This window comes from Streptomyces paludis, assembly GCF_003344965.1.
GTDB classification, from domain to species: Bacteria; Actinomycetota; Actinomycetes; order Streptomycetales; family Streptomycetaceae; genus Streptomyces; species Streptomyces paludis.
Genome location: NZ_CP031194.1, coordinates 971,221 through 1,086,563 on the forward strand (window position 1 = coordinate 971,221; position 115,343 = coordinate 1,086,563).

Genomic DNA, 115,343 nt, shown 5'->3' on the forward strand with positions numbered 1-115,343 from the left:
GCTGCATCTGGCCGGAGCCGAACAGCTCGCCGACGACCTTCATGCCCGCGAGCAGGGTGTCGTTGACGATCTCCAGCGCGGGCCTGCTGGTCAGCGCTTCGTCGAGGTCGGCCTCCAGGCCGTTCTTCTCGCCGTCGATGATGCGGCGCTGGAGGCGCTCGTCCAGCGGCAGCGCGAGCAGCTCCTCGGCGCGGCCGGCCTTCATCGACTTGGTGTTGACGCCCTCGAACAGCTCCATGAGCTTCTGGAGCGGGTCGTATCCCTCGGCGCGCCGGTCGTAGATCAGGTCGTGGGCGGCCTTGACCTGCTCCTCCTCCAGCCGGGCGATGGGCAGGATCTTGGAGGCGTGCACGATGGCGGAGTCCAGGCCGGCCTTGACGCACTCGTCCAGGAAGACCGAGTTGAGGACGATCCGGGCCGCCGGGTTCAGTCCGAAGGAAATGTTGGAGAGGCCGAGGGTGGTCTGCACATCGGGGTGGCGGCGCTTGAGTTCGCGGATCGCGCCGATGGTGGCGATGCCGTCGCCCCGGGACTCCTCCTGGCCGGTGCAGATGGTGAAGGTGAGGCAGTCGATGAGGATGTCCGACTCATGCACGCCCCACTTGGTGGTGAGGTCGGTGATCAGCCGCTCCGCGATGGCCACCTTGTGTTCGACGGTACGGGCCTGGCCCTCCTCGTCGATGGTGAGCGCGATGAGCGCGGCGCCGTGCTCGACGGCCAGTTCGGTGACCTTGGTGAAGCGGGACTCGGGGCCGTCGCCGTCCTCGTAGTTGACGGAGTTGATGACGGCCCGGCCGCCGAGCTTCTCCAGTCCGGCGCGGAGGACGGGCAGTTCGGTGGAGTCGAGGACGATCGGCAGGGTGGAGGCGGTGGCGAAGCGGCCGGCCAGCTCGGCCATGTCGGCGACGCCGTCGCGGCCGACGTAGTCGACGCAGAGGTCCAGCAGATGGGCGCCCTCGCGGATCTGGTCGCGGGCCATCTCCACGCAGTCGTCCCAGCGGCCGGCCAGCATGGCCTCGCGGAACTTCTTCGAGCCGTTGGCGTTGGTGCGCTCACCGATGGCGAGGTACGAGGTGTCCTGGCGGAACGGCACGGTCTGGTAGAGCGAGGCGGCGCCCGGCTCGGGGTGCGGGGTCCGCTCGGCGAGGTCGGCGCCCCGGACCCGCTCGACGACCTGGCGCAGGTGTTCCGGTGTCGTACCGCAGCAGCCGCCGACCAGGGAGAGGCCGTACTCGCGGACGAAGGTCTCCTGGGCGTCGGCGAGTTCGGCGGCGGAGAGCGGGTAGTGGGCGCCGTTCTTGCCGAGGACGGGCAGGCCGGCGTTGGGCATGCAGGAGAGCGGGATACGGGAGTGACGGGCGAGATAGCGCAGGTGCTCGCTCATCTCGGCGGGGCCGGTGGCGCAGTTGAGCCCGATCATGTCGATGCCGAGCGGCTCCAGGGCGGTGAGGGCCGCGCCGATCTCGGAGCCGAGGAGCATCGTGCCGGTGGTCTCCACCGTGACGGAGCAGATCACCGGGAGGTTCGTACCGGCGATCCGCTGGGCCCGGCGGGCGCCGAGGACGGCGGCCTTGGTCTGGAGCAGGTCCTGGGTGGTCTCGATCAGCAGCGCGTCGGCGCCGCCGGCGATCATGCCCTCGGCGTTCTGCTGGTAGGCGTCGCGCAGGGTGCCGTACGGGGCGTGGCCCAGGGTGGGCAGCTTGGTGCCGGGGCCCATGGAGCCGAGCACCCAGCGCTGCTGTCCGGTGGCGGCGGTGAACTCGTCGGCCACCTCGCGGGCGATCCGGGCGCCGGCCTCGGACAGCTCGTGGACCCGGTCCTCGATGTCGTACTCGGCGAGGGCGGCGTAGTTGGTACCGAAGGTGTTGGTCTCGACGCAGTCGACGCCGACCGCGAAATACTCTTCGTGCACGGAGCGGACGATGTCCGGGCGTGTCACGTTCAGGATCTCGTTGCAGCCCTCCAGATCCTGGAAGTCCTCCATCGTCGGATCCTGGGCCTGGAGCATGGTGCCCATGGCCCCGTCGGCGACCACCACGCGGGTGGCGAGCGCCTCGCGCAGGGCGTCGATACGGGTCCGGCTGTCGGTGGAGGGGGTCGGCGACGAGGCCATGTGAGTACTCCCGGGTTGCGACGGCTGTCGGCTTTGCGCCTGGCTGGTGGCAGACGCACCCGGCCAGCGTAGCCGGGAAGGGCCCGGTCCGGGGCGGCGTCCCAGCGACTGGACGGCATCCTGTGTCCGGGATTCTCCCGGGCACGCGGTCTTGAGAGACCCCTCTCCATGAGGAGAATTGGTCGGCATCGACCGATAGTGTTCAGCATTGTCGAACGTAGTGGAGGTCCGGGTCCGATGGCGAAGAACATCCAGTCGCTGGAACGGGCGGCGGCCATGCTCCGGCTGCTCGCGGGCGGCGAGCGCAGGCTCGGCCTGTCCGACATCGCCGCCTCCGTCGGGCTGGCCAAGGGAACGGCGCACGGCATCCTGCGCACCCTCCAGGCGGAGGGATTCGTCGAGCAGGACGCCGCGTCCGGGCGCTATCAGCTGGGGGCCGAGCTGCTGCGGCTCGGCAACAGCTATCTGGACGTGCACGAGCTGCGGGCCAGGGCGCTGGTCTGGACGGACGACCTGGCCCGCTCCAGCGGCGAGAGCGTGCATCTGGGCGTGGTCCACCAGCAGGGCGTACTGATCGTCCACCATGTCTTCCGGCCGGACGACAGCCGGCAGGTGCTGGAGGTGGGCGCCATGCAGCCCATGCACTCCACCGCGCTGGGGAAGGTGCTCTCCGCGTACGACCCGGTGGCGCACAGCGAGGCGGTGGAGAGCGAGCGCCCGGCCCTGACCCCGCGCACCGTCACCGGTCTGGCCGACTTCGAGGCGGTGCTCGACCTGACCAGGGCGCGCGGCTGGGCCGCGGACGTCGAGGAGACCTGGGAGGGCGTGGCCGCGGTGGCCGCGCCCATCCACGACCGGCGGCGGATGCCGGTGGGCGCGATCGCCATCACCGGCGCGGTGGAGCGCATCTGTCCCGCGGGCGAGCTGCGGTCCGAGCTGGTGGCGGCGGTACGCGAGTGCGCGCGCGCCGTTTCCCGGGACATCGGCGCCGGGCGCTTTTGAGCGGTATGCCCGATCATCGGTATGGAGTGAGGTTTCGACCGCCGCACTCTTGACGGAACATCCCCCAGCGGAGAAAACTGCCGGACAACGGTCGGCATTGTCGAACACTTATCGGCTATACGAGTTAGTGTGTGACAACGCCACTGGCCGGTAACGCCCTCACCCCCTGAGGGCGCGGACCATCCGGTGCGAGCCGGAGGTCTGCCCTCCCCCTGGACGAAGGAGTCTCGGGTGTCCAACTTCGACATCTTCATAGGCGAGGTCACAGGTACCGCCCTGCTGATCCTGCTCGGTGGCGGCGTAGTCGCCGGGGTTGTTCTCAAGCGTTCCAAGTCACGGGACGCGGGCTGGGTGGCCATCAGCTTCGGCTGGGGCTTCGCGGTCATGGTCGGCGCGTATCTCTCGGCGCCCATATCCGGCGCGCTGCTGAACCCGGCCGTCACACTCGGTCTCGCGATCGAGGGCGGCATCAAGTGGGGGGACGTCCCCCTGTACATCGCCTCCCAGATGCTGGGCGCGATGATCGGCGCCTTCCTCGTGTGGGTGGCGTATCTGGGCCAGTTCAAGGCCCATCTCACCGACCCGGAGATCATCGCGGCGCAGCCGTCGGTGGAGGGGATGGTCGACCAGAAGACCGCCCCGAAGGCGGGTCCCGTGCTGGGCGTCTTCTCCACCGGACCCGAGGTCCGGAACGTGGTCCAGAACATGCTCACGGAGATCATCGCCACCTTCGTGCTGGTCATCGCCATCCTCACGCAGGGCCTCAACGACAAGGGCAACGGCCTCGGGGTGCTGGGTGTGCTGATCACCTCGTTCGTCGTGGTGGGCATCGGCCTGTCGCTGGGCGGTCCGACCGGGTACGCCATCAACCCGGCCCGTGACCTGGGCCCGCGCATCGTGCACGCGCTGCTGCCGCTGCCCAACAAGGGCGGCTCCGACTGGAGCTACGCGTGGATACCGGTGGTCGCTCCGCTGATAGGCGCCGCGCTGGCCGGCGGCTACTACAACTGGGCGCTGAAGTGACACCCCCGACCGCATCTCCCCTCCCCCTTCGCACCGAGCAGGAGCAGACACCGTGAGCGACACCACCACCGGCACCTCCTCCCACGGCACGGGCCCCTTCATCGCGGCCATCGACCAGGGCACCACCTCCAGCCGCTGCATCGTCTTCGACCGGGACGGCCGTATCGTCGCCGTCGACCAGAAGGAGCACGAGCAGATCTTTCCCAAGCCGGGCTGGGTGGAACACAACGCCGTCGAGATCTGGACGAACGTCCAGGAAGTCGTGGCCCGCGCCATCGAGAAGGCGGGCATCACCTCCGCCGACGTGAAGGCCATCGGCATCACCAACCAGCGCGAGACCACCCTGCTCTGGGACAAGAACACCGGTGAGCCCGTCCACAACGCCATCGTCTGGCAGGACACCCGTACCGACGCGCTCTGCCGCGAGCTGGGCCGCAACGTCGGCCAGGACCGCTTCCGCCGCGAGACCGGACTCCCGCTGGCCAGCTACTTCGCCGGCCCGAAGGCCCGCTGGCTGCTGGACAACGTCGAGGGGCTGCGCGAGCGCGCCGAGCGCGGCGACATCCTCTTCGGGACGATGGACTCCTGGGTCATCTGGAACCTGACCGGCGGCACCGACGGCGGCGTCCACGTCACCGATGTCACCAACGCGTCGCGCACCATGCTGATGAACCTGCACACCCTCGCGTGGGACCCGAAGATCCTGGAGTCCATGCAGGTCCCGGCCGCGATCCTGCCCGAGATCCGGTCCTCCGCCGAGGTGTACGGACACGCCAAGGGCGGCGCGCTCGACGGCATCCCGGTCGCCTCGGCGCTCGGCGACCAGCAGGCGGCCCTGTTCGGCCAGACCTGTTTCGCCGAGGGCGAGGCCAAGTCCACGTACGGCACCGGCACCTTCATGCTGATGAACACCGGTGGCAAGCCCGTCAACTCGTACAACGGCCTGCTGACCACGGTCGGCTACCGCATCGGCGACCAGCCCGCCGTGTACGCGCTGGAGGGCTCCATCGCGGTCACCGGCTCGCTGGTGCAGTGGATGCGCGACCAGATGGGCCTGATCAAGTCGGCGGCCGAGATCGAGACCCTGGCGTCCTCGGTCGAGGACAACGGCGGCGCGTACTTCGTCCCCGCCTTCTCCGGCCTCTTCGCCCCGCACTGGCGCCCCGACGCCCGCGGTGTCATCGCCGGTCTGACCGGCTATGTCACCAAGGCGCACATCGCCCGCGCGGTGCTGGAGGCCACGGCGTGGCAGACCCGCGAGATCAGCGACGCCATGACCAAGGACTCCGGTGTCGAGCTGACCTCGCTCAAGGTCGACGGCGGAATGACCTCCAACAACCTGCTGATGCAGACCCTCTCCGACGTCCTGGACGCCCCCGTGGTGCGTCCGATGGTCGCCGAGACGACCTGCCTCGGCGCCGCCTACGCCGCCGGACTGGCCGTGGGCTTCTGGCCGGACACCGACGCCCTGCGCGCCAACTGGCGCCGGGCCGCCGAGTGGACGCCCCGGATGGAAGCGGCCACCCGTGACCGCGAGTACAAGAACTGGCTCAAGGCCGTCGAGCGGACCATGGGCTGGCTCGACAACGAGGACAGCTGACCACCGGACCACCGGACAGCTGACGCGCCGCAGCGCCGGCGAGAGCTGAAGAGGAGTTACGCATGAGCACCCTGCAGAGCGTTCCCGCACTGGGGACGCACCCGGCCGGCGGTTCCCTGCCGAGCCGCGCCGAGACCCGGGACCAGCTGGCCAGAGCCACCTACGACCTGCTGGTGATCGGCGGCGGCATCCTGGGCATCTCCACCGCCTGGCATGCCTCCCAGTCGGGACTGCGGGTGGCCCTGGTGGACGGCGGCGACTTCGCCGGCGCCACGTCCTCCGCCTCCTCCAAGCTGCTCCACGGCGGGCTGCGCTACTTGCAGACCGGCGCGGTGAAGCTGGTGGCGGAGAACCACTTCGAGCGGCGCGCGGTGTCCCGGCAGGTGGCACCGCACCTGGCCAATCCGCTCACCTTCTATCTGCCCGTCTACAAGGGCGGCCCGCACGGCGCGGCCAAGCTCGGCGCGGGCGTCTTCGCCTACTCGGCGCTCTCCGCGTTCGGGGACGGCGTCGGCCATGTGATCAGCCCGGACAAGGCCCGGCAGGCCGTGCCCGAGCTGCGTACGGAGAACCTCAAGGCCGTGGCCGTGTACGGCGACGACCAGATGAACGACGCGCGGATGGCACTGATGACCGTCCGCGCGGCCGTCGACTCCGGCGCCACCGTCCTCAACCACGCGTCGGTCACCGGGCTCCGCTTCACCCAGGGCCGGGTCACCGGCGCCGAGCTGCGGGACGCGCTCGACGGTACGGAGTTCGGGGTCGACGCCCGGCTGGTGCTGAACGCCACCGGCCCCTGGGTCGACCACCTGCGCAAGCTGGAGAACCCGGACGCGGCGCCGTCCATCCGGCTCTCCAAGGGCGCGCACCTCGTTCTCAAGCGCACCGCGCCGTGGAAGGCCGCGCTCGCCACGCCCATCGACAAGTACCGCATCACCTTCGCCCTCCCGTGGGAGGACATGCTGCTGCTCGGCACGACCGACGAGGAGTACGAGGGCGAGCCCGCCGATGTCGCGGTCAACGAGAAGGACATCGCGCAGATCCTGGACGAGGCCGCGTTCTCGGTACGGGACCAGCAGCTGACCCGCGATCTGATCACCTACTCCTTCGCCGGGCTGCGCGTCCTGCCCGGCGGCCCCGGGAGCACCTCCAAGGCCAAGCGCGAGACGGTCGTGACCGAGGGCCGGGGCGGCATGCTCTCGGTCGCGGGCGGCAAGTGGACCACCTTCCGCCATATCGGCCGTACGGTCCTGAAGAAGCTGGAGTCGCTGCCGGGGCACCCGCTCGGCCAGGGCATGGAGCCGGTGTCCCAGCTGCCCAAGAAGCTTCCGCTGCCCGGTATCGCCAGCCCGAACGCGGTCGCCCACCGACTGCTGATCGACGGCGGCGGCACCGGCCCCTCGATGGCCCCCGACACCGCCCGCCATCTCGCCACCCATTACGGCTCGCTGGCGTTCGACATCGTGCGGCTGGCCAACGAGTACCCGGAGCTGGGCGAGCGGATCCACCCGGACGCCCCGGAGATCTGGGCGCAGGTCGTGTACGCCCGGGACCACGAGTGGGCCGAGACGGTCGACGACGTGCTGCGCCGCCGTACCACGCTCACCATCCGGGGACTGGACACGGAGCCGGTCCGGGCCCGGGTCGCGGAGCTGCTGGCCGAGCGGAGCTGACGGCCGGGCCGACGGACGAGCCGGGCCGACCGCCGGACGTCCGGATGGCGGCCTCGGACGTCCGGATCGCGGGCGGGGTACGCCTCCCACCGGGGAGGGGCCTCGCCCGCCGGGCCGGTCCGCCCGCATAATGGGGCGATACATCGGATGTCTGGAGGTCGCCCGTGGCTGTCACCGACGAGGCCATCGAGAAGATCAAGGAAATGATCGTCTCCGGCGCGCTGCGCCCCGGCGACCGTCTTCCCAAGGAGAGCGAACTCGCCGCCGAGCTGGGGCTGTCCCGCAACTCGCTGCGCGAGGCGGTGCGCGCGCTGTCGCTGATCCGCATCCTCGATGTGCGCCAGGGCGACGGTACGTACGTCACGAGCCTCGACCCGCAGCTGCTGCTGGAGGCGCTGAGCTTCGTCGTGGACTTCCACCGGGACGACACCGTGCTGGAGTTCCTCGCCGTACGCCGCATCCTGGAGCCCGCCGCGACCGCGCTGGCGACCCCCCGGATCACCGAGGCGGAGCTGGACGCTCTGGACGCGGCGCTGACCGCGCTGGGGCCGGCGCCGTCGGTCGGCGAACTGGTCGCGGCCGACCTGGAGTTCCACCGGTCGATCGTGCGCCACTCGGGCAACGCGGTGCTCTGCTCGCTGCTGGACGGGCTGTCGGGGCCGACCACCCGGGCCCGGGTCTGGCGCGGGCTGACCCAGGAGGACGCCGTCGCCCGGACCCTCCACGAGCACCGCGCGATCCTCGCGGCGCTCCGCGACCGGGACGCGGAGGCGGCCAGATCCTGGGCGACGGTCCATGTGGCGAGCGTCGAGATGTGGCTCAGATCGACGCTGTGAGCCCGGGCGGGCGGCGCGTACGCCCCGCTCAGGCGAGGGGGCGCAGCCGCAGTCCCTGCATCCCGCCGTCGACCGCGAGCGCCGTACCCGTGACGGCCGCCGCCGCCGGACTCGCGAGATACGCGACGGCCGCCGCGACCTCGTCCGCGCCGACCAGCCGGCCGGTGGGCTGGCGCGCGGCGAGGGCGGCGCGTTCGGCGGCGGGGTCGTCGGCCGCGTCGAGGAGCCGGCCCACCCAGGGGGTGTCGGCGGTGCCGGGGTTGACGCAGTTGACGCGGATGCCCTCGCGGACGTGGTCGGCGGCCATCGCCAGGGTCAGCGAGAGCACCGCGCCCTTGCTGGCGCTGTAGAGCGCGCGCTGCGGGAGCCCGGCGGTGGCGGCGATCGAGCAGGTGTGGGTGACGGAGACCGCCCCGGGCCGCCCGGCTGCGGCGCGGCGCAGATGCGGCAGGGCGTGCCGGGCGGTGCGGACCATGCCGAGGACATTGACGTCGAGTACGCGCAGCCACTCGTCGTCGGGGTTGTCCGCGACGGTGCCGAGGGCGCCGATGCCCGCGTTGGAGACGACGGTGTGCAGCCCGCCGAACTCCCGGGCCGCCGTGTCCACCGCCGTACGGACCGCCGCGTCGTCGGTGACGTCGGCGGTGAGCGGCAGGGTCCCGGCGGGCGCGCCGCCGGTCTCCCGGTCCAGTACGGCGACGCGTGCGCCGCGCGCCACCAGCAGGGCGGCGACGGCCGCGCCGATACCGGAGGCACCGCCGGTGACCAGGGCACCGAGTCCCTCGAAGTCCCGTACCGCCATCATGATCCGTTCTCCTTCCGCGGGCCGGACGCGCCGGTACGGGCCGCCCAGACGGATCCGTCGGGGTAGCGGTGGGCGGCGAGGGACGCGGGGAGCATCCTGGCCGAGAAGCCGGGCGCGGTGGGCGCGCGGTAGCGGCCGCCGGTGACGACGACGGGGTCGGCGAAGTGTTCGTGGAGGTGGTCGACGTACTCGATGACGCGGTCCTCCTGACTGCCGGAGACGGCGACGTAGTCGAACATCGCGAGGTGCTGGACGAGTTCGCAGAGGCCGACCCCGCCGGCGTGCGGGCAGACGGGGACGCCGAACTTGGCGGCGAGGAGCAGGATCGCCAGGTTCTCACCGACCCCGGCGACCCTGGCCGCGTCGATCTGGACGTAGTCGACGGCCTCCGCCTGGAGGAGCTGCTTGAAGACGACGCGGTTGGCGGCGTGTTCACCGGTGGCGACCCTGACGGACTGTCCGGCGCGGACGGCGGCGTGGCCGAGGATGTCGTCCGGGCTGGTCGGCTCCTCGATCCAGTGCGGTGCGTACGGGGCGAAGTCGGCCAGCCGGCGCAGCGCCTCGGGGACGTCCCAGCGCTGGTTGGCGTCGAGCGCGATGCGTATGTCGTCGCCGACGGCTGCGCGGGCGAGGCGCAGCCGCCGTACGTCGTCGTCGGGATCGGCGCCGACCTTGAGCTTGATCTGCCGGAAGCCGTCGGCGACGGCCTGCCGGGCGAGGGTGACGAGCTTGGTGTCGGAGTAGCCGAGCCAGCCGGGCGAGGTGGTGTACGCGGGGTAGCCGCCGGCCCGCAGCCGGGCGGCGCGCTCGGCGCGGCCGGGCTCGGCGGCGCGCAGCAGGGCCAGCGCCTCGTCGGGGGTGAGCGCGTCGGTGAGATGGCGGAAGTCGACGAGCGAGACCAGCTCCTCGGGGGTCATCCCGGCGAGGAACTCCCAGACCGGCAGGCCCGCGCCGGTGGCCGCGAGGTCCCAGGCGGCGTTGATGACCGCGCCGGCGGCCATGTGCATGACCCCCTTCTCCGGGCCGAGCCAGCGCAGTTGGGAGTCATGGGTGAGCGCGGTGGAGAGTTCGGCGAGATCGGCGGCGGTGCGGGGGGCGGGGCGTCCGACGACATGGGGCCGCAGCGCCTCGATGGCGGCGGCCATGACCTCGTTGCCGCGTCCGATGGTGAAGCAGAAGCCGTGCCCCTCACCGCCGGCGGAGGTACGGAGCACCACATAGGCGGCCGAGTAGTCGGGGTCGGGGTTCATGGCGTCGGAGCCGTCGAGCTGCTCGGAGGTCGGGAAGCGGATGTCGTGCACCGTGAACCCGGTGACGGTCTCGGTCATGCGCGCCTCTCGTACAGAACATCGGATCTCTTGCGGTCATCCGATGTATAGCGCCGCCTGCGCGCGACCGTCCAGAGCCGCGGCGAAATCGAGCCTCAGCGCTCGGATGAATCACCGGGGAATTGGACAGGGAGAGAACGGGGCCGCACCGGTCCGCGACCGGGTCCGGAGAAGTTCACCCGGCCGTGCACGGGGCTGCGGCCGGGGACGGCGAAAGCCGTAAGGTTGGTGCGTAGAAAAAGGAAACTTCGGAAGGAGGCACTGGGTGATCGAGCTCGACGGGGTTCCCGAGCTGATCGACCCGGTCATGGTGGCCGCGTTCGAGGGCTGGAACGACGCGGGCGACGCGGCCTCCGCGGCGGTGGCTCATCTGCACCGGGAGTGGAAGGGCGAGGTGTTCGCGGCGCTGGACGCCGAGGACTACTACGATTTCCAGGTCAATCGGCCCACGGTCTATCTGGAGGGCGGCCAGCGGAAGATCACCTGGCCGACCACCCGGCTCTCCGTGGTGCGGGTGGGCGGGGAGACCCCTCGTGACCTGGTGCTGGTGCGCGGTATCGAGCCGTCCATGCGCTGGCGCTCGTTCTGCAACGAGCTGCTGGGTTTCGCCCATGAGCTGGGTGTGGAGATGGTGGTCATCCTGGGCGCGCTGCTCGGCGACACCCCGCACACCCGGCCGGTGCCGGTCAGCGGGGTCACCTCGGACACGGATCTGGCCAGGACGATGGACCTGGAGGAGACCCGGTACGAGGGGCCGACCGGCATCGTCGGCATCCTCCAGGAGGCGTGCACCCACGCGGGTGTGCCGGCGGTGAGCCTGTGGGCCGCCGTGCCGCACTACGTGTCGCAGCCGCCCAATCCCAAGGCGACGCTGGCGCTGCTCAACCGGCTGGAGGATCTGATCGGGCTGCGGATCCCGCTCGGCGAGCTGGCCGAGGACGCGCGGGCCTGGCAGCTGGGGGTGGATCAACTGGCCGCCGAGGACAGCGAGGTGGCGGAGTACGTCCAGTCGCTGGAGGAGGCGCGGGACACGGCCGAGCTGCCCGAGGCGTCCGGCGAGGCCATCGCCCGGGAGTTCGAGCGGTATCTGCGCCGGCGCGACGGCGGTCCGGGGCCCGGGCCGGGACCGGGACCCGCGCCGGGCGGCCATGCCACGGAGGGCGGGGACGGCCCGCCGTATCTGCGCGACGCCTCGGGCGGCGGCCGCGCCCGCCCGCCGCGCTCCCCGCGCGACCTCTCCGGTCCGGGCGGGGGTACGGGCAGAGGCCCGGGGCCGGCGGACGGACCCGCGGACGGTTCCCCGGAGGACGGGCCCGCCGACAACGAGGACGGGTCCTCCGGGGACTGAGGACAACAGCGGGACAGACGGCCGGTGCGGCGGGGGAACGACGGCCCCCGCCGCACCGGCCGCTTCGCCATGTGTGCGCACAATTCAGCCAGTAGCGCGGACCAATGATTGAAAGTGATCACAACCGGTCTACCCTGCTCCGCAGATGACAGCGGAGAGGTGCGGTTGATGAAGGTGCTGGTGACCGGCGCGTCGGGATTTCTCGGCGGCCATCTGGTGGACGGCGCCGTGCGCGCGGGCCACCACGTCCGGGTGCTGGTGCGGCCGGGCAACGACATCGGCCGACTGACGGCGCTGCCCGGGGTGGAACCGGTGTACGGCGATCTCGGCGACGCCGACGCGCTGCGCCGGGCCGCCGAGGGCGTCGACGTGGTGCACCACAGCGCCGCCCTGGTCGGACAGCGCGGCACCCGCGCGCAGTTCTGGGAGACCAATGTCGCGGGCACCGAGCGGCTGCTGACGGCGGCCCGGAGCGCCGGGGCCCGCCGCTTCGTCTTCATCAGCACGCCCAGCGCGCTGATGAACCCCCGGGACGGCGACCGGTTCGGCATCGACGAGAGCATCACGTACCCGGACCGGTTCTTCAATCTCTACTCCGAGACCAAGGCCGCCGCCGAGCAGCGCGTACTGGCCGCCCACGGGCCGGAGTTCACCACGGTCTCGCTGCGTCCCCGGGGGATCTGGGGGCCGCGCGACCGCTCCGGCTTCCTGCCGAACCTGATCGCCAAGCTGGTGGCGGGCAAGCTCCCCGATCTCGCCGGCGACAAGCGGGTGCTGACCTCGCTCTGCCACTGCGACAACGCGGTATCCGCCGCGCTGCTCGCCACCGGGGCCCCGGCCGAACGGGTCGGCGGCCGGGCCTACTTCATCGTCGACCGGGAGCCCGTGGACGCGCGGGAGATGATCCTGCGGCTCACCGAACTCTTCGGCGGTACGCCGCCCACCCGCAGGGTGCCGCCGCCGGTACGGGACGCGCTGGTCGCGGGGGTGGAGCTGCTCTGGCGGATCCCGGCGCTCGCGGCCCGGCGCGAACCTCCGCTCAGCCGCTACTCGGTGGCGCTGATGACCCGGTCCCGTACGTACGACACCTCGGCGGCCGAGCGGGACTTCGGCTACTCCCCCGTGATGGACACGGAGACGGGGCTGCGGCAGCTGGCGGAGTGGGTCGAGTCGCAGGGCGGCACCGAGGCGTTCGTACGCACCATGTCCTGACGGGATACGGGGGTACGGCACGACGGCCCGGCCGGGGTACGGCGCGACGGCCGTACCCCGATCGGGCCCCGAGCCGATCGGACCGGGGCGGCTACAGCGCGACGCCGAGCAGCGCGTCGACGGTGCGCGAGACCACGCCGGGCGCGCCCTCCTCCGTACCGCCCGTGGACTCCTGGAGCGCGGCCCAGCGGTCGACGGCCGCGAGCGCCGCGGGCGCGTCCAGGTCGTCGGCCAGCGCCTCGCGGACCTCTTCGACCAGCGCCTCTGCGGACGGTCCGTCGGGCCGCGACACCGCGGCCCGCCAGCGCGCCAGCCGCGCCACGGCGTCCTGGAGGACCTGGTCGGACCACTCCCAGTCGGCGCGGTAGTGGTGCGCGAGGAGCGCGAGCCGGATCGCCGCCGGGTCCACACCCGCGCGGCGCAGGCTGGACACGAAGACGAGATTGCCCCGGGACTTGGACATCTTCTCGCCGTCCAGGCCGACCATCCCGGCGTGCACATACGCCTGGGCGAAGGGGTGTTCCCCGGTCAGCGCCTGGGCGTGCGAGGCGCCCATCTCGTGGTGCGGGAAGGCCAGATCGCTGCCGCCGCCCTGGACGTCGAAGCCCATCCCGAGATGGTCGAGGGCGATGGCCACACACTCGATGTGCCAGCCGGGCCGGCCGCGGCCCAGGGAGCCGCCGTCCCAGCTCGGCTCGCCGGGCCGGGCGGCCAGCCAGAGGATCGGGTCGAGCGGGTTCTTCTTGCCCGGCCGGTCGGGGTCGCCGCCGCGCTCGGCCGAGAGCAGCCGCATCGCCTCGGCGTCGAGCCGCGAGACCTGTCCGAAGTGCGGATCGGCCGCCACGGAGAAGTAGACGTCGCCTTCGAGTTCGTACGCGGCACCGGCCTCCACCAGCCGTTCCACCAGCGGCACGATGCCCGGTATCGCCTCGACGGCGCCGATGTAGTGCTGGGGCGGGAGCATGCGCAGGGCGGTCATGTCCTCGCGGAAGAGGGCCGTCTCGCGCTCCGCGAGCCCGACCCAGTCCTCCCCGTCGCGCGCCGCCCGTTCCAGCAGGGGATCGTCGACATCGGTCACGTTCTGGACGTAGTGAACCTGCCGCTTCGTGTCGAGCCACACGCGCTGCACGAGGTCGAACGCGTTGTAGGTCGCCGCGTGACCCATGTGGGTCGCGTCGTACGGCGTGATGCCGCAGACGTAGATACGGGCGACGGGACCGGGCGCGAGGGTGACGCGGCCGTCGGTCGCGGTGTCGTGAATCGTGAGGTCGCGGCCCTTGCCAGGCAGGGCGGGGACCTCGGAAGCGGGCCAGGCATGCATGTCATGAGCGTAACCGGATGGAAGTTCCGGATACGAACCGGATGGCCGATCTTGGCCGATGAGGCGCTCTTGCGCGTTCCGTCGCGAACTGCTTACGGGCGCCGGGTATCAGGCCGGGATCAGGCTCACACCGGCGGCCAGGGAATCGGCGGCCACTGCCCGGAGGGTTCCGGGTGCCGGCCGGTGTGGCGCAGCTCACGGACCCGGGCGCGTACGGCATCGGTCTCGGCCACGGTGATGAGTTCGGCCAGTCGGGTGGCGAGGGGCGCGGCGGGCACCAGCGCTTCCTCCAGCCGGGCCAGCACCGCCAGCGCCTCGTCGGTCAGCGGCTCGCCCGCCCAGCCCCAGAGCAGGGTGCGCAGCTTGTCCTCCACATGGAAGGTGACGCCGTGGTCGATGGCGTAGAGGTGGCCGCCGGGCGCGGGCAGCAGATGGCCGCCCTTGCGGTCGCCGTTGTTGATGACGGCGTCGAGGACGGCGAGACGCCGCAGCTGCTCGTCATCGGCGTGCACCAGCAGGGCGGTCCGGCCCTCGCCGACCTCGGCGCGGCCGACGGCCTTCCAGCCGTCGCCGGGGCGCTCCTCGTCGACGAGGGCGAGCAGCGGGCCGAAGTCCGCGTCGGGGGTGTCGTCCGCGCGGGCCGCTTCCTCGTCGGCGGCCGTATCCTCAGCGTCGTTCACCGCGTCCGCGTCGTCGTCCGGCTCCAGGTCGATCCAGAGCTGGCACATGCCCTCGCCGTACGGTCCGTCCCGGAGCACGGTCGGCGGGACGAGGTGCCAGCCGGTCGCCTCGGAGACCTCGTACGCCGCGACCTCGCGCTGGGCGAGCGTGCCGTCGGGGAAGTCCCACAGGGGCCGCTCCCCCGCGACGGGCTTGTAGACGCAGGACGCCTCCCGGCCCTCGTACGCGACCGAGCAGTAGAGCACCCCGTTGGACGCCTCACGGATCCGGCCACGCACCGTCAGCTCGCCCTTGGTGAGCAGCTCGACAGCGGTCACGCTCCGCGGCGGTATCCGTTCTGGCGCGGGCATACGTGTCCTTCCGGGTCGAGCGGCAGGCTGCACAGCGGGCACGGCGGCCGGCCCGCGTTGACCACGTCCAGGGCGCGCTTGGCGAAGGCCCTGGCCTGGGTGCCGGAGAGCCGGACCCGGAGCATCGGCGGCCCGTTCTCCTCGTCCTGGAGCAGCCGCTCCTCGGCCTCGGCGAGATCCTCGTCGGTGTCGGCCTCCAGCTCGACGAGCGCCTGTGCCTCGATGATCATGCGCTGCTCGTCGCCGTCCCAGGCCAGCGCCATGGTGCCGACCCGGAACTCCTCCTCGACGGGCGCGTCGAGCGGGGCGGAGTCGGTCACCTCGGCGGGCGCCACGGCCGGCACGGGCGCGTTCCCGCCGGTCCGGCGCACGACCTCGTCGAGCAGCTCGTCGATACGCTCGGCGAGCGCCGCCACCTGGGTCTTCTCCAGGGCGACGCTGGTCACGCGCCCGGCGGCGGACGCCTGGAGGAAGAACGTACGGCGTCCAGGCAGCCCGACCGTACCGGCCACGAAGCGGTCCGGTGGGTCGTAGAGGAACACCTGACGGGACACGTCCTGTCTCCCTTGGAGATCGTCGGAATCGGAATCGGAACAGAGCGGGGAAAGCGCCGCCCTCGGCATCGCTCGGACGGCGCGTCCACCCTACTGCGCCGACCGATCACGTCGCTCCCGCGCCGCCCCCGACCGTGCCCGGTCCGGCGGCCGGTCCCGCGTCCTGGCCGGCGCGCGGTGCCAGCGCGCCGAGATCGCCCGTGTCGCCGAGGCGCAGCACAAAGGGGCGCAGCCGGGTGTAGCGGACCGCCGTCACCGAGCACGGGTCCACATGGATCCGCTGGAAGAGATCGAGATGCATCCCCAGCGCGTCCGCCACCAGGGCCTTGATGATGTCGCCGTGCGAGCACATCAGGAAGACGGCGTCCTCGCCGTGCTCCTCCTCCACCCGCGCGTTCCACTCCCGGACGGCCTCGACGGCGCGCGCCTGCATCGCGCGCATCGACTCGCCGCCGGGGAACGCGGCGGCGGAGGGGTGCTGCTGCACGACCGTCATCAGCGGCTCGTCGGCCAGCTCGGCGAGCTTGCGGCCCGACCAGTCGCCGTAGTGGCACTCCCCGATCCGGTCGTCGGTCCGCACCTCGGTGCCCGGCCGGGCGTCCAGCAGCGGCTGGAGCGTCTCCAGACAGCGCTGGAGCGGGCTGGAGACAACGGCGGCCAGCGGCACCCCCGCCAGCCGTCCCGGCAGCGCCGCGGCCTGCGCGGCCCCCCGCTCGTCGAGGGCGACACCGGGCGTCCAGCCGGCGAGCAGCCCCGCGGTGTTGGCGGTGGACCGCCCATGACGTACGAGGATCAACGTGGCCATGCGGCCAGCGTAGAGCCTCGGTAGGACAACGGTCGCCGGGCGGCGGTGGCCGGGGGATGCGCTCCTGGCCGGAAAAGGGAAGAATGCCCGCCGTGATCGTGGACTGCGCCATCTACCGCGGCGGACGCCGTACCGACGGGCCCGCCGACTTCTCCGACGCCCTCGCCGAGGCCCGGGCCGAGGGCGACGCGTTCCTCTGGCTCGGGCTGCACGAGGCCACGGTGAAGGAGTTCGAGCTGGTGAGCCGCGAGTTCGGGCTGCATCCGCTGGCCGTGGAGGACGCGCTCACCGCGCATCAGCGGCCCAAGCTGGAGGTCTACGACGACTCGCTGTTCATGGTCCTCAAGCCCGTGGTCTACGACCACGGCAGCGACAGCGTGTCCACGGGCGAGCTGATGGTCTTCATAGGCGACTCGTTCGTCGTGACCGTCCGGCACGGCGAGGGCGCCCCGCTGGCGGCCGTACGGAGCCGGCTGGAGGCGGAGCCCGAGGTGCTCAAGCACGGGCCCACCGCCGTCATGTACGCGGTCAGTGACGCGATCGTCGACCACTACATCGAGGTGGCCGGGGAGTTGCAGGCCGATCTGGAGGAGCTGGAGGCCGATGTCTTCGCGCCGGACGGCGGCGACGGCGCCGGCGGGCCCCGCGCCCGGGACGCGGCGACCGGGACGCCGACCGCGGCGCGGATCTACGGATTCAAGCGGCAGGTACTGGAGTTCCGCCGGGCCAGCGGCCCGCTCGCGGCGCCGATGGCCCGGCTCTCCGGGACCGGGGTGCCCTTCGTCCATGAGCACGCGCAGCCGTTCTTCCGGGACGTCAACGACCATCTGCTGCACGCCAACGAGCAGGTGGAGGGGCTCGACCGGCTGCTCTCCGACATCCTGTCCGCGCATCTCGCGCAGATGGGCGTCCGGCAGAACGACGACATGCGGAAGATCTCGGCGTGGGCCGCCATGGCCGCCGTGCCCACCATGGTCGCCGGGATCTACGGGATGAACTTCCGGCACATGCCGGAGCTGAGGTACGTATGGGCTTATCCGGCCGTGCTCACCTTCATGGCGCTCGTGGTCTTCGGGCTGCACCGCCAGTTCAAACGGCGCGGCTGGCTCTGACGGCCGGCGCGGCCCCGGCGGCCGGGGAAGGCCGGGAGGGGCCGCGCCCGCGCGGGCCGCGCCGCCGGGGTTACGAGGCGAGCCCGGCGCGCTCCAGGGCCTCGGTGCCGGTCCGCAGCGCGGCGAGCCGCTCGTCCAGGGTGAATCCGGCGGGCGCGAGGGTCAGCGTGGTGACGCCCGCCTCCGCGTACTCCGTCATCCGGTCGGCGATCCGCTCGACCGTACCGAGCAGCGTCGTCGAGTCGATCAGCTCGTGCGGTACGGCGGCGCCCGCGCCGGTCTTGTCGCCGGAGAGGTACTTGTCCTGGATCTCGGCGGCCTCCTTCTCGTACCCCATGCGCTGCGCGAGCTGGTTGTAGAAGTTCTGCTTCCGGCTGCCCATACCGCCGACGTACAGGGCGGTGTACGGGCGGAACGTGTCCGCGAGCGCGGCGATGTCCGTGCCGACGGCGAGCGGCACGGTGGGACAGACGTCGAAGCCGTCCATGGTCAGACCGGCCTTCTCGCGGCCCGCCCGCAGATACCGGATCGCGGTCTCCTCCAGATGACCGGCGGAGGGGAAGATCAGCAGCGCGCCGTCCGCGATCTCGCCGGTCTGCTCCAGGTTCTTCGGGCCGATCGCCGCGATGTAGAGCGGGATGTGCTCGCGCTCCGGGTGCACCGTGAGCTTCAGCGGCTTGCCGGGGCCGCCGGGCAGCGGCAGCGTCCAGTGCTCGCCCTCGTACGAGAGCCGCTCCCGGGACATGGCGCGGCGGACGATCTCGACGTACTCGCGGGTGCGGGCCAGCGGCTTGTCGAACTTCACGCCGTACCAGCCCTCGGAGACCTGCGGTCCCGAGACGCCGAGGCCGAGCCGGAACCGGCCGCCGGAGAGGGAGTCGAGGGTGGCCGCGGTCATCGCGGTCATCGCGGGCTGGCGCGCGGGGATCTGGAGGATCGCGGAGCCGACGTCGATGGACTCGGTGTGCGCGGCCACCCAGCTCAGTACGGTCGGGGCGTCGGAGCCGTACGCCTCGGCCGCCCAGCAGACGTCATAGCCGAGCCGGTCCGCCTCCTGCGCGACGGCGAGGTTGTCCCCGTCCATTCCCGCGCCCCAGTAACCGAGATTGATGCCGAGCCGCATAGCCACTCCCCTTGCCGATCGGCGCTGTGCCTGCCGATATGCCGATATGCCAATGGATTACCGATGAGTAACGTGCCTGTTCACGGGACTCTAGCGCGCCGCCGGGTGATCCGTCAGGGGCCCCGGGGAGCCGCGGGGGCGCCCGGTTGTCCACAGGCTCGCTCCGCGTGCCGCCACGGCCAGTAATCTCAACCGCCATGGAGCAGAGGCATCTCGGCCGTACCGGCCTGCGTGTGTCCAGGATCGGGCTCGGCACCCTGACCTGGGGACGGGACACCGACGAACATGACGCCGCCGACCAGTTGAAGACGTTCTGGGAGGTCGGCGGCACCCTGGTCGACACGGCCGACGTGTACGGGGGCGGGGAGGCCGAGTATCTGCTCGGCCGCATCCTTGAGCGGCTCATACCGCGCCGGGACCTGATCATCGCGACGAAGGCCGGCAGTGTGCCCGATCCGTACCGGCGCTTCGACGGGTCCCGGGGGCATCTGCTCGCGGCCCTGGACGACTCGCTGGAGCGGCTCGGGACGGACTATGTCGATCTGTGGCAGGTCCACGCCTTCGACACCGAGACCCCGCTGGACGAGACGCTCAGCGCGCTGGACATCGCGGTCACCAGCGGCCGGGCGCGATACGCGGGGGTGTCGAACTTCTGCGGCTGGCAGCTGGCCAAGGCCGCCACCTGGCAGCTCGCCGCGCCCGGGACACGCACCCGGCTGGCCAGCACCCAGATGGAGTACTCCCTGCTCCAGCGCGGGGTGGAGCGCGAGGTGCTGCCGGCCGCGAACGATCTCGGGGTGGGGCTGCTGCCCTCGTCCCCGCTCGGCCGCGGGGTCCTCACCGGCAAGTACCGGCACAGCACCCCGCCGGACTCGCGGGGCGCGTCCGAGCAGATGGCGCCGTTCGTCGAGCCCTATCTCGACGGCGCGGCGCGGCGGATCGTGGACGCGGTCGCGACGGCCGCCGACGGGCTGGCGACGACCCCGCTGGAAGTGGCGCTGGCCTGGGTCAGGGACCGTCCGGGGGTGGTCGCGCCGATCGTCGGCGCGCGCAACGCGCAGCAGCTCTCGGCCGCGCTGTCAGTGGAGAGCCTTAGTCTTCCTGACGAGATCTGCCGGGCGCTCGACGATGTGTCGGCGCCTGTGCACCGCTATCCCGATCAGGACTGGAGCACGCTGTGAGTACGGATCGCGACCCCGCCGCCGTGGAGGAGGCCGAGCCCGTGCCGGTGCCCGAGACCGAGCCCGCCGACACCGACGCTGACACCGACATCGGTGCTGACACTGACACCGACGCTGACACCGACGCGCCGTCCGGCACGGCCGAGCCCAAGGCGGCCGAGCCCGAAGTGTCCGAAGCCGCCGCCGAGTTGGCGGCGCAGCGGGAGCTGCGGGAGCGGATCGAGCGGCGCAAGGCGGAGAAGGAGGGGCCGATCGCCGCGGGGACGAAGCTGAGCGGGCAGGCCGCCGATCTGCTCGCCGCCGTGCGGGCCATGGAGAGCGGCGCCCCGGTGGACCCGTCCCTGCTGGCGCGGGCCGCGCCCGTACGGACGCCCGCGCCCGCCCCCGTACCGGATCGGGCGCCCGTCCCGGCGCGGCCGGCCGCGCCCGCCGCCCCCGGCCGGGCCGCCGAGGCGCCGCCGGAGGCGATGGCGGCCGTACGGGGCGTGCTCGGGGAGGGCGGGGCCCCGGAGGCGCTCGCCGGACAGCTCTGCGCCGCGCTCGGGGAGCGGGCCGCCGACGCGCTGCGCGCGAATCCGTGGCTGCTGCTCGCCGTACCGGGCGTACGGCCCGAGCAGGCCGACGGGTTCGCGCGGGCGCTGCTGGGAGCGGCGTGCGGCCCGGGTGACGAGCGGCGGGCCGCCGCGCTGGTCGGCCGGCTGCTGGAGCGCGCCGCGCTCCGGGGCCATACGGCGCTGGACGCGTCGTCGGTGCGCACCGCGCTCGCCGGGCACGCGGTGCCCGACCCGGACGAGGCCGTACGGCACGCCGTCGCCGAGGGGGCCGTGCTGGTGTTCCGGGAGGGCGCCGACGACCTCGGCGCCGATGACTTCGAGGCCGACGGCTTCGAGTCCGGGGACAGCGAGGAGACGGCCGAGGAGCCCCACGGCACGGACGGGACCGGGGCCGCCGACGGAGGCGGGGCCGGGGACGCCCCGCCCGCGCCGGTGCTGCTGGGCCTCGACCGGTACGCGCTCGCCGAGGAGAGCCTCGCCGACGGGCTCGCGCGGCTGGTGAAGACCGCCCGGGAGACCTCCGGGGCGGCCCGGGGCGGCGCGGCATGGGCGGAGGCCGCCGCGGGGGCCCCCTCGCCCTCGGCCGCCGAGCTGATCCGCGCCGTCGCGGACCACGGGCTGGTCCTGCACACCGGCGGCGAGGCGGCGCGCGCCGAGCCGGTCGCCCTGGCCGCCGCGGCACGCGCGCTCGGCCTGCGCGCGGTGGTCGCGGCCCACAGCGAGAACGGCCGCGCGCGGCTGGACCCGGCCGGCGGCGCCGGGACCGGCGTGGTCACCGTGGCCGGGCTGCTGGCCGGCGCGGAGGGCCCCGGTCGGGACGCGGACGGCGCCTTCGCGCTCGATCTCCTCGTGGTGCTGGACGCGCCGCAGCTGGACGTGGAGACGGCCGCGATGCTCGTGGAGTCCCTGCCGGACGGCGGCCGGCTGGTGCTCAGCGGCGACCCCGGGGTGCTGTGGTCGGCGGGCGCCGGGCGGGTCTTCGCGGATCTGCTGGCGGCCGGGGTGTGCCCGCGCGTCGCTTCCCGTACACCCGATCCCGGCCCGCTGGGCGAGCTGGTCTCGGGGATCGGCGCCGGTGAGCTGGCTCCGGTGGAGGCGCCCGGCAAGGAGGTCGTGATCGTCCCGGTGCGGGACGCCGGCGAGGCGGTGCACCGGGCCGTACAGCTGGTGGCGGAGTCGGTGCCGCGCGCCTTCGGCGTGGCCGCCGGCGAGACCCAGGTGATCACCGTGGGCCACGGCGGCCCCTGCGGGACCCGCGCGCTCAACGCGGCGCTCAAGCAGCGGCTCAACCCGGGCCCGGGCGCGTTCGGCGGCTTCGACCCCGGGGACAGGGTCGCGTACGTACCGGCGCCGGGCCGGGCGCTCCAGGGCGCGGTGGTCTCGGCGGACGCCGAAGGGCTGCGGCTGGACTGCGCGGGGACACCGGTCGTCGTGGCGCGGGACCGGGTCGAGCGGGCCGTACGCCACGGCTGGGCGCTCACCGCGCACCAGGCGGCGGGGATGCGCTGGCCGGCGGCGGTCGTGGTGCTCCCCGGCGACGCGGCACAGGGGCTGAACCGGCCCTGGGTCTATACGGCGTTCAGCCGGGGGGACCGGCATCTGTCGGTCGTCCACGGCGTCGACCAGGCGCTGGCGCGCGCGGTGACGGACATCCCGTCCGAGGAGCGTACGACCAGGCTGCGCCCGCTGCTGACGGCCCTGCTGGCGCCGGTGGCGGTGCCGCAGGGGTGAGACGGCCGGAGTGACACGACCGGCGTGACACGAGCAGCGTGACACGAGCGGTCCGGAAACCTCGGGGACGCGGGAGTCTCCCCGCCCCCGGAGGTTTCCGGACCGGCCTCAGGCGTCCTGTTCCTCCAGGTCGTCGAGGTCGGCGTCGAGGTCGTCCTCGTCGAAGACGGCGCTGACGTCGAACCGGCAGACCACCTGCTGGGGGTCGGCGTGGTCGAAGGGCGCCGACAGCCACTCCCCCGGCTCCGGGAGGTCGTCCGCCGCCGCCACCCAGAGTGTGGAGTCGCCCTCCTCCAGGCCGAACTCCTTGTGCCGGGAGGCGATCTCGTCGGGTTCGTACTCACCGAAGAGCACACCGAGCGCGGCATGCACACTGCCGCCCGCGATCGCTCCGCGGTCGCCCTCCCCCTCCACATCGGCGATGCGCTGTGCCTGTGCGAGCAGCCGCGGCGGCTCCACCACCGCGTAATCGCGCCTGATCAGCACACTCAGGGCGTTGGGCTCCTCGGGACCGGTATAGGGCGGCAGGGAGTCGTCGGGGTCCGGGATCTCGAAGGGGGTGACTTCGTCATAACGGTGGTAGAGCCGCTCGTCGTAGACCTCGGCCGCGACGGCGAGAGCGTTGAACGCGTCGGAGACCGCCGGATCGTCCTCACCCGTACGGTGTTCGACCGCTGCCAGATGGCGGTCCAGAGCGACCTTGACCGCCTCGGCGGCAGCGCGTACCTCGGCAGCGGTGGGCTGCGCAGCATCAGACATAGTGCAGACGCTATCCGTACCGGGCCGCTGCACGCACAATAGATGCGATGCCGGAATACGAATTTGTCGACGTGTACGTGCCGCGCGGAGTCTCCCGCAAGGATGCGGCCCGTCTGCTCACCGACCATGCCGAGTACGGACACTGGGAACTGGACCGTCTGAGCCTGCACCGGGACGGCAGCCGCAGGGTGCGGCTGCGCCGGCGCATCATCCGTCAGGTGCGCGCCACCTGGTGACCACGGTGGAACGGGCCCCGCTGCTGCGGGGCCCGCCCTTGTGGTCCCTCCGGACGCGGCCGGTACGCGGCCTCCGCGCTGTCCGTGCCCGGCCGGTTACGCCGCGGCGCGGGCGCGGCGGTAGAGGATGCTGCCCGCGAGCAGCAGTCCGGCGCCGGCCGGGATCGCGATCCCGAGTCCGCCCGCTCCGGTCGAGGCGAGGACCTCCTTCTCCTCCCCGGGCTTCGCGACGGAGTGGGTCTCCGGTGTGTTCGGTGTGCTCGGTGTGGACACCTGCTCCGGGGCCGGGGGCACCGCGCGGACCTCGGTCGGCTGACCGGGCCGGCCCGGTGTGACGGGGTGCTCCGGCCCCACCGGCGGGGTGACGACGGGCGTCTCGACGTTCGCGCAGCCGTTGCCGAAGACCGGGTTGAGCAGCCCGATGATGTCGATGCTGTTCCCGCACACGTTCACGGGGATGTCGATCGGCACCTCGACGCTGTTGCCGGAGCCGACACCGGGCGAGTTGGCCGTGGTGTTGCCCGCGTGGGCGCCGCCGCCGGCGTGTGAGCCGCCCGCCGGGACGGTGTGGGTGGCACCGGGGTGCGAGCCGCCCTCGTGGGGGCCGCCCGGCCGCGTACCGCCGTGCGGGCCGCCGTGCGACGGGGTGGTGGTGTGCGCGCCGCCGCCGTACGCGTCACCGTGTCCGCCGCCGGACTGCTGCTTGGCCGGGTGGCCCGACACATTGGCGCAGTTGTTGCCGAAGGCCGGGTTGAGCACTCCGACGACGTCGATGGTGTTGCCGCACACGTTGACCGGGACGTGTACGGGCACCTGGACGTTGTTCCCGGACAGCACGCCCGGGGAGTTCGCCGTGGTGCTGCCGGCTCCGGCGTCCGCCTGCGCGTAACCGCCGCCGAGCGCGAGCACGCCGCCCGCTGCCGCCACGGTGACCAGGCTCTTGCGCGTGACCTGCCTCATTGCTTCGATTCCTGCCTTCTGCCTTGGGGGCTGCCCCTGGGCGTCGGTGCCGGGGCAGGATGCCCAGCGGCCCCGGAGCGCATGGCGCGCGCTCCGGGGCCGGGGGCGGGCTCAGACCCTCACGGGTGAGCTACGACAACGTCACTTGTTGATGCAGGTGTTGCCGAAAGCCGGGTTCAGCAGACCGATCACGTTGATCGAGTTGCCGCACACGTTGACCGGCAGGTGGATCGGGACCTGGATGACGTTGCCCGAAAGCACACCGGGGGAGCCCACGGCAGCGGCGTGCGCGCCGGAGTCCGCGACGGCCATGCCCGCGCCCGCGAGCACGAGACCACCGGTGACAGCCGCAGCAGTGACGACCTTCTTGAGCATTTGTTCCTCCTCGTAGGCATGTGCGGTCCCAGCCGCGGACCGCACATGTGTAACGAAGAGGGACGCGTGAGGCTACGACCGCCTGATCGCATTCACTCTTCTCAGTCACCAACGCACATATTGGCGAATTACGAGGTCGCCTCGGTCAGCTGTGATCGATGAAACGGTCAAGGACGCGCACCCCGAACTTCAGCCCGTCCACCGGCACCCGCTCGTCGATCCCGTGGAACATGCCGGCGAAGTCCAGCTCCGGCGGCAGCTTCAGCGGGGCGAACCCGAAGCCGCGGATACCGAGGTCGTCGAAGGACTTGGCGTCCGTACCCCCCGACAGCATGTACGGGACGGCCCGCGCGATCGGGTCCTCGGCGACCAGCGCGGTCTGCATGGCGTCCACCAGCTTCCCGTCGAAGCTGGTCTCCAGCGCCTTGTCGCCGTGCACGTCCTCGCGCCGGACGCGCGGGCCGAGGATCCGGTCGAGGTCGGCGAGGAACTCCTCCTCGTACCCCGGCAGGAACCGTCCGTCGACATGGGCGGTCGCCTGGCCCGGGATCACGTTCACCTTGTAGCCGGCGCCGAGCATGGTGGGGGCGGCGGAGTTGCGCAGGGTGGCGCCGATCATCTTGGCGATACCGCCGAGCTTGGCGAGGGTGGCGTCCATGTCCTCGGGGTCGAGCGGGGTGCCGAGCGCGTCGGACAGCTCGTCCAGGAACGACCGTACGGTCTTGGTCACCCGCACCGGCCACTGGTGCCGGCCGAGCCGCCCGACGGCCTCGCACAGCTCCGTGATCGCGTTGTCGTTGTTGGTCATCGAGCCGTGCCCGGCGGTGCCGTCGACGGTCAGCCGCATCCAGTGCATGCCCTTCTGGGCGGTCTCCACGAGATAGAGCCGCAGATTCTCGTTGACGGTGAAGGAGAACCCGCCGACCTCGCTGATCGCCTCCGTCACCCCGTCGAAGAGCCCGGGGTGCTTGTCGACGAGATACCGCGCGCCGTACGTGCCGCCCGCCTCCTCGTCGGCGAGGAAGGCCAGCACGATGTCGCGCGGGGGCTTGCGGCCGCTGCGCATCCGGTCGCGGACAACCGCGAGGGTCATCGCGTCCATGTCCTTCATGTCGACGGCGCCCCGGCCCCACACGCAGCCGTCCGCGATCTCGCCGGAGAACGGGTGGTGGCGCCAGTCCTCGGCGTTGGCCGGGACGACATCGGTGTGCCCGTGGATGAGCAGCGCCGGCCGGGACGGATCCTCGCCCTCGATCCGGGCGACGGTGGAGGCGCGGCCCTTGTGCGACTCGAAGATCTTCGGTTCGAGCCCCACCTCCGCGAGCTTCTCCGCGACGTACTCGGCGGCGAGCCGCTCCCCCGGCCCCGAGTGGTCACCGTAGTTGCTGGTGTCGATCCGGATCAGGTCCCGGCAGAGGTCGACGACCTCGTCCTCGCCCGATACGGCCCTGCCCGCGTTCGGCTCGCCCACGCTGCTCACTCCCACGGTCGTCACTGTTGGTCTCCCCCTCATCCTCCCGCGATCCGCCCCCACACCCAAGACCGGACCCCACCTGTCATACGCCCGTCACACAGGACCGCCCCCGATCGGCCGCGTGATCGGGCACCCCCGAATGTTTGCTATGGTTTTCCACGTCGGAACGCCGCGAGGCACTCCGGCGGACACCCGGTCCGGGTGGCGGAATGGCAGACGCGCTAGCTTGAGGTGCTAGTGCCCTTTATCGGGCGTGGGGGTTCAAGTCCCCCCTCGGACACCAAGGTCATACGACCAAGCAGAGCCGGTCAGAACGACGTTACGTCGTTCTGACCGGCTTTTTTGCTGTGGCGGACGCGATCCGACCCGCCACGGGTCCGGGGACTCCCCCACGGTTTCACCCCCGGGGGCCACGACCACTCCCCCAGCAGCGGACGCCCCGCCGACTCTTCCATTTGAGTGAATGTTGCCCCGAATGTGCCTTCAGAGCAATCCACACCGCCCTCCGCGCCGAATTCCATCACGAGCGGGGACGAGGAAGGCGCCCCCGAATCGAATGGCCCGGATACCGGGACAGGGAGCCTTGTCGGTTCCCATGGAAACGCATGCCCTTTTTCGAGCAATTGGGTCATTTAATTGGGTCCGGAAAGTTCCTTTGCCGGATCCCGTCCCCGGTAATTCGGGTGATACAGCCGGCCGGCTGCCGACTGCCCTCCAGGTAGAGGCAGTTCGTCCAGTGGTTGACGGGGGTTGTACCCCCTCCCCGGATGCGGACCCGTCGGCCGGGGAGCCTTCGGGAGCCGTAACAGCGGTGGGGATTATCCCGTGAATTTCGAGGAATCGATTCGGCAACGGATGGCCGTCGACCACCTCTCCCCTTGATGCAAATCATGCGCAATAAGGCCGAGTGGTATCGGTTGGCCTAGTCCACGCCTTCGTGTCGGATCGTTTCTCGACCGATCTCGCCCGGGCTTTCCGCGTACTTCACCTGCGGTTCTTCTTGGGCGTACCGAAAGGGAGGGAATCAAAACGGAAGCGCACCGGCCTTTACGGCCCGTTCTTCGTGCTTCTCTGTTTTCCGCGCATCACATCTCCGGTGCGCGGTGATGTCCGACCGGTCAGGTGCCTTCGCAGAAGCCGCCAGGACGCGTTCCGCTGTTCGCCGGGCGAACCTCATGTCTCCCCGTCCGACCCCCTTGTGTCCCCGTACGGCCCCGCCGTATCCGGACACGGGGAACTTCGCAGTGAGAGGACTTCATGAAGCCCCCTTCGGTACGGCCTCGTGCCCGCCGTGTCCTGGACCGTTCCCTGCTCGTGCTGGGTACGGGTGCGCTGGCCACCGGGCTCGGCGCGCTGACCCTGGCGCCGGGCGTCAGCTCGGCCTCCAGCCACCGGGAGGCGCCGCTGATCGCCGGTGATCCCCGGGCGGACAACACGGACGTGTACGCGTTCACCAGCCCGGACAGGTCGGACACGGTGACCCTCGTCGCGAACTGGATTCCGTTCGAGGAGCCCAACGGCGGCCCGAACTTCTACGCGTTCGCCGATGACGCGCGGTACCACATCAAGATCGACAACACGGGTGACGGACGCCCCGACGTCACGTACACCTGGTGCTTCCGCAACATCGTCCGGGACGCCGCGAACCAGTTCCTGTACAACACCGGTCCCGTGCGCACGATCGACGACCCGAATCTCAACTTCCGTCAGGTGTACGACCTGACCGTGACCGAGAACGGCCGCGCCCGCACCCTGCTGAAGGACGCACCGGTCGCGCCGTCGCGGGTGGGCCCCGCCTCGATGCCCGACTACAAGCGCCTGCGCGACCAGGCCGTACGGGACGTGCCCGGCGGCGCGAAGGCGTTCGCCGGACAAGCCGACGACCCGTTCTTCGCCGACCTGCGGGTCTTCGACCTCCTCTACGGCGGCAACCTCAGCGAGACCGGTCAGGACACCCTGGCCGGCTACAACGTGAACTCCGTCGCCCTCCAGATCCCCAAGAAGGCCCTGGCCCTGCGCGGCAATCCGGCCCGCAACCCGGTCGTCGGCATCTGGTCCACGACCGAACGCCAGGGTGCGGCCGTCACCGACAGCCGCGCGAAGGACAAGAGCGCCGCCCCCGGCTGGCGTCAGGTCTCCCGGCTGGGCAACCCGCTGGTCAACGAGGTCGTCGTACCGCTCCAGTACAAGGACGCCTTCAACGCGCTCTCCCCGGACCAGGACCGCACCGTGCAGCCGGTCGTCGACAAGGTCTACGACCCGATCCTGCCCAAGGTGATCCAGCAGGTGTACGGGATCCCCGCGCCGAAGACGCCGCGCGACGACCTCGCCGAGATCTATCTGACCGGTATCTGCAAGGCGTGCGGCCCGATCAAGGCCGACCTCAACGCCCACAGCCTCAACCGGGACGCGAACCCGCGGCAGATCGTCCCGGCCGAGGAACTCCGGCTCAACATCACGGTGCCGCCGACGGCCAAGCCCCAGCGGCTCGGCGTCCTCGCCGGCGACCTGGCCGGATTCCCCAACGGCCGACGGCTGACCGATGACGTCATCGACATCTCCCTCCAGGCTGTCGAAGGCGCCGCACAGACCGGTGTGCTCGTCCCCGCCCTGAAGGACGGCGACAAGGTCAACGCCAACGATGTCGGCTTCGGAAGCGTCTTCCCGTATCTGGCGCTGCCTCACACCAAGGCCGTGAACTCGCCCCGGACGGGGACCCAGCGGTCCTCGGTCCTCCATCCCGACAGCGCCGCGGCGCTCGGCGGAGTGGGCGCGCTGCTGCTCGGCGCGGGCGGGTTCCGCGTCTGGCGCCGCCGGGCCACCACGGCCTGACGCTCACGGACCCGGGGGCAGGTCGGGGCTCTCCCACCGAGGACCCCGGCCTGCCTCCGGGCGGACGCCCCCCGTAACCGTCATCCCTCGAAGGAGGACTGTGTCCCAGCCGGCCAGCCACCCCGGTCCCCAGCCGCATTTCCTGCCGCCCGACGCGCGGCCCGACGCGCAGGCCGGTGGCAGCGGCCGAAGACGGCTGCGCGGCGGGGTCGTCGCGCTGGCCCTGGGCGCGACGTTCTTCGCCGTGGGCGCGGTCGGGCTGACGGGACGGGACACCGCTCCCGCCGGGGGAAGCGCGACAGCGGCCGTACGGCCCGGATCTCCCGAAGCGATGCGGGAGCGGCTGCGCCGACTGCCCGAGGACGCTCCGGGCTGGGCCGCCCTGGGCATGGCCTATGTACAGCAGGCCCGTACCACCGCCGACCCGGCCACCTACGACAAGGCCGAGACCGCGCTGCGGACCTCACTGAAAGTCCAGCCGCGGGACAACTACGCCGCCCAGACCGGGATGGGCGCACTCGCCGCCGCGCGGCACGACTTCGCGGCGGCTCTGGACTGGGGCCGCCGGGCCGTCGCCACCAATCCCGCGGGGTCCGGGGCGTACGGGGTGCTCGCCGACGCCCACACCCAGCTCGGCCAGTACGAAGCCTCCTACCAGGACGTCCAGCGCATGACCGACCTGCGGCCCGACACCTCCTCGCTCGCCCGCGCCTCGTACACCTGGGAACTGCGCGGCGACATCCCCCGCGCCCGCGCTCTTATGGAACGCGCGCTCAACGACGCCCCGACACCCGGAGACCAGGCGTTCACCCGCGCCCATCTCGCCACCCTGGCAACGGAATCGGGGGACGCGCGCACCGGCCTGCGAGAGGCGGAGTACGGCCTGCGCGCCGCCCCCGGCGACCCCCAGCTGCTGGAGGCACGGGCCCGCGCCCACCGCGCGCTCGGCGACAGCGGGCGCGCCGTCGCGGACTACACGGCGGCGGTGGCGATCACCCCGCTGCCCCAGTACGTCCTGGGCCTCGGCGAACTCCAGCAGTCCCTCGGCCGTACAGCCGCCGCCGAGGAGCAGTACGCGCTCCTTCGCGCACAGGAACGGCTGCGGGTGGCCGCGAAGACCCCGGCCGATGTCGATGCCATCCTCTTCGAGGCCGATCACGGCGACGCCCGGCGCGCCGTCGGCATGGGCCGTACCGCTGTGGAGAGCCGGCCCTTCATCGCCGTACAGGATGCCTACGCCTGGGCTCTGCACCGAGCCGGACAGGACGCGCGGGCGCTGCCGTACGCGGACCTGGCCCTGGCGCTCGGCACCCGCAGCGCGCTCTCCCACTACCACCGGGCCATGATCGAACGGTCACTCGGCGACCTCGCGGCGGCCCGCCGGGACCTGGAGACCGCCCTCGCGATCGACCCGCACTTCCATCCCCTGCACGCACCCGCCGCACGGACCGCTCTGCGTGCGCTCAAGTGAATCGGCTCCGCCTCATGAACAACCGCAGGTTCCCCGGGATCCGCCGCGCCGCCGCACTCTGCGCCCTGACGGGGGCCCTGGCCGCCACGTCCGCCGCTGTGGCCGCCGCGCACCCTCTGGGCAACTTCACCGTCAACCACCACACAGGTCTCAGGCTCTACCCGGAGCGTGTCGACGTGACTCTCGTCGTCGACCGGGCCGAGATCGCCGCCGCGCAGGAGCGCGTACATGTCGACCGCGACTCCGACGGCACGGTCGACACGGCGGAAGCCCGCGCCCACGCCCGGCAGGAGTGCGCCGCCGCGGCCGGGCGGCTGCGGGTGGAGACCGGCGGCCACCGACTGAAATGGACACCTTCGAGCAGCTCCTTCACCTACCACCCGGGCGAGGCCGGACTCACCACGAGCCGTCTCACCTGCGCGCTCACCTCGGCGGCCGACCTGCGCCACCCGTCGGACGTCACCGTGCGCACCGGATACGACACCAGCCGGATCGGCTGGCAGGAGATCACCGCCCGCGGTATCGGTGTCACCCTCACCCACGCCGACGTACCGGCCCGTTCGGCCACCGACGAGCTGCGCCACTATCCCACCGACCCACTGGCCGACCCGCTCGATCAGCGGTCCGCCGCACTGCGCACCACGCCGGGCGACGGGGGCGAGGCGCCGGGCGTATCGGCGGTCCTGCCCGGTGCCGGGCCCCTCACCACAGCCCTGGACCGGGTCTCCGGGGTATTCGACTCCCTCGTCGGCAGCCGCGAACTCACCGTGCCCGTGGGGCTCCTGGCGCTGCTCCTCGCCGTGGTCCTCGGCGCCTCGCACGCGGCACTGCCGGGCCACGGGAAGACCATCATGGCGGCATACCTCGCAGGCCGGCGAGGCACCCCGAGGGACGCGGTCACGGTGGGAGCCACCGTCACCCTCACCCATACGGCCGGAGTCCTGGTCCTGGGTCTCGCCCTGCCCGTCGCCACCACACTCGCCGGCGAAACCGTACTGACCTGGCTGGGAGTGGCCAGCGGCCTCCTCGTCACCGGCATCGGCCTGTGGCTGCTGCGCGCCGCACTGCTGAACCGCCCCACCCACGGACACCACCACCATGGACACGGACACAGCCACGACCACCCTCACGGGCACGGGCACGGGCACAGCCACGGGCACCATCACCATGGCGATGCCGGACTCCGCCCGCGCGCTGAACGGACGGAGCGGTTGCCCGGCCAGGGCCCGGCACTCGCCGTACTCACAAAGCCGCACCCTCACGAGCCGCACAGCCACCCGCCGCACCCTCACGAGCCGCACAGCCACCCGCCGCACAGCCACCCGGCTCCCGCCGCGGTGACACGCGGCGGACTGATCGGCATGGGCATCGCGGGCGGGCTCGTCCCCAGCCCCTCCGCCCTGGTCGTCCTGCTGGGCGCCGTCGCCCTGGGCCGCACGGCCTTCGGCATCCTCCTGGTCCTGGGCTACGGACTCGGTATGGCCACCACCCTCACCCTCGCCGGCCTCATCCTCGTACGCCTGCGCGACCGTATCGACCGCACCGCGCATACGAGCGCCGCCCCCCGCCGCGCCCTCCTTCGGCGGCTGGCCCGGATCGGTCCTGTGGCCACCTCCGCCCTCGTGCTGCTCGTCGGCATCGGACTGACCCTGCGGGCCGCGGCAGGCCCCTGGTGAGTGGGCGAACGCGTGGGCCCGGTCGTTGTGATCGCTTCACCGGGCCTGGGCCGCCGGCTTCAGGGACGCCGTCTCCGACCGTATTCACTCGCCCGCGAGCAGTGCGCGGACCGACTCGTCGGGTACGGCGGCGGGTGAGGGGTGGGTCCATCGGGCGTCGCGGGTCTTGTCGACCAGGACGGCCCGGACGCCCTCGGCGAAGTCGGGTTCGTGTACGAGCCGGGACGCCACCGCGAGGTCCCGGCGCAGACAGCCGATGAGGTCGTCGCGGGCGCCGAGGCGGAGCAGTTCGTCGGTGAGGCGCAGGCTCAGCGGGGAGGCGGCGGCCAGCAGCGCGAGCGTACGGCGGGCCCACTCGGCGCCGCCGTCGGTCCCGTCACCGCCGTCGCCGGGGGCGGCCTCCCGTACCCGGGTGCGGAGACGCTCCTCGATCTCGCCCAGGGAGCCGGGTGCGAACACCGCGTCCACGGCCGCGCGCAGGCCGTCCGGCGCGGCCGGTACGGGCCTGGCGGTCTTGGCCAGCAGGTCGTCGAGCCCGACCGTGCCCAGCGCGGCGATGAAGTCGGGGAGTTCGGCCGAGGCGACGAAGTGGGTGGCGAGCCCGGCCGTCACCGCCCGGGGGCCGTCCAGCCGGGCGCCGGTGAGTCCGAGGTAGCGGCCGTACGCACCAGGAAGACGCGGCAGGAAGTAGCAGGCCCCCACGTCGGGGACGAACCCGATCGCGGTCTCCGGCATCGCGAACACCGCCCGCTCCGTGGCCACCCGGACCGCTCCGTGGACGGAGATGCCGAGCCCGCCGCCCATGGCGACGCCGTCGATCAGGGAGACATAGGGCTTCGGATACCCGGCGATCGCCCGGTTGAGCGCGTACTCCGCGCGCAGGAAGCTGTGCGCGGTCCAGCGTTCACCCCGCAGCGCCGCGGCGCGGAGCGCGCGGACGTCGCCTCCCGCGCAGAACGCCTTGGGCAGCGCGCTGCGTACGACGACCGCGTCGATGTCCGGGTCGTCGCGCCAGCGGAACAGCGCGGCCCGCATGAGCGCCACCATCTCCTCGTCGAGCGCGTTCAGGGCGGCGGCCCGGTCGAGCACCAGATGCGCGACGCCCGCGCGCACCGACGTGGTGACACCAGTCATCGGGAATTCCTCTCGGCTGGAGGGCCTGCCCGGCTCGGGGCCGGCCCGTTCGTCCTCTCGTCCTCGCATGCTCTCCCGGGCATCGGGCGCCGGTCACACCGGCCTGTCACATCGCCCGGGGGCGGGCCGGGGACGCGCGAGCGCCCCCTCCGTACGCCCCTCTGTACCACCGGCGCTCCGCGGGAGCCGACGGAATGGCCAACTCCGCTCCGCCGCGGCGGCCGGAGCGCTACGGTACGTGACAGGAATGTCACTCGTTCCGAAACTCTTTCCGACTTCTCCGCTTGAGGTGATCCCCCATCAGCGCGACTCCCGGCTCCTCGCTGGCCGTCTGGCTGCACACCCTCGACACCGAGCGCCTCCGCCGGGTGCTGGCCGCGCGGAGCGACGCCGTGCGCGAGCCCGCCCCGCGGTCGCTCGGGGAGGCCGCCGAGCGGATGGGGCGGCTCGAATCGGTGGTGCTCGTCCTGCCGTTGCTGCCCCGGCCCGTACTCCAGACCACCGAGGCGCTGGCGGCGCTGGGCACGCCCGCGCCGGCCGGGGCGCTGGAGCGGCTGCTGGGGGTGCCCAGCGACCGGGGGCCGCTGGCCTCGGTGCTGCGCACCCTGGCCGACCACGCGCTGGTGTGGCCGTCGGGCGACGGGCGGCTGCGTATGGTGTCCGCGCTCCACCAGTGGTGGACGTCGCCGCTCGGGCTGGAGGCCCGGCTCGGCGCCCTGCTCTCCGACAAGAGTTCCGAGGAGCTGCGCCGGATCACCGAGAATCTGGGCCTGGGGGCCGGCAAGACCAGACAGGAGCGGCTGGACCGGATCCTGGAGCACCACCGGGACCCCGCGCGCGTGCGCGAGGTGGCGGACGCGGCGCCCGAGGGCGTACGGACGCTGCTGTACGGGCAGGCCGGTGTCCCGGCCGCCGGAGTCGCCGGCGTTACGGGTGTTACGGGTGTTACGGGGGTCACCGTCGGAGGGGGCGCGCGGTACGCGGACGAGCGCTGGGCCACGGATCGCGCGCTGCTGGTGCGCCGTCACTACGGTTCGCACGCCGCCATGCCCGGCGAGGTGACGCTGGCCCTGCGCGGCCCCGACTGGCGCGCGCCCTTCGACCCGCTGCCGCCGAGACCGGATCTGCGTCCGCTGACCGCCGTCGACGTGGAGCGGGAGGCTGCGGCCGTCGCCGCCGAGCTGACCGGGCACGCCGCCGCGCTTCTCGCCGAGTGTGCCCGGCGGCCCCCGGCGCGGCTGCGGACCGGCGGGATCGGCCCGCGCGAGCTGGTCCGGCTCACCAAGGCGGCGCAGTGCCCGGAGGATGTGGCGCGGCTCGTCCTCGCGTGCGCGTACGCGGCCGGGCTGTTGGCGCGGGACGGCGAGACGCTGCCGGTCACCGGGGCGTACGACGAGTGGGCGGAGCGGGAGCCGGCCGAGCAGCTCGTCCGGCTGCTGCGCGCCTGGTGGACGCTGGGCCGTACGCCCACCCACGCGCACGACGCGGAGGGCCGGCCCCGGCCGGCGCTGGACACGGCGCCGCCGTCGCCGGAGTGCGTCCGGGACCGGCACGCGCTGCTGGCGGCGGCCGCGCGGCTGCCGGTCACCCATGGCGTGCGCGATCCGGCGGGCCTGGGGCGGCTGGTGAGCTGGCACCGGCCGCTGGCCGCCGCGCATCCGCAGGACCGGACGCCGTTCGCGGCGCTGGTACGGGAGGCGTGCCTGTTCGGGGTGCTGGCGCGCGGCGCTCTCTCACCGCTGGGCGCGGCGCTGCGCGCGGCCGGGCCGGGCGGGGTGGGACCGGGCGGGGGCGGTGACCGCGAGAGCGACCGGAGCGGCGGAAACGATACGGCCGCGGGCGCGGCCGGGGGCGCGGGCGACGGCTCCGGTTCGGGCGACGGCTCCGGCCCGGCCGGGCTGGCGGAGTGCGCGCGGCGCCTGTTGCCGTCGGCGCTGGACCGGGCCCGTATCGGCGCGGATCTGACCGCGGTGGTCCCGGGCGTGCCCTCCGCGCGGCTGGCGGGTGTGCTGGACTCCGTCGCCGTCCGGGAGGCGCGCGGTACGGCGTCGGTCTGGCGGTTCGGCCCGGACTCGGTGCGCGGGGCGCTGGACGCGGGCCGTACCGCCGAGGAGATCACCGCCGAGCTGGCGGCCGTCGCGGAGTCGGACGCGCTGCCCCAGCCGCTCGTCTATCTGATCGCGGACACCGCCCGCCGGCACGGTCAGGTGCGGGTCGCCGGGGCGGGCTGTGTGATCCACGGCGTACAGCCCGCGCTGCTCACCGAGATCGCCTCCCACCGGCGGCTCTCCCGGCTCGGCATCCGGCCGCTCGCGCCGTCCGTCCTGCTCTCCGGGATGCCGCTGGAGGAGACCCTGACGGCGCTGCGCGCGGAGGGGTACGCGCCGGTCGCGGAGGAGAGCGACGGTACGGCGCGGGCCGAGCGGCAGGCGAGACCGCGCGCCCGGGCGGGCGCGGGCGCCGGGGCCGGTGAAGGGGCGGCCGGCAGGGCGGCGCGGGCGCGGGCCTCGGCCGTACCGCGTCCTCGGGGCGCGCGGGCGCGGGCCGGCGGGTCCCCGGCCGTCCCCGATCTGGCCGAGCTGGCGACGCTGCTGCTCGCCGCCGCGCGCGATCCGCTGGACGGCGCGCCGTATCTGAGCCGGACCGAGGAGACGCTCGCGCACCGCTGCCCGCCCCGGCTGAGCCGGACCGAGCTGCGCAGGCTCGCCGTCGCGCTCGAAGCGGAGTCCCCGGTCACCATCGAGTACGCGGACGACGAGGCCGGGGGCGAGGGCGGTGACGGCGACGGCGAGGGGCGGACCGTTTATCTGCTGCGCGAGCCGTTCCTCGACCCGCCGGAGCTGATCGGACACTGCCCGGGCGAGCGCGGTGAGCGCTCCTTCGCGCTGTCGCGCATCCGGTCCGTCCCGCCCACGTGACGCGCCGCCTACGTGACGCGCCGGGGCCCGGGCGGCGCGCCGGCCGCGAGGGGCGAGCGGGCCAGCTCCAGACAGCCGGCGGCGATCAGCGCTACGGCGGCGAGTTCGGGCAGGAGCCACCAGCCGGTGCGTACGGTCTCGCCGAAGAGCGTGACCCCGTACGCGATGCTGATCAGCGCGTCCCCGAGGGTGAGCATCGGCTGCGACGCGGCCAGGGAGCCAGCCTGGAGAGCGTTCTGGAGCAGGAAGAGGGCGCCCACCCCGGCGACGGCCATCCCGTAGAGCTGCCAGGACGTGAGGACCGCGCCGATGCCGCCGGGGTCGAAGCGGGCGACGGCGTCCTTCATCAGGGCGGCGGTCAGCGCGTATCCGCCGGCCGCGGCGAGGCCGAGGAGCGCGGCCCGCGCGTTGCCGCGCAGCCGGAGCGACCAGAGGATCAGGCCGGCCTCGGCGGCGCCGGTGATCAGCAGCGCGGGGATCCAGGCGGCCGGCCGTACGGTGTCGGTGCCGCCGCCGGGGGCGGCCGTGGCCATGCCCAGCGTCAGACCGAGCGTCACCGCGGCCACCCCGTACCAGGTGGAGCGGGCGAGCCGGGTGCGGAAGAGGTAACTGGCGATCAGCAGGGTGGAGGGCAGCTCCAGTACGAAGATCGGCTGCACGACGGCGATCGGTCCGGTCGCGAGGGCGACGGCCTGACACGCGGCGGCCACCAGCACGAGCCCGATCCCGGCCAGCCACACCTTCTGCCGCAGCAGCCGCCCGATCAGGGAGAGGCGCATGGCCTCGGTGTCGGGGACGGTGGCGGCGGCGCGGCGCTGGAGCACCGCGCCGGAGCCGTTGCTGATCGCGGTCAGGATGGCGAACAGGACACTGATCACCGGGCCATCATGCGGGCGGTACGGGCGCGAACCGGTCTCATCGGGGCGGGCGGGGCCGTCGGTCCGGACCGAATGGGGTACGCGAGCGGGTGCGCGGGGGCGCGAGTACGCGGGCGCGCGGAGTGACGCGGGGCGCCGAGTGACGCGGGGGCCCGGGGTGACGCCCCGTCAGCGCGTCCGCACGCCCGCGGCGCGGTGCAGCGCCTCGGTGGCCAGCCGGATCGCGCCGGCGCGGGTGTCGGGGGCGAGCAGGGAGGTCAGCACCGGTCCCCCGGCGGCGAGATGACGGTCGTACGGTACGACCACGACCGGTACCCCGGTCTCCTCCAGATGGCGGGTGGCCGCCTTCACCCCGAAGGCGGCGTCCGGCGAGGAGACGGTGAGCGCGATGACGGTGCTGGCCAGGACGGGCCGGGGCAGCCCGGCCATCCAGTCGAGCACCGCGCGGGTGCTGCTGACGCCCTCCAGGGTGGCCGGCGCGACGAGCACGCGCGCGTGCGCGGTGTCCACGGCGGTACGGGCCACTTCGCCGGGGAGCGACTCACAGTCGACGACGGTCACACCGAAGTGGCAGCGCAGCGCGACCATCACCGTGCGGTACGCGGGGACGGTCAGGGGCGCGCCGATCCGCCCCTGACTGCCGGGCAGCAGCCAGCCGCCCTCCAGCGGGACGAGATAGCCGGTGATGTCGGTCAGCTGCATGGCCGCCGGGTCGAGGATCGCCGCGAGATCCGCGCAGCTCCAGCGCACGGTCTCGGCGCCGAGCCGGACCGGGAGCGTGCCGAGCGCGGCGTCGGCCTCGACGGTGACGACCGGGTCGTGGCGGTAGTGGTTGAAGGTACGGCTGAGCAGCGCGGTGACCGTGGTCTTCCCGGCGCCGCCCCGGATGCTGGTCACGACGATCTGCCGCCCGGAGGCGACGGGCAGCCGCAACTCCTCCGCGACCCGGTCGTCACCCCCACCGTCCCGCCCACCGGCCCCAAGCAGCCCCCGCGCGGCCCGCGTCGAGCGCCGCACCAGCGACTCACCCCGCCGCGGCCTCGCCGCGGCGGCGGCGAGGGCGGGATCGGTGACGGCAACGGACTCGGGCGCGGGCATACGCACCACGGAAACCCCCGACCCCGCCACAGCCCCGGACACCACCCCGGGCCGCCCCGCCGGCACAGCAGGCGCCGACGCCGTGGGCGGCATCCCAGGCGCGGGCGCAGGCGCGGACCGCCCGAACGGAGCGACCGGGGGACGCGGCGGCCCCTCGACTCCGGGCACAGGCGCGGCCGGTGGCTGGGCAACCGGCATGACCGGGGCGGGCCCGGCCGGGGCCGGCGGGGTCGACCACACACCAGCCCGAGGTACGGGGGCAGGCGCCGGGCCCGGCGCGGCCGGTGGCTGGGCAACCGGCGCGGCCGGGGCCGGAGATGCCTGCGGCGGCACGGCAACGGGCGCGGGGGCAGCCAGCGCCTGGGCGGCGGAACTCGGCGCGGCCACCGGCCGTTCGGCCTGTGGAACGGTTGGTGCCGCAGGGAACGGCGGCACCACAGCAACGGGCTGGCCCGTCGCGAGGTACTCCGGCGCCCCAGGCATGGGAACCGGCACGGCCAGGGCCGGTGGGAGTAGCGGCGCGCCGGGCGGAGCCGCAGGCCGGTCGGTCGCCGCGGTTGCCGCCGGGACCGGCGGCGACCCGGGCGCGGGCACGGGACCCGCCGCGGCCGGTCGCTGGGCAACCGGTGTGACCGGGGCCGGAGATGGCTGCGGCGGCACGGCAACGGGCGGGCCTGACGGAACAGCCGAGGGGACCCGCGCCGCCACGGGCCCAGCCCCTGCCGCAGGCTGGGCGGGCGGAGCCGAAGGGGTCGGCAGCGCCGCGGGCGCGGGGGCGGCCAGAGGCTGGGCGGGCGAAGGCGCCGAGTAAGCCGGCGGCGCCGCTGGCGCGGGAACCGGCACGGCCGGCGCGCCGGGCGGAGCCGCAGGCCGGTCGGTCGCCGCGGTTGGCGCCGGGACCGGCGGTGACCCGGGCGCGGGCACGGGGCCCGCCGCGGCCGGTGGCTGGGCAGGCGGCGTCACCGGCGCGGCCATCGGCTGTTCGGACTGCGAAGCAGTCGTCGGCAGACCCGGCGCGGCACCCGGCGCAGCCGCTGGACTGGGCGGGGCGCTTGCCGCCGGGGGCATTACGGGTGGTGGGACGCTTGCGGCCAGTGGGATGACCAGGGGTGTCGTCGGTGGTGGGGTGTGGTGGTGGGGCGGGCCGGGACGGCCGTTGTTTTGTTGCCGGTCCTGACCGGACATCTCGGATCCCCCTCCGGGCCGACACCGCGTCGGGGCGGCTCCGCGCCTCCCCCACCCTCGCCAACTGATCCGAACCTATCATCGGACCCTCAGGACCCTCAGCCTTCGGCCAGCCCCAACAGACGTCGCATCCGGAGGTACTTCGCCGTCAGGCGTTCCCTCGTAGCGGGAGCCAGCACGGCCAGCCTCGCGGGATCCGCGTTGTGCGCGAGGTCGGCCTCCTTGATCAGGCGCGCGCCGGGGACGGCGAGGATCCGGGCGGCGTACTCCTCCGGCGGTTCGGCCGGGTGTTTGGTCAGCGCCAGCACCATGTCCTTGACGGCCGCCGGCAGCGGCGCCGAGTCCAGCCAGGCGCGGGAGAGCGCGTCGTCCTCGATCGCGTCGTGCAGCCAGGCCGCGGCGATCTGTTCGTCGCTGCCGCCCCGCCGGGCGACCCCCTCCGCCACCGCCGCCAGGTGCTCCGCGTACGGCCGTCCCGCCTTGTCCGTCTGCCCCGCGTGCGCCCGGCGCGCCAGGGCCGCCACCTCGGGCAGGGGGAGGGACAGGGGGAGGGGGGAAGGGGTGTTCTGATTCGGTTGGGCTTTGGGGGCTTCGGCTTCCATGTGGGGATGATCCCTCTCGTCCGTCCGGTCGGTACACTCCCGGCCCGTGGCCCGTCGACACCGTCCCCCGCCGCCCGCCCCGCTCCCCCAGCGCGCCGGGATCGATCCCGTACGGCTGCGGCTGCCCGCGGATCCCGGCGGGGCGTGGGCGACCGTCCGGGACCATCTCGTGGCGCGGTTCGGCGCGGCCGTCGGGGTGGCGCGGGTCGAGGCGATGCTGCGGGACGGGCGGTTCGTGGGGGTGGACGGGGCCGCGGTCGGGGGCGGGGAGCCGTACACCGCCGGGCGGTACGTGTGGTTCCACCGGGACTTCGCCGCCGAGGAGCGGGTGCCGTTCGAGGTCGGGGTGGTCCACCGCGACGAGCGGATCGTCGTCGCCGACAAGCCGCACTTCCTGGCCACCACCCCGCGCGGCGGCCATGTCACCGAGACCGCCCTCGCGCGGCTCCGCGACACCCTCGGGCTGCCGGAACTCCAGCCCGCGCACCGGCTGGACCGGCTGACCGCCGGGCTGGTGCTCTTTGTCGTACGGGCCGGGGACCGGGGCGCGTACCAGACGCTGTTCCGGGACCGGGCGGTGCGCAAGGAGTACGAGGCGATCGCGCCGTACGACCCTGCCGTGGCGCTGCCCGTCACCGTGCGGGACCGGATCGAGAAGGAGCGCGGGGTGCTCACCGCGCGGGTGGTGCCGGGTGAGCCGAACGCCGAGAGCCGGGTCGAACTCGTCGAGCGCCGGGGCGCGTTGGGCCGCTACCGGCTGCTGCCCGCCACCGGCCGCACCCATCAGCTGCGGGTGCATATGAACGGTCTGGGGCTGCCGCTCCTGGACGACCCGCTCTATCCGGTCGTCCAGGACCGCGCCCCCGATGACTACACGCGCCCGCTCCAACTCCTCGCCAAGGTACTGGAGTTCACCGATCCGGTGACGGGCGCGCCGTGCCGTTTCGAGAGCCGGCTGCGGCTGGCTCAGTGGCCGCGCTGAATCCACTCCGCCAGCTGCGGCGCCTCGGCGCCCACCGTCGTGCTGTCGCCGTGTCCCGTCCGGACGACCGTCTCCGGCGGCAGCGCGAGCAGCCGGTCGCGGATCGAGTCGATGATCGTCGGGAAGTGCGAGAACGACCGGCCGGTGGCGCCGGGGCCGCCCTGGAAGAGCGTGTCGCCGGTGAAGACCGTCCCCAGCTGGGCCGCGTACAGGCAGACCGCGCCCGGCGCGTGCCCGGGGGTGTGCAGCACGGTCAGCGTGGTCCCGGCGACGGAGAGCGTGCCGCCGTCGGTCAGCTCGCCGTCCGGCAGCCGCTCGGGGTGGGTCTGCTTCCACAGCGGCAGGTCGTCCGGGTGCAGGAGGACGGGCGCGCCGGTGGCGGCGGCGAGCGCGGGGGCCGCGTCGATGTGGTCGTTGTGCGCGTGGGTGCAGACGATGGCGCGCAGTGTGCGGCCCGCGAGCGCGGCCTCGATGGCGGCGGCGTCGTGGGCGGCGTCGATGACGATCGCCTCGGTGTCGTCGCCGACGATCCAGACGTTGTTGTCGACGTCCCAGGTGCCGCCGTCGAGCGAGAAGGTGCCCGAGGTGACGAGATGGTCGATGCGTACGGTCATCAGAGCGCCACCACCGAGCGCAGGACATCGCCCTCGTGCATCCGCGCGAACGCCTTCTCGACGTCGCCGAGTCCGATGGTCTCGGTGACGAAGGCGCCGAGGTCGATCCGGCCCTGCTGGTGCAGGTCGATCAGCATCGGGAAGTCGCGGGACGGCAGGCAGTCGCCGTACCAGGACGACTTGAGCGCGCCCCCGCGGCCGAACACGTCGAGCAGCGGCAGTTCGAGCTTCATCTCCGGGGTGGGGACACCGACCAGGACGACCGTCCCGGCCAGGTCGCGGGCGTAGAACGCCTGCTTGTACGTCTCGGGGCGGCCGACCGCCTCGATGACGACATCCGCGCCGAAGCCGCCGGTCAGCTCGCGGATCGCCTCGACGGCGTCGGTGGAGCGGGAGTTGACGGTGTGGGTGGCGCCCATCGCCTTCGCCGTCTCCAGCTTGCGGTCGTCGACGTCGACGGCGATGATCCGGGCCGCGCCCGCGAGCCGCGCGCCGACGATCGCCGCGTCCCCGACACCGCCGCAGCCGATGACGGCGACGGAGTCGCCGCGGCCGACCTGTCCGGTGTTGATGGCGGCGCCGATGCCGGCCATCACCCCGCAGCCGAGCAGTCCGGCGACAGCCGGGGAGACGCTCGGGTCGACCTTGGTGCACTGGCCGGCCGCGACCAGGGTCTTCTCGGCGAAGGCGCCGATACCGAGGGCCGGGGACAGCTCCGTACCGTCGGTCAGGGTCATCTTCTGCTTGGCGTTGTGCGTGTTGAAGCAGTACTGGGGCCGCCCGCGCAGACAGGCCCGGCAGTTGCCGCACACCGCACGCCAGTTGAGGATGACGAAGTCGCCGGGGGCGACCTCGGTGACACCCTCGCCGACGGACTCCACCACACCCGCGGCCTCATGGCCGAGGAGGAAGGGGAAGTCGTCGTTGATGCCGCCCTGCTTGTAGTGCAGATCGGTGTGACAGACGCCGCACGCCTGGACCTTCACCACGGCCTCACCGGGCCCCGGGTCGGGGATGACGATCGTCTCGACCCGCACCGGCTCGTTCTTGCCGGGAGCGATGACCCCTTGCACCTGCTGCGCCATGCCAGGACCTGCCTTTCCTCGTACCTCGGGAACCTCACGAATGTACGTCAGGAGGCGGCGGCTCAGGGCGCCAGTACGTCGAGTTCGTGCAGGGCGCCCACCGCGATCTCCCTGGTCAGCTCCTCCGCGCGGGCCGCGTCGCCCGCGCGGATGGCCTCGGCGACCCCCACATGGAGGGTGACGGCGGCGGGGTCCGGGTCCGGGAACATCACCTGGTGCTGGGTCCGGCCGGTGAGGACCTCCGCGACGACATCGCCGAGCCGGGCGAACATCTCGTTGCCCGACGCGTTGAGCACCACGCGGTGGAAGGCGATGTCGTGGACGAGGTACTCCTCCAGCCGGCCGCCCCGGGAGGTGGCGACCATGCCGAGCGTCTGCTCGGTGAGCGCCGCGCACTGCTCGGGCGTGGCGTGGCGGGCGGCGAGCCCGGCGGCGACCGGTTCGACCGCGGAGCGCAGGGTGGTCAGCGAGCGGAGCTGGCGGGGGCGGTCGGTGCCGGCGAGGCGCCAGCGGATGACGCGCGGGTCGTAGACGTTCCACTCCTCGGTGGGGCGTACGGTCACGCCCACCCGGCGCCGGGACTCCACCAGATGCATGGACTCCAGGACGCGGACGACCTCGCGGACAACGGTGCGCGAGACGTCGAAGCGCTGCGCGACCTCGTCGGTGCGCACCACGCTGCCCTGCGGGTATTCGCCGGCGGTGATGGCGAGACCGAGGGTGTCCAGCACATGGGTATGCAGGCCCCGGCCTTCAGTGGTCATGGGGACAGCCTACGGGGCACGGTCCGGCAACAATAAGTACGACATTTATGTCACAGCCTCTTGAATAAGTCGTACCTAATGGGTTTCAGTAGCGCGACGGACTCGTGTCCGTCGGTGAACCGATGTCGAGGAAGACAGCGAGGCAAGCGATGAGCACCCCCCACGTCGTCGTGGTGATGGGCGTAGCAGGGACCGGGAAGACCACGGTCGGGCCCCTGCTCGCCGAGGCACTGGGCGTCCCGTACGCCGAGGGCGACGACTTCCACCCGCCGGCGAACATCGCCAAGATGTCCGCCGGTACGCCGCTGGAGGACGCCGACCGGTGGCCCTGGCTGGACGCGATCGGCGCGTGGGCCCATGGCCGGGAGGCGCTGGGCGGGGTGGCGAGCAGTTCCGCGCTCAAGCGGGTCTACCGGGACCGGCTGCGGGCCGGGGCGCCCGGGATCGTCTTCCTCCACCTCACCGGTGACCGGTCGCTCGTCGAGCGGCGGATGTCGGAGCGCAAGGGACACTTCATGCCCACCGCGCTGCTGGATTCGCAGTTCGCCACCCTGGAGAACCTGGGGGCCGACGAGGCGGGCGTGGCCGTCGATGTGTCGGGCACGCCGCAAGAAATAACCGAACGGGCCGTCGCCGCGCTGCGCCGGCTGGAAAACTGAAGGAACCCCCGTGACACCCCTGAGCAGTCTCAGCGTCGAGACGCTGGCAGCGGGCGCGACCGAGCCGATCACTTCGGCGGGCAACGCGCATCTGGGTCTGGCGGTCGTCGGCGGTATCGCCGTGATCGTCCTTCTCATCACCGTCTTCAAGCTGCACGCGTTTCTTGCCCTGACCCTGGGCTCGCTGGCCCTGGGCGCCTTCGCGGGCGCCCCGCTGGACAAGACCATCGCCAGCTTCACCGCCGGTCTCGGCTCGACGGTGGCGGGTGTCGGTGTGCTGATCGCGCTCGGCGCGGTCCTCGGCAAGCTGCTGGCGGACTCCGGCGGCGCGGACCAGATCGTCGACACGATCCTGGCGCGGGCCAGCGGCCGGGCGATGCCCTGGGCGATGGTGCTGATCGCGTCGGTGATCGGGCTGCCGCTCTTCTTCGAGGTCGGCATCGTGCTGCTGATCCCGGTGGTGCTGCTGGTCGCCAAGCGCGGCAACTACTCCCTGATGCGGATCGGTATCCCCGCGCTGGCCGGGCTCTCCGTGATGCACGGGCTGATCCCGCCGCACCCCGGTCCGCTGGTCGCGATCGACGCCGTCGGCGCCAACCTCGGCGTCACACTGGCGCTGGGCATCCTGATCGCCATCCCGACGGTGATCATCGCCGGTCCGCTCTTCTCCCGGTACGCCGCGCGCTGGGTGGACCTTCCGGTCCCCGAGAACATGGTCCCGGAGCGCACCTCCGACGATCTGAAGACCCGGCCGAGCTTCGGCGCGACCGTCGCCACCGTGCTGCTGCCCGTCGTGATGATGCTGGGCAAGGCGCTGGTCGACATCATCGTGGACGATCCGACGCACACGGTCCAGCGGGTCGCCGATGTCGTGGGCTCGCCGCTGATCGCGCTGCTCTCCGCCGTCTTCGTCGGTATGTTCACGCTCGGCCGGGCGGCCGGGTTCAGCAAGGGCAAGCTCTCCACGACCGTCGAGAAGTCGCTCGGCCCGATCGCGGGCGTGCTGCTGATCGTCGGCGCGGGCGGTGGCTTCAAGGGGACGCTGATCGACTCGGGCGTCGGCCAGATGGTGCTGGACATCTCCAAGAACTGGTCGATCCCGGCGCTGCTGCTGGCCTGGCTGATCGCCGTGGTGATCCGGCTGGCCACGGGCTCCTCGACGGTGGCGACGATCTCGGCGGCGGGTCTGGTGGCGCCGCTCGCGGCGGACATGTCCACGACGCACGCGGCGCTGCTGGTGCTGGCGATCGGTACGGGCTCGATCTTCTTCAGCCATGTGAACGACGCCGGGTTCTGGCTGGTGAAGGAGTACTTCGGAATGACCGTCGGACAGACGATCAGGACCTGGTCGGTGATGGAGACACTGATCTCGGTGACCGGGATCATCTTCGTCCTGCTGGTGTCGCTGGTGTTGTAGCGATCCGTCCGTACGCGTGACGCGGCCGCCCGCTCCCGATGTCCGGGGGCGGGCGGCCGCGTACCGTACGTGCGTAATCCGGCGGGGCCGGCCAGGGGTATGTCCGGTCAGACGGGGGTGCGTTCCGACTCGGCCTCGGCCACGGCCTTGTCCAGCTGGAACGCCTCGTTGCCCAGCCCGATCCGGGCGTGCACCTCCGGCTTGACGGAGCGCAGCACCAGTCCGTAGACGAGTCCGACGGCGAGCGCGAGACCCATCAGACCGGGCAGGATCCAGCGGAGCGCGGAGCCGGGGCCCGCGTCGATGAGCACACCGAAGTCCTTGACGGTGTAGAAGGCGATGGTCACGAGCGCGACGATCGCGAGCCCGGAGGAGATCAGCCGGGGGGCGTGGGTACGGCCCGCGCCGCGCCGCAGGAAGAAGACGATGACGGCGAGGGACGCCAGCGCCATCAGGGTGATGACACCGAGCGCGCCGACACTGCCCATCCAGGTGAACTGCCGCAGCACCGGCGCCGTCGGGTCGCCGTGCGGCTTGTCGTCGGTGACCGCGAAGGCGGCGATGGCGCCCACCGAGATCAGGGTCTGGAGCACGGAACCGTACGCGGGCGCGCCGCTGTTCCTGGTGGTACGGCCGAAGCCGTCGGGCAGCAGGCCCTCGCGGCCCATCGCGAAGGCGTAGCGCGCGACCACGTTGTGGAAGCTGAGCAGCGCGGCGAACATGCCCGTCACGAAGAGGATGTGCAGCAGGTCGGCGAAGGTGCTGCCGAGCCGCTCCTGGGTGAGCCCGAAGAGCAGTCCCGGGCCCTGCTCCACCGACAGGTTGACGATGGAGCCGGGCCCGGCGGCGACGGTCAGCGCCCAGGCGCTCACGGCGAGGAAGACCGAGGCGTAGCCGACGGCGAGGAACATGACGCGGGAGACGACGATGTGCGGCCGGCTCGTCTCCTCCGCGTACACCGGGGCCTGCTCGCAGCCGACGAAGGCGGCGACGCAGAAGCAGAGCGCGGTGCCGAGCCCCGCGCCCGTCAGGCTGGCCGGGTCGAAGGCGGCCATGGACAGGCCCTCCGGGCCCGGCTCGGCGACGACCGCGATGTCGAAGATCACCACGAGGACGCACTCGATGGCCAGCAGGACGCCGAGGACCTTGGCGTTGAGGTCGATCTTCAGCCAGCCGAGGACGGCGATGCCCGCGCAGGCGGCGAGCGCGGGCACCCACCACGGTATGGCGAGGCCGAGATACTGGTCGAAGATCGCGGAGACCTCGAAGCCCAGCAGGCCGTAGACGGCGAACTGCATGCAGCTGTAGGCGACGAGGGCGAGGATCGAGGCGCCGGCGCCGAAGGTCGGGCCCAGGCCGCGGGCGATGTAGGCGTAGAAGGCGCCCGCGTTGTGGATGTGCCGGCTCATCTCGGCGTATCCGAAGCTGAACAGGATCAGGATGACGCCGAGGATGAGATAGAGCAGCGGCTGCCCGACGATGCCCATCACGCCGAAGACGCTGGGCATGAGTCCGGCGACCACCAGCATCGGCGCGCTCGCCGCCATCACGGAGAGCAGCAGGCCCACGGTGCCGAGCCGGTTGGCGCGCAGCGCCCGTTCATGCCCCTTGTACGTGTTGATCTCGCCGGTACGCGAACTGCCGCTCGTACTCGAACTGCCCGTCGACATGACAGGGATGTCCTTTCAGGAGGATGCGGAGAGGAGAGAAGAAGTGGGGCGGCCCTTCAGACGGAGCCGAGCGCTTCGTTGCGCGCGGCGATGAACGCCTGGTGCGGGTCCCGGTCCGGGTAGGACCAGGGGGCCGGGGTGATATGTCCCCCGATGCGCTGGAAGAGGGCGGCGGCCTCGGCGACCCGCCCGTCGTGGAACTGCGCGTGGGCGAGGAAGTTGAGGTCCACGCGGTTGCGCGGATGCTCGGCGGTCTCCCACTCCAGCCACCAGTTGAACGCCACCTTCAGCACCTGCCGGGCGCGCCGCCCGGTCCAGTGCCCCGAGGAGGCGGGGTCGGCGGGCTCGTGCCCGGCGGCGGCGAGCACGCGGTAGCGCTCGGCGTGGGCGACGACGGGCAGGATCGCCAGCGGGGAGTCCGCGGGGGCCTGCTCGGCGGCCCAGGACGCGAAGTCGTAGACCTCGTGGAGGGGGTCCTGCCCGGCGTCGGCGCGGCGTTCGGCGAGCCGCGCGGCCATCAGGTGATGGGCGTGGTGGTGGTCCGGGTGGCGGGTCCTGACCTCGTCGAAGAACCGGGAGGTCTCCTCCTCGGTGCCGATGGAGCGGGCCAGCAGCAGCAGTCCGAGCCAGGGGGTGGGGTCGGCGGGTGCCAGGAGTACGGCGTCCCGGCACGCGGCCCGGGCCGGGCCCTCCTTCGCCTTGCCGTTCAGTACGCCGTACACCTTGGCGCAGGCGAGCAGGGTGGTGGCGTCGGCGCTGCCGGGTTCGGCGAGCAGCCAGTCCCCGCTCCAGACGGCGGCGCCGGACGCCTGCGCGAGGACGAGGACGCGGTGGCCGCGACGGTCCCAGTCCGGTCCGGTAGCGGCGAGCAGGGTACGCGCCTCGGACCAGCGGCCCTGGGCCAGCTGATCTCTTGCGGCGGCGAGTTCGACGTCATCCAGGGCCGGGTCGAAGAAGTGCTCGGGGCGTGAGCCCCGTCTTCGCAAGCGGCCCAGGGGTGGCGGCGGAGGCGGGGACATCCGCGGGATTCCTCCAGGCACGTGAACGAGCGATGATCGCGGATAGCCAATCGGTAGCCAACACCTCACGTCAAGTGCTGACTTGACACGGAACGGCGTCAACTCGCCTTAACAGCACGGAGATTACTCTGCGGTACAAATGAAGGCGCGTCCGCCGCGCCCCGGACACGGAGCGTGGCGAACGCGCGGAACCGTCGCGGTGCTACCCGCGTCACACCGTGCCCTCAGCGCACCGCCTGCGCCGCCGCGCGGCCCGCCGTACGGCCCGAGAAGACACAGCCGCCGAGGAAGGTCCCCTCCAGCGAGCGGTAGCCGTGCACCCCGCCGCCGCCGAAGCCGGCCGCCTCGCCCGCCGCGTAGACGCCGGGCAGCGGGTCGCCGCCGTCGGTCAGGACCCGGGAGGACAGATCGGTCTCCAGGCCGCCGAGCGACTTGCGCGTCAGGATGTTCAGCCGTACGGCGATCAGCGGGCCCGCCTTCGGGTCGAGGATCCGGTGCGGGGTGGCCGTACGGATCAGCTTGTCGCCCAGGTATCTGCGGGCGCCGCGGATCGCCGTCACCTGAAGGTCCTTGGTGAACGGGTTGGCGATCTCCCGGTCCCGCGCGGTGATCTCGCGGCGCAGCTCGCCCTCGTCGATCAGCTGCTCGCCGGTGAGCTTGTTCATGGCGCGCACGAGCGCGCCCAGATCCTTCTCGACGACGAAGTCGACGCCCTTGTCCATGAACGCCTTCACCGGCCCCGGCACGTCCGCGCGCGCCCGCCCGAGCACATCGCGGACCGACTTGCCGGTCAGGTCGGGGTTCTGCTCGGAGCCCGAGAGCGCGAACTCCTTGCCGATGATGCGCTGGTCGAGCACGAACCAGGTGTACTCGTGGCCGGAGCGCATGATGTGCTCCAGCGTGCCGAGTGTGTCGAAGCCGGGGAAGAGCGGCACGGGCAGCCGGCGCCCGCGCGCGTCCAGCCAGAGCGAGGACGGGCCGGGCAGGATCCGGATGCCGTGCCGCGCCCAGATCGGGTTCCAGTTCTCGATGCCCTCGGTGTAGTGCCACATCCGGTCGCGGTTGATGTGACGGGCGCCGGCCGCCTCCGCGACGCCGAGCATCAGCCCGTCGACATGCGCGGGCACCCCGGAGAGCAGCTTGCGCGGCGGGGTGCCGAGCCGCTCGGGCCACTGCGCGCGGACGAGGTCGTGGTTGCCGCCGATACCGCCCGAGGTGACGATCACGGCCTGCGCGCGGAGCGAGAAGTCCCCGCTGACCGTACGGCTGCTGGCGGTGCCGCGCGCGGCGTCGCTGGGCTCCAGGACCTCGCCGGTGACGGTGTCGACCGTACCGGCGGTGCTGGCCAGCCCGGTGACGCGGTGCCGGAAGCGCAGCGTCACCCGGCCCCTGGCGACGCCCTCGCGCACCCGCCGCTCGAAGGGCTCGACCACACCGGGGCCGGTGCCCCAGGTGATGTGGAAGCGCGGTACGGAGTTGCCGTGGCCGGTGGCGTCGTAACCGCCGCGCTCGGCCCAGCCGACCACCGGGAAGAAGCGCACGCCCTGCCCGTGCAGCCAGGCGCGCTTCTCACCGGCCGCGAAGTCCACGTACGCCTCGGCCCACTTGCGCGGCCAGTGGTCCTCGTCCCGGTCGAAGCCGGCCGTACCGAGCCAGTCCTGAAGGGCGAGGTCCCGGCTGTCCTTGATGCGCAGCCGGCGCTGCTCGGGCGAGTCCACGAGGAAGAGCCCGCCGAACGACCAGTGCGCCTGCCCGCCGATCGAGCGCTCGGGCTCCTGGTCGAGGACGATGACGGAGCGGCCCGCGTCGGCCACTTCGGCGGCGGCGACCAGTCCCGCGAGCCCCGCCCCGATCACAATCACGTCAGCGTCGTACGCCATGGCATCCATCCTTCGCGGGCTTCACGGGCGGGCCGGGTTGAGTTGAGTGGTCCGATCTTCCGTACGGGCGAGTAACGAGTCAACTGGTTGGATGGACCGGATGGAGATCGCACGGACGATCGGATGGACGAAGGGATGGACGACATGTTGAGCGATACGCCGGACCCCGCCGACGAGATCCTGGACTTCGTCGACGAGGACGACCGGGTCCTGGGGCAGGCGCCGCGCGGCGAGCTGTACGCGAAGGGGCTGCGCCACCGGTGCGCCTTCGTGCTCGTCCGGGACCCGGCGGACCGGATCTTCGTCCACCGCAGGACCGCGCGGAAGCTCGCCTTCCCCTCCCTGTACGGCATGTTCGTGGGCGGGGTCCTCGGCGCGGGCGAGAGCTACGACGAGGCGGCGCTGCGGGAGGCGGAGGAGGAGCTGGGGGTGTCGGGCCTGGAGCGGCCCGTACCGCTGTTCCCGTTCCGCTACGACTCCCCCGACGGAAGGTTCCGGGAGCACGCGTACGTGTACGAGGTGCGCTGCGCGCTGCCGGTGCGCCCGCAGCCGGAGGAGATCGCCTGGCACGCCTTCCTGCCGGAGGAGGAGCTGGTGCGGCGGCTGGTCGAGTGGGAGTGGGTCCCGGACGGGCTGGTCGCGTACGAGCGGCTGCGGGCGCTCCGCGCCGGGGGCGGCGGCCCCGCGTAGGGTGCGACATGTGATCGATTTCGTACGGAACCTGCGGCTGTGGTTCGCGCCCCAGCGTGTCGCCGAGGAGGGCGACACCCCGGACTACCGCTTCTCCCTCGCCAACGAGCGCACGTTCCTGGCCTGGATCCGTACGGCGCTCGCCCTGGTCGGCGGCGGTTTCGCGGTCGACCAGTTCCTGCCGGACCTGCGCTGGGGGGTCCGGGTCGGGCTCGCGGTGACGCTGCTCGCGGCGGGCGCGCTGTGCGCGCTGCGCGCGGTCAGCCACTGGATCCGCTGCGAGCGCGCGATGCGCCGCAAGGAGGACCTGCCGGTCTCCGCCTTCCCCACGCTGCTGAGCCTGGCGGTGGCAGTGGTGGCGCTGGCGATGCTGGCGTTCGTGGCGCTGGGGCGGGCGGGCTGATGCCGGCGGGCACGGCCCCTGGCACCGCCGGCGACGCCGACCGTGACCCCGGCCTCCAGCCGGAGCGGACCCGGCTCGCGTGGCGGCGTACGACACTGACGTGCACGGTGGTGCTCGTCCTCGCGGTACGGCAGGCGGTACGGAGCGGGACGACGACGGCGGCGGGGCTGACGGTGGTGGCCGTGGGCCTGCTGGTGTGGCTCGCGTTCCTGTGGGTGGCGCAGCGCCGCATAACGGCACTGAGCACGGCCGCGTCCGCACCGCGCGTCCTCGGAACGGGCACCGCGATCGCGCTGACGGCCTGCACGCTGCTGCTGGCGCTGTGCGCGGTGGCGGTCACGGGGTGAGCGGGACGGCGGGCTGGGCCTGGGCCTGGTCCGCGCCGGTGGTCCGCTCCGTGGTCCACGCCCACGGCGGCAGCGCGTCGGGCGCGGCGGCGCGCGTAGTGCCGTGCGGCAATGCTTCCCCGGAAGGCGCGCCCGCCGCGGTGCGTGCGTAACGGAGCCACCTGGGCTTTTGGCCAACGCGGCGAGCGTGCGCGCTGGGCGTCGCGACGGCGCAAAGCCGCCCGGTCAGCCCGGGCCTGCCGTGACGACCACCTTGCCGCCGGTCCCGCCCGCCTCGGCGTGGCGGAAGGCGTCCGCCGTCCGTTCCAGGGGGTATGTCCGCGCGATCTCGACCTCCAGCACGCCCTGTTCGGCGAGGGCGGCGAGCGTCGCGAGGTCGGTGGCGTCGGCGCGGGCGAAGGCGTAACGGCCGCCCAGCTCCGTCACTCCGCCGTCCGCGACGGAGGCGAGCCGGCCGCCGGGCGCGAGCAGCGGCGGGGTGGCCCGCAGCAGGTCGCCGCCGATGATGTCGAACGCCGCGTCCACCCCGTCCGGCGCCAGCGCGCGCACCTGCGCGCCCAGTTCGTCCGGGCCCGCCCCGTACCGTACGGGCTCCCCGCCGAGCGCGCGGACGCGCTCCTGCCCGGACTCGCGGGCCGCGCCGATGACCCGGGCGCCGAGATACCGGCCGAGCTGCACGGCCATCGAGCCGACGGCGCCCGCCGCCGCGTGCACGAGGAGGGTCTCCCCGGCGCGCACCCGCAGCACCCGGTGGAGCACCTGGTACGCGGTGAGTCCCGCCAGCGGCAGCCCGGCCGCCTCGGCGAAGCTCAGCGCGCTCGGCTTGCGGGCGAGCGTACGGACGGGGGCCGCCACGTACTGCGCGAATGTCCCGCGCGAGAGGAAGTCCTCCCGTACGTATCCGATGACCTCGTCCCCGGCGGCGAACTCGGTGACGGCCGCCCCGGGGCGTACCACCACTCCGGCGACGTCCCAGCCGGGGATCACCGGGAAAACGGTGTCGAGAATCCCGTCGAGGTACCCCTCGCGGCACTTCCAGTCGACGGGATTCACCGCCGCCGCCCGTACCTCCACGAGGACGGTGTCGGGCCCGACCTTGGGCTCGGGGCGGTCGCCGTACTCCAGGACGTCGGCTCCGCCGTAGCGGCGGTACGTCACGGCCTTCATCGTCATGCTCCGACACTCCGACGCCCCGGGCCCGGCCGCAAGCCGAGCGGGGAAGAACGCGAGCCCGCGGCGGCAATGGGGCGGGACCGGCCAGGACGTACGGCCGGGGACCCGCTTCCGGCGGTGCCTCGTCAGCTGAAAGGCTCGGGGCGACCATTCGTACCGACCCCCGGGAGCCCCCATGCCCGCGACCGACCCGTACACCGTCCGTCTCGCGCCCGATGTGTACGCCTACGTCCAGCCGGACGGCGGCTGGTGTCTGAGCAACGCCGGTTTCGTCAGCGACGGGGAGTCCACCCTGCTGATCGACACGGCGGCCACCGAGCGGCGGGCGCTGGCGCTCCGGGAGACGCTGCGGGCGGCCGGGGCGCCGCTGCCGCGTACCGTCGTCAATACGCACCACCACGGCGATCACACGTACGGCAACGGGGTGTTCGTGCCGGAGGCGACCGTGGTCGGCCACGCGGCGTGCCGCAGCGAGCAGGACGCGGCCGGGCACCAGCTCCATCTGGTCTGGCCCGAGACCGACTTCGGCGACATCACGATCACCCCGCCGACCATGACGTACGACGACCGGCTCACCCTCCACGCGGGCGGGACCGAGGTCCGGCTGATCCACCCGGGGCCGGCGCACACCATCGGGGACTCGATCGTGCATCTGCCGGAGCGCGGGATCGTCTTCACCGGGGACCTGATCTTCCGGGGCGGGACGCCGTTCGTCCTCATGGGGTCGCTGCGGGGCTCGCTGCGGGCGCTGGACCTGCTGCGCTCGCTCGACGCGACCCATGTCGTACCTGGCCACGGTCCGGTCGGGGACACCTCGGTGTACGACGCGACGGAGCGCTATCTGCGGTACGTCACCGAGCTGGCCGCCGAGACCCATGCCAAGGGTCTGACGCCGCTGGAGGCCGCGCAGGGCGCGGACCTCGGGGAGTTCGCGGAGTGGCGGGAGAGCGAGCGGCTGGTGGCCAATCTGCACCGGGCGTACGCGGAACTGGACGGGCTGCCGGACGGTTCGCCGCTCGACGTGGTCGAGGCGTTCGCCGACATGACGACGGTGAACGGCGGTGTGCCGGTGGCCTGTCACGCCTGAGGCCCGACGGCGGCCAGGTGGCGGACGGGTGGCGGATGGGGTGCGGGAGCGGAACAGGTACTGGACGACATACCGACTGGTCGGCATCATGGGGACACGGCCGGCCACCACGCCCGCGCCCGCCCGCACCCACCCGCATCCGCCCCCGGAGGTACGCCCGATGAGCGCTCCCGCCGCCGCACCGCCACCGGGCCCGCCGGACCCGCCGGACTCCCCTGACCGGTCCGACCCGCCCGGGCTCGACACCCAGCGGCTGCGCGCCCACCTCGACGGCGCGCTGCCCGGCCCGGTGGGCGGCCCGCTCGACGCGCGGCTGATCGAGGGGGGCCGGTCGAATCTGACGTACACGGTCACGGACGGCACCGCCCGCTGGGTGGTGCGCCGGCCGCCGCTCGGCCATGTCCTCGCCACCGCCCACGACATGACGCGCGAGTACCGGGTGATCGAGGCGCTCCACCCGACCGCCGTCCCGGTGCCGGAGCCGCTGCTGCTCTGCGCGGACGCGTCGGTGCTCGGCGCGCCGTTCTACGTGATGGAGCACGTTCCGGGCACCCCGTACCGTACGGCCGAACAGCTGGCCCCGCTCGGTCCCGAGCGCACCCGGGCCGCCGTCCTCGCGCTGGTGGACACACTGGTCGAGCTGCACTCCGTGGACCCCGCGGCGGTCGGCCTGGCGGACTTCGGGCGGCCGGACGGCTTCCTCGACCGGCAGTTGCGGCGCTGGGGCAAGCAGCTGGACGGGTCGCGCAGCCGCCCGCTGCCCGGCATCGACGCACTGCACACCGCCCTCGGCCGGTCGCTGCCCGGCTCGCCCGCGCCCGCCGTGATCCACGGCGACTACCGGCTCGACAACGTACTCCTCGGCGACGACGACCGGATCAACGCCGTGCTCGACTGGGAGATGTCCACGCTCGGCGATCCGCTGACCGATCTCGGGCTGCTCGTGATGTACAGCGTGCCGCTCGGTCTGCCGGGCTCCCCGGTCGGTACGACGGCGGGCGCGCCCGGGCATCCGGCGCCCGCCGAACTGATCGAGCGGTACGCGGCGGGCTCGGGCCGGGACACCTCGGCCATCGCCTGGTACACGGCCTTCGCCTGGTTCAAGCTCGCCGTGATCCTGGAGGGCATCCACTACCGCTACACGCTCGGGCAGACGGTGGGGGCGGGCTTCGACCGGATCGGCGATCTCGTCCCGGTCTTCATCGAGCACGGTCTGACCACCCTCAAGGAAGGCTGAGTACGCCCATGGACTTCGCATTCGACGCCCGTACCGAAGAGCTGCGAGACCGGCTGCTCGCCTTCATGGACGAGCACGTGTACCCGGCCGAGCCGGTCGCCCACGAGCAGCGCCAGGCGCTGGCCGACCCCTGGGGCACGCCCGCGATCGTGCCGGAGCTGAAGGCCGAGGCGCGCCGCCGGGGCCTGTGGAACCTCTTCCTGCCCGACGCGGAGTACGGCGCCGGGCTGACCAACCTCCAGTACGCGCCCCTCGCCGAGATCACCGGCCGCTCCCCGCACCTGGCGCCGACCGCGCTGAACTGCGCGGCGCCGGACACCGGGAACATGGAGGTGCTCGCCCAGTTCGGCTCTGAGGAGCAGCGCAAGCAGTGGCTGGAGCCGCTGCTGGCGGGCGAGATCCGGTCGGCGTTCGCCATGACCGAGCCCGAGGTGGCGTCGTCGGACGCGACGAACATCCGGACGCTGATCCGGCGCGACGGCGACGACTACGTCATCAGCGGCCGCAAGTGGTACATCTCCGGGGCCATGAACCCGGACTGCGCGGTCTTCATCGTGATGGGCAAGACCGACCCGGACGGTACGGACCCGCGCCGCCAGCAGTCGATGGTCCTGGTCCCGCGCGACACCCCCGGGGTGACGGTCCGCCGCGCGATGCGGGTGTACGGCTACGAGGACCACGCCCACGGCGGCCACGCCGAGGTGATCTTCGACGACGTACGGGTCCCCGCCGGCCATCTCGTCGGCGAGGAGGGCGGCGGCTTCGCCATCGCCCAGGCGCGGCTGGGGCCCGGCCGGATCCACCACTGCATGCGGCTGATCGGCATGGCGGAGCGGGCCATCGAGCTGATGTGCCGGCGCGCCGTGTCCCGTACGGCGTTCGGCAGGCCGATCGCCCAGCAGGGCGTCGTACAGAACTGGATCGCGGATGCCCGGGTGACGGTCGAACAGCTGCGGCTGCTGGTCCTCAAGACGGCCTGGCTGATGGACACCGTCGGCAATCGCGGCGCGCACACCGAGATCCAGGCCATCAAGATCGCGACACCGCGCGCGGTGGCCGGGATCATCGACTCGGCGGTCCAGCTGCACGGCGCGGGCGGGGTCAGCCAGGACTTCCCGCTGGCCGAACTCTGGGCCGCCGCCCGTACGTTGCGCCTCGCGGACGGGCCGGACGAGGTGCACCAGCGCTCGCTGGCGCGCCGGGAGCTGAAGAAGTACGTCTGAGGAGTACGTCTGATCCTAGAGGTACCCCGGCGCTACGGGCGCAGCGCCCGCAGCAGCAGGTCCGCGAGGTGGTCGGCGACCTGCTGCGGGGTGAGCGGGCCGTCGGGGCGGTACCAGGTGGAGAGGTGGTGGACGGAGCCGAAGTGGTAGTCCACCACCAGATCGGCGGGGGTCGCCGTGGAGAAGACGCCGGTGCGCTGGCCCTCCTCCACCAGGGCGCGGAAGCGCTCGTGGTAGCGGCGGCGCTCGGTCCGTACGCTCTGGTTCTTCTCCGGGCTCAGATGGTGCATGGAGCGGAAGAAGATCGCGGCGTCGTCCAGGTTGTCGATGGTCGTCACGACGACATCGGCCGCCGCCGCGCGCAGCCGGTCGGCCACGGGCTCGTCCGCGTCCGCGAAGGCGTCCAGACGCTCCTGCTGGAGCCTCAGGACGCGGGCGTAGACCTCCTGGAGGAGATCCTCCTTGGAGCCGAAGTAGTGGTAGAGCGCGCCTTTGGTGACCCCCGCCGCCTCCACGATCTCCTGGACCGAGGTGCGGTCGTAGCCACGTTCGGCGAAGAGCCGGGTGGCGGCGGCCAGCAGCCGCCGGGGTACGGGGGTACCGTCCCCGTCCGTAGTCCTGGCCATGTCGGCCACCCGCCTTTCCGGTCCGTGCGCCGCCGTGTCCGGCGCTCCCCCTTGGGGCACCCACGGCTGGGGAACACCGTTCCCGTCCCAGGATCTTCCCACTCGTGGTCCCGGGCGGCTCGGGCAGTGTCCCGGCCTCGCGCGGCCGTGGCGCGGTGCCGGCCGCCCCGGCGGGAGCGACCGGCACCGCCGGCGGTCACAGTACGGCGAACACGGTTCCCCTGCGCCGGAGTTGGCCGAGGGCCGTGTCGAGCGCGGCCACCGTCCCCGACCGGTCGCCGCCGCCGTCGTGGCAGAGCACGATGTCACCGGGGCGCGCGCGCAGCACGGTCCGCGCGATACGGGCCGCCGGCGGGGCGCGCCAGTCCTTGGGGTCCACGCTCCAGTCGACGGGCGTGAGTCCCTGTTCGCGCGCCGCGCCGAGCACGGTACGGGACCAGCCGCCGGCCGGGGCGCGGAAGAGGGCCGGGGTGACCCCGGTCGCGTCGGTGACCACGCGCTGGGTACGGCGGATCTCCTCGTGGATCCGTGCGGGCGGCAGGGCGGCGAAGGGCTGCGGGTGGCTGTACGTGTGGTTCCCGAGCGTGTGTCCCGCCGCGAGGATCCTCCGCAGCAGCTCCGGATGCCGGGCCGCGCGTTCGCCCACCACGAAGAACGTCGCCCGTACGCGGTGGGCGTCGAGCACGTCGAGCAGGAGCGGGGTCCAGCGGGGGTCCGGGCCGTCGTCCACGGTCAGGGCCACCGGACGGGAAGGCGCGTCCGGGCGGGGAGACGCGTCCCGGCGGGGAGACGCGTCCGGGCCCCGCCCGCCGGCCGCCGGGACCCCGTACAGCGGTCCGTGGGCCAGCAGCGGGCGCCGGCCCGTACGCCCGGGGCCCCCGGCCCGCCCGGCGCCGCGCCAGACCTCAGCCCGGCGTACAAGGCTCCAGGCCGCCTGGGCGAGGTGGGCGCGTACGGGATCAGACACCGCGGGCTCCGGTGCCGCGCGGACCGGCCGACGGGGAGGAGCCGGTGGCGGTCGAGGAGCCCGCGGCGGTCGTGGGGCGGGGCGCCCGGCCGGCCGGCGTACCGAAGTCGCGGTCGAAACGGCTGCGCACCCAGCCGGTCGCCGCGCCCAGCGCGATCTGTACGTTGACCAGCAGATGGAGGCCGACGAAGAGCGGTACGAAACCGATCCCCCGCTTACGGCGGACGAACCCGAGGAGCGCCGGGTCCGCGGCGGCGAACGCGGCCACCCCGAGCACCGGGATCGGCGCCAGCGCGGGAACGAAGAGGGCCACGGGCGCGGTGACGGCGGTGAGGAGCGCCGCGGCCACGCCGAGTTCGCTGTTGGCCCGCAGCGCACCGGGGCGCCGGCGGTGCGCGGCGGCGAACGGAAGCAGGTACTGGGCGCGGCGGAACTGTTCGCGGAGCATCCGGCCGAGCCGGTGCTCCTCGTCGTGGGCCGCGACGATCCGGTCGGTGAGGAGGATGCCGTGGCGCGCGGCCAGGCGTTCGCTGTACTCCACGTCCTCGCTGTCCCGCAGCGCGGGCTCGAACGGGCCCACCTCCTCGAAGACGGCGCGGGGCATGGCCGCCGCGGCGAAGTACGCCGTGGGGGTCGGGCCGACACCCTTGAGCCGCCAGTGGTGTGCGTGCAGGGTGCGGTACCACTCCACCGGGCCGTCGTCCACGAGGGGTTCGGCGGCGATGATGCCGTGCACACAGCCGAGCCGCGGGTCCGCCGACAGCAGGTCGACCGCGTTCTCCAGCGCGTCGGGGGCGAGCGCCTGGTCCGAGTCGAGGAAGAACAGGATGTCGCCGCGGGCGGCGGCCGCTCCGGCGTTGCGCGCCATGGAGACGCCGCCGTTGCGTTCGGCCCGTAACACCCGGCAGTCGAAGCGGCCGGCCACCTCCACGGAGTTGTCGGTGCTGGCGTCGTCCGAGACGATCACTTCGAACGCCGGAAGGGTCTGCGCGGCCAGGGAGGCGAGGCACAGCTCCAGCGTCGCGGCGTAGTTGTAGTTGGGGATGACGACGGAGACCCGCGCCGGGGAGCGGGGACGGTCGGCGGCGGGCACGGAGGACGCGGTCACGGTGACACCTTCGGGACGGGGACCGGGGTCGCGGTCGGACGGACGGGCGAACGGGCGGGGGGAAAAGAGACAGACGGGGCGGTGTGTCCGCCCGGCCGGATCGCCGGGCGGACATGCGTCACCGGGGCGGCCCCGGTCACGCGTCGGGGCGGGACGGGATCAGACGGCCTCGTCGAGGATCCGGCGCAGCTCCGCCGGCAGCTCCAGCTCCGCGCCCACGAGGCACTCGTCGAGCTGGGCCACCGAGCTGACCCCGACGATCGGCACCACGGCGGGCTCGCCGCCGGTCAGCCAGGCCAGGACCACCTGGACCGGGGTGACGCCCAGCTCGGCGGCGACCTTGGCGAGCGCGCGCAGCCGGCGCTCGGTGCCGGGGTGCGCGTAGTACTCGGGAAGGGACTCCTCCGGGCGGTTGTAGGCGCCCCAGAGCAGCGAGGTGTACGCGAAGAAGGTGAGCCGGTGGGTGCCCACGTAGTCCAGCAGATCGTCGGTCGCGTGGACATGGCCGCCCTCGGGCAGGGTGGTCCCCGGCCGGGGCCGCAGATACGAGTAGCGCTGCTGCACGGCCGCGTACGGGGTCCAGCCGCGCCGCTCGGCGAGCGAGCGGGTCTCGGCGAGCCGCCAGGCGGGGTGGTTGCTGGCGCCCAGCGACCGGGCCTTTCCGTCGGTCACGGTCCGGTGGAAGGCGGCGAGGGTCTCCTCGTCGGGGGTGGTCCGGTCCTCGCGGTGCGCGTAGTAGAGGTCCACATGGTCGGTGCCCAGTCGGCGCAGGGTCCCCTCCAGCTGCTCCTGGATCACGGCCGGCGCGAGCCCTTCGGCCTGCCCGTCCGGCCCGGGGCCCGAGCCGACCTTGGAGGCGAGGGTCAGTCCGTCCCGGCCGCCCCGGTCCTTCAGCCAGCGGCCCAGCACGGCCTCGCTCTCGCCGCCGCTGCCGCCGGGCACCCAGAACGAGTAGCAGTTGGCGGTGTCGATGGTGGTTCCGCCCGCCTCCACGAACCGGTCCAGGATCGCGAACGATGTCTCCTCGTCGACCGTGGTGCCGAAGGGCATGGCCCCCAGACACACCGTGCTGACGGGGATACCGGTGTCCTGGCCCATGGATCGCTGTCGCATCTTTCCTCCGGGATTCCGGTGGGGTGCGCGGGAGTGTGTTTCCGCTCAACCCACTTGTTTTAAAGGGGTGTTGACCACACCGTAGAGGGGGCCGTGGACAGGCCGGAACGCGTACCCGGCGATGTGGGAGTTTCGGCGAGCGGGGCGTACGACCTTTGTGCCACGCCCCGGTCAGCCGCCGGGGACCGACAGGACGAGCGCCTGGGCCCGGTGGTCGGACATGCCCCGGCTGTCCACCGTCCGGTACTCGTGGACCGTGACCGATTCGCTGGTGAACGCCCAGTCGAGCCGCCACAGCGCCGGTCCGCTCGCCGGCCAGGTCCCCGGGTACAGCAGGCCGCTCGCGGGCAGCGCGTCCTTCAGCCGGCCGCCGAGCCGGCGCACCTCACCCATGGCCGAGGTGCCGTTCATGTCGCCCGCCACCACCACGGGCAGCCGGTTCTCCGCCAGATCCCGCTCCAGCGCCCGGTAGTGGGCCTGGCGCCGGACCTCCTGGGCCCGCATGAACTCAGGGAACCGCGCCGAGAAGGGATCCATCGAGACATCGAGCTGTACCGGGACATGGATGTTGTAGAACGTCATCACCCGCCCGTCGACCCGCAGATCGGTGCGGAGCACCTTGTACCGGTAGTACTCCGGGAACCCTCCGTCGGGCGGCTTCCCGATACCGGGATCGGACAGGTACGGCCAGCTGTCCAGCGCGCGCCACTCCTCGATCGGATACCGGGACATCGTCAGCACCTCGCCGACCGCCACAACATGGAACCCCGGGAAACGGGCGCGGAGTTCGGCCACATGGTCCACCCGGACCGGCCGGTGTCGCGCCAGGTCCCAGGAGACATGCTCCTGAAGCAGATAGACATCGGCCCGCTGCGCCTTCAGATACGCGTAGAACTCCTCGGGGTCGTCGCTGTCGTCCCAGTACTCGGTGTTCCACGAGAACACCCGAGGCGCCCCCGGCGGTGCGGCCGTCGTACCGCCGAGGCCCGGCAGCGCGTGCGCGTTCAGTCCCGCCAGGGGCAGACCGAGCAGCAGAGCGCAGAGCGCGGCGACGGACAGCCGGCCCCTGGCCCCGCGCGCCGCCGGGGTGAGCGCCAGCAGGAGCAGCGGCACCACCAGGAACGTCAGGGGAGGCAGCAGCTCCACCGGCCGCCACCACCAGTGCTCGCCGGTGAGGAGCAGGAACGCCACCAGGAACACCGTCCACAGCGCGACGGCCACGGCGAGCGTCCGGGTCATCCGGCCCGCCGCCCGGCCGGCCGTCCGTCCGGCCGCCTCCCCGGCCGCCGGTGGCCGGGGAGGCACCGGCGCGCGGGGCTCGCCGGCTCCCCCGGCCGCCCGCACCTCGTCCACGGGCACGGGCACAGGCACGCTCATGCCGTCATCCCGGGATTCCGTACGGTCGGCTCCCCCGGCGCGCCGGAGATCTCCTCCCGGGCGGTCTCCTCCCCAGCGGTCAGCCACTGGGTCTCGTACAGCCGGCGGAACCGGCCGGACAACAGCCAGTAGACGGCGCCCACCGCGATGCCCGACGAGATGGCGACGTTGGTGGCGAAGGCCACCGAGGTGAAGACCGCGAGAAAGCGCGCGCCCCGGCGCTTGAGGACATAGCGGTACATCGGCAGATCCCCGGCGACCGAGAGCCCGGCCAGGGCCACCGGCGCCAGGAGCCACCACGGGCCGAGCAGGGCGAGCGGCAGGGCGGCCACCGCGCCGAGGGCCGCCACCGCGGCCATGGACCGGGACGCGGTCTCGAACCCCTTGGCGAAGCGCCGGCGCCGGGCGAACAGCGGGACCCTCAGCCGGGCCCGCCGGAACAGCTTGCGCAGCAGGGCCGACAGCTTGTCGTCGTCGTCATGGCGGCCCAGGACATGAGGGGTGACCATGATCTCGTAGCGCGCGGACATCCGTTCGCCGTACTCGACCTCCTCGGTCTGCCGCAGCCGCGGGTTGAACGGGCCGATCTCCTGGAAGACCTTGCGCGGGATCGCGGTGAGCGAGGAGAAGAGGAAGCTGACCGTACCGAGCGAGTCCATCCGCCAGCAGTACGCCTGCAGCACCCGGCACTCCTCGACGACGCTGTCCCGGATCAGCGGCTGGTCCTCGTAGATGCCGCAGACCGCGCCGTACCCCGGATTGGCGAGCAGCTCCTCGACCGCCTTCTCCACCGCGTCCGGGCGCAGCGCCACATCGGAGTCGACGAAGAACAGGATCTCGCCGCGCGCCGCCGCCGCGCCGGTGTTGCGGGCGACGGCGACGCCGCTGTTGCCGGGGGTCTGGAGGACGGTCACATCCCGGCTGCGGGCGATCTTCAGGGAGTCGTCGGTGCTGTGGTCGTCGACCACGATCACTTCGAGCGGGGCGTACGTCTGGCGCAGCGCCGCGTCGACACAGAGCCCTATGGAGTTCCGGTAGTTGTAGTTGGGGATGACGACCGACACGAGAGGTCGGGGCACAGTGATCCTCCTGAGAGGGTGACCGGTCGTGGGCGGACCGGTGGCGGGCGGACTGGTGGCGGAGGGGCTCGTAGCGGGTGGGCCAGGAGCGGGCGGGCTGGTCAGTAGCGGGCGGCGAGCAGGGTGCCGCCGAGCAGCAGCGCCCAGAGCAGGAAGTTGACGACCATGGCGCGGTCGCGCAGCAGGATGCGGGTCGGCTCGCCGCCGTCGCCGTCGACATGCAGCAGTTGCAGATAGCGGGCCATGGCGAAGAGCGCGAACGGCGCCGAACCGAGAATCGCCAGGTCGGTGTGCGGAGCGCCGACCGACTCCTCCAGGTTGAGCAGGAAGGTGATGACGGTGACCCCGGCGCACAGCGCGATCAGATGGTCGAGGAACGGGACGGAGTAGCCGCGCAGGGAAGGACGGTGGGAGACACCCCCGGCCGTCATCTCGTGCCGGCGTTTGCCCAGGACGAACACCAGGCAGAGCGAGAACACCGAGACCAGCATCCAGCCGCGGACCGCCGTACCGCCGGCCAGATGGCCCTGGACCACGCGGAGGGCGAATCCGATGGCCACGATGAAGACGTCCAGCAGGGGAACGTGCTTCAGCCCGCGGCTGTAGGCGAGGTTGAGGGCGAGATAGACGGCGATCGGCCACCAGTCGGTGACGGGGCCGTACAGCGCCGCCGCCGTCAGCAACAGCGCGAGCCCGGTGCCGAGGGCGAGGGCGGCGGACACACTCACCTGCCCCGAGGCGATCGGACGGTGGCGCTTGTCGGGGTGCAGCCGGTCGCGGTGCCGGTCGGAGAGATCGTTCAGTACGTACACCAGGGACGAAGCGAGGGTGAACAGCAGGACGGCCCAGGCGGTGCGGGCCGCCAGCCCCTGCGGCGCCGTCTGCGCGTCGAGCAGCGCGAGCGGCACCACCAGCAGGTTCTTCGGCAGCTGCCCCGGGCGTACGAGGGACAGCAGCGCCCGCGGCAGGCTCCGGGAGGGGCGGGGGCGGGGCGGGGGCTCCGTGGGCGGAGCGGTGTTACGGGGCCGGGTGTCGCCGGTCCGGGTGTCGTCCTCGGTCCGGTCGTGGACCGTCACGTCATGGACCGTCAGGTCGTCGCGAGGCCGGTCACGTAACCGCCGGGGCGGCGGCGCGTCGGGCAGAGCGGCGTTGAGGGCGGTGGTGTCGAGGGAGCTGGTATCGAGGGTGGTGGTGTCGAGGGGGCTGGTGTCGAGGCTGGTCTTGAGGGGGCTGGTGTCGAGGGGCTGGTCGGCACTCGTCGTCACGTCGGTCTCCCGGTCAGAAGAAGGCTTTGGCCAGGCCCAGCGCGCCCTGTTTCCACGGCTCTTGGCTGGTCCGGCCCGTGGACGCGGTCGCTTCGGAGGTGGTTCTGGTGGTGCGCCACCACGCGTAGGTCTGGAGAATGGCGTCCCTGTTGGAGTGGCGGGGCGACCAGCCGAGCACCTTCTGCGCCTTGTCGATGCTGACGTAGGAGTCCGCGCGCAGCTTGTGCACCAGCCGGCCGTACACCGGGGAGAGCCTGAGCCGGCTCAGCAGATCGAGGGTCAGGACCGCGGGCGCGGCGGGTACGGAGATCACCCGCTTGCCGTGTCCGGCGGCGTCCAGTACGGCCTGGAAGTCCTCGCGCAGGGTGCCGAACTCGGCCGCCGCCAGATTGAACGTGTCGTCGGCGGCCTCCGCCGGCGCGGCGAGCGTGGTGGCGACGGCGTCGACCAGATCGTCGACCGAGAACATCTGGATACGGACGTCCCCCCGCCCGAGGACCGGGAAGTTGCGGCCCTCCTCCGCCCATTCGAAGAGCATGGCGAACAGCCCCATCCGGCCGGGTCCCACGAAGGTCTTGGGCCGCAGGACGGGAACGCACAGTCCGCGGGCGCGGAACTCCTCGGCGACCTCCTCCGCCCCGGCCTTGGCCCTGCTGTAGGCGTCGACCGGACTGCGCGGATAGTCCTCCGTGGTCGGGACCGTGTCCGGCAGCCCGTACACCGCCGTGGAGGAGATGTGCACCGCGCGTTCCAGCCCGGCGTCGGCGGCGGCCCGCAGGACTGTCCGGGTGCCGTCGACGATGATCGAGCGGATCTCGGCCTCCGGGTAGCTGGGCAGCGCCGCCGCGGTGTGCACCACCGCGTCGGCCCCGGCCAGTGCGGCCCGTACGCGGTCCAAGTCCCGTATGTCCGCGGTCAGATGGTCCACGCCGGGCACCCGCTCGGCGGGCGGCCGTACATCGAGACTGCGTACCCGGGTCCCGGCCGCGGCCAGCGACCTGACCAGATTCCCGCCCAGCATGCCGCTGCCGCCCGTCACCACCACGGTCCTCACCACAGCGACGACACCTTCTCGCGGACGAAGCGGGTGACCAGACGGGGCAGTCCGACGGCGAGGGTGCGCTCCAGGCGCTCCAGGAAGATCTCCACCTCGTCCGGGGTGGCGACCAGGGGCGGGCCGACGACCAGCGGGTTCTTGCCGTTGAGTGTGTAGTAGGCGTAGATGTCGTGGTCCTGGTACAGCGCGTTGATGACGGCGCAGGTGACCACCTTCGTACCGAACTGCGGGTCCTTGGCCAGCCCGCCGGGGGCCAGTTTGGCGACGAGGTCGAGGATGCCGGGGCTGCCCAGGAAGGCGCCCCACAGCGCGCCGGCGCCGCGTACGTCCGTGACGATGTCGGAGTGCTCCTTGGCGATCCGTTCGAGGCCGGGGCCGAGGACGCTCTCGATCGCCCTGGCGCGCGCCGGGAAGTCCTCCTCCACGGCGATGTTGATCGCCTCGATGGCGGTGGCGCACTCCTCGCCGAACCCGTAGTAGGTGGTGCTGGTGCTCTGGAGCAGCGCGTCCCGCAGATTGTCGTACGCCTTGCGGAAGACCGGCCGGCGGGCCACGTACGCGGAGATGGAGGACTTGCCGCCGCCGAAGGACTTCGATGTCGTCACCACATCGGGTATGAGCCCGGGGTAGCGCATGAAGTAGAACATCGTGCCGGTCTTGCCCCAGCCGCTGTAGATCTCGTCGAAGATGAGGATGATGTCCTCCTTCGTGCACAACTCCCGCACTCCGCGCAGGAACTCCTCCGAGCACCACCGGATGGTGGAGGCGCTGAACGGTTCGATGAGCAGGGCGTAGACATCGGCCCGGCCCTTGCTGTCGCGGGTCGCGTCCACGGCGGCCCGTACGGAGTCCAGATCGTCGTAGGTGAAGGTGGAGACACCGGGGATCCCGGGAAAGGCGAAGTGGTTCTGCGCGCCGCCGGTGAGGCTGCCCGAGCCGAGGAGCTTGCCGTGGAAGCTGATGTCGCTGCGGAGCACACTGTTGCGTTTGCCGCCGTGGTACTTGTACGCGAGCTTCACCGCGCCCTCGACGGCCTCCGCGCCCGAGTTGGGCAGGAAGGACATGTCCAGGTCGCCCGGGAGGACGGCGGCCAGATTGTGGGACAGCGCGGCCAGGTAGGGGGAGAAGTAGGTCTTGTGGACCTCCATCCGCCCGTTCTCGGCGAACCGTCGGCGGGCTTCGAGGATCCGTGGGTGGTTGTGGCCGTGGTTGAGGACGCCGACACCTCCGGTGAAGTCCAGGATCCGGCGGCCGTCCTTCGTATGGACGTACGCGCCCTCGGCCCGGTCGACCAGTTCCCGGCCGAAGCCGAAGGAGGTCATCAGGGACACCTGGCTCTTGTTCACGTACTGGCGGTACAGGTCGTGCACTTGGCCGACGGACATGGCTTCGGCGTCGTCGATGCTCAGGAGTTCTGTCATGCGATGGTCCCCTTTCGGAGGGAGGCGGTAAGGACCCGGCGGTCGCGGAGCGCGACCCCACCCAGGGCGGTGCCCGAGGTGACGAGTTCGGCGACGAGCGTGAGCACCCTGCTGCCGAGGGCGGTGGCGATGGCGGCGGGCAGCGGCAGGACGGAGGCGAGGGCGGGCACCAGCAGCAGTTCGCGGACGCCGACGCCATCGGGTGCGAACACCACGAGCGTCCCGGCCACGGTGGCGAGGGCGAACCCCCCGACCGAGGCGGTCAGCGCGGGCAGCGGCGCGGCGCCGAGCAGCACCGCGAGCACCCAGACATGCAGGCCCGACAGCACCCAGGCGACCGTCTGGTACGCGACGGCCCGGCGCAGGGCGCCCGGCCGGCCGGGGGACGGCGGTGGCGGCGGCCGGCGGCCGATCCGGGCGGCGAGCCCGGCCAGCCCGTGGATCAGCTCGGGCCGGGCCACGAGAACCGCCAGCGGAACCAGGGGCAGCAGCAGCCACCACACTCCGTGGGGCAGCAGCGCCGGCGCGACCAGCATGCCGACCAGACCGCCCGTGAGCAGGACGACGACCAGGTTGACCAGGTACGTCCCGGCCATCTGGGCCTTGGTGGCGCCGGCCCGCTCGCCCATCCGGATCTGCGCGATCAGCCCCCAGACCCGGCCCGGCACGAACTTGCCCAGGAAGCCGACGAAGAACATCCGTATCCCGGTGCCGGTGGGTACGGGGAGCGCGATCGCCGACAGCGTCAGCAGCCAGGAGCGGGTGCCGCACAGCAGGCCCGCCGCGCTGATCACAACGGCGCCGAGCAGCGCCGCGGCCGAACCGCCGTGGAACAGCCCGGCGAGCACGGACCAGTCCTGTCCGCGCAGGGCGAGACAGATACCGGCCACCACCGCCACCGCGAAGAGCGCGGCCAGCGAGCGGCGCCACACCGCGCTCGGCACGCGGGTCTTCTTGTAGGGGGTCTTCGTGCAGGGGGAGCCGGGAACAGGGACGAGAACCGGCACTGCCGTCTTTTCCGTGGTCATGTGGGGGTCCGTCATGTGAGGTCCGATGCTTTACGGCGGGCGAGGCAGGCGGGACGGGCGAGGCGGATACGGACGGTGGGGCGGAGGCACGGACCGCACGCTACGGACCCGCCACGGCCGGGCGGGAGTAGCGACCGCCGATCCCGCCGGGGTTGTCGGCGAAGGTGGAAGACGGGGCTACGACCATGGGCGTACCGGGGTGCAGGGCGTCGTGTACGCATGGCTACGCGTGGGCCGGCATACCGATTCGCCCCTGATCCATTCCGGTTCCGCCGTCACGGCCCTCACTCGGGCGCCGCCCGCCGTTTACAGAGCGTTGATCTCCGAGCCTGGCGGAAGGCAGGGGGAGGGCTTAATCTGACGACCGGCGAATTGCGCTCGCTTTGCGCTCGCTTTGTGTTCGGTTTGCGCTCAAATCCTTAGCGGCAGAGTCCGTATCTGCGGCGAATTGGATGTCCGGGGCATAAGTTTGGGAGCGCTCCCACACTTGTGCGAGCTGAGAGGGATTCGTCAATTGTCCGCTTTGATGGCACACACCGACCCGAACCGCGGTTCCGCCGTCCATCAGGAGATCGATACCTCGATCCGCCGAGCGCTGCGCCGCGCGGGCCTGGAGCCGGCCATCCGGCCCGAGGCCGTCGATGAACTCACCGTCCACGCCTGCGCCCTCTTCGACGAAGTCATCGCCGTCGCCGAGACCGGCGGCCCGCTCGGCATGGTCACCGCCGGTGGCGCCGAGTGGAGTCAACCGGACATGGACTGGGCGCTGTTACTCCGGGCAGGAACCACACTCTTCGAGGTGGTACTGCCCATAGCCCTCCGCGAGCTGGCCCCTCCGGACAGCGCCGCCGCCAGCCGGGTCAGCGCACTGCTCCACCGCGGGATCACGGCCCTCGTCGTCCGCGGTTCCCTGACCGAGCCGCCCTCCCCGCGCGAGCTGATCCTCAGTTCGCGGCGGGACGAACGCCGCCGTATGGCACGGGAGTTGCACGACCGGGTGCTGCACGGCATCGGCCTGGCCCTGCACAGCCTCGACCTGCACCGATACCACGCGGAGTCCTCCCCCGTACTGGCCCGCGACAAGGTGGACTCGGCGATCGACCAGCTCTGTCAGGCCGTGCACACCCTCCAGCAGTTCTCCGGGGAACTGCGCCGGTCGGTGGGGCCCGGCGATCTGGAGCCGGCGCTGCGCTCCTATCTGGCGGACCATGTCGAACCGTCGGTGGAGGTGGCGATGCGTACGAGAGGGAATCTCGCCTCGCTCCCCGCGGACATCGGCGAGGAGGTCTATCTGATCGTGCGCGAGGCCGCCCGCAACGCGGTGCGCCACGCCTCGCCCGTCCAGCTGGACATCGCCGTCGAGGTGAACGACCGGACGATACGCGCGACGGTGACGGACGACGGTTGCGGCACCGACGCCGACGCCTCCCGGCCCGGCGGCGGCCTGTCCTCCATGCGGGAGCGCGCCCTGCTCCTGCGCGGGCAGTTCGTCTGGACCAGCGCGCCCGGCGCCGGCACCCTGGTCGCGGTGCGGGTCCCGCTCGGGGAGAACCGCCGATGAGTGTCCCGCCGGACCCGCCCGCGGTCCGTATCTGCCTCGCCGACGATCACACCCTGATGCGCGACGGTCTCAAGGAAGTCCTCCACACCGCCCCGGGATTCACCGTGGTGGGTGAGGCGTCCACCGGCACCGAGGCCATGGCGCTCGTGGGACGGCTCCGTCCCGATGTGCTCCTCCTGGATGTCGAGATGCCCGGCCCGCATCCCGCCGAGACCATCCAGCAGGTCGCCCGGATCGCTCCGGAAACCGCGGTGCTCGTCCTGACGATGCATGACGATCCGCACATGGTGCAGGAGCTGCTGGAGGCGGGGGCCTCCGGCTATCTGCTCAAGTCCATCCTCCGGGAGGAACTGATCGCCGCCGTCGGCTCGGTGGCGCACCGTACCTCCGGCAGCGTGGTGCTGATCGTCTCCCGCCGTACGGTGGGGCAGTTGCACCGGCAGAAGCCGCGCGACCGCAAGACTCAGTTGACGGACCGTGAGCTGGTGCTGCTGCGGCTGGTCGCGGAGGCCCTGAGCAACGCCCAGATCGCGGCGCGGCTCTTCATCACGGAGGCCACGGTCAAACGGCATCTCACCAACGTGTACGCGAAGCTGGGGGCGGTGTCCCGGGTGGACGCGCTGCGCAAGGCCACCGCGGCCGGGCTGATCGGCGACGGGAGACCGGGCCACGCCGGGCCGCTGCACGGCGCCCCTCCGTGACCTGCCGTACGGCCGGGGCGCGCGGAGCACCGGTCAGGAGCCGCCGCTCGCCCCTCTCTCCGCGCTCTCCCCGCCCTCCCACTTCCGCTGCACCCTGTTCATCGAGTCGAGCCAGCGCTCGGGGTCATCGGCGCGCGCCCGGTAGAGTCCGGCGGCCTCGGGGTGCGGCAGGACGAGGAACCGGTCCTCCGCCATGGCCGTGAACAGGGCGTCGGCGACGGCCTCCGGCTCGATGGCGGTGCGCGCGAGGACCAGCTCCCCGGCGCTGCCCGTCGCGGCGAGCATGTCCGTACGTACGCCCTGCGGGCAGATCGCGTGGACCTTGAGGCCGCGGTGCCGGTAGGTCAGCGAGAGCCACTCCGCGTACGCCAGCGCGCCGTGCTTGGTGACGCTGTAGGCGGGCTCACCGATCATCGTGAGCAGTCCGGCGGCCGATACGGTGGAGACGAACCGGCCGGCACCGCGCTCCAGCCAGCCGGGGATCAGCTCCCGGCTCGCCCGTACGTGCGCCATCACATTGACGTCCCACGCGGTCGACCAGACGTCGTCGCCGGGCAGCTCGTGGCCGGGCGGGAAGCCGACCCCGGCGTTGGCGCAGTAGATGTCGACCGCGCCGCCGAGCGCGGCGCGGGCGTCCCCGACGATCAGCGAGGCGTCCCCGGGGACCGCGACGGCCCCTATCGCGTCGGCGACGGCCGCGGCCTTCGCCGCGTTCAGGTCGTTGACCACCACCCGGGCGCCCTCGGCGGCGAACCGCCGCGCGAGCGCGGCGCCGATCCCGCCCCCGGCCCCCGTGACCACCACTCCGGCACCGCGCACCGTATTCAGCACCGTATTCATACGGACAGACTAACCAGTCGGTATGGAGCGGGGAAGATACCCGCAGAGCACCGGTCGGAGCACCGATCGGAGCGTCGATCACCGAGGCAAACGGAGGTGGCGGAGTGAGTCTGTCCAGACGGGATCTGCTGAGCGCGGGCACAGTCGCGGGAACGGGGGCCGCGCTGGGGGCACTTGCCCCGGCCGCCGCCCTCGGCGCACCGGCGGGGGTCCCCCATGCGGAGGCCCCGGGCGCGCCGCGCGTGCGGACCGGGTTCGAGCGGCTGGCCGCCGACGGGTACCGGGCGCTGGCCGGGCAGCGGGTCGGTGTGCTCACCAATCCGACCGGCGTCACCTCCGGCGTACGCCACATCGTGGATGTCATGCACGCCGACGACCGGGTGGACCTGGTCGCCGTCTTCGGCCCGGAGCACGGCTTCCGGGGTACGGCGCAGGCGGGCGGGTCCGAGGGGCGCTACGACGACCCGGCGACCGGCCTGCCGGTCCACGACACGTATCTCAAGAGCGGGCGGGCGCTGGCGGACATCTTCACCGCGGCCGGTGTCGACACCGTCGTCTTCGACATCCAGGACGTGGGCGCCCGCTTCTACACGTACATCTGGACGCTGTACGACGCGATGGAGGCGGCGGCGCTGGCCGGTCTGCGCTTCGTGGTCCTCGACCGCCCGAACCCGACGGGCGGGCGCCAGGCGCTCGGTCCCGTACTGCACCGGGAGTTCGCCACGTTCGTCGGGCGCGAGCCGATCGCCCAGGCGCACGGGATGACCGTCACGGAGCTGGCGCGGCTGTTCAACGGCGAGTTCCTGGCGACGCCCGTACGGCTCGACACCGTCCCCATGTCGGGCTGGCGGCGCGGCGACCTCTTCGACACGACGGGACTGCCCTGGGTGCCGCCGAGCCCCAACATGCCCACCCCGGACACCGCGCTCGTCTACGCGGGCACCTGCCTCTTCGAGGGCACGAACCTGTCGGAGGGCCGCGGCACGACCCGCCCGTTCGAACTGCTCGGCGCGGAGGGCATCGACGGCGCCTGGGCGGAGGCGGCGAACGCCCAGGGACTACCGGGCGTGCGCTTCCGCGAGGCGTACTTCACCCCGACGTTCTCGAAGTTCCAGGGCCGCACCATCGGCGGCGTACAGCTCCATGTACACGACCGGAACGCCTTCGATCCCGTCCAAACCGCGATCGCCCTGCTGGTGACGGCGAAAGCGACATGGAACGGCTTCGCCTGGCGCGCCGACCACTGGATCGACCGCCTGACGGGCTCCACATCCGTCCGCACCCTGATCGACGCGGACGCACCCCCGGCCGAGATCGCCGGAGCCTGGCAGGACGACCTGACCACGTTCCGCACCGTAAGAAAGCAGTACCTGCACTACCACTGACCACCCCGCCCACCGCGCGGCGCCTCAACGCCCAAGCAGCACCCGCGTCTCATCACTCACGTTGGGCAGCTCGCCGCGGTCCGCCCACATCGCGCCGTCGTGCTCGGTGAGTTCGACCGGTCCATGCTCCTCGACCGTTACGGAGAAGGTGAACTGACGAGTCATCAAGCCGCTGCCTGAGGCGTAGTCAAAGGCCCCGGCATAACCGGTGACCTCGGCAAGCGCGAGACCGGTCTCCTCCGCGACCTCCCGGCTCAGCGCCTCCCCCACCCCCTCGCCCGGCTCGACACCGCCACCGGGCAGCTCCCACAGCCCACCGAGAAAATCGTCGGGCTTCCGCCGCAACAGCAGAACCCGACCGGCCTCATCACTGATCAGCGCGCCCACGACGAACTGCCCGATACCCGCCTCCGCGGCCTCGGCCAGAAGGCCGGGGACCAAGTCGGGTTCGCTGGCGAAGAGGGAGGTCACAGCAGCTCCTTGTAGTGCTCGGTCACCTTGCGGGCCGCTCGTACGTACTGATCGACGAGCGGAAGATCCTCGCCACGATGCCAGACGGGAAGCTTGATCGTGTGCCGGTAGCTGTGCTCGGCGAGTGGAAAGTCCCCCTCCGCGTAGCGACGGTGGGAGAGCGGATGGCCGGGGAACAGCGGACCGGGCTGCCGGTACAGCGACAGCCGATTCATCGGGCAGGTCGAGCCGGGCCGGTCGAACTCGGTCGCGCCTTCCGCCAAGAGCGCTTGATGGAACCTCTCGATGCCCAGCCCACCGAGCTCCTCCGGCCGGTAGATGAGCGTCAACCCGTACCAGGACGGAATCACCCCACAGGGCATCGGGACGGCATGCAGGCCGGGCATGTCGGCGAACCGATCGCCGAGGTGTCGGGCGATCTCGGCCCGGCCTGCGAGATAGCCGTCAAGGCGGCCGAGCTGGTCGTGCGCGAGGGCGGCGGCAAGCGGATGGATACGGAGTTTGAGTCCGGCGCCGGTGACCGCGTACCGCGCGAGCGGATGGTCCGCCGGGATCTCCGACTTGGCCCGCTTGTTGTAGTGCGCGAAGGTCAGCACCCGGTAGTACGTGTCGTCATCGTCGGTCAGGACGAACCCGCCCTCACCGCCGGACAGCGGCTTGGGGCCGTTGAGGGAGAAGGCCCCGGCGAGGCCGAATGTCCCGGTCTTCTGCCCGCCGAGGGAAGCGCCGTGAGCGTGGGAGCCGTCCTCCAACAGGGCCAGGTCATGCGTCTCGGCGATCGCCCGGAGCGCGCCCGTGTCGGCAGGTCTGCCCCAGAGGTGAGTCACCATGACGGCCCGCGTCCGGGGAGTGATCAGCTCCTCCACCCGGGTCGGGTCGATGTTGCCGTCCGGGCCGGTCTCGCAGAGCACCGGCACGGCTCGCAGGTGGAACAGCGGAGAGGCCGTGGCATGAAAGGTCCAGGCCGGGACGATCACCTCGTCCCACGCGTTGACGTGGGCGGCCCAGTAGGCGGCGTGCAGCGCGGCGGTACCGGAGCTGAGGGTGATCGCGTGCCGCACCCCGAAGTATGCCTGCAGGGCGTCCTCCAGTTCGGCGACGATGCCGGACCGGCCGGGGAGGGAGATCGCGGTGTCCAACTGGGCCGCCACCCTGGCACGGGTGGTGTCGTCGATCGGCGGCCACGCGAAGTGCGTGCCGGTAGCGGTTACCGCCGGCCGACCGCCGAGCAGCGCAAGGGGAGAGGTCACGCCATCTCCTTCGGGTCGATGTAGCGCCCGGCCTTCTTCGACTCGTAGCAGGAGGCGACGAAAGCAGCGTGGGCAAGGTGTGCGTCAGGACCGGAGATGTTGGGGCGCCGGCCGTCCAGGACCCGGCAGAAGTGGTCGATCTGGGCGGCCGAGGCGCTCACCGGAGCCTGCGGCCGGGACAGCTCTTCCACCACCGTGCCGTCCAGGGCAAGGCGCTGGACCCGGCCCTTCGTCAGCAGCACCGCGCCGCGGGTACCGACGACGTGCAGCTTCTCGGTCCTGGGTGCCATCCAGCGCGAGAGCAGAAGGGAACCGTAGAGGCCGTTGTCATAGCCGAGTTGGATGACCGCGGTGTCCTCGGCGTCATAGCCGCCGCCGGGTACGGCGGAGGCCGAGAGTTCGGCGAGCACCCGGGTGGGCATGCCGAAGTACCACAGCAGCAGGTCCACCAGGTGGTAGCCCATGTCGATGATGCACCCGCCACCCGCCCGGTTGACGTCCCCGCGCCAGCCGCCGCCGGGGTCGGCGGTGTGGAAGGTGTACTGGCCGTCGATCAGGAAGGGGGTACCGATCTGGTCCAGCAACTGCGGTACTGAGGTGTACAGAGGGTTGAAGCGCCGCTGAAGGGTGACCATCAGCTCCACTCGGCCCGCCGCACAGATCGCCGCGAGGTCGCGGGCCTCGGACAGGGACGTGGCGAACGGCTTCTCCTTCATGACGTGCACGCCTCTGGCGGCGCAATCCTGGATCACGGCGCGGCCCGCGTGGTGCGGTACGGCGACGATCACGAAGTCCGGCCGCACCGTGTCCAGCAGGTCGGCTGCGCGGGTGAACCCCGGCACCTTCAGCACATCCTGCTCGGTCCGCAGGACATTCGGTTCGCTGTCACAGATCGCGACCAACTCGGCCATGCCGGAGCTGAGCAGGCCGGGCAGGTGGTCTTCGAGCGCCTGCCGGCCGAGGCCGATGACTGCGGCTCGACGTTTCATGAGCAGACTCCTTCCGCTTCGTGTGAGGACTTGTCGATGCGTGTCGAGTACAGCCCAACGAACAGTCACCGCACAGACATTGTCCGTAGTCCCGAGGTGGTCCCGCCCTCGCGCGCAGTAGCCTTGCCGTCACTGTCGATGATGGAATTGGGCCCGTGGACGACACGATCCGGCACCCCCTCGCGTACGCACGCGACCTGCGCGGTTGGTCTCAGTCGGACCTCGCCCTGCGCATGGACCGGGCGGCCCGGGAACAGGGGCTCCGCTCCGGTGCGGACAAGGCCGCCGTCAGCAAGTGGGAGAACTGGCGCAAGGACCCCAGCACCGAGACCCAGGGCTGGATCGCCGCCGCCTTCGAGGTCCCGGCCGAGGACGTTCAGGTCTTCGGCTGGCCGGACTGGCTGCCGGGCCATGACATTCCCCTGCCGCTGGGCTCCGCATATACCGTTCAGGCACTTCGAGAGGCCCAGAGAACCGCGATGGACCGCCGCAACTTCATGACCCTCAGCGCTGTCTCCCTGGCCGGCCTCGCATCCCAGTGGGCCCGCATCGAACCGGACCGTCTGACGACGGCCCTCAACGGCAAGCGCGTGGATGGCGAACTGATCAACTGGCTGGAGGACACCAGCGCGAAGCTGACAGCCCTGCCGACCGAACAGCGACAGCACACCGCCCGGCTGATGGACGCGCATCTCGCGACCGTCACCGATCTCATCGAAGAGGGCCGCTACAGCGAGCCGACCGGGCAGCGCCTGCACATCCTGGCCGCGTCCCTCGCCACCACGTGCGGCTGGCACCGCTTCGACCAGAGTCGCCACTCAGCCGCAGGCCGCCTGTGGACCTCCGCCCTGCACAGCGCCCATGCCGCGGGCGCACGGGACTTCGGGGCCGGAGTCCTGTCCGATTTCGCCTACCAGTCGAACTGGCTCGGCAAGCCCAGCATCTCCCTTAACCTCCTCGGCGACGCGCTCTCGCGTACCGAGCACCCCACCGCCCGTTCGCTTCTCTTCCTTCGCCGGGCACGCGCGCACGCCGCACTCGGTGAACGCTCCGGCTGTTACCGCGACCTGACGGCCGCCGAGGCCGAGCTGTCGGCCACTCCCTCCGACCCGGCCCCCGGCTGGTGCGCGTGGATGAGTCCGGCAGACCTCGCCGTCGACTCCGGCCAATGCATGCTCGATCTCGGGCAGACCGACCTCGCACTCGCCCGTATCACCGAAGGGATGAGCCTGCTGCCACGTGCCCGGGACAAGACACGCGGCATCTTTCTCACCTACGAGGCCCGCAATCTCCTCAAGGCCCGGCAGGTCGAACAGGCCCTGGCCGTCACCAACGAATCCCCCGACCTCGCCGCCCGTATCGGCGCCGAGCGATGCGTCTCCCTGGTCCGCGATCTCGCGCCGGCCTTCAAGCCCTATCAGCGGGTGGACGGTGTGCCCGAGTTACTGGAGCGCCTCAGGGCCGGCTGAGCGCCGGCTCCCGGATCCCCGAACGAAGAGCAGGCCCCGGGGGCTGGTGCCCCGGGGCCTGTTCGTCGTTCGGTGGCTGGATGTCAGCGTGTCAGCGGTGTGAGCGGAACTCGACCACCTGCTGGTACGTCGGCCTGTTCTGCCAGTTCACCGTGGGGTGGGAGATGCCTCCCAGTGCGCGGTGGATGATCGCGTCCGTGCACCACTGGTCGCCGGCCGAGCAGCTCTCGTCGCCCGGGTAGACCTCCTTGACCGGTACGGCCGCCGCCGTCTTGAGGGAGGCGAGGAGCGTGTCGCGGCAGGCGGTCAGGGAGCCGTTGCCGCAGTACGTCTCCGGGGTGCGGGCCTGGACGGGGTCGCCGAGGGCCTGGCGCAGGTCCTTGTCGACGTAGCCCCACCAGCCGTACTGGAAGGACGAGCCGCTGTGCGCGCCCGTGGGCCCGTGGCTCGACGCCGGGGACTCGTCGATCGCGAGCGAGGCCGTGAGCGCGTTGTAGAGGCTGTCCCCGAGCCCCGGTTTGAACTGCGCCTCGACCAGCCGGGGCCACCACGCGTCCATGATCCGTACGGCGGCGGCGTGGGTGTAGGTGCGTGAGCCCTGTCGGGTCTCCTTGCGCTGGGAGCCGGCCGTGCGCCAGGTCTCCAGTTGCTGGACGACGGTGTTCAGCGCCGAGTCGGTGACCGGCGCCGAGCGGATCACCTTGAGCAGGGCGGGCAGCACCTGCTCGCCGCGCAGGTCGGTGACGGCCGCCTCGGCCATCGCGCGGGTGAGCGACGCGCGGGTGACGCCGCCCCGGGCCACCAGCGCCTTGACCCGGTCGTCGAGCAGATCGCCGCGGTGCACGGCGCCGTAGCCGAAGCCGGCCGCGTCGTAGTCCTTGGCCTGCCGGTTGTTCCAGGAGATGTAGTAGTCCTGCCCGATGGACTGCGGGTGCTGGGCGAAGGGGGTGTACGAGGCGGTGTTGGCCGTGGGGTCGAAGCCCTGCCACTCGTAGGCCCGCTCGGCCTTGACGGGCAGCGACGCGTCGACGTCGGCCGCGCGCACCGGGTTCAGGCCGCTGTTGTAGTAGCCGGCGGTGCGGGAGTCCGCGTAGAACCAGTTGAAGGCGTAGCCGATGTGGTGGGCGGCCTGCTGGAAGGAGGCGGCGTCCTTGACGTACGAGGGGTCGTTGAACATCTGGAAGCCGATGATCGAGTCGGCCTCGTGCCGGTAGGTGGTCCGCAGTGAGGTGTACGCGACGGGCTTGCCGCCGACGGTCGCGCGGTGGGTGACCATGCCGTACTTGGTGCGCCAGACCTGGAGCCGGTACGAGCCGGCCGCCGTGGAGTCCGCGGTGGTCGGCTTCCAGGAGTTCTTGCGCTCCATCTTCTCCATCGGGGTGCAGACGGAGCGGTAGAGGTACGACGTGGACGCCTTGGTCGGGGCGGCGCCGCTGGGCTCGCACAGCTCGACGGCGTACGTGTCGGTGATGTCCTGCATGGACGAGGTGGCGCTCCAGGCGTAGTCCTGGCCCCGGCCCATCTGGACATACATGCCGACGCCGGCGAAGGAGACACCGCGGGCGGAGATACCGGGGCCCTGAAGCTCCTGGAGCATCATCAGCTGTGGCGCGAAGTAGCCGGTTTGCGGGCCGAATACGGCGATCGGGTTGCCACTCGCGGTGTGCTGTCCGGAGACGAGGAGCGCGTTGGACATCCCCTTCTTGGCGGAGAGGGTGCCCTCCGGGAGGACTCCGTCGTCGAAGATCCCCCGGGCCGGCTCCAGCTCCTCCGGGACGCTGACGGCCGCCCGGGCGGCGGTGACGGCGGAGCCGGTGCGGTCGTACACGAGCGGTTCGGCGGTGACGGAGCCCGCGTCGGGCAGGGCCGTGCCGCGCGGGTTGGCCGGCTTCACCGCGTACGGGAAGCTGCTGCCGTCGTGGAGGGTGAGGACGGCCTCGGGGTCGTTGCGCTGGCGGAACGACTCCCAGACCTCGGTGCCCTTGACCACGCCGTACTTCTGCTGCGCGGCCAGCAGCGAGAGCGCGGCCTGCACCTCGCCGCCCCCGCCGCCGCCGAACTGGCCGCCGACGACGGACGCGATGGAGATCAGGTCGGTGAGCTTGAAGGGCTCGATCTCGCCGACGTTGGTGATCGAGTCGATCTTGCCGGTGAGGACGTACTCGCCGGGGAAGTAACGGCCGTTCTTGGCCTTCTGGCGGTAGTCGTTGATGCCGTCCACATACGCCTGCGCGTCGGCCATGGCCTGCTCGCCGCGCGCGCCGTGGGTGGTCCGTATGTAGGTGATCTGGGCCTCGTACTCGGCTTCCGTGTACGGGGCGGCGGGCCAGAACTGCTGCTCAAGGCCCTGGTTGGCGAGCGCGCCGCCGGCGAAGGAGGTGAGTTCGCCGCGGCCGATGTGCCGGAAGAGGTCCATCATCCAGAGGCGGTCCTGGCCCGCCGCGTAACCGGCGCCGAACTCGGTGCCGTAGCGGGTGGTGCCCTGGATGTGCGGGACGCCGGTCTTCTTGTCACGGGTGATCGTGACATCGGGGCGCGGGGAGATGACGGACTCGACCTGGTTCGCGGGGACGCCGAAGGAGGCGTCGTTGAAGAAGTCGGTGATCTTGGCGTCGGTGAGTCCGCTCTGCCCGGCCACCAGCGAGTCGTACCGGCTCAACTGGTCGGAGGCATGGGCGGGGAAGGTGCCGAAGATCTTGTTGCCGAGGATGTCGGCGAGGGTGGCGTTGCCGTTCTGGCCGGGCGGCAGGATGTCGGCGCACTGGCCCTGACAGTGGTCGGTGACGGGGTCGGCCGCGACGGCGGCGGCCTGCTGGACGGTCGCGGGGGACTGGGCGGCGGCGGGGGACTGCGGGGACAGCAGGGCCGCGCCGAGCGCGAACGCGCCCACGACGGCGGTGGCGGCGACTGCTCCGGCACGGGTACGGACGGTTCTTCCGGCGCGGACGGCTCGTCCGACGGGTGATCGCATGGGGGCTCCTCGGAAGGGCGGGTGGCCGGATGTTACCGCTGGTATGACTCGCGAGTAAGGTGAACATCAGTCACCTTTTCGCAACCCGCCACCCGGCTCGGCGCCGCGGTTCCTGTGAATCCGTTACGAAAACTGGTCGAAATCAACTGAATTGCCGGATTCCATGGGTGCCATCTGTTTTTTGATGGAGCCGAATGGGGCAGGCGTACGTCCATTCCTCAACGCAGAAGAAGCGACGGAGGTGGCATGCGATGGCCGGGTTCCGGAGTCTCGCGAGACAGGTGCGCGATCCACGGTGCGATCTGGCCTTGCGACGGTATTCACTGCGCAAGTGCCTGGAACGATTCGCCCCTTACGGGCACCGGGCGACCTGGGATCATCTGTGCGCGAGGCACAGCATCGATCCGGAGGACAGGGCGCCCGACCCGGCGCGGCTGACGGCCGCGCTGGACGAACTGGAGGACGCGCGGGCCGTCTGGCTCGCGTACGAGCTGGAGTTCGCCGAGCGCCGCCGGCGCGAGAAGCACGACGGGCTGCGGCGGCCCGGGAGCTTCGACGACTGGCACCGGCGGACCTGGGGCGGGAACGGTGTCGCGCGCTGCGAGGACCCGGCCGTCCATCCGTCCGCGTCGCTCGGCGAGGTGCTGCGCCGGCTGATCGCCGGACTGGAGACGGGCCCGGGGGCCGCCTGCCCGGTCTGCGCGGAGCGCGGGATCGTCTGGCGCCACGATCTGTCCTCGGCGCCGTGGTCGGGCCCGGTCTGCCTGGGCTGCGGCATCGTCGTACCGCCGCCCGTACTCACCCGCGAGGCGCTGGCCCGGGCGAAGCGGGCCCTGCTGCGGGACCGGGGCACCGGTATGGGGCTGGCGTCGGTGGCCTGACGCCCGCGGGGGCGGTCCCCGAGCCGGGCGCCTCCGCGCCCGGCACCTTCGGGGCGGGCGCCTCGGGGGCGGGCGCCTCCGGGGCTGCCGTCTTGGGGGCGGGCGCCCCCACGGCCGGTGCCTTCGGAGCCGGTGCCTTCGGAGCTGCCGTCTTCGCAGCCGGCGCCTTCGGGGCGGGCCGCTCCGGGAAGAGCCGCGAACCCGTCATACGGTCGCCGAAGACATCGCCGGGGTTGGAGAGCACACAGTTCTCCAGCGAGAGACAGCCGCAGCCGATGCAGTCCGTCAGATGGTCCCGCAGCCGGGCGAGCTGCCGGATCCGCTCATCCAGCTCCGCGCGCCACGCCTCGGAGAGCCGCGCCCAGTCCTCCCGGTTGGGGGTGCGCTCCTCCGGGAGTTCCGCCAGGGCGGTCCGGATCGTCGCGAGCGGAATACCGACCCGCTGCGCCGCGCGTACGAACGCGACCCGGCGCAGCGCGTCACGGCCGTAACGGCGCTGGTTGCCGCTGGTCCTGCGGCTGCTGATCAGCCCCTTGGCCTCGTAGAAGTGCAGGGCCGAGACGGCGGCGCCACTGCGCGCCGACAGCTGGCCGACGGTGAGTTCATGAACGGTCTCCGGAATCTGTGGCACTCCAGAACACTAGAACAGCGGAGCGTACGACGTCGTTGACACGGAGCGGGCGCGCCCCACATGCTGAGCAAGCGCTTGGACACCATCGGGGACAGCGTGCGTCATCAGCCGGAGAGGCAGGGAGCGAAGACATGGCCGAGCCGAGGATCTTCACATCGGTGGACGAGCTGCGCGCCGCGATCGGCGAACAGCTCGGGCCCGGCGAGTGGCTGGAGATCGACCAGAAGCGGGTCGACCTCTTCGCCGAGGCGACCGGGGACCACCAGTGGATCCATGTCGACCCGGACCGCGCGGCGACCGGCCCCTTCGGCACGACGATCGCGCACGGCTATCTGACACTGTCGCTGCTGCCGCTGTTCGTGCCGCGGCTCCTGCGCGTGGAGAACGTACGGATGGGCGTCAACTACGGTACGAACAAGGTCCGTTTCCCGGCACCCGTGCCCGTCGGCTCCCGGCTGCGCGCGTCGGCCGTCCTGACGGAGGTCACCGAGGTCGCGGCGGGCCCCGCGGCCGGTGACGGGGGCGTACAGCTCACGGCCAGGGTCACGGTCGAGCGCGAGGGCGGCGACAAGCCGGTCTGCGTGGCGGAGTCGGTGTCGCGCTACTACTTCTGACGCCCGCCGTCCCCCGCTCCCCCCTCCCCGCTACCGGGCGGAGACCATACGCAGGACGAGATCGGCGTAGAGCGCGCCGACCTCGTCGGGGGTGCGGGGGCCCGCCGCGTTGAACCAGCGCGCCACATCGATGCAGAGGGACAGCACCGCGAGCGTGGTGCCCGGCACATCGGGTACGTCGAACTCGCCGTCCCGTACGCCGTCGAGCAGGATCCGCCGCACCGCCGCACCGCTGCCGCGCCGCAGCTCCACGATCTCCGCGCGGTGCTCGGCGCCGAGCGCGTCCAGCTCGTACTGCACGATGCGCGCGGTGTCGTGCCGCCCGGCGTGCCAGCGGACGAAGCACCGTACGGCCTCGGCGAGCCGCTCGGCGGCGGTGCCCTCGCCGTCCGCGGCGGCGGTCAGCAGCGCCAGCGCCCGCTCGTGGCCGATCCGGCTGATCCGGTGGAGCAGCTCTTCCTTGGTCTTGAAGTGGATGTAGAGGGCCGCCGGGCTCATCCCGGCGCGCCCGGCGATATCGCGTGTGGTGGTGGCGTGGTAGCCGCGCTCGGCGAACGCTTCGACGGCGGCGACCAGCAGCTTTCTGGCCGCCTCCGGGGTGACCTCACCCCACGGCGGGTCCTCGCCGTCCGCCGTGTGCTCCGCCGTACGCATCGCACGCCCCTCTCGTTCGGCCGTCCATTCGACGGTTCGACAGGCGCACACCCTACCCCGAGGGTGAGCAAGCGCTTAGTGCTCTGCCCGTGCTCCGCGCTCAGAGCTTCTGGAACGGGTCGTGCTCGGCGAGCATCTTCTCCAGCCGGGCCTGGTCGACCCGGCTGACGATCTGCCCGGCCTCCTGCCGGTCCCGGACCACCTTGGCCAGGGTGAACGCCGAGGTCGTCAGATAGAGGACGGCCACCGCGAGAAACCCGCGCACCCATGCGCTGGCCTCAAGCTTGGCGATACCGACGGCCAGGGCCGTCAGGGCGAGTGCGAAGGAGGCGACCGCCTGGGCGTAGTAGGCCGCGGTGTTCTGCTGCTTGACCGGTGTGTCGTTCATGTGTGCCAGCATCGGCGGCGCGGGCAGGGACCACATCCGTACGGCTACTCAGTGCGCCTACTCAGTACGGTCCGGGCGGGCGAGCGGGAGTTGGGCGAGCGGCGGGGCGTCGAGCCGGCGGCACTGCGCTGAGGGGTGCTGAGGGATACCGCCGGGAGCCGGGAGCCGGGAGCCGGGATATTGCGGTGAGCGCCGAAGGGTTCTCCGCGTACGTTCCCGCTATGACGCAATCGACCAGTTCGGCAGAGGTGCCCGGGACAACGCCCGCACCGGAGGCCGCCCCGAGGGCCATGTCCTGGCTACCGCCCGCAGCCGCCGGAGTGACGGTTCTGCTCTGGGCCTCGGCCTTCGTTTCCATCCGTAGCGCGGGCGCCGTCTACTCCCCGGGGGCGCTGGCGCTCGGCCGGCTGCTCGCGGGCACGCTCGTACTCGGCGCGGTCTGTGCCGTACGGCGCGTGGGACTGCCGCCGCGCGCCGCCTGGCCGGGGATCCTGGTCTCCGGGCTGCTCTGGTTCGGCGCGTACATGGTCGTGCTCAACTGGGCCGAGCGGGAGGTCGACGCGGGGACGGCCGCGATGCTGGTGAACATCGGCCCGATCCTGATCGCGCTGCTCGGCGCCGGGCTGCTCGGCGAAAAGCTGCCGCCGCGGCTGCTCGCGGGCATGGCGGTGTCCTTCGCGGGCGCGGTGGCGGTGGGGCTGTCCATGTCGGGCGAGGGCCACGCCTCCGCCCTCGGCGTCGTGCTGTGCCTGCTGGCGGCGGTCGCGTACGCGGGCGGTGTGGTGGCACAGAAGCCCGCGCTGGCGCACGCCGGGGCGCTCCAGGTGACGGCCTTCGGCTGTCTGGTCGGTACGGTCGCCTGCCTGCCGTTCGCGGGACAGCTGATCCACGAGGCGTCGAGCGCCCCCGTCGGAGCCACCCTCAACATGGTCTACCTCGGGGTCTTCCCGACCGCGCTGGCCTTCACCACCTGGGCGTACGCCCTGGCGCGTACGACGGCGGGCCGGATGGGCGCAACCACGTACGCCGTCCCCGCGCTGGTCGTGCTGATGTCCTGGCTCCTCCTCGATGAGGTCCCCGCCCTGCTCACCCTCGGCGGCGGCGCGCTCTGTCTGGCGGGCGTGGCGGTGTCCCGGTCCCGGTCCCGGGCGCGCCCTTCGCGCTGACCCGTAAGGCGGGGCGGCCCAACTACTCGTCCAGGCCCGGCACTTCCCTCGGTGCCGGGCAGATTCTGCGGCCGTGGTGGTCGAAGACGTACAGGTGGGCCAGGTCGACCAGGAGCGGCACCTGCGCGCCCGTGCGCAGCCGCATGTCGGGGCCGGTGCGGACGACCAGGTCGCTCGCGGCGAGGGTGGCGCGGTCCGGCATGGACTCCCCCGGCGCTTCGCTCCCGTACGGTTCCCAGCGTCTGTCCCCGCCCCTGTCCCCGCCCCTCTCCTCGTCGTCCAGCACCACCACCGGCCCCACCGGGCCCACCGGACCCGTCCGCCCCGCCGTCCGGCCCGTGAGCCGCCGCAGCAGTCCCGGGCCCCGGCGTCCGCGCGAGCCGGAGCGTGGCCGGGGCGATTCGAGGTCGGTCACCACGGCGGGCCGGGAGCCGGTGTTGAGATGCACCAGCGCCTCGTGCCCCTGGTACTCCATGTGCTCGACGATGCCGCTCAGCGCCACCTCACCGGGGCGCGCCTGGCTCGGCGGCGCGATCCGGGCCGCCTCCGACCGGAGTCCGACGATGATCTGGCGGCCCTGCTGGATACGGAGCAACTGGTGGTCGGAGCTGAGGGGTTCGGGCAGCGGCAGCCGCTGCCGGCCGAGGTCGATCGCCATCCGGCCGTCCAGCGGCGCGTACACCACCGCCTCCAGCAGATTGATGCGCGGGGTCCCGATGAACGCGGCGACGAACACGTTCTCCGGCAGCGCGTACACCTCGCGCGGTGCGCTGACCTGCTGGAGCACTCCGCCGCGCATCACCGCGACCCGGTCGCCGAGCGACATCGCTTCGGCCTGATCATGCGTCACATACACCGTGGTGACGCCGAGTTCGGCCGTCAGCCGGGCTATCTCGGCGCGCAGATGGCTGCGGAGCTTCGCGTCGAGATTGGACAGCGGTTCGTCCATGAGGAAGGCCGAGGGCCGCCGGGAGATCGCCCGGCCCATCGCGACCCGCTGCCGCTCGCCGCCGGAGAGCTGGCTCGGATAGCGGTCGAGGACGCTCTCGATGCCGAGCATGCGCGCGGTGGCGTCGACGCGCGCGGTGCGGTCCTCGCGCGGGTTCTCCAGCCGGAGCGGGAAACCGATGTTGTCGCGGTTGGTCATGTTCGGATAGAGCGCGAAGTTCTGGAACACCATGGCCATCCGGCGCTCCCGGGGCGGCATGAGGTTGGCGTACTCGCCGTCGAGGATCAGGTCGCCCTCGGTGATGTCCTCCAGCCCCGCGATCATGCGCAGAACGGTCGACTTGCCGCACCCCGAGGGGCCGAGCAGCACCAGGAACTCGCCCGGCGCGATATCGAGCGAGAAGCGGTCGACGGCCCGGGAAGCGCGTCCGTACGTCTTGCTGACACTGTGCAGAGAGATGGCGCGAGTCATGGATGGGTTCCGCCCGTGAGCCGTGTGCCGTATGTGTGCGCGTACGCGTATGTCGTGTGAACGCACGAAGGTAGCCGACTACGGGCGGCCGGGGAATGATCTGGGCGAACCTCTCACGGTGTATCGCACACGCTTCACACGCTTCCCAGCCATGGACCGGCCCGGGCGGCCCGCGGTTCAGTCGAGCGTCCGCGCGAGGTAGGCGCGCAGCAGGACCCTTGTTTCGAGGACGATGCCGGGATCGCCGGCCGGGTCCGTGTGGAACGCGAGTTGGAGCAGTGCGTCGGTGGCCTCGACGGCGACCAGGACGGAGCGGTGCAGCGCGGCGTCGGGCGTACGGCCGAGGTGGGCGGCGAGCAGCGCGGTGAGCCGGTGGGCGACCTGCCGGTTGGGGTCGACGGGCGGGCCGGCAGGCACACCGGCGGGCGGTGCGGCGGCCGGCGCCGGGTCCCGTTCGGACACCGGTACCCGCGTCCCCAGCGGGAGTTGCGCGCCGAAGTCGACCAGCGCGAAGCCCGGCACACTGCGCTTCATCGCGAGGTACTCGTCGAGTACGGCGTCGATGGCGCCCCGCCAGTCCCCCGCGGCCAGCTCCCCGAACCGCACCGTGACGCGCTCCGCGTACCGGTCCAGATTGCGGTGGGCGAGCGCGTCCGCCATGGCGCGCTTGTCGCCGAAGAACCGGTAGACGGACCCGATGGGGACACCCGCGCGCGCGGCGACCGCCCGGGTGGACAGCCGCTCGTACCCCGTCTCGTCCAGCAGCGCCGCGCAGGCGTCGAGGATCCGCGTCAGCCGCTCCGCGCTGCGCCGCTGCACGGGCACCCGGCGCAGCCCCCCGCCGGGCACGGGCTGCGGGGGTTTCGCGTTCGTACGGTCGCGTGACACGGGGACCATCATGCCGCGCCGCCTCGTTGACGTACCGACCGCCCAATCCTACGGTGACCCATAGGATTCACCGGGACGCCACAAGCTTCCCCGGGACGCCACGAGCAGGGAGCGGACACGGACGATGAGCGGCATCGAGCAGACGCGCGGGACGGCCGAAGCGCTGGAGTACTCCCCCGGCTTCGGCAATGAACACAGCTCGGAGGCGGTGCCCGGCGCCCTGCCGCACGGCCGCAACTCGCCGCAGCGCGCCCCCCTCGGGCTCTACGCGGAGCAGCTGAGCGGCAGCGCCTTCACCGAGCCGCGCGCACAGGGCCGGCGCTCCTGGCTCTACCGGATCCGCCCGTCGGCCGCGCATCCGCCGTTCGTCCGGACCGGCAACGGCGGGCTGCGGGGCGCGCCCTTCACCGAGTCCGTCCCCGATCCCAACCGGCTCCGCTGGGACCCGCTCCCGGCGCCCGCCCCCGGCACCGACTTCCTGGCCGGGCTCTGGACGCTCGGCGGCAACGGGGACGCGACGCGCCGCGAGGGCATGGCGGTGCATCTGTACCACGCCGACACCTCCATGACGGACCGGGTGTTCAGCGACGCGGACGGCGAACTGCTGATCGTCCCGGAGCACGGCGGGCTGCTGATCCGCACCGAGCTGGGGCTGCTGGCCGCCCGGCCCGGCGAGGTCGCGCTGATCCCGCGCGGGGTGCGCTTCCGCGTCGAGCTGCTGGACGCGACGGCGCGCGGCTATGTCTGCGAGAACTACGGACGGCCCTTCACCCTGCCCGACCTGGGCCCGATCGGCGCCAACGGCCTGGCGAACGCCCGGGACTTCCTCGCGCCGGTCGCCGCGTACGAGGACATCGAGCGGCCGGTGGAGGTGGTCAGCAAGTTCTGCGGCAATCTCTGGTCCGCCACCTACGACCACTCGCCGCTCGATGTCGTCGCCTGGCACGGCAACCATGTGCCGTACGTCTACGACCTGCGCCGCTTCAATGTCATCGGGTCCATCAGCTACGACCACCCCGACCCGTCGATCTTCACCGTGCTGACCTCGCCGTCCGACACCCCGGGGCTCGCGGGGGTCGACTTCGTCGTGTTCGCGCCGCGCTGGCTGGTCGGGGAGGACACCTTCCGGCCGCCGTACTTCCACCGCAATGTGATGAGCGAGTACATGGGTCTGATCGAGGGGGCGTACGACGCGAAGTCGGCCGGCGAGGGCGGGTTCGTGCCCGGCGGCGGTTCGCTGCACAACATGATGTCGGCGCACGGCCCCGACCGGGAGACCTTCGACCGGGCGAGCGCCGCCGAGCTGCGCCCGCAGCGGATCGACGACGGCCTGGCGTTCATGTTCGAGACGCGCTGGCCGGTCACGGCGACCGCGCAGGCGGCGGGGGCGGGGCATCTGCAACAGGGGTACGACGCGGTGTGGCAGGGTCTTGAGCGCCACTTCAGGCCCTGATCCGGCCCGGAACGACAGGCAGGAGCCGCCGTTGACCGCCTTCGCCCCCGACTCGCTGGTCCTGAACCGCAAGCTGCCGCTCTGGTACCAGGTCTCGCAGTCGCTGCGCGCCTCGATACTGGGCCGCCGGCCCGAGGACCCGCTGCGGCTGCCCACCGAGGAGCGGCTCGCCGCGCACTACGGCGTCAGTGTGCTGACGATGCGGCAGGCGCTGAAGGAGTTGGAGGAGGAGGGGCTGATCAGCCGGCACCGGCGGCGCGGCACCTTCATCGAGCCGGGCGCGCGGCGCGGCGCCCCGCGCCGGCTGCTGGGCTCGATCGACACGGTCGTGGCGCAGCAGTCCGGTGAGCCGACGACGGTCCTCGGCCATGGCCCGGCCCCGGTCCCGGCCGAGCTGGCCGAGTACTTCCCGGGGCTGGACGCCATCGTGTCGTACCGGCGGCTGCGGACCGACGGTGAGAGCGGTGAGCCGGTCAACTGGGCGGAGAACGCGGTGCGTCCGGAGATCGCGGAGCGGATCGTGGTGGCGGATCTGGAGCGCTGGCCGATGACGAAGGTGCTGCGCGATCTCGTCGGGGTGCGGATCGGCCGGATCACGGACACGGTCGAGGCGCGGCTCGCGGACCCGGAGACGGCTCAGCTGCTGCGGGTGCCGCTGCTGAGCCCGATCCTGCACCACACGGGGGTGACGTACGACGTGGACGGCCGGGTGGTGGATGTGGCGAGGATCCGCTATCGGGGCGACCGGTTCGCCTTCTCGGTCACGGTCGAGGCGGACCCGATGGGCGAACCGCCGGCGCGCTGAGCGCACCGGTCACGCTGTGCCGCCGGCCTTGTGCGTGCCGCTCGCGGTCCGGCGGTACGCCGACGGCGGGGAGTGAGCGGAGAACACGGGTTACGGAGAAGGACGGCGGCAAGCGGGGGAAAGGAAGGAGGACGGCAGACTCAGCGGCGGCCGCCGAAGAGCGAGCGGCGCAGTCGGCGCAGCGGCGCGAAGAGCGAGACCCGCGCGCCCTTGTTCCGGTGCGTCTCCGAGCGGTCGCGCGCGGTCAGCTCGCGCATCAGCAAGGTCGCCTCGACCGTCTCGCGCTGGGGCACGGCGGGACCGCCGAGCACCGAGAGATGGCGGTCGAGGCGCGAACTGGACGCGCTGCTTCCGCAGGTGATCGCAGGGACTCGCGCCCTGCTGTGTACCGTTATCCGATTCATGTCACTCCCCACCCGTACAAGGGCACCCGGCCCGGGCAGGTTAACCCTATCGCCCCTTACGGACACCCGTGTATCCCGCCTCGGGGATTGACCGCACTCGTACGGGAACGATCAGCGGGTGTCGATCCATCCGTTTTCAGGGCGAGTTGGACACTTCACCTGTTACGGTACGGAGACGGCCCGCGGCGCCCGGCGGGACGCCGCCGGCTTCTCCGGCCCCTCCCCCGTTACGCGGCCGAGGCGAGGACCGGCAGATAGCCGCCCGACTGACCGGCGGCGGTGGGGTGGTAGGACTCGGAGACGTTGAGCACGTTGAGGCTGTGCAGCCACGCGGAGCCCGAGCAGATCTCATGGCCGGTGAAGGCGCCGGCCACTTCCGCGAAGGTGAATCCGTGGTCGGCGGCCCGCTTGGCGGTCGCCGCGTTCAGATGGTCGGAGGCGTTGTTGATCGCCGTACGCACGGTGTCGCTCAGTCCGGCGAGGCAGCTGCCGCCGATCTTGTAGAAGCGGGGGTAGCCGAGGACGACGACCCGGGCCGAGGGCGCCTTGGTCTTGATCGCCGTGTACACGGAGTCGAGCCGGCCGGGCAGGGTCGTATCGACGTAGGAGCGGGCGGTGGCGATTCTGGTGAGACAGGCCGACTGGGACTGGAGGACACACACCGTCATGACGTCGGAGAAGCCCGCGTCATTGCCTCCGACGGTGATACTGACGAGGTCGGTGCCGGAGTTCAGCGGCGTCAGCTGACTGGCGGTCACATCACTCGTACGAGCGCCCGAGCACGCGGTAAACGCGAAGGTGGCGGGCTTGTTCGCGGTCGCCCAGAGAGCCGGGTAGGCCCTGGACGTGCGCTTGCAGTCGCCGCTGGCGCTGTCGTAGGCGCCGGCTCCGAGACCGGAGGAGTACGAGTCCCCCAGCGCCACATAGTCGACGGCTGCGACGGTGGGGGCCGCGTGGGCCGAGGCCGCTCCGGTGAGAGCGAGGACGGCGCCGAGGAGGAGCGAGGTGGCGAATGCCGTAATGCGGGACGGTTTCATGGGACCTCTCCTTAGCAGGGTTTCTGCCCCTTGTTTCGTACCAGCCGATCCACTTCACTGGAAGTGTTCATGCCAAGTGCATTCAGTGAAGTTCCCGCCACGGTGGCCGAGTTGAGCGGTTTTGATCAGGGAGGTTACGGATCTGACCGTCGAAGTACGGCCAAAGAAACAGAAAAGCACTCCCACGTTCCAGCTCTTGCCATACAGTCCCAATCATCAATACCGTCGTACATCCACCCGCATCGGTCCATCATGCAAGCGGCTCCTGGGGAGGGCTCGAAGGTCGCGATGGCTCCCGGGGCGGGGCGCGGTAGGGGGGTGTCGCGCTCGGCGTTCGCACGTGGTGCCGAGTCGCGTGCCGCGCGGCATGTACCACAGCTCACCCATCCAGTACGGAGTTCCGGTACGGGGCTCCCTTTCGTCATGGGCGGGGTGAGAACCCCCCTTTCGAACCGGAAACACAGCCGGACCGCCCAGGGGCGGGCGGTCCACCGGACGAGAGGGAAAGAGACTCGTGAGCGCTTCGCTGCGCCCGGCGGTATCGGGCGAAGATCCGTTAGTCGTTCCCACGACAGTGGTTTCCACGGCAGCCGTTCCCACGGCAGTCGTTCCCACGAAGGTGGTTCCCACGACCGCGCCCGCCGGCGGTCATCCGCAGTACCGGCCCATCTCCTCGCACCTCGCGATCACCCCGCCCGTCAGCGTCGTGATCCCCGCGATGAACGAGGCCGAGAACCTTCCGTACGTCTTCAAGACCCTGCCCGACTGGATCCATGAAGTCGTCCTGGTGGACGGCGACTCGACCGACGACACGATCCGGGTGGCCCGCGAGCTGTGGCCGGACATCAAGGTGGTCGAGCAGCGCGGCAAGGGCAAGGGCGATGCCCTGATCAGCGGATTCGCCGCCTGCACGGGCGACATCATCGTGATGGTCGACGCGGACGGCTCGGCCGACGGCCAGGAGATCGTCTCCTATGTGTCGGCCCTGGTCTCCGGCGCCGACTTCGCCAAGGGCTCGCGCTTCGCCAACGGCGGCGGCACGGACGACATGACGGTGATCCGCAAGCTCGGCAACCGGGTGCTGTGCGCCGTCGTCAACGCCAAGTTCGGCGCCCGCTACACCGATCTCTGCTACGGCTACAACGCCTTCTGGCGCCACTGCCTGGACGAGATCACGCTGGACTGCACCGGCTTCGAGGTGGAGACCCTGATGAACATCCGGGTCGTCAAGGCGGGGCTGAAGGTGCAGGAGATACCGAGCCACGAGTACGACCGGATCCACGGGGTCAGCAATCTGAGAGCCGTGAGAGACGGTCTGCGCGTCCTCGGCGTGATCCTGCGCGAACGCGGCGTCCCGAGGTCGACCCGGCGCCGCCGCCCGGTCGCGGCGGGGGTCACCGTCCCCCGGAGGAAGGCGACATGACCGCGCGGCACCCGCACTCGCACCCGCACCCGCACCCGCACCCGCACCCGCACCCGCACCCAGTCGACTCCCCTGTCCCCTCCCCCGTCCACGCCCGCCCGTTCTCCGTGGTGATCTGCGTGTACACCGAGGAGCGCTGGGACGACATCCGCGCGGCGGTCGGCTCCGTACGGCGGCAGTCGCTGCCCGCGCTGGAGACGCTGCTGGTGGTCGACCACCACCCGGACCTGCTGGCGCGGCTGGTCCGGGAGTACGCGAAGGAGGCGGCGCGCGGCGAGGTGCGCGTGCTGCCCAACGCCGGTCCGCGCGGGCTCTCCGCCGGCCGCAACACCGGGATCGCCGCCGCCCGCGGGGAGATCGTGGCCTTCCTGGACGACGACGCGGTCGCCGAACGGGACTGGCTGCGCGTCTTCGACGAGGCGTACGGCGAAACCGGGCCCGGCGGCCGGCCGGTGGACGACCGGCACGTGCTGGCCGTCGGCGGCCGGACCGTGCCCGCCTGGGCGTCGGGCGCCCGGCCCGGCTGGTTCCCCGAGGAGTTCGACTGGGTCGTCGGCTGTACGTACCGGGGGCTGCCCGGGGGCCGGGTACGGGTCCGTAACGTCCTCGGCGGGAACGCGTCCTTCCGGCGAACTGTGTTCGACACCGCGGGCGGCTTCGCGACGGGCATCGGACGGGACGGCGACCGGCTCCCGCTGGGCGGCGAGGAGACGGAGCTGTGCATCCGGCTCACCGACGCCGTACCGGACGCGAAGCTGCTGATCGACGACCGCGCGGTCATCCACCACCGGGTGCCGCACGTGCGGGAACGGTTCCGCTACTTCTGTTCGCGTACGTACGCGGAGGGGCTGTCCAAGGCGCTGGTCACCAGAAGCGTGGGGGCGGACAAGGGGCTCGCGTCCGAGCGCCGTTACACCACCCGCGTACTCCCGGCCGGTGTCGCGCGCGGTCTGCGCGACGGGGTACGGGGGCGGCCGGGCGGCTTCGGCCGGGCCGGGGCGATCGTGGTCGGGGTGACCGCGGCGGCGGCGGGCTATCTGGTGGGCCGCTTCCGGACGCGGGGCGGGGGCGGGGCGTTGACGCCGGGGCCCCTCGGGTCGGGCGCGACCGTACCGGATGCGGCCCTACCGGATACGGCCGCGCCGGGCGCGGCCGAGCACCCGGCCGCCGCCCGCCGGGACGCGCTCCGCCGGGGAGCCGCCGCATGACGACCCGTCCGACCCCGGCGACCCGTCCGGCGGGCCCGGCGCAGTACGCGCCGACCCCGCCGGCCGGCGTCCCGATCCTCATGTACCACGCGATCGGGCACCGGCCCGCGGCCTCCACCTACGGACTGTCCGTATCGCCCGAGGCGTTCGCCGACCAGATGGAGCTGCTGCACGACCGCGGCTTCACCCCGGTCACCCCGGCCCGGCTCGCCGGTGCCTGGCGCGCGGGCGACCCGCTGCCGGAGCGGCCCGTGCTGATCACCTTCGACGACGGCTACGCGGGCGTGCGCCGGCACGCGCTGCCGGTCCTCGCCTCGTACTCCTTCGCCGCCGGGCTGTTCGTCTCGACGGGCTGGCTGCGCGGGCGGTACGACACGGGCGGGGCCCCCGACACCATGCTCGACTGGGACGAGGTCCGGGAACTGGCCGCCGCCGGTGTGGAGATCGGCGGTCACAGCCACACCCATCCGCAGCTCGACCAGCTCGACGACGTACGGCTCACCTTCGAGATCCGCCGCTGCCGCGAGATCCTCGCCACCGAACTGGGCGCGCCGCCCGCCTCCTTCGCCTATCCGTTCGGCTACTCCAGCCGGCGTGTGCGCCATACGGTCCGTACGGCCGGATTCGCGCAGTCGCTGGCGGTCGGCAACGCCCTGGCCCGTCGCGCCCAGGGTCCGTACGCCCTGAACCGGGTGACCGTACGGCGCAGCACCGGCCTCGCGGAGTTCGCCCATCTCGTCGAGGGCCGCGCGCTGACCCGCGCCTTCGCCCTGGACCGGGCGCTCACCAAGGGCTACGCCCTCGTACGCCGCGCCCGCCGGGCGGGAGCGGTGGTGAGGGGGCGCCCGACGGCGGCGGCCTAGGATCCTTCGTCCGGATCATGCAGGACTCGCGGGGTCCAGCCTGATCCGGACGAGAGGCCCCAGAAGGCTGATCAGCGTCTCGCGCATGCGCATGCCCTCGCGAGCGGCCTCGTCGGCCCGCTCGGTCCGTCTTGCGTGCCACGCCTCCGTAGCGGCCGCTCTCGCCGGACGCCGTCCGCCGGCACCTCGACCGGGAACAGGTCTCGGCCGAAGCCCTGATCGAGGTGCGGGGCACCGGGGAAGGGAGTCCGGGGCAGTCCGTCCGTCGGCCGGACCGTCTCAACTCTGCCCGCCAGGAACCCGACTTGTGCCTCGGAGGCCCTGGTGTCGCGTCGTCGCCCTCCCGTACCGTCGTCAATTTGCTCGACGAGAGCCTGCACAGCCCAGGGAGCCAGCGATGTACGCACAACCGGCCCGGACACGTGGGGGGGGACGTCTTCCCGCCCCCTCCCCCGGCAGAACGCCAACGCGGCTTCTTCCGTGGCGACTTCGATCCTGAACCTCCAGCGGCTCGTGGGCAACGCGGCTGTCGCACGCAGTCTGTCCGGGCCGAACGCCAACGCCCCGCTGACGATCCAGCGCGCCGGAGAGTACGACGAAGGCACCTACCGCGGCCGCAACCGCGAGCGGCGCCGTCTGGAGGACGAGTGGAACGCGGTGATCGACGGCAACAGCACGCACCAGGCCGAACACCCGATCCTCTACTCCGCCGCCGCCCCCCGCGCCCGTACCCGGGTGCCCCGTGGCCAGTCGGGAGCGGCCGGCGCCAACGCCCGAGCCGTGGAGAACGACCTCCCCGCCTACTACGAGGGCTATGACGACCACAGGGCCCACGACGGCACCGGCACACGCCCCCGGACCCGCATCGGTACGACCGGTATGACGCAGCAGCAGTACCGCGACGCGCAGACCGAGGCCCTGGAGATACACAACAACCCGGCCAACGCCACGCACATGAACATGATGGGGTACGCCCATCAGCCCGGCTTCCGCAACGCACCGCGCACCGCGGCCGTCGAGCAGTCCAACAACAGCTACAACCACATGCTCCGCCGCGGCCGGAGCGGCGCCCCGTACTTCGACAGCAATGGCCAGGTGCGCAGGACACGGCCGCTGATGAACTACGAGCGGGCCGAACTCGAAGCGGGACGCCGGGTCGCGCGCACCGGTCGCTACCTGGACGAGGACGAGCAGGACGCCATGATGCGGCGCCACGGTGCCCGCTCGTACCGGCTGCGCTCGGGGCGGACCAACGACTTCGAGTCGCTGAGCGACTTCCCGGACCTCGGGAGCGACCGCAGTGCCAGCCCCCAGGAGCTGGACACCTCCTACCGTCAGCGCGATCGGTCCCGTCGGCGCAGCCGTTCCCGGGGCCGGATGAGCCAGCGGGAGCAGCTGAACCTGCTGGCCCCCGGCGAGACCTTCGACGGGGCGGACTTCGCGACCAGCTTCGACGACGGCGGTTACGACGACGAGCGGACCGGCCGGTCCCGGCAGCGCAGCCAGTCGCGCCGCCGCATGGCCAGCCAGTCACGCCACCGCGGCGCGTCGTCGACGTACCCGGACATCACCGGCGGGTACGGCTACGGCGGCGGCACCTACTACTAGAAGACTCCTGAAGATCTTGGGGTTCTGGCCCTGCCGCGTCAGCGTCAGGGCCGGACTCGTCATCCGGCGGTGGGGTGAGTGGGACGGCGAGACCGTCGGCCCGGACGTGTGGGAGACCTGCCGTGGAAGGCCGCATGCGACCCGGGCCTCCACGAGACGGCGTTCGGCCCGTCGTCGCGGGCCTACGTCCACCGCCCGGCTGACCCGTTCCCGCGCGGCGGTAGTGGGCAAAACACGGTGCGCCGACCGCCGCCGTGCCGGATCATGTGCGGCATGTCTGCCGAACCTCAGGACGCGCTGCCGATCCGGCTCACCGTCGATGACAGCGATTCCCCGTCGGACGTGGTCGACGCGCTGTTCCTCGGCCGTTTCACGACGGGCGAGCAGCCGTACTCCCACAGCACCAGCATCGACCGGGTCAAGCCCGGCTCGACCCTGCTGCCGCCGGGCGCGGAGGTGCTGCGCCGGGCCGTGGACGACGACCGCGGCGCGACGCTCTCCGAGGGCGCGGGCTGGACCCTGCTGGTGTCGCGGTGGAACCACCGGGCGGATGTGACGGTGACGGCCGTCACCGCCGAACTCGCCGAAACGATGCTCCGCCAGGCCACCGACGGCGCCCGGGACCAGCCGGAGACCCAGCCGGACGCGGTGCCCATGGGCTTCTGGTACTACTCGCCGAAGCAGGGCCCGCACCGCACCACCCGGCAGATCACCGCGGGCACCTGGGCCGATGTCAGGACCAACTACCGCTCCCCGGTGGCCGACGCGATGGACCGGCTGATGAAGCTGACGCCGGACGACATCTCGGGCCGGCTGCTGCTGCTGCACGGCCCGCCGGGCACCGGCAAGACCTCCGCGCTGCGCACACTGGCCCGGTCCTGGCGGGACTGGTGCCAGGTCGACTGCGTGCTGGACCCGGAGCGGCTCTTCAACGACGTCGGCTATCTGATGGACATCGCGATCGGCGAGGACGACGGCACGGCCGAGGGCCGCTGGCGGCTGCTGCTGCTGGAGGACTGCGACGAACTGATCCGCGGCGAGGCGAAGCACGCGGCGGGGCAGGCGCTGTCCCGGCTGCTGAACCTCACCGACGGGCTGCTCGGCCAGGGCCGGAACGTGCTGGTGGGGGTGACGACCAACGAGGACCTGGAGCGGCTGCATCCGGCGGTGGTCCGGCCCGGCCGCTGTCTGGCCAGGATCGAGGTGGGGGCGCTGAGCCGTACGGAGGCGCTGTCCTGGCTGAAGGAGCAGGACCGCAAGGGCGAGGAAGGCGACGCTCCGCACCGCGACTGGGAGACCCTGGTCGGCCGGGAGGGCGCGACGCTGGCGGAACTGTACGCGCTGCGGCGGGGCACGGGCCCGGCGTCGGTACCGGCCCAGCACACGAACCGGGACGCGGGCCTCTACCTCTGACGGGGGCGCGGCCCGGCCCCTACTTCGCGTAAACGGCCCGCACGGCCTCCTCCGCCGCCGCGAGCGCCGCCGCCCGCCCCAGCCCCAGCCGCCGCGCGCGCTCGGCGTACGCCCGCGCCGCGGTGGCGGCCTCCCGGTCGGCGGCCTCGCCGGCGGCGGCGACGAACGTACCGTTCCTGCCGCGCGTCTCGATCACCCCGTCGGTCTCCAGCGCGCGGTATGCCTTGGCGACCGTATTGGCGGCCAGCCCCAACTCCCCCGCCAGCCCCCGTACGGTCGGAAGCTTGTACCCCACCGGCAGCGCGCCGGAGCGGGCCTTCGCGGAGATCTGCGTGCGCAGTTGCTCGTACGGAGCGGTCGCGGCCGTTGGGTCGATCACGATCTTCAAGGTCACGCGGCGATTCTCCCCCACGACCCCCCACCGGCGGGCGCCCTGCGCCACAGCTGGCCGGAACACGCCGAAGGTTGAGGAATGGACGACCCGGAAGGCGGACGACGCGGGACACGGACTAGGCGGAGAGCCGCCCGGCAAGATGGCGTGCTGTCACGCCCAAGCTGACCGCCACGGCGTCCGCGAGGTCCCGCTCCAGAGGCGCGGGCATCCGGCCTCGGCCGAGGCCGGCCGAAGCGACGGCGGCCGACAGCGTGCGGATCTCGTCCTGGTCCGTCTGCTCGCGGCACCTCGGATGGGCGAGAACGTCTCGCGCCACGTACCCGTCGCCGTAGGCCGTTGCCTCGTGTACGAGACGGCGGAGCACTTCGGCCTGCTGAGGGCGTGGGGAGAGGTCGAGCACGGCCAGTCCGACACGGGAGCGGAAGACGGCGAGTCCGGGGGTGGTGCCGAGTGCCAGGTAGTGCTCCACCATGCTCTCGACGGGGCCGACAGGGCAGTCCCCGGCCGCGGTGAGACAGAGCACGGCGAGGCACGCGGCGACAGGGCGTTCCCAATCCTCTGACAGCGCGCTGTTGTTCAGGAACTCCAGTGCTTCCGTGGGCTGTCCACCGAGACAGCGGACCAGCACCTCTGCTTGACGTCCGTCCAAGAGGCGTCGGCCCACTCCGTGATGCTGCTCGACGTGTGCCCGCGCGCGGTCCCATCGGCCGGCGGCGACAAGGGCGCGGGTGCCGTCGCCGAGCAGAACCGTCCACAGCCACTGGCACACCTGTTGGTGATCGGCCGCCGAGTCCGTGAGGTGCTGGAAGGACACGGTGCGGCCGTCGATGACCGCTTCGGATTTCGATCTCACCGCTCGGTTCACCGCGTCGAGCAGGAGGTACGCGGCGTCCCCGGCGCCGTCGCGGATGTGCAGGCGGGCCAGATTGACCAGGGGCTCCAGCGCGTACCGGGCCTCCCGCGCGCCCAGGGGCCGGCCGCGCAGGAAGACCTCGGTGTGACGTCGGCACAGAGCGCGTGCCAGTTCCGGCATGCCGCAGTCGCTCGCGATCAGCGCCGCTTTGTTCAGCGCGACGGTAGCGGAGTTCACCGTGCTGTCGCGCTCGGCGGCGCGGGCCAGGTCGCTGATCTCACGGACCCGGTCGGCAAGGGGCGGGCAGGCCGGACGCGGACGGGCGACCAGCGGGAACCGCCGTGCTGTCCGGCCGACGTCCATGTCACTGCCACTCGATGACGATGCGGTTCAGCTCGTTGTCGAAGGTGAACCGACCGGGCTTTGACGCGAGCGGCGCCGCGCCGAGCGGCTGGATCTCGAAGCCGACGTCGCGGCTCCGGAAGTCGCGGTCCCAGGCGCGGACCTGATCGGAGACGTCTCGGGCGAGTGTCTCCCCGTCAGGGCCATGGCCGATGACGCCGAATTCGTAGAGGGTGGCGCCGTCTGGTGCCTTTTCGGCGGCCTGCCGTCGGGTGAGGTAAGTGAGCGTTGAGCCCTCGAAGACGGCGGTGGAGGACGCATAGGGCGCAGTGACCAGACCGCTCCTGAGTGCTTCGGGCTTCGCGGGCATCCGGCTCAGGCCGTTGGGCATGGTGCAGGTGAGCCACAGCTCCAGGTACTCCGCCGACTCCGGGCCGCGGAAGGTGACGCCCGTCCACACCTCGGCGCGCGGCCGGCGGAAAACATCGCTCAGGGCGTCCGGATCTGCCGCCTGGTCTCCGTTGGTGACAAGGGTGACGGTGTTGTCGGGGTCCAGGGGGACGAAGACGCGCGGGTCATCGGCGATACCCCTGCGCAAAGGCATGAACGTGTTCATCTCGCTGCCGACGCTGCGCCAGGCCCTGTCCCTCTGCTCGAAAGCGATCGAGCGGGAGACGCTGCCGCGCAGACGCAGCGGGGTGAGGAGCCGTCCGCCGGGTGCCAGTTGATCGAGCCAGGCGTGAGGCACGCCATGGGCACCGACCGTGGCGACGATGCGATCGTACGGCGCGTTGGGGGCGTGGCCCACTGCTCCGTCGCCGAGGATCACTTCCACGTTGTGGATGCCGGCTGCGGCCAGTCCGGCACGGGCCCCGTCCACGATGTCCTGGTCCACGTCGATGGTGGTGACATGGCCCTTCTCCCCGACGAGGTGGCCGAGGAGCCCCGCGTTGAAGCCGGTGCCGGCTCCCAGCTCCAGGATCTTCTGGTCAGGCTCGGCCTCCAGCTGTTCCAGCATCATGCCGACGATGTCGGGCTGGGACGCACAGCTGATGGAGGCGCCGCTCTCGTCGAACTTGGTGTTGACGGGAGCGTTCCCGTACGCCTTCTCCAGCGGGGCGTTCGGGACGAAGAGGTGCCGGGGCACCGTCCGCATGGCTTCCTCCACGCGGGGCGTGCGCACGCTGCCTTCATCGACCAGATGGTCGATCAGTTGTGCGCGCAGTCGGTCGGCTGAACTGGCTTCGACGGTCTCACTGTTCACGCCGTCGACCGTAGTACTCCGCACCCCACCGGTACGGGTGGACGCGGCGTTGTCGCTCGTTCCCATGACTACCTCTTTCGCGAGTGTTGACAAGGTGTGCTGGTCCTCCGCGGGGAGGCCCAGCCGGTTCCAGTGGAAGATGCCGTGGTGGGCGAACACAGCCCGCAGTCCCCGTTCCAGACGGCCTTGACGGTTGAGGTCCCCGAGCTGTCGGCCAAGGCACTCGAACGTGACTGTCCAGTCCGCCACGGGCGCGAGTCGGCCATCCGTGACGACGCGGCTGCTGGGGCTGACGTCGATCGTCATCAGCCGGTGGACGGCGGCCTTGTGCCGCTCCGAATGCCGGACTTCGCAGCCAGGCCGCTCGGCTGCGATCCTCGCCCAGACGTCACCCTGCTCGTACCAGTCGAGCCCAGCGGCACGCATCGCCACGCTGAGCAGGAGAACCCCCAGCTCACGGCGGGCCAGACCGGGGCCGCTCGCGGCCTGCTCACGAGTCAGCTGGGCAAGCAGCTGAATGCTGTCCTGATGGAACAGCGCGTGCGCGATCTCCATGGCGGCCGGACCGCCGAAGACGGTTTCCTCCGGCTCGTGGATACCCGGCGTCCAGGAGACGAGGACTCCGGCGGTGACCAGCTCGTCCAGGGCGGCGTCCAGACGCTTCGTACGGTCCGGACCGGCGGGGCGGTAGCGCAGGCGCCACGAGGGGAACTTGCGCAGAAACGACCACTGGTGCGGCTCCGTGTCCGCAGCGGTCAGCACCGGAATCAGATGCTTCACGGCCGTGTGTTCCGCACGGTCCCAGTCGGTGAACCGGATGACGCGTTGTCGCCACTCGTCCGGTGCCATGTTTCCCCTTTTCATGGTCAGTTGATCAGGAAGCAGGAGTTCCAGCCGGACGCGGTCGCCGTGCCGGCCCGGAAGGAGTGGAGAGCCAGTGCGGTGCCTGCGGCGCCTTCGAGGAGTCCCATGTCTCCGCCGCCGGGAGGGTCGAGCAGCGAGGCCGCCGGCGAGCCGGTGGTGGTATCGGTGATCGGGGCCAGGAGGCGGGGCAGGCACTCGGTGAGGCCGGGGGTGATGGCATCGGCGGCTACGAGTCCAGTGATGTGCGCCAGGCCCGCGAAGCCGTGACACAGCGAGAGGTCGACGGTCGCCCGGAGCTGGCCGGGGTCGGTCATGGCGTGCAGGAACGCGCCCTCGGCCGCCCGTTGGCGTGCGGGGTCGTGGGTGGCCAGGGCGGCGAGCTGCTGGGCGCGGGCCAGTCCGGCCGTCCCGTAACACCAGGACGGCCGGGACGGTCCGGCGCCGGGCCTGCCGGATCGCAGCTGTTCGCGGGTGATCCAGTACGGCCACCACGGGCCGGCGGGCCCGTCCTGCCGCCACCGGTCGAGCCAGGCCAGGATGCGGGCGATCGCCTCGTGGTGGCCTTCGACGGTGATGCCGTGACGTATGGCGAGGGCAAGCAGAGCGAGGGGGCCGCCGATGCCGTGGGCGACACCGTTGTTGGCATGCCCTGCCGGATAGTCCGGGAAGACTTCGCCAGAAGGCGCGAGGTGACTCCACCAGCCAGGCAGTGGTTCGCCGTTGTGTTTGACCGGCTCGGTCAGCCGGACCAGGTACGCCAGGATCTCGCGGAACAGATCGATGTGAATGTCTCGGTGCAGCAGAAGGGCGCCCATACCGCTCAGGCCCCGGATCGCGTCGAACTCGGCAAGCTTGGGCGTCTCGCCCCGGTCGATGCGCGCGTGGGCGCCGGCCAACCGCTCCTGGATCGCCGCCGTAATGTGCCGGTCGAGGGTGTTCAGGGCACGGGCGTAGCGTCCGGGCCGGTCGGCGGCGGCGTGCAGGGCGAAGGCGAGGGCAGGCGCCCCGTAGTAGAGGTGGCTGTCGGTGCCGCCGATCGCGGGTTGTGCCGCGGCGCAGGCGAGCCAGTCGTGCGCGCGCTGCCACGGGCCGTCTCCCGTCCGGGCCCGTTCGATGTGCAGCAACGCGATACCCACGGCACCGTGCGCGAGGGACTGCGGCCACCAGCCCTGTCGGTGATGCGGCGACCGCATGTCCTCCGGCGTGGCGAGCCGCTCTGCGACCGCGTCGGCAGCGGCCCGTGCGTTCTCACGCGGTTCCATGGTGATTCCCTCCGTGCTTCCAGGCCATTGCGGCGGCGCGAGCGAGCCGTACGCAGATGCGCTCGTCGTCCTTGTCGATGCCGGCGGCGCGGATGTGGTGGGCGTGCAGAAGCGAGTCGAGGATCATGTCCGGGTCCATGCCGTCGGCCTCGTGCAGCCGTCCCCGGTAGCGGGCGAGGGCGTCGTCCCGCTCCCTCCAGGCGTGCGCGATGGCCGCCCCGCCCGGGGCCGCGCGCAGGGCCGCCCAGTCGTCCGTCGGATCGGCCAGGTGGACGGCCTCGCTGAGCAGCGTCCGGTCCAGGGGGCGGGGGTCGGTGATCCTGCCGTAGGTGATCAGCCAGTCCATGCCCTTGGCCGTGCCGCCGTTGAAAGCGGTGGCGAGTGATACGAAGTTCACCGCGGCGAGCACCTGTCGGCCGGCACACCCGCTCTGGGCGAACTGGACGGCCAAGGCACGGGAGTCCGCTGCGAAGATCTCCTCCGCCATACCCATCAGCGGTCCCGTGCCCCACCTGCCGGTCTCCGGGTAGGAGGTGGCGAACCGCATGTCGTTCAGCAGTCCGGCGCGGCGCAGCCCGGCCGCCCACGCGCTGATACGGTTCGCGGCTGGTCCGAAGTCCCGCGGACCGGGAATCGCGATGCGCAGGCGCAGGTGCCATCGGGGATCGCGGTAACGCATGTACCACCACATCGGCGGCTCGTCCCACTGATCGAGCAGGTCGGGAAGGTGGCGGGCCAGGATCTCGGCGTGTCGTTCGACGTGCCCGTACAACGTGACCAGCAGCCACGGGGACGTTCCGGGGAGGTGGCCATGGTCGCGGGTGAGCAGACGGTCAGCGGTCACCGGCGGGATCGTCGGCCACTGCGAGGGGCGGGCGGCCGTCATGGGGACGACGATTTCGTGTGCTCTCCCTCCGAACCAGTCGCCGTCGGAGCCGGCTTCGGTCAGGACGGCGAATTCGCTGGTCTCCAGGTGAGTACGGAGCAGCGCGAGATGCGCGCTCTCACCGAGGTCCAGCGGTAACAGCTGGTCGCCCTCGGTCAGCGCGACGGCGTACGGTGTCCGACGGCGTGTCCGCCACTCGTCCACCGCTTTGCGCCACTTCTCCCAGGTGGCACGTCGGCCGGGCAGCTCCGACCGGTCCAGCCGCCACCGGGCCGGCGAGAGGATCGTCCGTCCGTGGCGCACCCGGGGCAGGTAGGGCAGAGCGGCGGCGGACGCCCACGGGAACGGGGTCAGGACGGCGGACTGGGACCGGCTGATCTCGGCAAGGAACCGTGCGAGCGGCGGTGTGTGGGCCCTCGGATCCAGAGCATGCAGAGTCATCGGGTCCAGCAGGCAGCCGCGGGAGCGGGAGACGAGGAACAGCCTGCTCCGGTCGCAGCCCACCGCCAGGTCGTCGAGCGTGACGGTGCGCTCGTCCACCGGGCGGTGCTCGGCGAGACTGATCACGGTCGGCAGCAGCTCGGGCACACGCGTGACGTTGGCGTCGCCACGGTCGAGGGGGGCGAAAGAGAGCTGCGTGGGCAGAGAGCCGGGCGCGGTGACCGGTAAATGCTCCAGCACGGCCGTGGCTCGCGCTCGGTCGTCCGGTCCCAGCAGTCCCAGGGCCCGGCCACTCGTCGTGCCGATCCCACGAGAGGGTACGACGGCCTTGAGGGTGAAGTCGCCGTCGGCGAGGGCGGCCTGTGACGCGGCGTGGATATGGAAACGCAGCTCCAGATGCGGCGGTACCCGCATCGTGGCCTGGTCACCGACCGTCAAGGTGCGGATCATTTCCTCGTCCAGCCGGATTTCGTCACGGCCGTCGAGTGCGGCTGTCTGGGCGAGCGAGAACAGCCGCTGTTCTCGGGTGGTCAGGGCCTCCCGCCACTCCGGTTCCGCGTCCCGGTACCCGGCCGGGAACCCGAGCCCGGCATCCGCGTCCACGACATCCCGAAGCGGCACGAGGGAGCCAATGCCGTACCGCTCGAAGAACCGGTTGTGGAAGTCCTGCCACGCCGGTGTGCCGAAGGGGAACGCGGTGAGACGGGCCAGCACGGTGGCGGCCTTCTCCGCCTCGCGGGCAACCTGCGGGGGCAGCGTGAGCGAGCAGGCCATACGCATGTCCACCGCCACGGGCTGGTCCTTGACGGTACTCAGCGTCGTCATCTTCTCCCGAAGCGCGGCGCGCAGACGCCGCCCGTCCGCAGGGGCGAGCGTCTGATTGTGCTGGGCCATGCCGTCTCGGACCTCTCGCAGCTCCTCCACAAGGTCCGCGACCTGCGGCACGTCGGCCGCGTCGGCCTGACGGACCAGATGGTCGAGGGCGTCGAGCGTCGCGGACGGCGCGTGCAGGCTGCTGATGAGACCGCCACACTCCACCAGGCTGGTGACCAGACTCTCCACTCGGTGCGCGGCCACGTCAGGGAACGCGGCCTTCACCCCGCCCACCAACTCGTCACAGCGGATGGGCGACTGGGAGGCTTCCATGACGATCCGCAGAGCGGAGGTGAACCGTAGGGACACTTCCGCCGAAGGACTGCTCTCTGTACGGCCCGAGCGGGGCGGACAGGGAACGATCAGCCGATCGCCTCGTACGTACGCCGTGGTGTTGGCCATGACGGGCAGACGTCGCAGGAACTCGGGGCGGGCTTCCAGGCGGCGGACCATGTCGGCGGTCCACGCCCCGTCGGCGCGAGCGACGGCGCGGTGCCGCTCGCCCCAGGTCCACTCCGGCTCCGGGCCGAAGTAAGCGGGGGCGATACCGGCGAACAGACCATGCGGCGTCGCACGGCCCGTCATCCGAAGTACGTACCGGATCACCGATACCAGCGCGCTGCGCAGCTGACGGGGCTCCGGGGCGACCGCCGAGCACAGCATGTCCACCTGCCGTGCGAGCGAGGGGCTGGCCTGCTCGATGATCTCGGCGACCTCGGCCATCGGCCAGACCTCGCGCAACCACGTCTGCCACCGCAGCTGTTGGGCCGGGGATTCGTCGCTGAAGTCCGGCCAGGCCGGTAGCGGCAGCCTCACGTGACGGGCGGCGCGCACGAGCGCCGTGTCCGCGCACCGGTACAACGACCCGCCGTTCCTGGAATCCATGCGCCCTCCCTGTTCCATGAAGTGCCGGGTGCACCGGCCCGCGCGGCAACTGACCGCGCGGGCCGGCACACAGGCCGTGCGTGTGGTCAGGCCACGTTGGTGGCGCACGGGCTGGAGCATGTGCTGCCGCAGCCGTCGTCGGTCAGGTTGATCAGCGTCGCCTGTCCGTCACCGGACTCCAGGACGCTGATGTCGAGGTCGAAATCGTCGTGCTCCATGTGCTTTCTCCTTCTGAGGGTGCGCGGCCGCGAGCGAGCCGCTGGGGGGGTTGCCACTCTGGGTGGCTCCGGCACGGATAAGGACACCGCGCCGGAATACGTGGGTGGTGCCGACGGCCGGGTCCTGTCCGGGACGCGGACAGCAGTCACACGGCTAACGGGCGGTTGGGGCAGGAGCCGATGACATGGAGTACGGAGACGGCGTAGTCCAGCGGCTCCGCCAACGGCGAGTCCCCGACAAAGTCGGCATGTCCCCAGAACGTTCGTGGCAACGCTGCCACGTCGGCTATCTGCTCAACTCCGCGCCCTGCGCGTCTTCGTCCTCCACGAAGGACTCACGTCACCTCGAAAGCAAGTGTTCGACGGTTCGGTCGGCAGCGAGCTTCTCCGCCGAGTCTTCGTCCGAGCGCATCTCGAACCACACGTCCTTGCCGCCCGTCTCGTTCGGCGCGGCGCCCCAGTCGTCGGCCAGGTTCTCCACGTACGTAAGTCCGCGTCCGCTCTCGGCTCCCCAGTCCGGCTCGCGGCGTACGGGCAACCGCGCACTGGTGTCGCTGACGACGACGCGGATGCCGGACGGACAACGCTGAAGAACGAGCAGGCAGTTCGGCGATTCGGTGTGCTTGACGACATTCGTCAGCAGCTCCTGAACGCAGTACACGGCGTCGTCCACCAACGGGTCGAAGCCCCAGCGCCGGACGTACGCGCCGACGATTCGGCGGACGCCCGCGAGTATCCACGGACGGACGGTCAGCTGCTGCCTGTACTGCGTGGTGTCTGCCTCTGCCATGACGATCATGGCTCCTCCAGCGCGCTGGATCGGCGCATCGCGAACGGATAGACGCTCAGTCAACTCATGAGCACCTTCTGTGATGAAGAACAGAGTGGACCCGCCCCACCGGGATTCGCAAGCCGAGAATCTCCAAAATTGCAGATTCCACCAAACTGGTTTAGCACTCCGGCATATGACGGGGAGTGATGTGGTCCATACTGACGGTCCACATGTTTGGAGGGGGCCCAGGTGTCAAACCATCCACGCCCAACTGTCCGGCGCCGCAAGGTCGGTAATGAACTCAAGCGGCTGCGTGAAGCGGCCGGCATCAAGATGGACGTAGCCGCGGAGCGCATCGGCGGGGACAGGTCCAAGATCTCCCGGCAGGAGAACGGCCGTCAGGGCGTCTCCAAACTGGAGATGGAAGCCCTGCTCGACCTCTACCAGGTCGCGGACCAGAAGATCAGGACCGCGTTGACCGCCTTGGCGCGGGAAGGGCGCCGCAAGGGCTGGTGGGCTCCGTACATCGCCATACTCCCCGAGACTTTCCAGGAGTACTTGACCATCGAGTCCGACGCTGCCCGGATCCAGACCTTCCAGCCACTGCTGGTACCGGGGCTGCTCCAGACACCTGAGTACGCGACGGAGTCCATCCGGTCCGTGGAGAAGACGGCCACGGAAGACGAGGTCCAGTCCTTCGTCTCCGTACGCATGGGCCGTCAGGACATCTTCCGCCGGGACAATCCGCCGCAGTACATCTGCGTTCTCGACGAGGCGGTGCTTCGGCGTGAGATCGGCGGCCCGGCGGTGATGGCCGCCCAGCTCCGGAAGCTGATCGACGTCAACAGCCCGCCCAGGCTGACGATTCAGATCATCCCGTTCGGCCAGGGCTGGCACGCCGGCCTCGACGGCCCGTTCAGCCTCAATGCGTATCCCGATCCCATGGATCTTGACATCGTCAATCTGGACTATCTCGACGGAGCGCTGTATCTGGAGGAGAATCGGACTGCCGAGCGGTACCAGCTAGCCTTTGACGAACTTCGTGCCGCCGCGCTGGCGTCGCGGCAGTCGATGGACCTGATCTCGCAGGCAGCGCGGGATTTCGAGCAGAGAACGTAGAGGCAGGCACCTCAGATGACGCGGCACACCCTCCCCTCCGACGCGTGGCGGAAGTCCTCCTACAGCCCCGACAACGGAGGCGCCTGCGTCGAGAAACAGGTGACCGCAGACGGCCTTGTAGCCATCGGCGACAGCAAGGACCGCGCCCTGGGTGCCCACACCTTCGATCCGGCCCCCTGGCAGACGTTCGTCGAAGCCATACGCTCCGACGTGCTCTGACGCGCCGGAGCCGGCCTTCGCGGAAATCCGGGTGCGCGGTTGCCCTACTCGGGTCCCGGCCGGGTCGCGGGCAGGAGGACGGCGCGGTCGGGCGCGTCAGGCGTGTGGGCGATCGGGTCGTCGTCCTCGTGCCAGTGGATGACGAAGCGTTCGCCCGCGCGGTACGCGTCGAGGCCGGCGCGGCAGTACGCGACGATGTCGTCCGGGAGCGCGGACAGTGGGTGCCAGGACAGTCCGGAGCACTTGTGCGGCTCGCGGTTGACGGGCTCGCCGCCCGCGCCGTACGCCGCTTCGAAGAACCAGCCGATACGGGGACTGCCCGCCGGGCCGCGGTGCTGCATGACCAGGGCGACGCGCAGGTCGTCGGGGGTGAGTGAGAGGCCGATCTCCTCGGCCGCCTCCCGGATCATGGCCGTACGGACGTCCTCGCCTGATTCCACGTGCCCGGAGGGGCCGTTGAGCAGGCCGTCCGCGTATCCGGTGCCGGAGCGGCGGGCGAGCAGCACCTCGTCGCCCCGGCGCAGGATCAGATGGACGTCGACGACCTCGCGGTGGCGCCGGGGCGGGGCGAGCGCCGCGATCAGCGCGTACCGCTCGTCGTCGACCGGGCGGCCCCAGAGCGCCGGGTCCGCCGAGAGCCGTTCGTGGTGGACGCGCTCGGTGAACGGGGCGAGCGCGGCGGTGAGCCGGGCGGCGGGCAGTCCCGTACCGGACCAGACGCCTTCGACCAGGACGAGCCGGCCGCCGGGGCGCAGCAGCGTGGCCCAGTGGCGCAGCGCCGCCTCGGGGTCGGGCAGCGCCCAGAGCACATGCCGGGCCAGCACGACGTCGAACGCCCCCGCCGCCACGGGCGGGCGCGCCGCGTCGCCGACCAGCACCCGGGCCGTGGCACCGGCGGCGGCCGCCAGCTTCGCGCGCGCCAGCGCGGCCATCCGGGGCGACCGGTCGACGGCCGTCACCCGGTGCCCCGCCTCGGCGGCGAGCAGCGCGAGACTGCCCGTACCGCACCCGAGGTCCAGCACCGCCCCGGCCGTCTCCGGCAGCCACCCCGCCAGTCGCCCGGCCCAGGCCGCCCGGACCCCGGGGTCCCGCAGGCCGTGGTCCGGCTCCTCGTCGAAGGTGTCGGCGGCCTCGTCCCAGTCGATCGTGGTCATCCCCCGATGCTGCCATCCCCCACTGACAACGCGGGGCGGGTCGCGGTGACGACCGTGGCGTACAGCTCCTCGGAGCGGTACACCCGGGGGGTCAGTCCGTCGGCGGTGACGACGGCGACGGCCCGGGCGGTCTGGCGGGTGCTCGTCTCGAAGAGGAGGTGGCCGCCCGGTGCCAGCCAGTCGCGGGCCCCGGCGGTGACGCGGCGCAGTACGTCGAGGCCGTCGGCGCCGCCGTCCAGGGCCACCCGGGCCTCGTGGACGCGGGCTTCCGGGGGCAGCAGGCCCATCTCCTCGGTGGGTACGTACGGGACGTTGGCCAGCAGGAGGCCGACGCGCCCGCGCAGCGCGGCGGGCAGGGGCGCGTAGAGGTCGCCCTCGTGGACCGTGCCGCCACCGGCGGCGGCGACATTGCGCCGGGCGCACCGTACCGCCGCGGGGTCGATGTCCGCGGCGTGCAGTTCGATGCCCTCGCAGACGGTGGCCAGCGCCGCGCCCAGCGCGCCGGAGCCGCAGCAGAGGTCCACGACGACGGTGCCGGGGCGGGCGAGGAGCGCCGCCCGCTCGACAAGGAATTCGGTACGGCGGCGGGGCACGAAGACCCCCGGGTCCACGGCCATCCGCAGGCCGCGGAACTCCGCCCAGCCGAGGACGTGTTCCAGGGGCAGTCCCCCGGCGCGCCGCTCCACCAGGCCGTCGAGGGCGGCCGGTGTCGCCGCGGCGGCGAGCAGCAGCCGCGCCTCGTCCTCGGCGAAGACGCAGCCGGCGGCGCGGAGTCTGGCCACGACACCGGGAAACGGCGCGGCGGAGAGGGAGGAGGGAGGGGGAAGCGGAACTGCCATGCGAGTGAGCCTTTCGGGATGCCCAGGGCACTCCCGGCGGCCACTCGTGTCCCTTATTCCCCAGGGATCGCGCGGCCGTACGGAGGGAGCACCCGACCTGCTACAGCGGTGATGGGTCTCGCCTCCTTCGGCCGGTACGTATGCGGTGCGCCTGCGCGGCGCACGGCGGGGTGGTGCTGGACGGTACGTACGCGCACCTTACCTGAGCGGCCTCTTAGCCTCACCTTAAGCCGACCATAAGGATCGCCCTCACCCCCTCTCAACAGGCTTTTGAGGGGTTCGGAGCGGCTAGCTTGCTGATCGCCGGAGCGGCACGGGGGCGGGGAGGCCGCCGGTCGCTCCGGCGGATTCCCGCCGTCCGCTCCGAAGGAGAACCAGTTCATGACCGCTCGCCGTACGGCCACCGGGATCGTCGTCCTCGGGCTCGCCCCGCTCGCGCTGACCGGTCTGACCGCCGCCCCCGCCGCCGCCCACGGGTCGATGACGGACCCGGTCAGCCGGGTCGCCGCGTGCTTCGCCGAGGGGCCGGAGAACCCGCGGTCGGAGGCGTGCAAGGCCGCGATCGCGGCGAGCGGTACGCAGGCGTTCTACGACTGGAACGAGGTCAACATCGCCGACGCCGCCGGGAACCACCGGCAGCTGATCCCGGACGGAAAGCTGTGCGGCGCGGGCCGGGACAAGTACAAGGGGCTCGATCTGGCGCGCGCCGACTGGCCGTCGTCCCCCATGGCGCCGGGCGACCGTACCTTCCGCTACAAGGCCACGGCGCCGCACCGGGGTTCGTTCGAGCTGTACCTCACCAAGGACGGGTACGACCCGACGCGCCCGCTGAAGTGGTCGGATCTGGAGGAGCGGCCGTTCCTGAAGGTCAGTGACCCGAAGCTGGAGGACGGCGCGTACGTGTTCAACGGTGTCGTCCCGAACAGGTCGGGCCGCCATCTCCTCTACTCGATCTGGCAGCGCTCGGACAGCCCCGAGGCGTTCTACACCTGCTCCGACGTGGTCTTCGGCCAGAACGGCGGCGGTACGGGCGGCGGTGGTACGGGCGGCGCCGGTACATCCCCCGCCGCGCCGCCGGCCGCCGCGCCGCCCGCCTCGGCGCCCAGCGACCGGACGATCGAGGAGGGCGCGGAGAAGTCCACCGTCGACCACGGCGGACACGGCGGCGAGGGCGGGGAGGACGGTCACGGCGGAGACGGTACGGAGGCGCCGCGGCCCCCGGCGGAGACCGCCGCGCCCGCGCCCGCCCCCACGCCCACCCCCACCGCGCCCGCGCCCGCCACCACCGAGCCCAACGCCCCCGAGGCCAAGGCCGCCGGCGCCCCGGTCGAGCGGGCGTCCGACGGCCGGCGGGAGAACCTCGCCGAGACGGGGGCCGGCGACAGCACCTCGTACTACGCGATCGGCGGCACGGCGGCCCTCGCCGTCGGCGCGGCGGTGATGTTCGGCACGGCCCGGCGCAGGGTGGTCCGGCACCGCGCCTGACCGCGCGTGCGCCTGACCACGAATGCTCCTGACCGGGCGTCAGCCGATCACCGACAGGCAGGTCGTCGGCGTGGCCCGGGCCGGATCGAGCGCGTTGGCGACCTCGTGGAAGGCGATCCGGTCGATCAGACCGATCGCCGCGTGCTCGGACAGATCGACCGCGCACAGGTCCTGGAGCAGCACATTGCGTACGTCGGGGCCGGTCAGGAACTGTGTGCGGTACGGCGTGACCACCTCGTCGTACCGTGTCGCGATCACCGTGTAGCGCACCCCGGGGACGGTGTCCCCGCCCGCGTTGAGCTTGGTCAGAAAGGCGGACCCGGCGATCTGGTCGGCCAGCGCCGGGGTCTTCGTGCTCAGCAGGGCCCCGGCGCCGGGGAAGTACGCCAGCAGCTTGGTCAGTCCGAGCAGGGTGGTGCCGCGGTTGCTGGGGGCGATGCCGACCAGGGCGTTCACCTTGGCCGCCCCGCCGAGGAACTTCAGGTAGTAGCGGGGCATCATGCCGCCCTGGGAGTGGCCGACGATGTCCGCCTTCGCCGCGCCGGTGGCCGCGAGGACCTTGTCGACGTACGTGGCGAGCTGGGCGGCGGAGGCGTCGATGGGACCGAGCCCGTTGAAGAAGGGCACGCCCGGGAGCTGGCCGTAGTCGAGCGCGAAGACGCAGTAGCCACGGTTCACCAAGTACGGCGCGAGACCGAGCCAGTTGTCGACGGAGTTCGCGAACGTGCCGTGGACGAGTACGACCGGGCGGGGATGGGCGGCCGAGGGCTTGCAGGAGAAGTCGTTCCACCCGCGACTCGACGCGGCGGAAACAGAAGCGGAAGCGGAAGCGGATGTGGAAGCGGAAACGGAGGGGGATTCAGCGGGGGATGCGGAAGTGGTCGCGGCCACGGCGGGGGTGACGGTGACCGTGGCGGCCAGCAGCAGCGCGGACAGGGTGCCGAGCGCGCGTCTCCAGGGCAGCATCAGGCGATCTCCTTGCGGCTCAAGGGTGAAAGCGATGACTGTCAGCCCTGTGGTCCGGACCACATTTTTGGCTGTACTCAGTCAAGTTACGCACGGGTAGGGCGGCGAAGGGAAGTTACGCGCCGGTAAAACCCGTACGGAAAAACACGGTTGACCCCGCCCCTCCTCACGCGGCCGACCGGCTCAGCGTCCCCGGCACGATCGCCCGCGGCCCGAACCTCGCCCGCGCGCGGTCCGCCACCTCCTCGATCCGCCGCGCCCGCTCGTCCACCGGGTCGAACGTCAGCTGCCGCGCGGCCCGGCCGGCCGGGGTCAGCCCCTCCGCGCGGACCGCGAAGGCCCGGACCCGCGCGCGTTGCAGCCCGAGCGATTCATGGATCCGGTACACGGCGGCGGCGAGCGCGGCCGAGTGCGCGGTCGGCTCGCGCAGCGCGCGCGTACGGCTGGTCGCGGACCGGTCCGCGTACCGCGCGGTGAGGGTCAGCGAGCGGCACACCTGGTCCGTACCGCGCATCAGGGTGCCCAGTTCCTCGGTGATCGAGAGCAGTGCGCGCCGGTGCAGATCATGGTCCAACTCATCGCGTGGAAAGCCCCGTTCGGCGGCGACCGAGCGGGCGGCGGCGTCCGGGACGACCTTCGTACGGTCGATCCCGCGCGCCTTCTCGTACAGCTCGCGGCCCGCCCGTACCCCCGCGATCCGCTGGAGCGTCGACAGCGGTACGGCCGCCGTCCGCCCGACGGTGTCGAGTCCGTACGAGCGCAGTGTGCGGGCCGTCGCGGCGCCGATCCCGGGCAGCGCGCCGACCGCGCGCGGCGCCAGGAACTCCCGTACCGCGCGCTCGTCGTCCGCCACCGCGCACGTCGTCCCGGGTACGGCCGCCCGCGCGGCCATCCTCGCCAGCATCGGGGTACCGGCCACCCCGATCGCGCAGCCGGCGCCGAGGTGCGCGAGCGCCCGTACCCGCAGGACGGCGGCGATCCCGGTGGCGTCCTGCCCGAAGTACCGCCGCGCGCCGCGCACATCGAGGAGCGCGGCATCGGGCGGCAGCGCCTGGACGACGGGGCTGATGTCCTCGGCCAGCCCGAGGAGCGCCGGCAGCGCGGACGGGGACGGCGGCGCTTCGGCGGCGCCGCTGCCCGCGAGCCGTATACAGAGGATCATCCCGCGCTCCCCGGGCTGGAGTGCCACAGCTTCCGGCCGGTCGGGACGCCCTCGCCGGGCGGCTTGAGGTCCGCCCACGGGTTCAGCTCGAAGCCAGTGGACAGCCGGATACGCCGACCACCGTCGCCAGAACCGGAATCGGCACCGGCACCGGCACCGGCACCGGCACCGGCACCGGCATCGGCGCCGGGCTCTGAACCGGAACCTGAACCGGAACCGGAATCCGCCCCGGAAGCAGCACCCGGAGCGCCCGGAGCACCCAGCGCCGCCGCCACCGCCTCCAGACCGCCCGTCCTCCGCAGCTCCACCAGCTCCGCCAGATTCCAGGCCGCCGCGCCTACCACGCTCAGACTGCGCGGCCCCCGCCGCTGCACCACCCCGCGCACCAGCAACAGCCACGAGTGGAAGACCGTGTGCGCGCACGCCTCGTGGCTGTCGTCGAAGAAGGCGAGGTCGACCAGGCCCGTGCCGTCGTCCAGCGTGGTGAAGATGACCCGCTTGCCGGAGCGGATCGGCGGGGTCTGGGTCGCCACCTTGGCGCCGGCGACCAGGACCGTACGGCCGTGCGCCGCCGCCCCCAGCCGTTTGGCCGAAATCGCACCCAGCTCCGCCAGGAAGTCATGGTGGTCCGCCATCAGATGCCGGGACGCGTCCATGCCGAGGACGCCCAGCTCGGCACTGAGCCGTTCCGCGTCCCCCAGATCGGGCAGCCCGGCGGGGGCCGTCCGCCGCCCGCCCTCCAGCGGAAGCTGATCGCCGTACCCGCCGCCCGCGCCCCGCCCCGCACCGCCACGTCCCGTCGTGCCACGCCGGACCACCCGCTGAGCGCCGTGCAGCTCGGACAGATGCAGCAGCAGATCCCGCCGGTTCGCGCCGAACATGTCCAACGCGCCCACCTGCGCCAGCCGTTCGGCGACAGGACGGCCCGGGGCCGCCCGCTGCCAGAAGTCGCGCAGCGAGGAGTACGGCTGCCCGGCCTCGATCCGCGCCGCCTCGGCCCCGCTGATGCCGTGGACGTCGAGGAGCGCCAGCCGCACCCCCCACACACCTCCACCCTCACCCTCACCTTCAGACACCAGTTCGATTCGATGAGTGGCGCGCGACCGGTTCACATCCAGCGGCAGCACCGGCACCCCCCGCCGCCGCGCGTCCGCCAGCAGCAGCCGCTTCGGGTACATCCCCGGATCGTGCGTCAGCAGCCCGGCGTAGAAGGCCGCCGGATAGTGCGCTTTCAGCCATGCCGATTGGTAGGTCGGCACGGCGAACGCCACGGCGTGCGCCTTGCAGAAGCCGTACGAGCCGAACGCCTCGATGATCTCCCACGTACGCGCGACGACCTCGGGCGCGTACCCGCGCCGCTCGGTCCGCTGTGCGAACCAGGCCCGGATCCGCCCCTGCGACTCCGGATCGGACAGCCCGCGCCGTACACGATCGGCCTCCTCCCGGCCGCAGCCCGTCATGATGTCGACCATCCGGATGATCTGCTCGTGGAAGACAACCACCCCGTACGTCTCGCGCAGCGGCTCCACCAGGTCCGGGTGCGGACAGCGGACCGGCGCCCTGCCGTGCCGGGCCTCGATGAACGGCCGCACCATGTCCGCCGCCACCGGCCCCGGCCGGAAGAGCGAGATATCGACCACCAGATCGTGGAAGGTGGCGGGCTGGAGCCGGCCGACCAGATCGCGCTGGCCGGGCGACTCGATCTGGAAGCAGCCCAGTGTCTGCGCCGATCCGATCAGCCGGTAGGTCGCGGGGTCGCCCTCCGGGACCCGCGCCGGATCGTCGATGTCCACCCGCTCCCCGGTGGCGCGGGCGATCTCGGCGACCGCGTGCGCCATCGCCGACTGCATCCGTACGCCCAGCACATCGAGTTTGAGCAGCCCCAGCTCCTCGACGTCCTCCTTGTCGAACTGGGACATCGGGAAGTGCTCGCCGCTGGTCGGCACCACCGGGGTACGGCGCAGCAGCGAGGCGTCCGAGAGGAGCACCCCGCACGGGTGCATGGCGACCCCGCGCGGCAGCGCGTCCAGCGCCTCGACCAGCTCCCAGAGCCGGTCGTACCGCCGGCCGCCCCGGCCCGACTCGGCGGCCAGCGCGCGCAGTTCGGGCAGTTCGGCCAGGGCCGTACGGGCGTCGCGGGCGCGGATGTGCGGGAACGCCTTGGCGATCCGGTCGATCTCGGCCGGGTCCATGGAGAGGGCCGCGCCCACGTCCCGTACGGCGTGCCGCACCCGGTAGGTCTCGGGCATGGCGACGGCCGCGACCCGCTCCGGGCCGAAGCGGTCGAGGATCGCGCGGTAGACCTCCAGTCTCCGCGCGGACTCGACGTCGATGTCGATGTCGGGCAGCCCGGGGCGCCGGGTGGAGAGGAACCGTTCCATCAGCAGCCCGTGCGCGACCGGGTCGGCGTGCGCGATCCCCAGCAGATGGTTGACCAGCGAGCCGGCGCCGGAGCCGCGCGCGGCGACGCGGATCCCCATGTCCCTTATATCGTCGACGACTTGGGCGACCGTGAGGAAGTACGGGGCGAAGTGCATCCGGTCGATCGTGCGCAGCTCGGCGTCCATCCGCGCCCAGTACTCCCGGTGGTCGCGGCGCCGGTCGTAACCGCGCAGCACCATGCCGGCGGCGGCGCGCGAGCGCAGTACCCGGGCGGCGGTACGGCGGTCCGCGCCGACCAGCCGGGGCTCGGGAAAGTGGGCCGAGCCGAACCCGAGGTCGTCCTCCGGGTCGACCAGACAGCCGGCGGCGGTCTCCTCGGTCAGGGCGAGCAGCCGGTGCGCGGTGTCCCGGCGGAAACCGGCCGCCTCGGCGACCAGCTCGGCGGTACGGGCCATCGCGGCGGGGTCCTTCAGCCAGCGCTCGCCGCTGTCCAGGCCCCGGCGCGGATCGACCGGGACCAGCAGCCGGGCCGCGTCGAGGACATCGGCGACCGGGCCCTGTCCGGGGTCGGCGTAGCGCACGGCGTTGCTGAGCACCGCGCGTACGCCCTGGTCGGTGGCGAAACCGAGGGTACGGGCGGCATGCCGCAGCGAGCCGGGACCGTTACGGGTACCGGGGCCGGAGCCGTTGCCGTTGCTGTTGCTGTTGCTGTTGCGGGTGCCATTGCCGGGGCCGCCACCCGCACCCGCGCCGTCACCCGTACGTCCGTGGTGCACGACCTCCAGCCGCAGGGCGTCGCCGTACCGCTCCCGCCAGGGCGCCAGCAGCCGGGCGGCCCGGTCGGGGCGGCCCGCCGCGAGGGCGCGGCCGGTCTCGGAGTCCGGGCCGAGGAGGACGGTCACCCCCGCGCCGTGGTTGTCGGACCAGGGCAGCAGTGGGCCGCCCTCGCCCGCCGCGTGCGCGGTGGAGACGAGCCGGCACAGCTCCGCCCAGCCCGTCGCACCGGCCCGGGCGAGAAAGAGCGCGCGGGGCGCGGACTCGTCGACAAAGGCGCCGCCGCGCACGGGGGTGCGCCGGTGCACGGTGGTACGGGACGGTCCCGCGCGGAGCGAATCGGCCCGCGCCGACTCCGCCCGTACCGCTCCTTCCGCCCCTTCCACCGCGAGATCCACCCCGAAGATCGGGCGCACCCCGTGCCCCGCGCACGCCTTGGCGAAGCGGACGGCGCC

At 72.2% G+C, this 115,343-nt stretch carries 98 protein-coding genes, 1 tRNA gene and 1 pseudogene (2 of these 100 only partly in view); 42 read left to right on the top strand and 58 right to left on the bottom strand.

All coding sequences use genetic code 11. The features are described from left to right. Positions 1-2,113, bottom strand: the 5' portion of a protein-coding gene (gene metH, locus DVK44_RS04210; RefSeq protein WP_114658390.1) for a methionine synthase. 1,397 nt of this gene lie to the left of the window's left edge; only the first 2,113 of its 3,510 coding nucleotides appear in the window; the start codon lies at positions 2,111-2,113; the stop codon falls past the left edge of the window. A gap of 237 nt (positions 2,114-2,350) precedes the next feature. Between metH and DVK44_RS04215 the strand changes: the two genes are divergently transcribed. The 5 genes from DVK44_RS04215 to DVK44_RS04235 all read left to right on the top strand — a co-directional run bounded on the left by DVK44_RS04215 (position 2,351) and on the right by DVK44_RS04235 (position 8,247). Further along, positions 2,351-3,115 (top strand): IclR family transcriptional regulator, encoded by a 765-nt coding sequence (locus tag DVK44_RS04215; protein WP_114658391.1) that lies wholly within the window; start codon positions 2,351-2,353, stop codon positions 3,113-3,115. Positions 3,116-3,346: 231 nt separating this feature from the next. Further along, positions 3,347-4,138, top strand: coding sequence for an MIP/aquaporin family protein (locus DVK44_RS04220; RefSeq protein WP_114658392.1), 792 nt, complete (start codon positions 3,347-3,349; stop codon positions 4,136-4,138). 52 nt (positions 4,139-4,190) lie between these two features. Beyond that, complete coding sequence (glpK, locus tag DVK44_RS04225) at positions 4,191-5,738, top strand: glycerol kinase GlpK (RefSeq protein WP_114658393.1); 1,548 nt, start codon at positions 4,191-4,193, stop codon at positions 5,736-5,738. A 62-nt stretch (positions 5,739-5,800) separates the two neighbouring features. Next, positions 5,801-7,411: a glycerol-3-phosphate dehydrogenase/oxidase gene (locus DVK44_RS04230; RefSeq protein WP_114658394.1), complete on the top strand. Its 1,611-nt coding sequence runs from the start codon at positions 5,801-5,803 to the stop codon at positions 7,409-7,411. 164 nt (positions 7,412-7,575) lie between these two features. Further along, positions 7,576-8,247 carry a FadR/GntR family transcriptional regulator gene (locus tag DVK44_RS04235; protein WP_114658395.1) on the top strand — a complete coding sequence of 224 codons (672 nt, stop codon included), beginning with the start codon at positions 7,576-7,578 and terminating at the stop codon, positions 8,245-8,247. A gap of 28 nt (positions 8,248-8,275) precedes the next feature. Here the strand turns inward: DVK44_RS04235 and DVK44_RS04240 are convergent, their stop codons facing one another. Next, positions 8,276-9,052 carry an SDR family NAD(P)-dependent oxidoreductase gene (locus DVK44_RS04240; protein ID WP_114658396.1) on the bottom strand — a complete coding sequence of 259 codons (777 nt, stop codon included), beginning with the start codon at positions 9,050-9,052 and terminating at the stop codon, positions 8,276-8,278. Next, complete coding sequence (locus DVK44_RS04245) at positions 9,049-10,380, bottom strand: enolase C-terminal domain-like protein (RefSeq protein WP_114658397.1); 1,332 nt, start codon at positions 10,378-10,380, stop codon at positions 9,049-9,051. The genes DVK44_RS04240 and DVK44_RS04245 overlap by 4 nt, the downstream gene beginning before the upstream one ends. A gap of 265 nt (positions 10,381-10,645) precedes the next feature. Here DVK44_RS04245 and DVK44_RS04250 point away from each other — a divergent pair, with 265 nt between their 5' ends. Both DVK44_RS04250 and DVK44_RS04255 read left to right on the top strand, forming a co-directional pair. Continuing rightward, positions 10,646-11,728: a PAC2 family protein gene (locus tag DVK44_RS04250; RefSeq protein WP_114658398.1), complete on the top strand. Its 1,083-nt coding sequence runs from the start codon at positions 10,646-10,648 to the stop codon at positions 11,726-11,728. A gap of 168 nt (positions 11,729-11,896) precedes the next feature. Further along, positions 11,897-12,940 carry an NAD-dependent epimerase/dehydratase family protein gene (locus tag DVK44_RS04255; RefSeq protein ID WP_114658399.1) on the top strand — a complete coding sequence of 348 codons (1,044 nt, stop codon included), beginning with the start codon at positions 11,897-11,899 and terminating at the stop codon, positions 12,938-12,940. 91 nt (positions 12,941-13,031) lie between these two features. Here the strand turns inward: DVK44_RS04255 and mshC are convergent, their stop codons facing one another. The 4 genes from mshC to DVK44_RS04275 form a co-directional block, all read right to left on the bottom strand. Further along, positions 13,032-14,261 (bottom strand): cysteine--1-D-myo-inosityl 2-amino-2-deoxy-alpha-D-glucopyranoside ligase, encoded by a 1,230-nt coding sequence (mshC, locus tag DVK44_RS04260; protein ID WP_114658400.1) that lies wholly within the window; start codon positions 14,259-14,261, stop codon positions 13,032-13,034. Between the two features lie 125 nt (positions 14,262-14,386). Next, positions 14,387-15,292 carry an SCO1664 family protein gene (locus tag DVK44_RS04265; RefSeq protein WP_114658401.1) on the bottom strand — a complete coding sequence of 302 codons (906 nt, stop codon included), beginning with the start codon at positions 15,290-15,292 and terminating at the stop codon, positions 14,387-14,389. Further along, the gene (locus tag DVK44_RS04270; RefSeq protein WP_114658402.1) at positions 15,256-15,846 is read right to left on the bottom strand and encodes a DUF3090 domain-containing protein; all 591 of its coding nucleotides are present in this window, start codon (positions 15,844-15,846) and stop codon (positions 15,256-15,258) included. The genes DVK44_RS04265 and DVK44_RS04270 overlap by 37 nt, the downstream gene beginning before the upstream one ends. A gap of 106 nt (positions 15,847-15,952) precedes the next feature. Continuing rightward, a complete protein-coding gene (locus DVK44_RS04275; protein WP_114658403.1) occupies positions 15,953-16,651 on the bottom strand; it encodes a histidine phosphatase family protein in 699 nt (232 codons plus the stop codon). An 83-nt stretch (positions 16,652-16,734) separates the two neighbouring features. On the opposite strand from DVK44_RS04275, the gene DVK44_RS04280 reads away from it, so the two are divergent. After that, entirely contained in the window at positions 16,735-17,763 is a 1,029-nt protein-coding gene (locus tag DVK44_RS04280) for a magnesium and cobalt transport protein CorA (protein WP_114658404.1), read from the top strand. Between the two features lie 70 nt (positions 17,764-17,833). Here DVK44_RS04280 and DVK44_RS04285 read toward each other — a convergent pair whose 3' ends face one another. Then, complete coding sequence (locus tag DVK44_RS04285; protein ID WP_114658405.1) at positions 17,834-18,886, bottom strand: LLM class F420-dependent oxidoreductase; 1,053 nt, start codon at positions 18,884-18,886, stop codon at positions 17,834-17,836. A gap of 197 nt (positions 18,887-19,083) precedes the next feature. Between DVK44_RS04285 and DVK44_RS04290 the strand changes: the two genes are divergently transcribed. Continuing rightward, the gene (locus tag DVK44_RS04290) at positions 19,084-20,067 is read left to right on the top strand and encodes an aldo/keto reductase (protein ID WP_114658406.1); all 984 of its coding nucleotides are present in this window, start codon (positions 19,084-19,086) and stop codon (positions 20,065-20,067) included. Next, positions 20,052-22,352, top strand: coding sequence for a helix-hairpin-helix domain-containing protein (locus tag DVK44_RS04295; protein WP_408055387.1), 2,301 nt, complete (start codon positions 20,052-20,054; stop codon positions 22,350-22,352). Before DVK44_RS04290 ends, DVK44_RS04295 begins: the two co-directional genes overlap by 16 nt. Positions 22,353-22,460: 108 nt before the next feature. Here the strand turns inward: DVK44_RS04295 and DVK44_RS04300 are convergent, their stop codons facing one another. Next, positions 22,461-23,111: a hypothetical protein gene (locus DVK44_RS04300; RefSeq protein WP_114658408.1), complete on the bottom strand. Its 651-nt coding sequence runs from the start codon at positions 23,109-23,111 to the stop codon at positions 22,461-22,463. Positions 23,112-23,158: 47 nt separating this feature from the next. On the opposite strand from DVK44_RS04300, the gene DVK44_RS04305 reads away from it, so the two are divergent. After that, a complete protein-coding gene (locus DVK44_RS04305) occupies positions 23,159-23,347 on the top strand; it encodes a DUF5703 family protein (protein ID WP_114625034.1) in 189 nt (62 codons plus the stop codon). Between the two features lie 96 nt (positions 23,348-23,443). On the opposite strand, the gene DVK44_RS04310 is transcribed toward DVK44_RS04305, so the two are convergent. The 3 genes from DVK44_RS04310 to DVK44_RS04320 all read right to left on the bottom strand — a co-directional run bounded on the left by DVK44_RS04310 (position 23,444) and on the right by DVK44_RS04320 (position 26,153). Further along, positions 23,444-24,307, bottom strand: coding sequence for a chaplin (locus DVK44_RS04310; protein ID WP_114658409.1), 864 nt, complete (start codon positions 24,305-24,307; stop codon positions 23,444-23,446). A 141-nt stretch (positions 24,308-24,448) separates the two neighbouring features. Continuing rightward, complete coding sequence (chpH, locus tag DVK44_RS04315; protein WP_114658410.1) at positions 24,449-24,682, bottom strand: chaplin ChpH; 234 nt, start codon at positions 24,680-24,682, stop codon at positions 24,449-24,451. A 145-nt stretch (positions 24,683-24,827) separates the two neighbouring features. Beyond that, positions 24,828-26,153 (bottom strand): M20/M25/M40 family metallo-hydrolase, encoded by a 1,326-nt coding sequence (locus DVK44_RS04320; protein ID WP_114664885.1) that lies wholly within the window; start codon positions 26,151-26,153, stop codon positions 24,828-24,830. Positions 26,154-26,351: 198 nt separating this feature from the next. Between DVK44_RS04320 and DVK44_RS04325 the strand changes: the two genes are divergently transcribed. The 4 genes from DVK44_RS04325 (at position 26,352) to DVK44_RS04340 (ending at position 32,135) form a co-directional block, all read left to right on the top strand. Further along, a tRNA-Leu gene (locus tag DVK44_RS04325) sits at positions 26,352-26,439 on the top strand. Between the two features lie 974 nt (positions 26,440-27,413). After that, a complete protein-coding gene (locus tag DVK44_RS04330) occupies positions 27,414-28,988 on the top strand; it encodes a DUF4331 domain-containing protein (RefSeq protein WP_114658411.1) in 1,575 nt (524 codons plus the stop codon). 100 nt (positions 28,989-29,088) lie between these two features. After that, positions 29,089-30,459 (top strand): tetratricopeptide repeat protein, encoded by a 1,371-nt coding sequence (locus DVK44_RS04335; protein ID WP_228446982.1) that lies wholly within the window; start codon positions 29,089-29,091, stop codon positions 30,457-30,459. Positions 30,460-30,473: 14 nt separating this feature from the next. After that, entirely contained in the window at positions 30,474-32,135 is a 1,662-nt protein-coding gene (locus DVK44_RS04340) for a nickel/cobalt transporter (protein WP_114658412.1), read from the top strand. Positions 32,136-32,219: 84 nt separating this feature from the next. Here DVK44_RS04340 and DVK44_RS04345 read toward each other — a convergent pair whose 3' ends face one another. Next, on the bottom strand, positions 32,220-33,269 hold the full coding sequence (locus DVK44_RS04345) for an enoyl-CoA hydratase/isomerase family protein (RefSeq protein WP_114658413.1): 1,050 nt from the start codon (positions 33,267-33,269) through the stop codon (positions 32,220-32,222). 392 nt (positions 33,270-33,661) lie between these two features. Between DVK44_RS04345 and DVK44_RS04350 the strand changes: the two genes are divergently transcribed. Then, the gene (locus tag DVK44_RS04350; protein WP_228446983.1) at positions 33,662-36,187 is read left to right on the top strand and encodes a helicase-associated domain-containing protein; all 2,526 of its coding nucleotides are present in this window, start codon (positions 33,662-33,664) and stop codon (positions 36,185-36,187) included. Between the two features lie 8 nt (positions 36,188-36,195). Here the strand turns inward: DVK44_RS04350 and DVK44_RS04355 are convergent, their stop codons facing one another. The 3 genes from DVK44_RS04355 to DVK44_RS04365 form a co-directional block, all read right to left on the bottom strand. Continuing rightward, positions 36,196-37,065 (bottom strand): DMT family transporter, encoded by an 870-nt coding sequence (locus tag DVK44_RS04355; protein ID WP_114658415.1) that lies wholly within the window; start codon positions 37,063-37,065, stop codon positions 36,196-36,198. Between the two features lie 168 nt (positions 37,066-37,233). After that, complete coding sequence (locus DVK44_RS04360) at positions 37,234-38,163, bottom strand: MinD/ParA family ATP-binding protein (RefSeq protein WP_114658416.1); 930 nt, start codon at positions 38,161-38,163, stop codon at positions 37,234-37,236. A gap of 1,283 nt (positions 38,164-39,446) precedes the next feature. Further along, complete coding sequence (locus DVK44_RS04365; RefSeq protein WP_114658417.1) at positions 39,447-39,950, bottom strand: HD domain-containing protein; 504 nt, start codon at positions 39,948-39,950, stop codon at positions 39,447-39,449. Positions 39,951-39,996: 46 nt separating this feature from the next. On the opposite strand from DVK44_RS04365, the gene DVK44_RS04370 reads away from it, so the two are divergent. Then, positions 39,997-40,932: a pseudouridine synthase gene (locus DVK44_RS04370; protein WP_114658418.1), complete on the top strand. Its 936-nt coding sequence runs from the start codon at positions 39,997-39,999 to the stop codon at positions 40,930-40,932. On the opposite strand, the gene DVK44_RS04375 is transcribed toward DVK44_RS04370, so the two are convergent. The 3 genes from DVK44_RS04375 to DVK44_RS04385 form a co-directional block, all read right to left on the bottom strand. Beyond that, a complete protein-coding gene (locus DVK44_RS04375; protein ID WP_114658419.1) occupies positions 40,917-41,546 on the bottom strand; it encodes an MBL fold metallo-hydrolase in 630 nt (209 codons plus the stop codon). The two genes, DVK44_RS04370 and DVK44_RS04375, sit on opposite strands and share 16 nt — an antisense overlap. Beyond that, positions 41,546-42,631 (bottom strand): S-(hydroxymethyl)mycothiol dehydrogenase, encoded by a 1,086-nt coding sequence (locus tag DVK44_RS04380; protein ID WP_114658420.1) that lies wholly within the window; start codon positions 42,629-42,631, stop codon positions 41,546-41,548. Before DVK44_RS04380 ends, DVK44_RS04375 begins: the two co-directional genes overlap by 1 nt. 62 nt (positions 42,632-42,693) lie before the next feature. Further along, positions 42,694-43,395: a FadR/GntR family transcriptional regulator gene (locus DVK44_RS04385; protein WP_114658421.1), complete on the bottom strand. Its 702-nt coding sequence runs from the start codon at positions 43,393-43,395 to the stop codon at positions 42,694-42,696. A gap of 149 nt (positions 43,396-43,544) precedes the next feature. On the opposite strand from DVK44_RS04385, the gene DVK44_RS04390 reads away from it, so the two are divergent. After that, on the top strand, positions 43,545-44,054 hold the full coding sequence (locus DVK44_RS04390; protein WP_114658422.1) for a gluconokinase: 510 nt from the start codon (positions 43,545-43,547) through the stop codon (positions 44,052-44,054). 19 nt (positions 44,055-44,073) lie between these two features. Next, entirely contained in the window at positions 44,074-45,471 is a 1,398-nt protein-coding gene (locus DVK44_RS04395; RefSeq protein WP_114664887.1) for a GntT/GntP/DsdX family permease, read from the top strand. A 107-nt stretch (positions 45,472-45,578) separates the two neighbouring features. Here DVK44_RS04395 and DVK44_RS04400 read toward each other — a convergent pair whose 3' ends face one another. The 3 genes from DVK44_RS04400 to DVK44_RS04410 all read right to left on the bottom strand — a co-directional run bounded on the left by DVK44_RS04400 (position 45,579) and on the right by DVK44_RS04410 (position 50,040). After that, on the bottom strand, positions 45,579-47,141 hold the full coding sequence (locus DVK44_RS04400) for an APC family permease (RefSeq protein ID WP_114658423.1): 1,563 nt from the start codon (positions 47,139-47,141) through the stop codon (positions 45,579-45,581). A 56-nt stretch (positions 47,142-47,197) separates the two neighbouring features. After that, a complete protein-coding gene (locus tag DVK44_RS04405; RefSeq protein ID WP_114658424.1) occupies positions 47,198-48,160 on the bottom strand; it encodes a hypothetical protein in 963 nt (320 codons plus the stop codon). A gap of 224 nt (positions 48,161-48,384) precedes the next feature. Continuing rightward, positions 48,385-50,040 (bottom strand): FAD-binding dehydrogenase, encoded by a 1,656-nt coding sequence (locus DVK44_RS04410; RefSeq protein ID WP_114658425.1) that lies wholly within the window; start codon positions 50,038-50,040, stop codon positions 48,385-48,387. A 144-nt stretch (positions 50,041-50,184) separates the two neighbouring features. Here DVK44_RS04410 and DVK44_RS04415 point away from each other — a divergent pair, with 144 nt between their 5' ends. The 3 genes from DVK44_RS04415 to DVK44_RS04425 are packed head-to-tail and all read left to right on the top strand — an operon-like array spanning position 50,185 to position 51,480. Next, complete coding sequence (locus DVK44_RS04415; RefSeq protein ID WP_114664888.1) at positions 50,185-50,730, top strand: NUDIX domain-containing protein; 546 nt, start codon at positions 50,185-50,187, stop codon at positions 50,728-50,730. Positions 50,731-50,740: 10 nt separating this feature from the next. Beyond that, on the top strand, positions 50,741-51,133 hold the full coding sequence (locus tag DVK44_RS04420; RefSeq protein WP_114658426.1) for a YidH family protein: 393 nt from the start codon (positions 50,741-50,743) through the stop codon (positions 51,131-51,133). Further along, the gene (locus tag DVK44_RS04425) at positions 51,133-51,480 is read left to right on the top strand and encodes a DUF202 domain-containing protein (RefSeq protein ID WP_114658427.1); all 348 of its coding nucleotides are present in this window, start codon (positions 51,133-51,135) and stop codon (positions 51,478-51,480) included. The genes DVK44_RS04420 and DVK44_RS04425 overlap by 1 nt, the downstream gene beginning before the upstream one ends. Here DVK44_RS04425 and DVK44_RS37560 read toward each other — a convergent pair. Beyond that, the gene (locus DVK44_RS37560; RefSeq protein WP_269439572.1) at positions 51,470-51,592 is read right to left on the bottom strand and encodes a hypothetical protein; all 123 of its coding nucleotides are present in this window, start codon (positions 51,590-51,592) and stop codon (positions 51,470-51,472) included. The genes DVK44_RS04425 and DVK44_RS37560 overlap by 11 nt on opposite strands. Before the next feature lie 113 nt (positions 51,593-51,705). Beyond that, entirely contained in the window at positions 51,706-52,647 is a 942-nt protein-coding gene (locus tag DVK44_RS04430; protein WP_114664889.1) for an NADP-dependent oxidoreductase, read from the bottom strand. A gap of 181 nt (positions 52,648-52,828) precedes the next feature. On the opposite strand from DVK44_RS04430, the gene DVK44_RS04435 reads away from it, so the two are divergent. The 3 genes from DVK44_RS04435 (at position 52,829) to DVK44_RS04445 (ending at position 56,200) form a co-directional block, all read left to right on the top strand. Beyond that, entirely contained in the window at positions 52,829-53,740 is a 912-nt protein-coding gene (locus DVK44_RS04435; protein ID WP_114658428.1) for an MBL fold metallo-hydrolase, read from the top strand. A gap of 160 nt (positions 53,741-53,900) precedes the next feature. Beyond that, on the top strand, positions 53,901-54,977 hold the full coding sequence (locus tag DVK44_RS04440; protein ID WP_114664890.1) for a phosphotransferase family protein: 1,077 nt from the start codon (positions 53,901-53,903) through the stop codon (positions 54,975-54,977). Between the two features lie 8 nt (positions 54,978-54,985). Next, positions 54,986-56,200, top strand: a complete 1,215-nt coding sequence (locus DVK44_RS04445) for an acyl-CoA dehydrogenase family protein (protein WP_114658429.1) — start codon at positions 54,986-54,988, stop codon at positions 56,198-56,200. Between the two features lie 32 nt (positions 56,201-56,232). Here DVK44_RS04445 and DVK44_RS04450 read toward each other — a convergent pair whose 3' ends face one another. The 10 genes from DVK44_RS04450 to DVK44_RS36950 all read right to left on the bottom strand — a co-directional run bounded on the left by DVK44_RS04450 (position 56,233) and on the right by DVK44_RS36950 (position 67,241). Continuing rightward, positions 56,233-56,826, bottom strand: coding sequence for a TetR/AcrR family transcriptional regulator (locus DVK44_RS04450; protein ID WP_114664891.1), 594 nt, complete (start codon positions 56,824-56,826; stop codon positions 56,233-56,235). A 196-nt stretch (positions 56,827-57,022) separates the two neighbouring features. Beyond that, positions 57,023-57,793, bottom strand: a complete 771-nt coding sequence (locus tag DVK44_RS04455) for a polysaccharide deacetylase family protein (protein WP_228446984.1) — start codon at positions 57,791-57,793, stop codon at positions 57,023-57,025. Next, positions 57,786-58,901 carry a glycosyltransferase family 2 protein gene (locus DVK44_RS04460; protein WP_228446985.1) on the bottom strand — a complete coding sequence of 372 codons (1,116 nt, stop codon included), beginning with the start codon at positions 58,899-58,901 and terminating at the stop codon, positions 57,786-57,788. Before DVK44_RS04460 ends, DVK44_RS04455 begins: the two co-directional genes overlap by 8 nt. Before the next feature lie 159 nt (positions 58,902-59,060). After that, complete coding sequence (locus DVK44_RS04465) at positions 59,061-60,014, bottom strand: aldo/keto reductase (protein ID WP_114658430.1); 954 nt, start codon at positions 60,012-60,014, stop codon at positions 59,061-59,063. Between the two features lie 171 nt (positions 60,015-60,185). Continuing rightward, positions 60,186-61,391, bottom strand: a complete 1,206-nt coding sequence (locus DVK44_RS04470) for an endonuclease/exonuclease/phosphatase family protein (RefSeq protein ID WP_114658431.1) — start codon at positions 61,389-61,391, stop codon at positions 60,186-60,188. Next, complete coding sequence (locus DVK44_RS04475) at positions 61,388-62,470, bottom strand: glycosyltransferase family 2 protein (protein WP_331461573.1); 1,083 nt, start codon at positions 62,468-62,470, stop codon at positions 61,388-61,390. The genes DVK44_RS04470 and DVK44_RS04475 overlap by 4 nt, the downstream gene beginning before the upstream one ends. A gap of 101 nt (positions 62,471-62,571) precedes the next feature. Next, entirely contained in the window at positions 62,572-63,735 is a 1,164-nt protein-coding gene (locus DVK44_RS04480; protein WP_228446986.1) for a UbiA prenyltransferase family protein, read from the bottom strand. Between the two features lie 13 nt (positions 63,736-63,748). Beyond that, positions 63,749-64,792, bottom strand: coding sequence for an NAD-dependent epimerase/dehydratase family protein (locus tag DVK44_RS36940; protein WP_228446987.1), 1,044 nt, complete (start codon positions 64,790-64,792; stop codon positions 63,749-63,751). Continuing rightward, positions 64,786-66,213, bottom strand: a complete 1,428-nt coding sequence (locus DVK44_RS36945) for an aspartate aminotransferase family protein (RefSeq protein WP_228446988.1) — start codon at positions 66,211-66,213, stop codon at positions 64,786-64,788. The genes DVK44_RS36940 and DVK44_RS36945 overlap by 7 nt, the downstream gene beginning before the upstream one ends. Next, the gene (locus tag DVK44_RS36950; protein WP_162793658.1) at positions 66,210-67,241 is read right to left on the bottom strand and encodes a lysylphosphatidylglycerol synthase domain-containing protein; all 1,032 of its coding nucleotides are present in this window, start codon (positions 67,239-67,241) and stop codon (positions 66,210-66,212) included. Before DVK44_RS36950 ends, DVK44_RS36945 begins: the two co-directional genes overlap by 4 nt. A 526-nt stretch (positions 67,242-67,767) precedes the next feature. Between DVK44_RS36950 and DVK44_RS04500 the strand changes: the two genes are divergently transcribed. Further along, complete coding sequence (locus tag DVK44_RS04500) at positions 67,768-68,802, top strand: sensor histidine kinase (RefSeq protein WP_114658433.1); 1,035 nt, start codon at positions 67,768-67,770, stop codon at positions 68,800-68,802. Continuing rightward, positions 68,799-69,503: a response regulator gene (locus tag DVK44_RS04505; RefSeq protein ID WP_114658434.1), complete on the top strand. Its 705-nt coding sequence runs from the start codon at positions 68,799-68,801 to the stop codon at positions 69,501-69,503. The genes DVK44_RS04500 and DVK44_RS04505 overlap by 4 nt, the downstream gene beginning before the upstream one ends. Positions 69,504-69,536: 33 nt before the next feature. On the opposite strand, the gene DVK44_RS04510 is transcribed toward DVK44_RS04505, so the two are convergent. Then, a complete protein-coding gene (locus tag DVK44_RS04510) occupies positions 69,537-70,343 on the bottom strand; it encodes an SDR family NAD(P)-dependent oxidoreductase (RefSeq protein ID WP_408055286.1) in 807 nt (268 codons plus the stop codon). A gap of 104 nt (positions 70,344-70,447) precedes the next feature. Between DVK44_RS04510 and DVK44_RS04515 the strand changes: the two genes are divergently transcribed. Continuing rightward, the gene (locus tag DVK44_RS04515) at positions 70,448-71,728 is read left to right on the top strand and encodes an exo-beta-N-acetylmuramidase NamZ family protein (protein WP_114658436.1); all 1,281 of its coding nucleotides are present in this window, start codon (positions 70,448-70,450) and stop codon (positions 71,726-71,728) included. 24 nt (positions 71,729-71,752) lie between these two features. Here DVK44_RS04515 and DVK44_RS04520 read toward each other — a convergent pair whose 3' ends face one another. The 3 genes from DVK44_RS04520 to DVK44_RS04530 are packed head-to-tail and all read right to left on the bottom strand — an operon-like array spanning position 71,753 to position 74,438. Continuing rightward, positions 71,753-72,199: an NUDIX hydrolase gene (locus DVK44_RS04520; RefSeq protein WP_228446989.1), complete on the bottom strand. Its 447-nt coding sequence runs from the start codon at positions 72,197-72,199 to the stop codon at positions 71,753-71,755. After that, entirely contained in the window at positions 72,196-73,449 is a 1,254-nt protein-coding gene (locus DVK44_RS04525; protein ID WP_114658437.1) for a DegT/DnrJ/EryC1/StrS family aminotransferase, read from the bottom strand. The genes DVK44_RS04520 and DVK44_RS04525 overlap by 4 nt, the downstream gene beginning before the upstream one ends. Beyond that, the gene (locus DVK44_RS04530) at positions 73,446-74,438 is read right to left on the bottom strand and encodes a Gfo/Idh/MocA family protein (protein WP_114658438.1); all 993 of its coding nucleotides are present in this window, start codon (positions 74,436-74,438) and stop codon (positions 73,446-73,448) included. The genes DVK44_RS04525 and DVK44_RS04530 overlap by 4 nt, the downstream gene beginning before the upstream one ends. Before the next feature lie 155 nt (positions 74,439-74,593). Here DVK44_RS04530 and DVK44_RS04535 point away from each other — a divergent pair, with 155 nt between their 5' ends. Beyond that, complete coding sequence (locus DVK44_RS04535; RefSeq protein WP_181957399.1) at positions 74,594-75,907, top strand: helix-turn-helix transcriptional regulator; 1,314 nt, start codon at positions 74,594-74,596, stop codon at positions 75,905-75,907. Between the two features lie 91 nt (positions 75,908-75,998). Here the strand turns inward: DVK44_RS04535 and DVK44_RS04540 are convergent, their stop codons facing one another. Beyond that, positions 75,999-78,878, bottom strand: a complete 2,880-nt coding sequence (locus tag DVK44_RS04540) for a penicillin acylase family protein (protein WP_181957400.1) — start codon at positions 78,876-78,878, stop codon at positions 75,999-76,001. Positions 78,879-79,129: 251 nt separating this feature from the next. On the opposite strand from DVK44_RS04540, the gene DVK44_RS04545 reads away from it, so the two are divergent. Continuing rightward, positions 79,130-79,759: a hypothetical protein gene (locus DVK44_RS04545; RefSeq protein ID WP_114658440.1), complete on the top strand. Its 630-nt coding sequence runs from the start codon at positions 79,130-79,132 to the stop codon at positions 79,757-79,759. A gap of 172 nt (positions 79,760-79,931) precedes the next feature. Here the strand turns inward: DVK44_RS04545 and soxR are convergent. Beyond that, positions 79,932-80,390: pseudogene (soxR, locus tag DVK44_RS04550) on the bottom strand (redox-sensitive transcriptional activator SoxR); the annotation flags it as partial. Positions 80,391-80,521: 131 nt separating this feature from the next. Here soxR and DVK44_RS04555 point away from each other — a divergent pair. Next, positions 80,522-81,004, top strand: coding sequence for a MaoC family dehydratase (locus tag DVK44_RS04555; RefSeq protein ID WP_114658441.1), 483 nt, complete (start codon positions 80,522-80,524; stop codon positions 81,002-81,004). Positions 81,005-81,034: 30 nt separating this feature from the next. Here DVK44_RS04555 and DVK44_RS04560 read toward each other — a convergent pair whose 3' ends face one another. Both DVK44_RS04560 and DVK44_RS04565 read right to left on the bottom strand, forming a co-directional pair. Further along, complete coding sequence (locus tag DVK44_RS04560) at positions 81,035-81,658, bottom strand: TetR/AcrR family transcriptional regulator (RefSeq protein ID WP_114658442.1); 624 nt, start codon at positions 81,656-81,658, stop codon at positions 81,035-81,037. 100 nt (positions 81,659-81,758) lie between these two features. After that, a complete protein-coding gene (locus DVK44_RS04565; protein ID WP_114664899.1) occupies positions 81,759-82,046 on the bottom strand; it encodes a YiaA/YiaB family inner membrane protein in 288 nt (95 codons plus the stop codon). 290 nt (positions 82,047-82,336) lie between these two features. On the opposite strand from DVK44_RS04565, the gene DVK44_RS04570 reads away from it, so the two are divergent. Continuing rightward, on the top strand, positions 82,337-83,212 hold the full coding sequence (locus DVK44_RS04570) for a DMT family transporter (protein ID WP_114658443.1): 876 nt from the start codon (positions 82,337-82,339) through the stop codon (positions 83,210-83,212). 22 nt (positions 83,213-83,234) lie between these two features. On the opposite strand, the gene DVK44_RS04575 is transcribed toward DVK44_RS04570, so the two are convergent. After that, positions 83,235-84,632, bottom strand: coding sequence for an ABC transporter ATP-binding protein (locus DVK44_RS04575; protein WP_114658444.1), 1,398 nt, complete (start codon positions 84,630-84,632; stop codon positions 83,235-83,237). A 177-nt stretch (positions 84,633-84,809) separates the two neighbouring features. Continuing rightward, on the bottom strand, positions 84,810-85,529 hold the full coding sequence (locus DVK44_RS04580) for a TetR/AcrR family transcriptional regulator (protein ID WP_114664900.1): 720 nt from the start codon (positions 85,527-85,529) through the stop codon (positions 84,810-84,812). 115 nt (positions 85,530-85,644) lie between these two features. On the opposite strand from DVK44_RS04580, the gene hmgA reads away from it, so the two are divergent. Next, a complete protein-coding gene (hmgA, locus tag DVK44_RS04585; protein WP_114658445.1) occupies positions 85,645-86,973 on the top strand; it encodes a homogentisate 1,2-dioxygenase in 1,329 nt (442 codons plus the stop codon). Between the two features lie 31 nt (positions 86,974-87,004). Beyond that, positions 87,005-87,778 (top strand): GntR family transcriptional regulator, encoded by a 774-nt coding sequence (locus DVK44_RS04590; protein WP_114658446.1) that lies wholly within the window; start codon positions 87,005-87,007, stop codon positions 87,776-87,778. Positions 87,779-87,918: 140 nt separating this feature from the next. On the opposite strand, the gene DVK44_RS04595 is transcribed toward DVK44_RS04590, so the two are convergent. Beyond that, positions 87,919-88,182, bottom strand: coding sequence for a hypothetical protein (locus tag DVK44_RS04595; RefSeq protein ID WP_114658447.1), 264 nt, complete (start codon positions 88,180-88,182; stop codon positions 87,919-87,921). A gap of 227 nt (positions 88,183-88,409) precedes the next feature. Continuing rightward, positions 88,410-89,219 (bottom strand): SGNH/GDSL hydrolase family protein, encoded by an 810-nt coding sequence (locus DVK44_RS04600; protein ID WP_114658448.1) that lies wholly within the window; start codon positions 89,217-89,219, stop codon positions 88,410-88,412. A gap of 619 nt (positions 89,220-89,838) precedes the next feature. Here DVK44_RS04600 and DVK44_RS04605 point away from each other — a divergent pair. The 5 genes from DVK44_RS04605 (at position 89,839) to DVK44_RS04625 (ending at position 95,734) form a co-directional block, all read left to right on the top strand. After that, positions 89,839-90,642, top strand: a complete 804-nt coding sequence (locus DVK44_RS04605; RefSeq protein WP_114658449.1) for a glycosyltransferase family 2 protein — start codon at positions 89,839-89,841, stop codon at positions 90,640-90,642. A 110-nt stretch (positions 90,643-90,752) separates the two neighbouring features. Further along, positions 90,753-91,850 carry a glycosyltransferase family 2 protein gene (locus DVK44_RS04610; protein WP_228447562.1) on the top strand — a complete coding sequence of 366 codons (1,098 nt, stop codon included), beginning with the start codon at positions 90,753-90,755 and terminating at the stop codon, positions 91,848-91,850. Between the two features lie 80 nt (positions 91,851-91,930). Beyond that, positions 91,931-92,713, top strand: coding sequence for a polysaccharide deacetylase family protein (locus DVK44_RS04615; protein WP_228447563.1), 783 nt, complete (start codon positions 91,931-91,933; stop codon positions 92,711-92,713). Between the two features lie 480 nt (positions 92,714-93,193). Then, the gene (locus DVK44_RS36250; protein WP_162793660.1) at positions 93,194-94,321 is read left to right on the top strand and encodes a hypothetical protein; all 1,128 of its coding nucleotides are present in this window, start codon (positions 93,194-93,196) and stop codon (positions 94,319-94,321) included. A gap of 273 nt (positions 94,322-94,594) precedes the next feature. Next, a complete protein-coding gene (locus DVK44_RS04625; protein WP_114658453.1) occupies positions 94,595-95,734 on the top strand; it encodes a DUF5925 domain-containing protein in 1,140 nt (379 codons plus the stop codon). A 19-nt stretch (positions 95,735-95,753) separates the two neighbouring features. On the opposite strand, the gene DVK44_RS04630 is transcribed toward DVK44_RS04625, so the two are convergent. The 7 genes from DVK44_RS04630 to DVK44_RS04660 form a co-directional block, all read right to left on the bottom strand. After that, positions 95,754-96,128, bottom strand: a complete 375-nt coding sequence (locus DVK44_RS04630) for a GntR family transcriptional regulator (protein ID WP_114658454.1) — start codon at positions 96,126-96,128, stop codon at positions 95,754-95,756. Between the two features lie 115 nt (positions 96,129-96,243). Beyond that, the gene (locus DVK44_RS04635; protein ID WP_114658455.1) at positions 96,244-97,344 is read right to left on the bottom strand and encodes a hypothetical protein; all 1,101 of its coding nucleotides are present in this window, start codon (positions 97,342-97,344) and stop codon (positions 96,244-96,246) included. A gap of 1 nt (position 97,345) precedes the next feature. Next, on the bottom strand, positions 97,346-99,436 hold the full coding sequence (fxlM, locus tag DVK44_RS04640; RefSeq protein ID WP_114658456.1) for a methyltransferase, FxLD system: 2,091 nt from the start codon (positions 99,434-99,436) through the stop codon (positions 97,346-97,348). 17 nt (positions 99,437-99,453) lie between these two features. Then, a complete protein-coding gene (locus DVK44_RS04645; RefSeq protein ID WP_114658457.1) occupies positions 99,454-100,713 on the bottom strand; it encodes a lanthionine synthetase C family protein in 1,260 nt (419 codons plus the stop codon). Beyond that, positions 100,700-103,798 carry a lantibiotic dehydratase gene (locus tag DVK44_RS04650; RefSeq protein WP_114658458.1) on the bottom strand — a complete coding sequence of 1,033 codons (3,099 nt, stop codon included), beginning with the start codon at positions 103,796-103,798 and terminating at the stop codon, positions 100,700-100,702. The genes DVK44_RS04645 and DVK44_RS04650 overlap by 14 nt, the downstream gene beginning before the upstream one ends. An 86-nt stretch (positions 103,799-103,884) precedes the next feature. Continuing rightward, entirely contained in the window at positions 103,885-104,016 is a 132-nt protein-coding gene (locus tag DVK44_RS04655) for an FxLD family lanthipeptide (protein WP_114658459.1), read from the bottom strand. Between the two features lie 340 nt (positions 104,017-104,356). Further along, the gene (locus DVK44_RS04660; protein ID WP_162793662.1) at positions 104,357-104,806 is read right to left on the bottom strand and encodes an ATP-binding protein; all 450 of its coding nucleotides are present in this window, start codon (positions 104,804-104,806) and stop codon (positions 104,357-104,359) included. A gap of 231 nt (positions 104,807-105,037) precedes the next feature. On the opposite strand from DVK44_RS04660, the gene DVK44_RS04665 reads away from it, so the two are divergent. Together DVK44_RS04665 and DVK44_RS04670 are read left to right on the top strand one after the other, a co-directional pair. Continuing rightward, positions 105,038-105,907 carry a helix-turn-helix domain-containing protein gene (locus DVK44_RS04665; RefSeq protein ID WP_228446990.1) on the top strand — a complete coding sequence of 290 codons (870 nt, stop codon included), beginning with the start codon at positions 105,038-105,040 and terminating at the stop codon, positions 105,905-105,907. Between the two features lie 15 nt (positions 105,908-105,922). Continuing rightward, positions 105,923-106,126: a DUF397 domain-containing protein gene (locus DVK44_RS04670; RefSeq protein WP_114658462.1), complete on the top strand. Its 204-nt coding sequence runs from the start codon at positions 105,923-105,925 to the stop codon at positions 106,124-106,126. A 44-nt stretch (positions 106,127-106,170) separates the two neighbouring features. Here DVK44_RS04670 and DVK44_RS04675 read toward each other — a convergent pair whose 3' ends face one another. Further along, a complete protein-coding gene (locus DVK44_RS04675) occupies positions 106,171-107,280 on the bottom strand; it encodes a methyltransferase domain-containing protein (RefSeq protein WP_114658463.1) in 1,110 nt (369 codons plus the stop codon). Then, a complete protein-coding gene (locus tag DVK44_RS04680; RefSeq protein WP_114658464.1) occupies positions 107,277-108,119 on the bottom strand; it encodes a putative protein N(5)-glutamine methyltransferase in 843 nt (280 codons plus the stop codon). The genes DVK44_RS04675 and DVK44_RS04680 overlap by 4 nt, the downstream gene beginning before the upstream one ends. 381 nt (positions 108,120-108,500) lie before the next feature. Between DVK44_RS04680 and DVK44_RS04685 the strand changes: the two genes are divergently transcribed. After that, positions 108,501-109,604 (top strand): lytic polysaccharide monooxygenase auxiliary activity family 9 protein, encoded by a 1,104-nt coding sequence (locus DVK44_RS04685; RefSeq protein WP_114658465.1) that lies wholly within the window; start codon positions 108,501-108,503, stop codon positions 109,602-109,604. A 39-nt stretch (positions 109,605-109,643) separates the two neighbouring features. Here the strand turns inward: DVK44_RS04685 and DVK44_RS04690 are convergent, their stop codons facing one another. From DVK44_RS04690 to DVK44_RS04700, 3 genes are all read right to left on the bottom strand, one after another. After that, on the bottom strand, positions 109,644-110,570 hold the full coding sequence (locus DVK44_RS04690) for an esterase/lipase family protein (RefSeq protein WP_114658466.1): 927 nt from the start codon (positions 110,568-110,570) through the stop codon (positions 109,644-109,646). A 166-nt stretch (positions 110,571-110,736) separates the two neighbouring features. After that, the gene (locus DVK44_RS04695; protein ID WP_114664902.1) at positions 110,737-111,732 is read right to left on the bottom strand and encodes a DNA polymerase Y family protein; all 996 of its coding nucleotides are present in this window, start codon (positions 111,730-111,732) and stop codon (positions 110,737-110,739) included. After that, positions 111,729-115,343, bottom strand: the 3' portion of a protein-coding gene (locus DVK44_RS04700) for a DNA polymerase III subunit alpha (protein ID WP_228446991.1). The gene runs 147 nt beyond the window's last position; only the last 3,615 of its 3,762 coding nucleotides appear in the window; the start codon falls outside the window, past its right edge; its stop codon occupies positions 111,729-111,731. Before DVK44_RS04700 ends, DVK44_RS04695 begins: the two co-directional genes overlap by 4 nt.

Coding starts and splice junctions, on each gene's coding strand:
- DVK44_RS04215 (WP_114658391.1), top strand. CDS start 2,351: ATGGCGAAGAACATCCAGTCGCTGGAACGGGCGGCGGCCATGCTCCGG.
- DVK44_RS04400 (WP_114658423.1), bottom strand. CDS start 47,141: ATGTCGACGGGCAGTTCGAGTACGAGCGGCAGTTCGCGTACCGGCGAG.
- DVK44_RS04565 (WP_114664899.1), bottom strand. CDS start 82,046: ATGAACGACACACCGGTCAAGCAGCAGAACACCGCGGCCTACTACGCC.
- DVK44_RS04290 (WP_114658406.1), top strand. CDS start 19,084: ATGGAGCAGAGGCATCTCGGCCGTACCGGCCTGCGTGTGTCCAGGATC.
- mshC (WP_114658400.1), bottom strand. CDS start 14,261: ATGCATGCCTGGCCCGCTTCCGAGGTCCCCGCCCTGCCTGGCAAGGGC.
- DVK44_RS04690 (WP_114658466.1), bottom strand. CDS start 110,570: ATGCTGCCCTGGAGACGCGCGCTCGGCACCCTGTCCGCGCTGCTGCTG.
- DVK44_RS04435 (WP_114658428.1), top strand. CDS start 52,829: ATGCCCGCGACCGACCCGTACACCGTCCGTCTCGCGCCCGATGTGTAC.
- DVK44_RS04580 (WP_114664900.1), bottom strand. CDS start 85,529: ATGGTCCCCGTGTCACGCGACCGTACGAACGCGAAACCCCCGCAGCCC.
- DVK44_RS04425 (WP_114658427.1), top strand. CDS start 51,133: ATGCCGGCGGGCACGGCCCCTGGCACCGCCGGCGACGCCGACCGTGAC.
- DVK44_RS04280 (WP_114658404.1), top strand. CDS start 16,735: ATGCCCGCCGTGATCGTGGACTGCGCCATCTACCGCGGCGGACGCCGT.
- DVK44_RS04240 (WP_114658396.1), bottom strand. CDS start 9,052: ATGATGGCGGTACGGGACTTCGAGGGACTCGGTGCCCTGGTCACCGGC.
- DVK44_RS04680 (WP_114658464.1), bottom strand. CDS start 108,119: ATGGCAGTTCCGCTTCCCCCTCCCTCCTCCCTCTCCGCCGCGCCGTTT.
- DVK44_RS04555 (WP_114658441.1), top strand. CDS start 80,522: ATGGCCGAGCCGAGGATCTTCACATCGGTGGACGAGCTGCGCGCCGCG.
- DVK44_RS04575 (WP_114658444.1), bottom strand. CDS start 84,632: ATGACTCGCGCCATCTCTCTGCACAGTGTCAGCAAGACGTACGGACGC.
- DVK44_RS04685 (WP_114658465.1), top strand. CDS start 108,501: ATGACCGCTCGCCGTACGGCCACCGGGATCGTCGTCCTCGGGCTCGCC.
- DVK44_RS04625 (WP_114658453.1), top strand. CDS start 94,595: ATGTCTGCCGAACCTCAGGACGCGCTGCCGATCCGGCTCACCGTCGAT.
- DVK44_RS04465 (WP_114658430.1), bottom strand. CDS start 60,014: ATGCGACAGCGATCCATGGGCCAGGACACCGGTATCCCCGTCAGCACG.
- DVK44_RS04300 (WP_114658408.1), bottom strand. CDS start 23,111: ATGTCTGATGCTGCGCAGCCCACCGCTGCCGAGGTACGCGCTGCCGCC.
- DVK44_RS04390 (WP_114658422.1), top strand. CDS start 43,545: ATGAGCACCCCCCACGTCGTCGTGGTGATGGGCGTAGCAGGGACCGGG.
- DVK44_RS04560 (WP_114658442.1), bottom strand. CDS start 81,658: ATGCGTACGGCGGAGCACACGGCGGACGGCGAGGACCCGCCGTGGGGT.
- DVK44_RS04615 (WP_228447563.1), top strand. CDS start 91,931: ATGTACCACGCGATCGGGCACCGGCCCGCGGCCTCCACCTACGGACTG.
- DVK44_RS04570 (WP_114658443.1), top strand. CDS start 82,337: ATGTCCTGGCTACCGCCCGCAGCCGCCGGAGTGACGGTTCTGCTCTGG.
- DVK44_RS04500 (WP_114658433.1), top strand. CDS start 67,768: ATGGCACACACCGACCCGAACCGCGGTTCCGCCGTCCATCAGGAGATC.
- DVK44_RS04695 (WP_114664902.1), bottom strand. CDS start 111,732: ATGATCCTCTGTATACGGCTCGCGGGCAGCGGCGCCGCCGAAGCGCCG.
- DVK44_RS04545 (WP_114658440.1), top strand. CDS start 79,130: ATGGCCGGGTTCCGGAGTCTCGCGAGACAGGTGCGCGATCCACGGTGC.
- DVK44_RS04410 (WP_114658425.1), bottom strand. CDS start 50,040: ATGGCGTACGACGCTGACGTGATTGTGATCGGGGCGGGGCTCGCGGGA.
- DVK44_RS04635 (WP_114658455.1), bottom strand. CDS start 97,344: ATGGACGTCGGCCGGACAGCACGGCGGTTCCCGCTGGTCGCCCGTCCG.
- DVK44_RS04275 (WP_114658403.1), bottom strand. CDS start 16,651: ATGGCCACGTTGATCCTCGTACGTCATGGGCGGTCCACCGCCAACACC.
- DVK44_RS04670 (WP_114658462.1), top strand. CDS start 105,923: ATGACGCGGCACACCCTCCCCTCCGACGCGTGGCGGAAGTCCTCCTAC.
- DVK44_RS04255 (WP_114658399.1), top strand. CDS start 11,897: ATGAAGGTGCTGGTGACCGGCGCGTCGGGATTTCTCGGCGGCCATCTG.
- DVK44_RS04230 (WP_114658394.1), top strand. CDS start 5,801: ATGAGCACCCTGCAGAGCGTTCCCGCACTGGGGACGCACCCGGCCGGC.
- DVK44_RS04675 (WP_114658463.1), bottom strand. CDS start 107,280: ATGACCACGATCGACTGGGACGAGGCCGCCGACACCTTCGACGAGGAG.
- DVK44_RS04265 (WP_114658401.1), bottom strand. CDS start 15,292: ATGCCCGCGCCAGAACGGATACCGCCGCGGAGCGTGACCGCTGTCGAG.
- DVK44_RS04510 (WP_408055286.1), bottom strand. CDS start 70,343: ATGAATACGGTGCTGAATACGGTGCGCGGTGCCGGAGTGGTGGTCACG.
- DVK44_RS04340 (WP_114658412.1), top strand. CDS start 30,474: ATGAACAACCGCAGGTTCCCCGGGATCCGCCGCGCCGCCGCACTCTGC.
- DVK44_RS04345 (WP_114658413.1), bottom strand. CDS start 33,269: ATGACTGGTGTCACCACGTCGGTGCGCGCGGGCGTCGCGCATCTGGTG.
- DVK44_RS04330 (WP_114658411.1), top strand. CDS start 27,414: ATGAAGCCCCCTTCGGTACGGCCTCGTGCCCGCCGTGTCCTGGACCGT.
- DVK44_RS04310 (WP_114658409.1), bottom strand. CDS start 24,307: ATGAGGCAGGTCACGCGCAAGAGCCTGGTCACCGTGGCGGCAGCGGGC.
- DVK44_RS04405 (WP_114658424.1), bottom strand. CDS start 48,160: ATGTCCCCGCCTCCGCCGCCACCCCTGGGCCGCTTGCGAAGACGGGGC.
- DVK44_RS04360 (WP_114658416.1), bottom strand. CDS start 38,163: ATGCCCGCGCCCGAGTCCGTTGCCGTCACCGATCCCGCCCTCGCCGCC.
- DVK44_RS04305 (WP_114625034.1), top strand. CDS start 23,159: ATGCCGGAATACGAATTTGTCGACGTGTACGTGCCGCGCGGAGTCTCC.
- hmgA (WP_114658445.1), top strand. CDS start 85,645: ATGAGCGGCATCGAGCAGACGCGCGGGACGGCCGAAGCGCTGGAGTAC.
- DVK44_RS36950 (WP_162793658.1), bottom strand. CDS start 67,241: ATGACCACGGAAAAGACGGCAGTGCCGGTTCTCGTCCCTGTTCCCGGC.
- DVK44_RS04650 (WP_114658458.1), bottom strand. CDS start 103,798: ATGGATTCCAGGAACGGCGGGTCGTTGTACCGGTGCGCGGACACGGCG.
- DVK44_RS04380 (WP_114658420.1), bottom strand. CDS start 42,631: ATGGCGCAGCAGGTGCAAGGGGTCATCGCTCCCGGCAAGAACGAGCCG.
- DVK44_RS36945 (WP_228446988.1), bottom strand. CDS start 66,213: ATGACAGAACTCCTGAGCATCGACGACGCCGAAGCCATGTCCGTCGGC.
- DVK44_RS04415 (WP_114664888.1), top strand. CDS start 50,185: ATGTTGAGCGATACGCCGGACCCCGCCGACGAGATCCTGGACTTCGTC.
- DVK44_RS04505 (WP_114658434.1), top strand. CDS start 68,799: ATGAGTGTCCCGCCGGACCCGCCCGCGGTCCGTATCTGCCTCGCCGAC.
- DVK44_RS04440 (WP_114664890.1), top strand. CDS start 53,901: ATGAGCGCTCCCGCCGCCGCACCGCCACCGGGCCCGCCGGACCCGCCG.
- DVK44_RS04285 (WP_114658405.1), bottom strand. CDS start 18,886: ATGCGGCTCGGCATCAATCTCGGTTACTGGGGCGCGGGAATGGACGGG.
- DVK44_RS04530 (WP_114658438.1), bottom strand. CDS start 74,438: ATGAAACGTCGAGCCGCAGTCATCGGCCTCGGCCGGCAGGCGCTCGAA.
- DVK44_RS04450 (WP_114664891.1), bottom strand. CDS start 56,826: ATGGCCAGGACTACGGACGGGGACGGTACCCCCGTACCCCGGCGGCTG.
- DVK44_RS04445 (WP_114658429.1), top strand. CDS start 54,986: ATGGACTTCGCATTCGACGCCCGTACCGAAGAGCTGCGAGACCGGCTG.
- DVK44_RS04375 (WP_114658419.1), bottom strand. CDS start 41,546: ATGACCGTACGCATCGACCATCTCGTCACCTCGGGCACCTTCTCGCTC.
- DVK44_RS04660 (WP_162793662.1), bottom strand. CDS start 104,806: ATGGCAGAGGCAGACACCACGCAGTACAGGCAGCAGCTGACCGTCCGT.
- DVK44_RS04595 (WP_114658447.1), bottom strand. CDS start 88,182: ATGAATCGGATAACGGTACACAGCAGGGCGCGAGTCCCTGCGATCACC.
- fxlM (WP_114658456.1), bottom strand. CDS start 99,436: ATGGCACCGGACGAGTGGCGACAACGCGTCATCCGGTTCACCGACTGG.
- chpH (WP_114658410.1), bottom strand. CDS start 24,682: ATGCTCAAGAAGGTCGTCACTGCTGCGGCTGTCACCGGTGGTCTCGTG.
- DVK44_RS04245 (WP_114658397.1), bottom strand. CDS start 10,380: ATGACCGAGACCGTCACCGGGTTCACGGTGCACGACATCCGCTTCCCG.
- DVK44_RS04600 (WP_114658448.1), bottom strand. CDS start 89,219: ATGAAACCGTCCCGCATTACGGCATTCGCCACCTCGCTCCTCCTCGGC.
- DVK44_RS04385 (WP_114658421.1), bottom strand. CDS start 43,395: ATGACCACTGAAGGCCGGGGCCTGCATACCCATGTGCTGGACACCCTC.
- DVK44_RS04430 (WP_114664889.1), bottom strand. CDS start 52,647: ATGAAGGCCGTGACGTACCGCCGCTACGGCGGAGCCGACGTCCTGGAG.
- DVK44_RS04540 (WP_181957400.1), bottom strand. CDS start 78,878: ATGCGATCACCCGTCGGACGAGCCGTCCGCGCCGGAAGAACCGTCCGT.
- DVK44_RS04365 (WP_114658417.1), bottom strand. CDS start 39,950: ATGGAAGCCGAAGCCCCCAAAGCCCAACCGAATCAGAACACCCCTTCC.
- DVK44_RS04645 (WP_114658457.1), bottom strand. CDS start 100,713: ATGGAACCGCGTGAGAACGCACGGGCCGCTGCCGACGCGGTCGCAGAG.
- DVK44_RS04655 (WP_114658459.1), bottom strand. CDS start 104,016: ATGGAGCACGACGATTTCGACCTCGACATCAGCGTCCTGGAGTCCGGT.
- DVK44_RS04470 (WP_114658431.1), bottom strand. CDS start 61,391: ATGAGCGTGCCTGTGCCCGTGCCCGTGGACGAGGTGCGGGCGGCCGGG.